The sequence below is a fragment of the Crateriforma spongiae genome (genome assembly GCF_012290005.1).
Lineage (GTDB): Bacteria > Planctomycetota > Planctomycetia > Pirellulales > Pirellulaceae > Crateriforma > Crateriforma spongiae.
In genome coordinates this window covers 1-115,343 of the sequence record NZ_JAAXMS010000009.1, presented here as the reverse complement: position 1 = coordinate 115,343, position 115,343 = coordinate 1, and the positions used below count along the sequence as shown (strand labels likewise).

Annotated in this window: 78 protein-coding genes (1 of these 78 running past the window's edge); 49 read left to right on the top strand and 29 right to left on the bottom strand. The window is 58.2% G+C overall.

Annotated elements, in window-relative coordinates; translation table 11 throughout:
- Positions 1-1,612: the 3' portion of an ATP-dependent DNA helicase gene (locus HFP54_RS21385; RefSeq protein WP_168566809.1), read on the top strand. 449 nt of this gene lie to the left of the window's left edge; the window shows 1,612 of its 2,061 coding nt (coding positions 450-2,061); its start codon lies off the left edge, out of view; the stop codon is at positions 1,610-1,612.
- A 129-nt stretch (positions 1,613-1,741) separates the two neighbouring features.
- Positions 1,742-5,377: a translocation/assembly module TamB domain-containing protein gene (locus HFP54_RS21380; protein WP_168566721.1), complete on the top strand. Its 3,636-nt coding sequence runs from the start codon at positions 1,742-1,744 to the stop codon at positions 5,375-5,377.
- A 435-nt stretch (positions 5,378-5,812) separates the two neighbouring features.
- Here the strand turns inward: HFP54_RS21380 and HFP54_RS21375 are convergent, their stop codons facing one another.
- On the bottom strand, positions 5,813-6,481 hold the full coding sequence (locus tag HFP54_RS21375; RefSeq protein ID WP_168566720.1) for a PEP-CTERM sorting domain-containing protein: 669 nt from the start codon (positions 6,479-6,481) through the stop codon (positions 5,813-5,815).
- A gap of 361 nt (positions 6,482-6,842) precedes the next feature.
- Between HFP54_RS21375 and HFP54_RS21370 the strand changes: the two genes are divergently transcribed.
- The 4 genes from HFP54_RS21370 to trkA all read left to right on the top strand — a co-directional run bounded on the left by HFP54_RS21370 (position 6,843) and on the right by trkA (position 10,869).
- Positions 6,843-8,390: a HEAT repeat domain-containing protein gene (locus HFP54_RS21370; RefSeq protein WP_168566719.1), complete on the top strand. Its 1,548-nt coding sequence runs from the start codon at positions 6,843-6,845 to the stop codon at positions 8,388-8,390.
- A 226-nt stretch (positions 8,391-8,616) separates the two neighbouring features.
- A complete protein-coding gene (locus HFP54_RS21365; RefSeq protein ID WP_235952149.1) occupies positions 8,617-9,258 on the top strand; it encodes a DUF6677 family protein in 642 nt (213 codons plus the stop codon).
- A 63-nt stretch (positions 9,259-9,321) separates the two neighbouring features.
- A complete protein-coding gene (locus tag HFP54_RS21360; RefSeq protein WP_146415952.1) occupies positions 9,322-9,513 on the top strand; it encodes a hypothetical protein in 192 nt (63 codons plus the stop codon).
- A 9-nt stretch (positions 9,514-9,522) separates the two neighbouring features.
- A complete protein-coding gene (gene trkA / locus HFP54_RS21355) occupies positions 9,523-10,869 on the top strand; it encodes a Trk system potassium transporter TrkA (RefSeq protein WP_168566718.1) in 1,347 nt (448 codons plus the stop codon).
- Positions 10,870-10,910: 41 nt separating this feature from the next.
- Here trkA and HFP54_RS21350 read toward each other — a convergent pair whose 3' ends face one another.
- Both HFP54_RS21350 and HFP54_RS21345 read right to left on the bottom strand, forming a co-directional pair.
- Complete coding sequence (locus HFP54_RS21350) at positions 10,911-11,762, bottom strand: alpha/beta hydrolase (RefSeq protein WP_168566717.1); 852 nt, start codon at positions 11,760-11,762, stop codon at positions 10,911-10,913.
- Positions 11,763-11,768: 6 nt separating this feature from the next.
- The gene (locus HFP54_RS21345) at positions 11,769-12,542 is read right to left on the bottom strand and encodes an NRDE family protein (RefSeq protein ID WP_145293161.1); all 774 of its coding nucleotides are present in this window, start codon (positions 12,540-12,542) and stop codon (positions 11,769-11,771) included.
- A gap of 266 nt (positions 12,543-12,808) precedes the next feature.
- Here HFP54_RS21345 and HFP54_RS21340 point away from each other — a divergent pair, with 266 nt between their 5' ends.
- The gene (locus HFP54_RS21340) at positions 12,809-13,144 is read left to right on the top strand and encodes a FliM/FliN family flagellar motor switch protein (RefSeq protein ID WP_145293163.1); all 336 of its coding nucleotides are present in this window, start codon (positions 12,809-12,811) and stop codon (positions 13,142-13,144) included.
- Positions 13,145-13,207: 63 nt separating this feature from the next.
- Here the strand turns inward: HFP54_RS21340 and HFP54_RS21335 are convergent, their stop codons facing one another.
- Entirely contained in the window at positions 13,208-14,062 is an 855-nt protein-coding gene (locus HFP54_RS21335; protein WP_168566716.1) for a helix-turn-helix domain-containing protein, read from the bottom strand.
- A gap of 263 nt (positions 14,063-14,325) precedes the next feature.
- On the opposite strand from HFP54_RS21335, the gene HFP54_RS21330 reads away from it, so the two are divergent.
- The 4 genes from HFP54_RS21330 to HFP54_RS21315 all read left to right on the top strand — a co-directional run bounded on the left by HFP54_RS21330 (position 14,326) and on the right by HFP54_RS21315 (position 20,968).
- Positions 14,326-15,762: an oxidoreductase gene (locus HFP54_RS21330; protein WP_168566715.1), complete on the top strand. Its 1,437-nt coding sequence runs from the start codon at positions 14,326-14,328 to the stop codon at positions 15,760-15,762.
- Positions 15,763-15,887: 125 nt separating this feature from the next.
- Positions 15,888-17,351, top strand: a complete 1,464-nt coding sequence (locus HFP54_RS21325; protein ID WP_168566714.1) for a GumC domain-containing protein — start codon at positions 15,888-15,890, stop codon at positions 17,349-17,351.
- Positions 17,351-18,196 (top strand): hypothetical protein, encoded by an 846-nt coding sequence (locus HFP54_RS21320; RefSeq protein ID WP_235952148.1) that lies wholly within the window; start codon positions 17,351-17,353, stop codon positions 18,194-18,196. Before HFP54_RS21325 ends, HFP54_RS21320 begins: the two co-directional genes overlap by 1 nt.
- 132 nt (positions 18,197-18,328) lie before the next feature.
- Positions 18,329-20,968, top strand: a complete 2,640-nt coding sequence (locus HFP54_RS21315) for a PVC-type heme-binding CxxCH protein (RefSeq protein WP_168566713.1) — start codon at positions 18,329-18,331, stop codon at positions 20,966-20,968.
- Between the two features lie 63 nt (positions 20,969-21,031).
- Here the strand turns inward: HFP54_RS21315 and HFP54_RS21310 are convergent, their stop codons facing one another.
- Both HFP54_RS21310 and HFP54_RS21305 read right to left on the bottom strand, forming a co-directional pair.
- Positions 21,032-22,030, bottom strand: coding sequence for an aldo/keto reductase (locus tag HFP54_RS21310; RefSeq protein ID WP_168566712.1), 999 nt, complete (start codon positions 22,028-22,030; stop codon positions 21,032-21,034).
- Positions 22,031-22,169: 139 nt separating this feature from the next.
- Complete coding sequence (locus HFP54_RS21305; RefSeq protein WP_235952146.1) at positions 22,170-22,952, bottom strand: 3-keto-disaccharide hydrolase; 783 nt, start codon at positions 22,950-22,952, stop codon at positions 22,170-22,172.
- Positions 22,953-23,264: 312 nt separating this feature from the next.
- Between HFP54_RS21305 and HFP54_RS21300 the strand changes: the two genes are divergently transcribed.
- Entirely contained in the window at positions 23,265-23,474 is a 210-nt protein-coding gene (locus HFP54_RS21300) for a dodecin (RefSeq protein ID WP_145293177.1), read from the top strand.
- A 46-nt stretch (positions 23,475-23,520) separates the two neighbouring features.
- Here the strand turns inward: HFP54_RS21300 and HFP54_RS25815 are convergent, their stop codons facing one another.
- Positions 23,521-24,987, bottom strand: coding sequence for a nitronate monooxygenase (locus tag HFP54_RS25815; protein ID WP_315853955.1), 1,467 nt, complete (start codon positions 24,985-24,987; stop codon positions 23,521-23,523).
- Positions 24,988-25,488: 501 nt separating this feature from the next.
- On the opposite strand from HFP54_RS25815, the gene HFP54_RS21290 reads away from it, so the two are divergent.
- The gene (locus HFP54_RS21290; RefSeq protein WP_168566710.1) at positions 25,489-26,712 is read left to right on the top strand and encodes a hypothetical protein; all 1,224 of its coding nucleotides are present in this window, start codon (positions 25,489-25,491) and stop codon (positions 26,710-26,712) included.
- Here the strand turns inward: HFP54_RS21290 and HFP54_RS21285 are convergent.
- Both HFP54_RS21285 and HFP54_RS21280 read right to left on the bottom strand, forming a co-directional pair.
- Positions 26,686-26,868 carry a hypothetical protein gene (locus tag HFP54_RS21285; RefSeq protein WP_168566709.1) on the bottom strand — a complete coding sequence of 61 codons (183 nt, stop codon included), beginning with the start codon at positions 26,866-26,868 and terminating at the stop codon, positions 26,686-26,688. The two genes, HFP54_RS21290 and HFP54_RS21285, sit on opposite strands and share 27 nt — an antisense overlap.
- Positions 26,852-31,855, bottom strand: coding sequence for a WD40 repeat domain-containing serine/threonine-protein kinase (locus HFP54_RS21280; RefSeq protein ID WP_168566708.1), 5,004 nt, complete (start codon positions 31,853-31,855; stop codon positions 26,852-26,854). Before HFP54_RS21280 ends, HFP54_RS21285 begins: the two co-directional genes overlap by 17 nt.
- 232 nt (positions 31,856-32,087) lie before the next feature.
- On the opposite strand from HFP54_RS21280, the gene HFP54_RS21275 reads away from it, so the two are divergent.
- Positions 32,088-33,677, top strand: coding sequence for an MBL fold metallo-hydrolase RNA specificity domain-containing protein (locus tag HFP54_RS21275; protein WP_168566707.1), 1,590 nt, complete (start codon positions 32,088-32,090; stop codon positions 33,675-33,677).
- Positions 33,678-34,033: 356 nt separating this feature from the next.
- Positions 34,034-36,496, top strand: coding sequence for a glycogen/starch/alpha-glucan phosphorylase (locus HFP54_RS21270; RefSeq protein ID WP_146415939.1), 2,463 nt, complete (start codon positions 34,034-34,036; stop codon positions 36,494-36,496).
- Positions 36,497-36,600: 104 nt separating this feature from the next.
- Here the strand turns inward: HFP54_RS21270 and HFP54_RS21265 are convergent, their stop codons facing one another.
- The 4 genes from HFP54_RS21265 to HFP54_RS21250 form a co-directional block, all read right to left on the bottom strand.
- Positions 36,601-37,953, bottom strand: a complete 1,353-nt coding sequence (locus tag HFP54_RS21265; protein WP_168566706.1) for a redoxin family protein — start codon at positions 37,951-37,953, stop codon at positions 36,601-36,603.
- Between the two features lie 144 nt (positions 37,954-38,097).
- Positions 38,098-40,002, bottom strand: a complete 1,905-nt coding sequence (locus HFP54_RS21260; protein ID WP_168566705.1) for a hypothetical protein — start codon at positions 40,000-40,002, stop codon at positions 38,098-38,100.
- Between the two features lie 261 nt (positions 40,003-40,263).
- Positions 40,264-42,159 carry an adenylate/guanylate cyclase domain-containing protein gene (locus HFP54_RS21255; protein WP_168566704.1) on the bottom strand — a complete coding sequence of 632 codons (1,896 nt, stop codon included), beginning with the start codon at positions 42,157-42,159 and terminating at the stop codon, positions 40,264-40,266.
- A 72-nt stretch (positions 42,160-42,231) separates the two neighbouring features.
- A complete protein-coding gene (locus HFP54_RS21250; RefSeq protein ID WP_168566703.1) occupies positions 42,232-43,521 on the bottom strand; it encodes a BaiN/RdsA family NAD(P)/FAD-dependent oxidoreductase in 1,290 nt (429 codons plus the stop codon).
- Between the two features lie 104 nt (positions 43,522-43,625).
- On the opposite strand from HFP54_RS21250, the gene HFP54_RS21245 reads away from it, so the two are divergent.
- The gene (locus HFP54_RS21245) at positions 43,626-44,765 is read left to right on the top strand and encodes a fatty acid desaturase family protein (RefSeq protein WP_168566702.1); all 1,140 of its coding nucleotides are present in this window, start codon (positions 43,626-43,628) and stop codon (positions 44,763-44,765) included.
- Positions 44,766-44,781: 16 nt separating this feature from the next.
- Here the strand turns inward: HFP54_RS21245 and HFP54_RS21240 are convergent, their stop codons facing one another.
- Entirely contained in the window at positions 44,782-48,714 is a 3,933-nt protein-coding gene (locus HFP54_RS21240) for an FHA domain-containing protein (RefSeq protein ID WP_168566701.1), read from the bottom strand.
- Between the two features lie 650 nt (positions 48,715-49,364).
- On the opposite strand from HFP54_RS21240, the gene HFP54_RS21235 reads away from it, so the two are divergent.
- On the top strand, positions 49,365-49,778 hold the full coding sequence (locus tag HFP54_RS21235) for a TraR/DksA family transcriptional regulator (protein ID WP_146415932.1): 414 nt from the start codon (positions 49,365-49,367) through the stop codon (positions 49,776-49,778).
- A gap of 535 nt (positions 49,779-50,313) precedes the next feature.
- On the top strand, positions 50,314-51,618 hold the full coding sequence (locus tag HFP54_RS21230) for a S1C family serine protease (protein ID WP_197138323.1): 1,305 nt from the start codon (positions 50,314-50,316) through the stop codon (positions 51,616-51,618).
- 19 nt (positions 51,619-51,637) lie between these two features.
- Here the strand turns inward: HFP54_RS21230 and HFP54_RS21225 are convergent, their stop codons facing one another.
- From HFP54_RS21225 to HFP54_RS21215, 3 genes are all read right to left on the bottom strand, one after another.
- Positions 51,638-52,681 carry a ferrochelatase gene (locus HFP54_RS21225; RefSeq protein ID WP_168566700.1) on the bottom strand — a complete coding sequence of 348 codons (1,044 nt, stop codon included), beginning with the start codon at positions 52,679-52,681 and terminating at the stop codon, positions 51,638-51,640.
- A gap of 110 nt (positions 52,682-52,791) precedes the next feature.
- Positions 52,792-53,295, bottom strand: a complete 504-nt coding sequence (locus HFP54_RS21220; protein WP_146415930.1) for a chemotaxis protein CheX — start codon at positions 53,293-53,295, stop codon at positions 52,792-52,794.
- A 138-nt stretch (positions 53,296-53,433) separates the two neighbouring features.
- Complete coding sequence (locus tag HFP54_RS21215; protein WP_145304550.1) at positions 53,434-53,808, bottom strand: response regulator; 375 nt, start codon at positions 53,806-53,808, stop codon at positions 53,434-53,436.
- Positions 53,809-54,451: 643 nt separating this feature from the next.
- On the opposite strand from HFP54_RS21215, the gene HFP54_RS21210 reads away from it, so the two are divergent.
- The 5 genes from HFP54_RS21210 to HFP54_RS21190 all read left to right on the top strand — a co-directional run bounded on the left by HFP54_RS21210 (position 54,452) and on the right by HFP54_RS21190 (position 62,403).
- Positions 54,452-57,310: a hybrid sensor histidine kinase/response regulator gene (locus tag HFP54_RS21210; RefSeq protein WP_168566699.1), complete on the top strand. Its 2,859-nt coding sequence runs from the start codon at positions 54,452-54,454 to the stop codon at positions 57,308-57,310.
- Positions 57,307-57,801 (top strand): chemotaxis protein CheW, encoded by a 495-nt coding sequence (locus tag HFP54_RS21205; RefSeq protein ID WP_146415928.1) that lies wholly within the window; start codon positions 57,307-57,309, stop codon positions 57,799-57,801. The genes HFP54_RS21210 and HFP54_RS21205 overlap by 4 nt, the downstream gene beginning before the upstream one ends.
- Positions 57,802-57,937: 136 nt before the next feature.
- Positions 57,938-60,343 (top strand): methyl-accepting chemotaxis protein, encoded by a 2,406-nt coding sequence (locus tag HFP54_RS21200; protein ID WP_206036333.1) that lies wholly within the window; start codon positions 57,938-57,940, stop codon positions 60,341-60,343.
- Between the two features lie 31 nt (positions 60,344-60,374).
- Complete coding sequence (cheB, locus tag HFP54_RS21195) at positions 60,375-61,472, top strand: protein-glutamate methylesterase/protein-glutamine glutaminase (RefSeq protein ID WP_168566697.1); 1,098 nt, start codon at positions 60,375-60,377, stop codon at positions 61,470-61,472.
- A gap of 103 nt (positions 61,473-61,575) precedes the next feature.
- Complete coding sequence (locus HFP54_RS21190) at positions 61,576-62,403, top strand: CheR family methyltransferase (protein WP_146415925.1); 828 nt, start codon at positions 61,576-61,578, stop codon at positions 62,401-62,403.
- Here HFP54_RS21190 and HFP54_RS21185 read toward each other — a convergent pair.
- On the bottom strand, positions 62,388-63,677 hold the full coding sequence (locus HFP54_RS21185) for a prepilin peptidase (protein ID WP_206036332.1): 1,290 nt from the start codon (positions 63,675-63,677) through the stop codon (positions 62,388-62,390). The genes HFP54_RS21190 and HFP54_RS21185 overlap by 16 nt on opposite strands.
- 204 nt (positions 63,678-63,881) lie before the next feature.
- Between HFP54_RS21185 and HFP54_RS21180 the strand changes: the two genes are divergently transcribed.
- The gene (locus tag HFP54_RS21180) at positions 63,882-65,354 is read left to right on the top strand and encodes a cryptochrome/DNA photolyase family protein (RefSeq protein WP_235952144.1); all 1,473 of its coding nucleotides are present in this window, start codon (positions 63,882-63,884) and stop codon (positions 65,352-65,354) included.
- Between the two features lie 195 nt (positions 65,355-65,549).
- Positions 65,550-67,883 (top strand): AMP-binding protein, encoded by a 2,334-nt coding sequence (locus HFP54_RS21175; protein WP_197138319.1) that lies wholly within the window; start codon positions 65,550-65,552, stop codon positions 67,881-67,883.
- A gap of 25 nt (positions 67,884-67,908) precedes the next feature.
- Here the strand turns inward: HFP54_RS21175 and nth are convergent, their stop codons facing one another.
- Both nth and HFP54_RS21165 read right to left on the bottom strand, forming a co-directional pair.
- On the bottom strand, positions 67,909-68,562 hold the full coding sequence (nth, locus tag HFP54_RS21170) for an endonuclease III (RefSeq protein WP_168566696.1): 654 nt from the start codon (positions 68,560-68,562) through the stop codon (positions 67,909-67,911).
- 62 nt (positions 68,563-68,624) lie between these two features.
- The gene (locus HFP54_RS21165; protein WP_168566695.1) at positions 68,625-69,668 is read right to left on the bottom strand and encodes a hypothetical protein; all 1,044 of its coding nucleotides are present in this window, start codon (positions 69,666-69,668) and stop codon (positions 68,625-68,627) included.
- A gap of 271 nt (positions 69,669-69,939) precedes the next feature.
- Here HFP54_RS21165 and HFP54_RS21160 point away from each other — a divergent pair, with 271 nt between their 5' ends.
- From HFP54_RS21160 to HFP54_RS21150, 3 genes are all read left to right on the top strand, one after another.
- A complete protein-coding gene (locus HFP54_RS21160; RefSeq protein ID WP_146415922.1) occupies positions 69,940-70,560 on the top strand; it encodes a hypothetical protein in 621 nt (206 codons plus the stop codon).
- A gap of 516 nt (positions 70,561-71,076) precedes the next feature.
- Entirely contained in the window at positions 71,077-71,775 is a 699-nt protein-coding gene (locus tag HFP54_RS25320) for a hypothetical protein (RefSeq protein ID WP_197138317.1), read from the top strand.
- Positions 71,776-72,033: 258 nt separating this feature from the next.
- Positions 72,034-72,876, top strand: a complete 843-nt coding sequence (locus HFP54_RS21150) for a sugar phosphate isomerase/epimerase family protein (RefSeq protein WP_168566694.1) — start codon at positions 72,034-72,036, stop codon at positions 72,874-72,876.
- A gap of 27 nt (positions 72,877-72,903) precedes the next feature.
- On the opposite strand, the gene HFP54_RS21145 is transcribed toward HFP54_RS21150, so the two are convergent.
- Entirely contained in the window at positions 72,904-74,433 is a 1,530-nt protein-coding gene (locus HFP54_RS21145) for a sulfatase family protein (protein ID WP_168566693.1), read from the bottom strand.
- A 412-nt stretch (positions 74,434-74,845) separates the two neighbouring features.
- Here HFP54_RS21145 and HFP54_RS21140 point away from each other — a divergent pair, with 412 nt between their 5' ends.
- Complete coding sequence (locus HFP54_RS21140; protein WP_146415919.1) at positions 74,846-76,321, top strand: ammonium transporter; 1,476 nt, start codon at positions 74,846-74,848, stop codon at positions 76,319-76,321.
- 155 nt (positions 76,322-76,476) lie between these two features.
- On the opposite strand, the gene HFP54_RS21135 is transcribed toward HFP54_RS21140, so the two are convergent.
- Positions 76,477-77,697: an MFS transporter gene (locus HFP54_RS21135; RefSeq protein ID WP_146415918.1), complete on the bottom strand. Its 1,221-nt coding sequence runs from the start codon at positions 77,695-77,697 to the stop codon at positions 76,477-76,479.
- Positions 77,698-77,855: 158 nt separating this feature from the next.
- Entirely contained in the window at positions 77,856-79,043 is a 1,188-nt protein-coding gene (locus HFP54_RS21130; RefSeq protein WP_168566692.1) for an AraC family transcriptional regulator, read from the bottom strand.
- Positions 79,044-79,295: 252 nt separating this feature from the next.
- Between HFP54_RS21130 and HFP54_RS21125 the strand changes: the two genes are divergently transcribed.
- From HFP54_RS21125 to HFP54_RS21090, 8 genes are all read left to right on the top strand, one after another.
- The gene (locus HFP54_RS21125) at positions 79,296-81,032 is read left to right on the top strand and encodes a ribulokinase (protein WP_315853954.1); all 1,737 of its coding nucleotides are present in this window, start codon (positions 79,296-79,298) and stop codon (positions 81,030-81,032) included.
- A gap of 5 nt (positions 81,033-81,037) precedes the next feature.
- The gene (gene araD / locus HFP54_RS21120) at positions 81,038-81,754 is read left to right on the top strand and encodes an L-ribulose-5-phosphate 4-epimerase AraD (protein WP_168566690.1); all 717 of its coding nucleotides are present in this window, start codon (positions 81,038-81,040) and stop codon (positions 81,752-81,754) included.
- 18 nt (positions 81,755-81,772) lie between these two features.
- A complete protein-coding gene (gene araA / locus HFP54_RS21115) occupies positions 81,773-83,242 on the top strand; it encodes an L-arabinose isomerase (RefSeq protein ID WP_168566689.1) in 1,470 nt (489 codons plus the stop codon).
- 22 nt (positions 83,243-83,264) lie between these two features.
- On the top strand, positions 83,265-85,010 hold the full coding sequence (locus HFP54_RS21110) for a sodium:solute symporter (protein WP_168566688.1): 1,746 nt from the start codon (positions 83,265-83,267) through the stop codon (positions 85,008-85,010).
- A 6-nt stretch (positions 85,011-85,016) separates the two neighbouring features.
- The gene (locus HFP54_RS21105) at positions 85,017-86,855 is read left to right on the top strand and encodes an SLC5 family protein (RefSeq protein WP_168566687.1); all 1,839 of its coding nucleotides are present in this window, start codon (positions 85,017-85,019) and stop codon (positions 86,853-86,855) included.
- Between the two features lie 33 nt (positions 86,856-86,888).
- Positions 86,889-88,193, top strand: a complete 1,305-nt coding sequence (locus tag HFP54_RS21100) for a glycoside hydrolase family 27 protein (protein WP_168566686.1) — start codon at positions 86,889-86,891, stop codon at positions 88,191-88,193.
- Between the two features lie 95 nt (positions 88,194-88,288).
- Positions 88,289-90,904: a glycoside hydrolase family 27 protein gene (locus tag HFP54_RS21095; protein ID WP_206036331.1), complete on the top strand. Its 2,616-nt coding sequence runs from the start codon at positions 88,289-88,291 to the stop codon at positions 90,902-90,904.
- A 2-nt stretch (positions 90,905-90,906) separates the two neighbouring features.
- Positions 90,907-92,544 carry a sulfatase gene (locus tag HFP54_RS21090; RefSeq protein WP_168566685.1) on the top strand — a complete coding sequence of 546 codons (1,638 nt, stop codon included), beginning with the start codon at positions 90,907-90,909 and terminating at the stop codon, positions 92,542-92,544.
- On the opposite strand, the gene HFP54_RS21085 is transcribed toward HFP54_RS21090, so the two are convergent.
- A complete protein-coding gene (locus tag HFP54_RS21085; protein WP_206036330.1) occupies positions 92,522-93,910 on the bottom strand; it encodes a sulfatase family protein in 1,389 nt (462 codons plus the stop codon). The genes HFP54_RS21090 and HFP54_RS21085 overlap by 23 nt on opposite strands.
- A gap of 627 nt (positions 93,911-94,537) precedes the next feature.
- Between HFP54_RS21085 and HFP54_RS21080 the strand changes: the two genes are divergently transcribed.
- The 9 genes from HFP54_RS21080 (at position 94,538) to HFP54_RS21045 (ending at position 104,501) form a co-directional block, all read left to right on the top strand.
- A complete protein-coding gene (locus HFP54_RS21080; RefSeq protein ID WP_168566683.1) occupies positions 94,538-95,074 on the top strand; it encodes a hypothetical protein in 537 nt (178 codons plus the stop codon).
- Positions 95,075-95,082: 8 nt separating this feature from the next.
- The gene (locus HFP54_RS21075) at positions 95,083-96,534 is read left to right on the top strand and encodes a sodium:solute symporter family transporter (protein WP_168566804.1); all 1,452 of its coding nucleotides are present in this window, start codon (positions 95,083-95,085) and stop codon (positions 96,532-96,534) included.
- A complete protein-coding gene (locus HFP54_RS26025) occupies positions 96,531-96,653 on the top strand; it encodes a hypothetical protein (protein ID WP_261342667.1) in 123 nt (40 codons plus the stop codon). The genes HFP54_RS21075 and HFP54_RS26025 overlap by 4 nt, the downstream gene beginning before the upstream one ends.
- A gap of 82 nt (positions 96,654-96,735) precedes the next feature.
- On the top strand, positions 96,736-97,779 hold the full coding sequence (locus HFP54_RS21070) for an aspartate/ornithine carbamoyltransferase family protein (protein ID WP_146415907.1): 1,044 nt from the start codon (positions 96,736-96,738) through the stop codon (positions 97,777-97,779).
- A gap of 130 nt (positions 97,780-97,909) precedes the next feature.
- Positions 97,910-99,829: an asparagine synthase (glutamine-hydrolyzing) gene (gene asnB, locus HFP54_RS21065; protein WP_168566681.1), complete on the top strand. Its 1,920-nt coding sequence runs from the start codon at positions 97,910-97,912 to the stop codon at positions 99,827-99,829.
- Positions 99,830-99,867: 38 nt separating this feature from the next.
- Positions 99,868-101,100, top strand: a complete 1,233-nt coding sequence (locus tag HFP54_RS21060; RefSeq protein WP_146416245.1) for a Zn-dependent hydrolase — start codon at positions 99,868-99,870, stop codon at positions 101,098-101,100.
- Complete coding sequence (locus tag HFP54_RS21055) at positions 101,097-101,870, top strand: cysteine hydrolase family protein (RefSeq protein ID WP_146415905.1); 774 nt, start codon at positions 101,097-101,099, stop codon at positions 101,868-101,870. The genes HFP54_RS21060 and HFP54_RS21055 overlap by 4 nt, the downstream gene beginning before the upstream one ends.
- A 121-nt stretch (positions 101,871-101,991) precedes the next feature.
- Positions 101,992-102,729, top strand: a complete 738-nt coding sequence (locus HFP54_RS21050; RefSeq protein WP_146415904.1) for an ABC transporter ATP-binding protein — start codon at positions 101,992-101,994, stop codon at positions 102,727-102,729.
- Positions 102,726-104,501, top strand: coding sequence for a hypothetical protein (locus HFP54_RS21045; protein ID WP_168566680.1), 1,776 nt, complete (start codon positions 102,726-102,728; stop codon positions 104,499-104,501). The genes HFP54_RS21050 and HFP54_RS21045 overlap by 4 nt, the downstream gene beginning before the upstream one ends.
- Positions 104,502-104,540: 39 nt before the next feature.
- Here HFP54_RS21045 and HFP54_RS21040 read toward each other — a convergent pair whose 3' ends face one another.
- Both HFP54_RS21040 and HFP54_RS21035 read right to left on the bottom strand, forming a co-directional pair.
- On the bottom strand, positions 104,541-105,704 hold the full coding sequence (locus HFP54_RS21040) for a TlpA disulfide reductase family protein (protein ID WP_168566679.1): 1,164 nt from the start codon (positions 105,702-105,704) through the stop codon (positions 104,541-104,543).
- Between the two features lie 128 nt (positions 105,705-105,832).
- Positions 105,833-107,218 (bottom strand): DUF1501 domain-containing protein, encoded by a 1,386-nt coding sequence (locus tag HFP54_RS21035; RefSeq protein ID WP_315853952.1) that lies wholly within the window; start codon positions 107,216-107,218, stop codon positions 105,833-105,835.
- Positions 107,219-107,410: 192 nt separating this feature from the next.
- Here HFP54_RS21035 and trpD point away from each other — a divergent pair, with 192 nt between their 5' ends.
- The gene (gene trpD, locus HFP54_RS21030; RefSeq protein WP_146415900.1) at positions 107,411-108,430 is read left to right on the top strand and encodes an anthranilate phosphoribosyltransferase; all 1,020 of its coding nucleotides are present in this window, start codon (positions 107,411-107,413) and stop codon (positions 108,428-108,430) included.
- A gap of 87 nt (positions 108,431-108,517) precedes the next feature.
- On the opposite strand, the gene HFP54_RS21025 is transcribed toward trpD, so the two are convergent.
- Positions 108,518-111,010 carry a sodium-translocating pyrophosphatase gene (locus tag HFP54_RS21025; protein ID WP_168566677.1) on the bottom strand — a complete coding sequence of 831 codons (2,493 nt, stop codon included), beginning with the start codon at positions 111,008-111,010 and terminating at the stop codon, positions 108,518-108,520.
- A gap of 217 nt (positions 111,011-111,227) precedes the next feature.
- On the opposite strand from HFP54_RS21025, the gene HFP54_RS21020 reads away from it, so the two are divergent.
- Complete coding sequence (locus tag HFP54_RS21020; RefSeq protein WP_168566803.1) at positions 111,228-111,854, top strand: DNA-3-methyladenine glycosylase I; 627 nt, start codon at positions 111,228-111,230, stop codon at positions 111,852-111,854.
- Between the two features lie 12 nt (positions 111,855-111,866).
- Here the strand turns inward: HFP54_RS21020 and HFP54_RS21015 are convergent, their stop codons facing one another.
- Positions 111,867-113,492, bottom strand: coding sequence for a sulfatase family protein (locus HFP54_RS21015; RefSeq protein WP_168566676.1), 1,626 nt, complete (start codon positions 113,490-113,492; stop codon positions 111,867-111,869).
- 118 nt (positions 113,493-113,610) lie between these two features.
- On the opposite strand from HFP54_RS21015, the gene HFP54_RS21010 reads away from it, so the two are divergent.
- Positions 113,611-114,300 (top strand): YceH family protein, encoded by a 690-nt coding sequence (locus tag HFP54_RS21010; protein ID WP_145293269.1) that lies wholly within the window; start codon positions 113,611-113,613, stop codon positions 114,298-114,300.
- A gap of 478 nt (positions 114,301-114,778) precedes the next feature.
- Here the strand turns inward: HFP54_RS21010 and HFP54_RS21005 are convergent.
- The coding region (locus tag HFP54_RS21005) for a hypothetical protein (RefSeq protein ID WP_168566675.1) at positions 114,779-115,343 on the bottom strand (565 nt) is incomplete at its 5' end.

Sequence of the window (115,343 nt, the reverse complement as noted above, 5' to 3'; positions counted from 1 at the left end):
AGTTTCGTTGTTCGAAACCGATCGGCAATACGACCAGCTTCGCCGGATCAAAGCCTGGTCCAAGGAAACCGGCGATGGTTCGCTGTCATCGTTGCCCCAGAAACCCGATGCGGTGGTCTGGGACGAAGTCGCCAGCGACACGGGCAACTGTTTGCGGCGAGCCTGTCCGCACTTTGCCGACTGTTTTTACTTTCGCGCCCGCCGGCGTGCGGAGAACGCCCAACTGTTGATCGTCAATCACGCGATGCTGTTCAGCGACCTGGCACTGCGGCAACAGGGTGTGGCGATCTTGCCCGATTACGACGCCCTGATCTTGGACGAATGTCACACGATCGAATCGGTGGCCGGCGATCACTTGGGGCTGCGGCTGACCAGCGGACAGTTCGATTATCTGTTCAATCGCTTGTACAACGACCAAACGAACAAAGGATTGCTGGTCGAAAAGGGGCTGCGCGGCCTGCAACAGGTCGTCAATCAATGTCGTTTTGCGTCCAGCAATTTGTTCGCCGACGTGTTGGATTGGTGGGAAAAGGATGGACCCAAAAATGGACGCGTCACACGTCCGGGGATTGTCGCCAACGAACTGAGCGAGGTCATGGAACGGCTGGCCAAAGGACTGCGCCAGCAAGCCGACGGACAAGACAATGCATCGGAGCGACAGGATCTGGAATCCGCGTTCCAACGCACGATCGCATTGGCCGGAGGTTTGCGGCAATGGATCAACCAGGATTTGGACGATTCGGTGTACTGGGTCGAACGATCCGGCAGCCGGCGTGGGCTGGACCGCGTGACCTTGGCGGCGTCGCCGGTGAACGTGGGCGAAGTGTTGCGGACGGAGCTGTTTCAAAACGAAATGATCGACAGCGTGGTGATGACCAGTGCCACGATCGCCAGTGGCGATGATGACAAGTTCGCCTTCTTTCGTTCGCGGATCGGCCTGACAGGCGGGGCATCAGTACGCGTCGGCAGCCCGTTCGATTATCGCCGGCAGGCGAAGTTGGTGATCGTCGATGACATGCCCGATCCGTCCGCCGATCGCCAAGCGTTTGAAAAGGCGTTGCCCGAACAGCTGAAACGTTTTATCGGGCACACCGATGGACATGCGTTTGTGCTGTTCACCAGTTACGACCTGCTTCGGCGCTGTGCCGATGCGATTCGGTCGTGGTTGGTCCAGCATGATTTGCAGCTGTACAGCCAAGCCGGCACCCAGACGCGGTCCCAGATTTTGGATGCGTTTCGGGCCAATCCGCGTGGCGTTCTGTTCGGCACCGATAGCTTTTGGCAGGGGGTCGACGTCCCCGGCGATGCCCTACAAAACGTGATCATCACCAAACTGCCGTTTGCCGTGCCCGATCATCCGTTGCTGGAAGCACGTTTGGACGCCATTCGCGCCGGCGGTGGCAATCCGTTTGTCGATTATCAGGTGCCCGCCGCGGTGCTGAAGTTCCGACAGGGATTCGGCCGTCTGATTCGTTCCAAGCAGGACACGGGGATGGTCGTGATGCTGGATCCGCGAATCTTGAGCAAGCCGTACGGCCGGACGTTCATCCAGTCGCTGCCCGATTTGCCGGTCAGACGCGTGCGTCGACGACGCAGCAAGGGCACCGCATAAGCTGCTGGCAGCAGCCCGGCCAGACGGACGCAAAAAGACATCTTGGGGCCAAGGGCCGACAATCGGTAAGCTAGACGCTGATTCTGTCGTTGTCGTTCGTCGAAGAAGCTTATCGCAAGGATGCGTGTTGTGCTGAAATCCCACCGATTGTTGGATCAGCTGGACCGTTCCCAGCGTCAAAAGACGAATCGTCGTCGCGAAGACCGGATGCGACGCCGCAACCTGATTTTGCTGGTCACGGCCGCTTTCTTGGTGCTGGCCGTTTTGTCGCTGCCCAGTCTGGTCAGCCACACCGGGTTTGCGCGATCGTTCTTGCAAGACATCGGTGACGACTATGACCTGGACCTGGATGCCGACGGCGTCCGTGTCGGTTGGCTGACACCGCTTCAGTTGACACGGGTCACCATCGATGGACGAAACGCCGAAAGCCGGATCCGCGTCGATCGTGTGGACACATCGTTGACGGCGTGGGATCTGGTGACGTCGTCGATGGACCAACTGGGCGCGATCGATGTCCGCGGACTGCGTGTGGATTGTCTGTGGAACGGCGGGCGTTGCGGGTTGGAAGACGATCTGCATGCCTTGATGCAATCCGATTCACAATCATCAACCACCGTATCAGCGGTGGTCCGGTTGCAAGAAGTCGGCGTGAATGTGCATGACGTCCGCACCGACCAGACGTGGTCGTTGAATCAATCCAATGCGGAAATCACGATCCAGCCGGATGCCGTTGACGCCAATGCGTCGGGAGTCCTGCGAGAACCCGGCGGCAGCGAAGGATCGGTTCAAGCCGACGTCCAGTGGGCACCGAATTCCGATACCGTCGCCCAGGCCGATGGACGTGAAGCGTGGAAAGCCGCCGTCGATCTGGAATCGCTGCCGCTGTCGATCATGGCACTGATCGGACCCCGTTTGACCGATGATCCGTCGTTATTACCGGAAGAGATGGGCGGCGAATTGACGGGCCAAATCACATCGACCGGTTTTGACGATGGGGTGATGGACGTCTCACTGCGCGGCGTCAAGGTTCGAAACTTTGTCGCGGCGATGGCAAGCCCATCACCCGATGGCCGGACGACGACTCGCCGCTGGGGCAACGAATTGGCAACACTGTCGGGTGATCTAGTTTGTTTGACGGATTCGGTGGTCGGCCGTGATTTGACCGTGGTCACCGATTTTGCGCGCGTTGATTTTGACGGTGCGATTTCCAATTCGACGTCTTTCGTGGACCCCAATGATCACTTGTTGGCTTGGTTCCGCAGCATCGCCGGTCGCGCGTCGGCTGAAATCGATCTGGCTCGCTTGGATGCGGCGATGCCCGGCGTCTTGCCAATGCGAGACGGCGTATCGATCGTTGACGGTCGGATCGTGGCGACCGCGGAATCGTTGGTCAACGATGCTTCCGGTGGTTCACGCAGCCGCGTCACACTTCGCAGCGAAGCGATCCGCGCCCGCACCAGCGGCGGCAACGTGGACGTCGCTCCGGTGCAACTGACCGCAACGGTCGCCGAAGATCGCGGAACGCTTCGTGCCGACGAATTTCGATTGCAAAGTCCTTTTGCCCAGGCCACCGGCGGTGGCGACCTGCGTCGCGGGCAAGCCGACGTGCAGGTCGACTTCGGCAAGCTGGCGGAGACTCTGCAGCCGATCTTCGATCTTTCCGAATCTCCGCTGCGCGGCACGATCGAAGGCCAGATTGATTGGAACGTGGATCGACAAGACCGCTGGCGACTGCGAGGCAACGGGCGGGGAAGTCGTTTGGCGCTGACGCTGCCCGATGGCGGACGACTGCGACGCGATGCCGTGGACGCATCGGTCGAAGCGACCGGTTTGTGGGACGGTCAAACGCTTAGCGAATTGGATACCGCGATCGTCCAATTGCGCAGTGATGGCGTTCACCTGTCTGCCGAATTGCAACAACCGACGCGGATCGATGGCGGGGCGGCAACCAAACTGCCGTTGCGGCTGACTGGCAACGGACCGCTGGGCACGCTGCATTCGATGGTCGCCAATTGGACGCCGTCGGCCATTGCCAGTGTCGACGGTTCGTTCCAAATCGCCGCTGAATTGCAGGCGTCCGCCGGCGGTGCGACGCTGCGAACACTTTCGGGTGACTTGCGAGCGGTCCGCGTGGTCACGCCCCAGCGCGAATACCAACAGAACCATCTGGACATTCACTTTGCCGGGGACGTGTCATCGTCGGCCGATGATCTGCGGGTCGACGAATTGACCGTCAAAGGTGACACCGTCTCGGCTGCCCTGGCCGGTCGCTGGTCCGAACAAACCAAGCAAATGGAAATGCACTGGCGGGCGGATTTGCGTCAGCTGCAGGGCAGCGTGCGGCCACGCATCGCCGCGTCGGCCGAGATCCGCCAAGCCAGTTATCAGGACAGCAATGCGACGCCCGACACGGCCGCCGATGCCGACGGATGGTTGGTCGACGGTTACTGCGAAGGCCGGGTGAAACTGGCGGGCCTTCGCGACGGCCGCTACAGCATTGACACCACTGCCACGGGATCGAACATCGCGGTGATCCAGCCGCCGCAATCCGCCGGCCAAACGCCACGGACCGTGTGGTTCGAACCCGATTTGAAGTTGGATGGTCGCTTGATGTTGGATTCGACCACCGGCGTGGTCCAGGCGGATCACACCAAGCTGACCAGCGGTTGGTTCACGACGGAACTTTCCGGCCCGGCGTCCTGGCAACCGGGGAACTATGACGTGCGTCTGAAGGGACCGACATCGCTGAAGATGGACGAAGTCGCGCGTTTGCTGACAACGCTGACCGGGACGCCCATCGCGGCCGCCGGCCAGTATCAAACGCCGGTCGCCATCCGTGTGGGAATGTCCAAAGCGGGTGACGTTGCGTTTGACATCTCCGGCGACCTCGGCTGGGAAAGTGCCGCGGTCGGCGGTGTCGATCTTGGTCCCGCCCAGATCCCCTTTCACATGACCGAGACGACGGTCACGATCGATCGTTCGTCGGTGCCGGTGGGCGACGGAGCCGTGATTTTGGATGGAGCGGTCGACTATCGTCCTGGGCCGATCCGAATGCGGCTGACACCCGGCCAGATCGCACGTCAGATCCGTGTGACGCCGGAGATGGCCGATCGCTGGTTGAAGTACGTCGCCCCGGTGGTCGCCGACGCGGCCCGGATCCAAGGCACGTTTGATGCCTACGTCGACATCGGCGACGTGAACTTGGACCAACCGGCCGACAGCCACGTGGCCGGACGGCTGGACATCGTGGAGGTCCAGATGCTGTCTGGACCGATGACGACGCCGATCATCGCGGGGCTGGATCAACTGCGTGGGCTGACCGGCGCGCCGAAGGATCGCACCGAGACAAAGCTGGTGTCGTTGCCCGCCCAGCAGGTCGATTTCGAGTTGGCCGATCGGATGGTGACTCACCGGCGACTGGTCATGCAGGTCGACCAGGCACAGATCTTCACCGGCGGCCGAGTCCACACCGACGGGCGTTTGAACTTGGTGGCCCAGGTGCCGTTGAACGAGCGGTGGTTGGGCAGCGACCTACGCATGCTAAGCGGCCAGACGCTGCGGTTCCCAATCAGCGGAACGATCTGGCAGCCTCAGTTGGACAACCGCGAAATGGCTCGGGCGCTGACCGGTCTGGGGCAGCAGGCGGCCAGCGCGGCGGCGGAAAACTACCTGGACCGTGGCCGCCAGAAGATCAACAGCGAGATCAACCGCGGCATCGAACGGCTCAACGAGTCCCTGAACCTTGGGCCGATCCTGGGCTGGTGAGATGCCAGCGTCTTTCACCCTTGCGCGCGGGAGGTTGATTTGCGGCGTCAGCCCTCCCCTCGCTTTGGCTCGACACTCCCGGAGGGAGGGTGAAGATCGCGGAATTTATCTTCCCGCTTTCGCGCTGGGCGGAGCCGAGGGACGAGGCTTCAGGGAGGGCTGCGTTCCGGGGCTGCTGTTCGCCGGATTCAGCGGACCGACCCTCCCCACGTCGTCGCAGGCTCCTCCGTGACCCTCCCGGAGGGAGGGTGAAGACTACGGAATTTACCCTCCCTCCGGGAGGGTCGCGAAGTGAGCTTCAGCGAACTCACGCGGGGAGGGGGGATCGCTGGGCGCACGAAAAACGGCCGCGAAATGGCTTCGCGGCCGTGGAAAAACTGTTTGAACGCACGCGGTCAGCAACCACACTCGCCAAAAGTCGCGATTGAGCCCGCCTCAGGCAACCTTCTTGCGACGCACTCGGCGGTAGACCGCTCCACAACCCAGCAAAGTCAAGCAAGCAACGCTGGAGGGTTCGGGAACGGCAGCCGCATTCAATGCGCCAGGAGTGGGCGTGTCGAACACTACAAAGCTACCCGCTCCGTCAACCGATCGGCCGATCGAGTCAGTGTCCTTGTCCCCTAAATCGCCTTCATCAATGTAGGACGCCGATGGGTACAAGGCAGAAAGACCAGGATCAGCACTATCATTAGTGCCATAGTGAACCACATCGACCAGCATCGCACCTGTCGGCGGGGCAGTGTCGTTGGGGTAGTCGGAGATGTTTCCAGTGAAGAGCACGATTGCATCGGGCCCGTTCTGTAGGCCGTTGCCACTAAACACAATATCAGCACCAGCTACCGCCGCATTGCCGATCAAGAATAAGCCATCACTATTGGTGGAGAATCCGTCCAAATCAAACGCAAATGAATCATACGTCAGGTCATCGCTTCCGTTCACTCCTACGATCGACAGCCCATCCAACGACATGTTGGGATCGCCGAAAAGCTCAACAAACTCCAACGCATCAACACCGGAAGTGTCCGAGTCGAATTCGTTGATGACGATTGCAGCCTGCATTTTTGCGGTAATACAGCAGAGAACAATAAACAGCAGTTTCTTCATGGCCGACTCTTCAGAGATTCGGTAAACGGTAAAGATGTGTCCTGGCGACGTATCGACAACAGACTAAGTGCGAAAGAATAGTTCGCAATGTAAAAATGCGGGGGCACGGTAAACTTAACGTAATCCTTACAAACGTCAAATCGCGGTGTCGTCGCGATCGCGACAGATTCGAGTTCTTGAAGTTCATATGTCGTCAAATTGGTGGTCAAGCAGGGCCTTTCTTCGCTGCCATGCCTCTCGTAGCCTGTCCAGCGTTCCGTCATGCTGTACCTGACGACTCCCGCGTCACCTCTGGCGTGGCTGATGTATTGCGAAGCCGGAGATTCACCGCCGGCGTATTCCACGAAAAAGATCTGATCGTTTGTTAACTGAATTGCTTTCCGGTCTGCTTGGCTCCGACGTTGATCCCGCCGAAGCGGGGGTGCGGCTGGGGCAAATGGCCGCCGATTTGGAATTGGATGTGTCGGCGCTTCTGCGGTCGATGGCGGCCGACCCGCAGCGGCTGGCCGACAGCGATCCGGCGATCCTTGGCGGCCTGTTCCGTCTGATCCATTTGCGGCTGGCACGTGCGGGCATCGAATCGATCCCTGAAGACACCGAGTTCGCCAAACTGGCCCACGGCTGGATCGGCACGATCCTGTCCGCGGTCCCCGAAGTCACGCCGAACCAATTCCTGTTGCTGCAGCTGCTGGCCACCCGCGGCAGCGATGCGTCGCTGGGCGTTCTGGTGAACCAGCTCCGCCAGCGGCCTCCACAGACCTGGATGCAGGCCGGACAGATCTTGGGGCCGTTGATGCAGCGAGACGGCTGGAACGTCGACGCCGTCTACCCCGATCTGCTGGACTGCCTGAGTTCGCCGGCGATGGCCGCACCGGTGTTGGACTTGGCCAACTTTCTGTGCCGCAAAGGTCGCGTGGACCGGCATCCGGCCGCCGATCAGTTGACGGTGCTGAATCACTTGCTGGGCGAAGTCAGCGGACGATTGTCGCGGTTTGAAGAAGATCCGCGGTCGTTCGGCGACGACGTCGAAACGGTTCAGAATCGCTTGTCCGAATCGGTGGCCCTGGCGGTGTCGTTGTGCGACGCGGTGGGGCTGATCGGTGACGAATCGTCCATCGGCAAGCTGAACCAAGCTATCGAGCTGAAGCACCGACGGGTGCAATGTGAGGCCGCGGGGGCGCTTGCCCGCATGGACGACGATCTGGGCAAGAAGCGGTTGCTGCAGTTGACCGACGAACCCGCCGCACGGCTGCGGGCGATCCAGTACGCCGATGAACTTGGCTTTGGCGATGACGTGGATCCCGACCAGCGCACCGAAACCGCATCGGCCGAAAGCGAAATGGCGCTGTGGCTGACCCAGCCGCAACAAATGGGCGTGCCGCCGACCGGAGTCGAAGTGATCGAGAGTCGCCGGATGATGTGGCCCAGCTTTGACGATCCGATCGACGTCCATTTGGTCCGGTTCGAATACAACTTCGGCGATCGCCAATACAGCAACATCGGAATTGTGGGGCCGGTGACGTTTGCCATGGCCGCGGACGTCGCGGATCTGCCGGTCGACGACATCTTTGCGATCTACGCCGGCTGGCACGCCGAACACGACGAGATTTTTACCGTCGCAGCGGACCAGTTGAACGAGGCTCAAAAGCGTCTGATGGCCGCCTATCGAGATCACTTGGATCGGGCCGGCTACGAAGACGCCACGCCGGAATTGCTGGGGTTGTTCTTGGACGAAACCGCCGGGATCTTTCGCGCCATTCGGGACGAAACCGAGTGTCGGGTGGTCACCGATGGTCTGGAAACGATCGACCAGCCCATTGCCGGGCGTCAGCGACCGCTGCAGAGCGGCGACGTGTTCAATCTGTACAAGGGCCGCAAAATGTTGCGGACCTTCAATCCCGGTGCATAAGCCGCTTCAATCGCGGTTGCGGCCACGCGAAAGCGTGCGGGCAATGACGCCGTCATGCGAGGAAATCCGCCAAGATCGGCCGCAAAACTGCGAAAGCCATTCGTCTATCGCCCAAGCGGCGTTTGACCCACAATGCGTCTTTCCGTCCAGCCGACCGGTGCGCCAAAACGCGTGATCGGAGTCCGGACAAAATCAAAACGACTGATCGAATCGGCACTTGCTTCCGATGACCAACGAAGAATCCAACGTGATCGAGGTCGACGGCCAATTGGTCGACCTACGCAACCGACATCTGGCCGCGCTGCTGGCCTGGCTGATCCCCGGTGCGGGGCACTTTTACCAGGGACGTCGCGCCAAAGGCGGGCTGTTCGTGATCAGCATTCTGATGATTTGGATTCTCGGATTCGCCTTGGGCGGCAATCATGTCGTCTACGCGTCTTGGCAACCGGGCGACAAGCGTTGGCATTATTTCTTGCAAGCCGGTGTTGGTGCCGCTGCCCTGCCGGCCTTGATTCAAGGCGACCGCATGCGGCGGATGACCGATCCGATGACCGGGCGCACTCTGGACGGCTACCAACCGCTTTGGAATGGGTTCATGGCGCCGCCCCATCGACCGGTGATCGAAAAGAACGCCGACGAGGTTTCCGCATGGTATGCCCGGCGAGGTGCCGGTTATGAAATGGGAACCTGGTACACAATGATCGCTGGGTTGTTGAACATCCTGGTGATTTACGATGCCTACGCAGGGCCGTTGTCGATTCCGATCAGCGGTCGCAAAGGGCGCGAGCGGGCCAAGGACGACGGGGATGAATCGGCCGAACCCGATGGCGACGGATCGCAGCAACCAGCGACCACGGCGTCCGCTTAGCCGCTTGTCCCTTTCCGCCGCTCAAGTCTGACGACAAGCCGTCCTTCATTCAGGCCCGCATCCATGCTTTCGATCTCGCCGACCTACTTGCTGTACTTCGTGCCGTTGCTGATCGCGATCTCTTTGGTGTTCGGCGCGACGCGCCACGAGGACATGAATCTGGTTCTGCGTCACGCTGCCGGCACTGCTCGATGGATCGCAGGATTCATGGGGCTGATCTTTGTCGTATTGCTGATTCTGGAATACGTCGTTTAGGGCCGACCAATGCGTGTATTGACTTTGGGTGGCGGAACCGTCGGACGTTGGGTGGCCGACATGCTGTGTCGACGTCGGCACAGCGTGACCGTGATCGACAACGATCCGGAAAACGTTCGTCGGTTGAACAGTGAACTGGACGTCCGTGCGATCGAGGGCAGCGCATCGCAGGCCACGCTGTTGTTCCAAGCTGATGTGCTGAGCGCCGACCTGTGCTTGGCCGTGACCGGCGACGACGAAGTCAACATCGTGGGCGCCAGCATGGCCAAAGCGCTCGGGGCCCGCCGCAGCATCGCGCGGGTCTATGCGCCGGCCCTTCGTGACTTGAGCACGTTTGATTACCAAAGCCATTTTCGAATCGACAGCCTGCTGAGTCTGGAGCAACTGTCCGCGTTGGAACTGGCGCGTGCCATTCGCAACCCCGATTCGATCCCGCTGGAACACTTTGCCCGCGGTCAATTGGAAGTCTATGAATTGGACGTAGCGACCGGCGCCGATGCGGCCGGCCAGCGTTTGACTGATCTGAAGTTGCCTAGCGGCGTGCGTGTCGGGTCGATCGCCCGCGATGGCCGAATGTGGATCGCCAGCGGTGCCGATGAAACTCGCCCCGGCGACCGTGTATCGTTGGTCGGGATGCCCGACGATGTGGCCAAAGCACGCGACTTGTTCAGCGGATCAACGGGGAAAAAACGGGCATCAAAGGTCATGGTCGCCGGTGGCGGCGAAACCGGATACCACGTCGCCGCGTCGTTGTGTTCGCACGGTTATCGGGTGACTTTGTTGGAATTGGCCGCACACCGCTGCGATATCCTGGCCAAGCTGTTGCCCGAGGTCACGGTGGTCAACGCCAATGCCAACCGACGCAGCATTTTGGAAGACGAAGGTGCCGGAACAGTCGATTACTTTGTCGCCTGCACCGGCAACGATGAAAACAACATCATGGCGGGCGTTGAAGCACGCGAACTGGGGGCATCGCGTGTGCTGTGTCTGGTCGGGCGTCCCGACTATGCAAACGTGGTCGGGAAATTGGGGATTGATCGCGCGGTCAGTGAACGTGACGTCGTCGCGCGACAAATCCTGGGCTTCTTGAACGAAGGCGCCATCATCAGCCAGCGAAAGTTGCCCAACGGCGAGATCGCGGTCTGCGAACTGGAAGTGATGGAAGGCAGTCGTGTGACCCAGGCCCCGCTGGCCGATTTGCCATTGGCGGGACGTTGTTTGATCGCCGGATTCCAGCGGGACGGTTTTGTCCGCGTTCCCCGTGCCGATGACACGTTACAGACCGACGACATCGTCGTAGCCTTGGTCGATCAAGACGCCGCCAGCGAGTGTTTGCCACTGTTCGACCGTGGCTGATGCAGGCCCGGTTTTGGAACGGGCCGGATCATCAAGACGGCTTAGTTGTCAAACCAACCCAGCGACTTCAGAAAGCCTATCGAGCGATCGGTCGTCGATCGGTACGCCGAATTGTCGCCCTTGCCGGCGTTGAAGAATCCGTGGCCTTCGCCTTCGTACAAGTACAGTTCCGAACGCAGCCCCGCATCGGTCATCTTGTCGCGAAAACGTTTCGCCGTGGCAACGGGAATCAGCTTGTCTTCGGTACCCAAAAACACGATCGCCGGTGGGTCGTCCTTGGTGATGTTTTCCGACGGCGAAAATTCCTTCACGCGATCGCCGACGCGGGCGTCGCCCCACTGACCCGGGCGGTTGTCGTAAACCGGATTGAACAACAGCAATGCGTTGGGCTTACGTGACACGCCGTCAACGGCGACGTCATCCATCATGCCAAGGAATGACGCCAGGTGGCCACCGGCACTGCCGCCGCCGGCCGCGATACGATTCGGATCGATGCCCAATTCCAATGCGTGACCGCGGATGTATCGAAAGGCATCGGAAACGTCCTCGGTGCACGTGATCGGTGGCAGCTTCGACTTCTTATCCAACAGCCGATATTCCACGCGAAAACAGACCACACCGCGATCAGCCAGTTCCAAGCTGTGCTGGCTGAACTGACCCGGTTTGCCACCGGTCCAACCGCCGCCGTGAATGAAGACGACCGCCGAACGCTGGTCTTCGGCGGTCCAATCGGCCGGTCGGGTAAAGTCGATCCGCAAATCGCGTCCGTCGACCGTCTTGTAAATCAACGATCCTTCGGTCACCGACGATCCGTCGCCGCCAGATGCCTGGTCGGCCGGCAGTGTGGGAGCGAAACCGAACAGACAAACAACGACGGCGATGGTGCGGATCATGGCGATTTATACCCTTGCTTTGGTGCGTGCTTCACGAAGACCACGGCTAAGGATATCACGCAGCATCGGTGAATAGTCCTCGTACTTCGACTGATCCGGCGCACCGCTGCTGAATTGATAGATCGCATCGCGAGGCTTGACGCCCAAAGCGATCAGCGAACTGCTGACCGTTTGGTAATCGCCGTTGCGGACGACCATGCTGGGGCGACCCGGGCCGACCGGGGCACGAGCGAAAACGCGGCTGGCAACGGCCAGGAACTTCACCGGCGAATCCAGCGTCTGAAGCGTCAACAGTCGACGTGCCATTTGCACGCGTTGGTCTTCCGGGTCATTCAAGTCGCGGGCACCGATGATGTTCAGGCCTTCCTGCAAGGGAGCGACCGAAACTTGTTCTTCGGCATAGATCGCGTAGCCCGCTTGGGCGTCGGCCACAATGATGTTGCAGCCTTCGTACCGCGTCTTGTCCAGTTCCATTTCCGCTTTGGCCAAGGCCTTGCTAGCCGAAGTGCATCGCAGCAAATCCAATGCAAGCAAACCGCGGGATCGTTGACCGAACAACGGCGATGCGGTCGCACGATTGGTCAGTCCGACGAACAAGCCATTCTGGTTAACGCCCAACCAAGTGCCGCCGGCTTTTTGGTCGATGCCGCATAAGACACGAGGTTTCCCAGATTGAATGGAAGGTAATTGGCTGGGGCGATCGATGTATTCCTCACGGTTGGCGGCAACCAAAATGGGGCTTTCGGGGACCAGACGGTACTGAACGGCCAGTAAGCACATCTCGCAGCTTTCAATTTCAAAGATCGGTGAAGTTATCTTCGCGGCCGGCACGGTCCGGGTTGCCCCGGAGCTCGATTCGACGGGTCCAATGTTATCTCCGCGAAGAGGCGTACCCCACCCTCTGTTAGGGGGTTTTGTTGGGAAATGGACGTGTTTTTAGGGGCGAATGAGGCCGTTTTCTGCATTCTGGGCAAGATACACCGCATTTTTGGCCGATACACCATTGACGCTGACCGTCGTCGACGCCCGTTTGGCAGGACCCCACGATGTCCGAAACGTCTGATTCCATCGACTCCGACACAATCGACGCCGCTGTGCAGCCTGACGCGGCGCCCAGCGGTGATTCGCAGGTGTCGCGATACAAGGATCGCGTGCTGCGGATTCAGACGCCTCTGACCGTGACACTGGCTCGGTCACGTGTGCCGCTCAGCCGGGTGATTTCTCTGGTTCCCGGTTCGATGCTGACGTTCGACGCCCACTGTGACGAACCGCTGACTTTGGAAGCCGGTGACCATCCGATCGCACGCGGTGAAACCGTCAAGATCGGTGACAAGTTTGGGATGCGGATTCGCGAAATCATTCGCCCCGTCGTCGAAGACTGATCAACGCCGTCAAAAACGAATGGATCGTCATCGCGCGGTCGGTTGCCGCCCCATGGCATGGATTCAGCGATCGGAATCATCCGCCTGGCCGGACTGCTGGCGGTACTTGGCAGGTGACATACCGGCATGCTTTTTGAACTGGCGATAGAACGTCGTCAGATCGTTGAACCCGCATTCGAAGGCGACCGAGGCGATCGGAATCGACGTGTCTTGCAAGCGTTTCTTAGCATGGTCGACGGCCTTGCCCCGCACGAAGTTCAACCAGGTCGTCTCGGTTTGCTGGCTGAACAATTTCGTGAAGTGCCGCCGTGACATCCCCAAACTGGCCGCGGCCTCATCGATCGTGGTGGCTTCGAAGAAATAGTCTTCCAAATAGCTGACATAGCGGCGCATTGATTCTTGGTCCCGCGTCATGCCCCGCGCGACGCGCTTGCGAACATGGGTCCGCGGATCCAAAACTGATTCCAGCAACCGCAGGGCGTCGGCGACCATCGACAGGCTGATGGCATCGTCCAGGGTCTGCTGGCGATAAACCATCCGCCGCATGGTGACCGCGACGCGGGTGGTCAGATGGGGATCACCCAACACGAAGAACGCGAACCGTTTGGCGATCGCCGAATCGAATCGCAACAGACTCAAGCTGATGCAGGCCACGTACAGACGACTGGGCTGTTCCGGTGCATCGACAACGCGGTGACGCAGGTCCGGCGGCACCACGATCACATCACCACTTTGAAAGGGCTTGGTAATGGTTTGGGTTTCCAGCTTGCCAGCGCCTTCGAGCACGTAGATCAGCTTGACGAAACGATGCGACCGAAAGTCCATCGAAAAGTCACCGGTGTGGTGGCTCTCGAAAACGAAGACGCCGAAGTCCGGCAACACTTCATCGACCGGACGGCTGGTGCGTCGATCCGACAACGAGGCTTCCTTTCGGGGGTTTAAGAATCGTTAGGTTCTGACGCGAGTGTCAGCGGTTTCTGGTGGCAGGCCGACCCGCGGCGAATCGAATGACGGAAATCGGCTGGGCCGCGTTGTAACGCCCGGTTGCCCGAATTGCCAATTTCGGGTCTCACCTGATCATCCAAGACCTGCCCGGCCGGGGCAAGTACGATCATGCCGCTGCCACTGTCCGCCCCGCCGGTTCACGATCCGGCTTGCCGCTTGTCCCAATGCCCACGCCGATGTCGACTTATCCAAGAATCGCCAGCCTGAAGACCCACGATGCTTTCACCGCCCGATTGTTGGAATTGGGCCTGGATTTGCCCTGTGACGCCGACGTCGCCTCGGGACCGGACAGCCCACTTGCGGACCGTTTTGACGTCGATGGGCTGACGGTGGGCAACCGGTTTTGCATTTTGCCGATGGAAGGCTGGGACGGGACGACCGACGGCAAGCCCACGGACTTGACGCATCGCCGCTGGAAGAATTTCGGGATCAGCGGTGCCAAGTGGATGTGGGGCGGTGAAGCGGTGGCGGTCCGCCACGACGGTCGCGCCAACCCGAATCAACTGTTGATCAACGATGACAATCTGTCGTCGATCGCCGACCTGCGACAAACGTTGTTGGACGCCCACGCCGAACGTTTTGACAGCACCGATGATCTGTTGGTCGGTTTGCAGTTGACGCATTCAGGACGATTCGCGCGGCCCAATCGCAAGGATCAACCCGAACCACGAGCGGCACAGCGAAACCCGGCGCTGGACCGGCGTCTGGGGATCAAAGACGATTCCGGCCTGATCACCGATGATGAGCTATCGACCCTGGTCGACGACTTCATCCGAGCCAGCGTGATGGCGGAAAAGATTGGGTTCCAATTCGTCGACGTCAAACACTGTCACGGATATCTGGGGCATGAATTGCTGTCCGGCGTCGACCGGTCCGGCAAGTACGGCGGCAGCTTCGAAAATCGAACCCGATTCTTGCGAGACATTGTCCAGGGCATTCGATCGGCGACGCGGAACATGAAGATCGGCGTCCGCGTCAGCGTGTTTGATTTTCTGCCCTATGTGCCCGGTGACGACCGCATCGGTGTTCCCGATGCCGACGGGGATCCACGCTTGGCTTTTGGCGGCGATGAAAAAGGCTTGGGGATCGATCTGTCGCAACCGGGCCAGTTCATGGAACTGTTGCAATCACTGGGCATTGAAATGGTTTGTACGACATGCGGCAGCCCTTACTACAACCCGCACATCCAACGCCCGGCCTATTTTCCGCCCAGCGACGGTTACCAACCGCCCGAGGACCCGTTGGTCGGCGTGACACGTCAGATCCAAGCCACCGCGGCGCTCAAGCGGATGCACCCGAGCATGACACTGGTCGGATCGGGCTACACGTATCTTCAAGACTGGTTACCCGGTGTTGCCCAGGCGGTGGTTCGTCAGGGCATGGTCGACAGTGTCGGTCTGGGGCGAATGGTCTTGTCATATCCCGAACTTCCCGACGACGTGCTGACCGGTCAAGCATGGCAGCGTAAGAAGGTCTGTCGCACGTTCAGTGACTGTACCACCGCACCACGCAATGGGATGGTCAGCGGGTGTTATCCACTGGACCGTTTTTACAAGGACCGCCCCGAACGAGATCAGTTGAAGCAGATCAAGCAGGCGTCGGCGGAATCCTGATAATCGTTATCAGCCGTCGTTGAGGCTTACATCCACTGGCTTCGTGGATTCCCCCCCGACGTGACGCGGATTGCAACCTAGGTTTCGACAGAGGTTCTGTTTCATCCGCTAGTTTGTCGACGGTCATGTCAGCTGCACCGATTCCTTGGAAGCACATCCGCAACGTCTTGGTTCTGTTTTCGCCTTTGTGGGGCGGGGCCGCGGTGTTGTTCGGACTGTTCGGGCTCAGTTATTCCCTGTTCAGCAGCGACGTTTGGTCGGCGAAACAGCCCTTGGTGATCCGCGACGAGGCGACCGGTTCGGTCGACCGACTGGGGCGATTCGCCAGCCAGAATGAATTGAAAGCCGCCCAAGAAACCATCTTGGAAATGGCCAAGAATCCCGAAGTGGTTGCGGCAGCCCTCCGCCAGATCGGCCCCGACAAACGGTCCGGCGCCGACGATTGGCCCAGCGTCAAAACGATCGAAACGGTGGCCGACCAATGCGTGAATCTCGTCGCCCCCCAGGGCAGCGAATTCGGCAGCAGCGAAGTGATCTATCTGTCGGTCAAAGCCAAGAAGCCTGACCGCGCGGTCGCGTTCTGCAACGCCCTGTTTGACAACTTGACCGAACAACTGCGAAAGGTGCGTCGTGTCCGTGCCGACAGCATCATCGTCGAACTGACCCACGCGCGTGATCTGGCGCGACAGAACCTGGACGAAGCGTTGACGATGATCCAAGAGATCGAAGTCAAATCCGGGATCGACTTGGGCGAACTGCGAAACCTGAACGACACGATCAGCGGTGATGGAACCAGCCGGCGAACCTTGGAAACGACGACCAGCGACCGGCAAGCGGCCGAATTGGCGCTGTCCAAGCTGGAAGCCTTTCATCAGCTGTTGGTCGACGGGGCATCGGATCCACAAAAGCTGTTGATCAGTGGTGACGAATTGATGTCCAGCCAACCTTCGCTGCAACGATTGAAGGAAGGCTTGATCGACGCACAGTTGGAAACCAGCAAGCTGGCGGGCAATCACACCGTGCTGAACCCCAAACGGCGTGTCGCCATGGCCGTCGAAGAAGAAATCAAACGTCGTCTTCAACAGGAGGCCGCGGCGGTGGTTCGCGGGATGCAACCGGAACTGAAACTGGCGCGAGACCGCGTCAATCGTTTGCGTCAGCAAGAAGCCGACTTGACCAAGAAGCTGGCTCACCTGGCCGAAATCCGGGCGACCTATGCAAAGCTGGACGCACAACTGAAAAACCGCACCGAGCAATTTGCCGCGGCCGAAGCCGCCCTGGCCGAAGCACGAGCCAGTCGATCGGCCGCGTTGTCGACGAACCTGATCGCCGAACTGGGGCCACCCCAGGTCGGCGATTCACCCATCAGTATGTCGGGAACCATGCTGACCGCCGGCTCGACGACCGCCGGGCTGATGTTCGGTCTTGGGATCGTTTTCTTGATCGCACCGGGGCCATCGGGTAAGACCTACGGTCGTCGCTGGAGCGATTACCTGGGCGGTCGCCGCGCATCGGATCATGCGTCCGGAAGCGAGGGCGGCAGCGGTCAAAGTTTTCCAAATGATCGACGCGCCAAGCCGCGGACCTGATGAACGATTCTGACGCCAGCGAAGATGTGACGATTGTCGAACAAACGCCGGCACCGCCGACGGTGCCGGCGAAAAAACGAGACGCTTCGCAGCGCGATTATCGAATTCTGCGCGACGATCGCATCGTCGATACCGTCGCCAAACTGGAAAAGCGGATCCAGGATCGCTTTCCCGATTCCGGTTTGGCCAACTTGTGTGGCGAACTGCTGCAAGTGGCCCAGTCGGCATCGCAGACGTCGGATTTGATTGGCCGGCCGATCCCGTCGATCCGCTGGTCTGGATACTTGTTGGCCTTTGTCTTGTTCGCGTTGATCATTGGCACGGTGGTCGAAAGTATCGTGCTATTCGGCGTCGATACGGACGAACTGCGGTTGACCGACATCATCCAAACCTTTGATGCCGGCATCAGTGCGATGATCTTCATCACGGCCGCCATCTATTTTCTGATCAGCTTGGAAGCTCGCATCAAACGTCAGCGTGCTCTGACAGCGATTCATGAATTGCGTTCTTTGGCGCACGTGGTGGACATGCACCAATTGACCAAGGATCCCGAACGGGCCATGCCCAATTGGTTGGCCACGGATCATTCGCCACGGACGACAATGACGCCGCTGCAGTTGAAACGTTATCTGGATTACTGCACCGAAATGCTGTCGTTGGTCGGGAAGATTGCGGCGCTGTACATCACGCGATTTGATGACCCTGTTGCGGTGGCCGCCGCCAGCGAAGTCGAACAGTTGACCACGGGGCTGTCACGCAAAATCTGGCAAAAGATCATCACGACCAACTTGGCCGGTCGCTTGCAAGGTTCGCTGAACATGCCTGATCCGCCACTTTCGACTTGAGCCCGCGGCCCGGGCGCAATCAGATGCACCGCGGTGACATCCGATAAGATCTCTGGCAGCCCAGGCGACACCCTGTGTCGCCGATAAATGGGAATTCGTTGCAGACGAGCCTTTTCGGGTGCAGGTGGGATCATGCGTTGGTTGTGCGGAATCGGGGCTTGCTGGTTTTGGGGGTGGTTTGCCGGCGTCATAGCGGCCGTCGACAACACGACCTTACCCATGGTGGCCGATCCGGATCTGCGGCTGACGTTGATCGCGTCGGACCCGGACATCGTGACGCCGATCGGTCTGGCGATTGCTGCCTCGGGCCGCTTGTTCGTCTTGGAATCGCATACCCACGAATCCGCGGCCGATTATCCGGGGCCCGATTCGGATCGCATCAAGGTTTTCGCCGATGAAGACGGCGACGGCGATTACGAATCGGTCACCCTCTTTGCCGATGGCTTGGTACAAGGATTGACGATCGCGTTTTCGCCGGTGGGAGATCTGTATGCCGTGTGTGCCAGGTCGGTCTATCGGTTGCCCGATCGTGATCAGGATGGCCGCAGTGACGGGCTGCAGCGAATCATTGATGTCAAAACCAAAGGACGCTATTCGCACAACGCTTTGCTGGGGATCACGTTCGATGCCGACGGAAACCTGTTCCTTTCGCGAGGCAATCTGGGTGGCCAAGCGTACCGTGTGGTGGGTTCCGACGGCACGGAAGTTCGCGGCTACGGTGATGGCGGAAACATCATGCGCTCTGACGCCGATGGCGGGCGATTGATCGAATACGCGACCGGATTTTGGAATCCGTTTGGAATCAAGTTCGACAGCGGTGGGCGGCTGCTGTGTGTCGACAATGATCCTGATGCTCGTGGACCGAATCGACTGATTCATGTCGTTCGGGGTGGTGATTACGGATACCGTTCGCTTCACGGCGGCAGCGGGACCCATCCGTATCAAGGCTGGGACGGTGATCCGCTGAGCGATCCGCCGGGGACCCTGCCCTACATCAGTGGCACCGGCGAAGCACCGTGTGATTTGTTGGATTTGTCGCGGACGAATTTTCCGACGAAGTATCGCGACAGTTTGCTAGTCAGCGTCTGGACAGAAAACACAATCGAATGGCATCGATTGCGGCCAAAGGGAATCTCCATCACTGCTGACGTCGAACGATTGATTCAGGGCAACGCGGATTTCCGTCCGGTGGCGTTTGATGTCGGACCCGGTGGCGATGTCTTTTTCACGGATTGGGTCCAGGTGGATTATCCCAATCACGGACGCGGCCGCATCTGGCGACTGTCATCGACCCGAACCAGGACCGATGCGATGTTGCCACGCCCGATGTTTGGCTCAAGATCATCGAACGATGCCGGTGATCGTTTTCGTCAAGCAGCAGAAACGATTGCGGAATCAAACCAAGGAATCATCGATGCACTCAGTGCCGCAGACCCCTTCCAAAATCACCTTGGTGTAATGCAGCTTGCTGCACCGGAGAATTCAGCGTTGCGGCAAAAGCTGGCCGTGTCATCGGACCCGAAGCTTCGTCTGGCGTCGTTGTTGGCATCACGTCGAGCGACGCTTTCACCCGACCAAGCGATGCGGGTCGCCGATGGCTTTTTGACCGATGCCAGCCCGATCATCCGTCGTGCCGCACTGATTTGGGCCGGCGAAGATCGTTTGGTGGATCTTCAAGACCGAATCGAAGACTCCATCCGTCCCGCCAATACGACGCCTGTCCTGTTGGAAACCTTTTTGGCGACCACGGAAATCTTGACGTCTGAATTCTCCGAAGCCTTCGACCGGCGCGTTGTCAAAGCCAAACAGCTGCCCAGAAAGGATGTGGGAACCTTGATCCGCCGAATCGCCTGGGATTCCAGCATCCAGCCGGCCGTCCGCGCGATTGCAATCAGGCGACTGCAACCGCCGTTGACTGATTCGACGGCCGAGCGATTGATCCAGACGGCCCATTCGACCGATCACTCCGCCGCCATGGCCGCCATCGGTGTTCTGGGCAAGATGACCGACCGAAGGTCACGCGAGTGTTTGATGACCATTGCGATGGATTCATCACGGTCGTCTGAACTGCGATGCGAAGCACTGTTGATGCTGGCAAGCGATCCGGCGGTGGAACCAAAGCCATTGCTGTCGTTGCTTGATGACGCACAGCCCAGTGTGGCCGAGGAAGCGGCGCGAACGCTGCGGGGCTTCATTGCCGATCCGATCGTGCGAGCTGCCGCGGAACGTCGTTTGGAATCCACATTGGTGTCACCCGATGCCATCACGCGTCACTTCGCGATGGCTTTGGGCCGGCCCGCCGGCGATCGACCGAATGATCTTGATGGCTGGTTGCAAAACGCAGCGTCGGGAGGCGATCCTGCGGCAGGGCGTCGAGTTTTTCTTAGTAACCACGCGACGTGCGCGAAATGTCATTCACTTTCCGGACGTGACGATACGCTGGGTCCGGACCTTAGCCGTATTGCTTTGTCAGTCGACCGGGCACAATTGATCCGGTCCGTGTTGGATCCGTCGGCGGACTTTGCACCGCAGTATCAAGCCTGGACGATCTTAACCGCCGACGGTCAGGTGGTGACGGGGTTGCAGATCGACCAGAAAGCCGGTGGCGCGATCGAGATCATGTCGACCGAAGGCGTGATGCGACGCATCGAGGGCGAAGACGTCGAAGACTACCAGGCGTCACGCCGATCGGTGATGCCGTCCGGGTTGGAGCAGAATCTGACGGCCAAAGAGTTTCGTGACTTGATCGCGTTTTTGGCATCCCGCAAGTAGACATCAACGCATCGCTCCGAAAACACCGCGGCCGTTTGTCCGTTCCGATCGGATCCAGAGAGATCAATCGAATATCGGATAGTACGTATTGAACGCGGCTTCACAAAAGACGGCCGGGTCGTTGAACCGGCGGTGTTGATCCAGGCCGCTGATCGATTCCATTTGTGATTCGGTCAATTCAAAATCGAACAGATTCAGGTTGTCCGCCAGGTGCGCCGCCTGCTGGCTTTTGGGAATCACCGCCGTGCCTCGTTGCACGCCCCACCGCAAGACGACTTGAGCGGTGGATCGACCGGTTTCTTCCGCGATACGTTGCACAACCGAATGGTCCAAAACGGAATCGGATGCCTCGGCCATTCCCAGCGGTTGATAACTCTTTGCACCCAGCGGTGAAAACGCCGTCACGGCGATGTTTTCGCTTTCCGCGTATCGCACTAGATGGTTTTGCGTCAGGTAGGGGTGAAGTTCCACCTGCAGCACCGAGGGCCGGATGCGGCAATCGCTAATCAGATCGCGGATCAGCGAGACGCCGAAATTGCAAATCCCGATGTGTCGGACCAAGCCTGCGTCGACCAGTTCTTCCATCGCGGCCCATGTTTCGCGGATCGGAACTTGGACCGGCTTCATTGCCGGTGATTCCGCATCAGGATCGAAGAACCAAGCGGGCGGATATCGGTCTTCGAAGGGAACAAATTCCAGCGAGATCGGAAAGTGGATGTGGTACAGGTCCAAATAATCCAGCTGCAGATCCCGCAGCGTTTTCTCCACCGCCAAACGAACGTGTTCCCGGCGGTGATACGTATTCCACAGCTTGCTGGTCACCCACAGTTCGTCACGATTGATCGATCCGCTGGAAAACTGTTTGGACATCGCCGCACCGATCTCCGCTTCGTTTCCGTAATCGCAAGCACAATCGAAATGGCGATAACCCAAATCGATTGCGGTCGAGACGACTTGATCGCATTGGTCGCCGGGAATCTTCCAAAATCCCAAACCAACCTTTGGCAACTTGCTGCCATCGGCCAGGACAAGGTCCGTTGAAGAAGCGTCAGAATGATTCATGTTCAAAGCAATGGTGCGTCGTGCGTGAAATGGAAGGACCAGACGACCGATTCAACCCGCCAAGGTCGTGACGACGAACCGCATCGCATGCGGTCACCACGGATGGTTTTGGAGGAATCGTTCAGGGAACCCGCAGAATTTAGTCTTCCAGGACCATGATTTCGACACGGCGGAAATCGATTGGATGGCTTTCGGATTGCAATGAAATCGAACCACCGCTCAGCATCAGCCCGCCGGCTTTTTCGCTCAGTTCTTTCGCGTGGGCGTCGCGCGGATCCAACTGCGGTTGTTGATATTCCAAAACGACATCGCCGTCCAAGATATGCTTCACGACTTTGTTGCCACGGACTTCGATCTCCGCGGTCACCCACTGTTCACCGTGGTAGGTCTTTGATGATGACTTGGTGCAGTGCGGCAAGAACAACTTGTTTTGATAGAACACGTTGGTTCCCGGCGTGCACAAGTTGGACGTTGTTCGGTCGTGGGTGCCATCACCGCCCAGCAATTGGACTTCGATCGATGTTGGGAAATCCTGGTCCTTGGTCATCTGTTCGGGGCGTTCACCGTGGATCATCACGCCGCTGTTGCGGAGCGCCCATCCCGGTCCGCCTTTGCATTGTTCGCCGACAAAGCGGTATTCGACTCGGAATCGATAGTTGGAAAAGTCGTCTTTGTAGAACAGGTGTCCAAAGGTTTGATTGAATTCGTCGTATTGGTCGTATCGCACCTTCAGCAAACCGTCCTCGACGCGAAAGGTGTTGTAGGGATCGACGCCTGTTTCTTGATAGCGAATCTTGGGGGTCCAGCCGGTCAGGTCTTTGCCGTTGAACAGCGAGGTCCATTTTCCAGGCTCGGGCTGGTCGGCAAAAACGATGATGTTGCCGCAGAGGACGAAAGTCAGAACAGCGAAGCAGCGAAACATGGTGAACTGGGTACCCATAAGGAAAGCGAAGGCATGGTGTATCGCGGAACGAAGCTGGCGCGGCTTGGGGCGGCGAAACACGAAGGTTGCTTTTGCGTGTGCCGCCGGCCAAAAACGCACGACCCGGCACCGCCGGACCGCCATCATACTTGATGTCGCCGTTGTCATGCCCCAACCCCTGCTACGAAACGTCGCGTTGGTCGGTCAGCGAACAGGCCGGCGTCCCGGGCCAGCGGCGTCGAGGGTACAAAGAGGGGACGCCGCGGCGCGTTTCCGTATGCCGTTTTTCCTGAACATCCTGAGGGGAGTGTTATGTCACACCACACCTACAAGAAGATCGAAGTCACCGGAACATCCCCGGTTTCGATCGAAGAAGCGGTCGAGACCGCCATCACGCACGCGTCACGTACCGTCCGCGGACTCAGTTGGTTTGAACTGACCGAAACCCGCGGGTTGATCGAAGAAGGCAAAGTGTCCGAATGGCAAGTGACAATCAAGATTGGCTTCAATCTGGATCAGTGACCTGCCCCGATTCCAAATCGGCACGGACGAACCGAAACCACGACGGCTAGACCGTCGTGGCGACTTCCGCCGACGGCATTTTTGTCAACAGCGTCTCGACGACATCCGCAGCACTGTAGGCGATGGCGTCGTCGCTTGGCAGGAAACGGCCGATGTTGACCACGTCGTTGCCGCAGGTCACCAACGGCAATTCGGTTTCGCCCGACTTGCGAGTTTGTGCCAATCCGATGTCGGCCAGCAAGCCATTGCAGACGCACTTTCGGCCGACGGTGTCTTCCACCTTGCCGCCTTTGCGGACGTAGTCATCAACGGGTTCGGCCGGACAACGCCAGCCGGTTTTGCCGTCTTCACGCAGGTAACCTTGCCGCAGGAATCCAAGGTCGCAAATGCGTTTACGTTCTTCGTAGATTGGCAACTCGGACATCGTGTCGTTCAGTTGCAACACTTTGAACGGGAAACCGGTCGGCGAAGCAAGCGGGTCAGTATGAACGTCCAGCTTGCCTGCACGAGCACGCTGGATGACTTCGGATTTGATTCCGTCGCTCAGTCCCGATTCTTGGCAGAACGCGAATGGAGTGCCTACCTGGACGCCGGTTGCGCCTTCGGCAATGGCTTGTTCGATCGCATCCGCTGAACCGTAAGATCCCGCCAACCAGAACGGCAATCCAATCTTTGCAATCTCCGCCAGTTTCACCACGTCGCGACGTCCATAAACCGGTTCGCCGCGATCATTCAACTCCGTACGGCCACGCGGCGGTGCGTTGTGCCCGCCGGCGGTTGGGCCTTCGATGATAAAGCCATCAACCTTGCCCGTTGATTTTTTGGCCAGCATCGATGCCAACGTTGCCGATGCGACGATGGCCAAGAATTTGGGGCGGTTCAGCCAAGTGATTTCACCGGCACCGAAGGCGACGGGATCGAAACGCGAATAAACCGGTTGGTCGGTGTCCAAAATATGCAGCGGCAATTCGGCCGCTTCGCCCCGTGACAAACGATCCAGTGCACCGGGAATGAATTTCGGGATCCCAGCACCCATCAGCACGTAATCAACCCCGGCCAGCATGGCACCGTACAGTGATGCCAGGGTTGGGGTTTGAATCTTTTCCAACAGGTTGATGCCAATCGGGCCGTCATGATCTTCTTTGGCCAGCCAGACTTCGACAAAGTTTGCCACCACCACCAATTCCAACTGTGACGTCGTCGGCGTGTCGGTGATCACCATCGCGCCGCGAAACGGCTGGTCGGCCGCTTTGCCGTCGGGCACATAGAACTTGTCCAAGATTCGCCGGGCCATCTCGGGAAAAGGGAAATCCGCAAGAGCCCGACGCATGTGTCCGCCGGGGTCGCCCAATTGCAACCGTCGTGACAATACGACGTCCATCGCGGTCCCCGAAACGACACCCAATTGCCCGGTCATGGCAACCGCTTTGGCGAGCCGCCAATTGGACACGGCGGCACCCATGCCACCTTGGATCAAAACGGGTTCTTGTGCAGTGGCGTCGGATGAAAACACGACATGCGCTCCTAGCTGTGGTGAAAACTGGGCCAGCTTCCTCGAGCGTCGCTGCAGGAAGACACGCAACGCCGGCCGACCGCCGCGGATGGGGTTCCAGGTGGCAAGCGTCCGATGTCCGCCAGGCCGGTTCCCGATCACGGTGATATCACAAGTCTATGAATGCGGGACCCTTCACAGGACCGACGCCGCGCAACGGTTTTGCAATTGTTTTGTCTCCCCGCCTTGCTAGCTTGGCGACTTCTTCACAAATCACGTGTTTTCCGCACCCATTGCTTCGCCCGCCGGTGCCACGGTGCTTGACGTCGTCCGCTTCAGCGACAAGCCGCCGCACCTGAGCCATCCGGACGATCGCCCGCACACTTTGAGCAGGCCGTAAATTTTGACCGCCGCTGGGTGGTCCGCTTACACTCCGTGCAGCGGCGGTTTGCCGCATCCCCGCACTCGGACGTGGGGCTTGTCTTGTCCATGCACCACGAAATGAGTCGTAGAAGTCACCCGATGAACCCGAAAAGATTCACCGCATTTGCGGCACGCACGATCTTGTTTGCTTGTCTTTGGCTCGGCATCGTTTTGCATTCAGCCGTTGCCGATGAGGCGAACGAACCGGCTGATGCGAAAACCGCCGATTCGCAACCCGCCGCGACCAAAGTGGAAGCGTCCCTGCAGAAGATCCTACAGGATCTTGTCCCCTCGCTTGCCGATGCCTTGTTGCAACAGTTCCGCGATGCCCTGCCCGACTTGGAAACGTATGCGCCGCAAATCGAACTGATCGAATCCGATTCGGTGACGTGTTGGATGACTTACGTTTGCCAAGTCGAAATCGAAGGTGATTGGTACGTCTGTGAAGACTATTACACCGTTGCGACGGGCGATGACTGCGATGATTGCGAGACGGCCGCGTTGGCGTCTTGCCAGAACATCCAGTGTGATTGCTATGAAGGCACCGCGGTGTTGACCTGTTGCACCGATGGAACCTCCCCATGCACCGACGTGGACTGTACCGAAGACGAAGAATCCAAGGACAAGCCGAAGCCGCTACAGCTTCGCTGGTCCTTTGATGTTGATGGGATCAAGCATGTCGCGGTCGATCCGGTACTGTCGATGGATTACGCGTTGTCCGCAATTGGTGTCGACACGCAGCTTCCCTTCAAAGTGACGCGTCGAAACGCCGCCGATGCACTGACGCGTTTCAAAACGCTTGCCGAAGCCCACGGCGGCATCGCGGCGGGGACCTTCCGCCGTGATATTCAGTTTTCAATGATCAACCGATGCTATTTGCGTGTCGCGTCGGAATCCGCCGACGGGACGACGGTGTATGACGAAGAGGTCCAGGGGCAACACGGGCTGTCGGCATTGGCATTCATCAAGGCGATCGCCGCAGCGAAAGACTTGAAAGCAACCTTGGAAGACCTGGGGCGTCGAAACGTAACGATCCGCCCATCGGTTCGATGCGAAGCGATACAGAATTCCGACCGCGTGCGTTGTGGCGATCAGTCCGTTTGCCGGGCGACTTGTACGGCCACAGACGACACCGAAATCGTGACCTCACGCTATGGCCGCACGGATGAATTGGCGTGCGCAACGGCGATGGAAGCGGCACGGCTTTTGGCCGACCAGCACGGTGGTACCGATCCCGATCAGTGCGAAAGTACGGTGATCACGATGCCCGGTGCCGGCAAAGCGTCCGTCGGTGATTCAAAGTCCTGCACTGATTGTCAGTGAGTACAGGTTGCCAGTGAGTACAGGTTGCCAATGAGTACAGGTTGCCAATGAGTACAGATTGCCAATCAATACCGATCGTTCGATCACCAAGCCCATCGGCAAAGTGATCGCGCGATCCGAACCGATGTCGTCGACTTCGCTATTGTGCCGATTCATCCACGGCATCGTCAGGCGGGACGCCGTCAGACGTTGTCTTTCCGGCCGGTGACAGTAATTGCCAGGTATCGTCCAACCCATAACGGGCTTGCTCCGTTGCGTTCAACGGACGCTCGGGCAATCGCACCGCGTGGGTGGATGGATCGACCGGGATGCGGCGCCATTGTCCGGTGCGGTCGATGCTGATGATCCAACGTGCGTCGGGGCTGATCAAATCCAGTTGGCCGACCGCCGTTGCCGACTGGAATGTGAAGTCGCCAGGGGCCGCGATCACTTCGCGTCCATTGGTTTGATAGACGCCGATCGAATCCCGATGGCGAATCGCGATCAGACCCGAATTGGGAAGCAACTGGTATCCATCGATCGGTGTCTTCCAATCGATGGACTTGGCAAAACGATCGTCACTGGACCGGGTGTCAATGATTCGAATTCGGCGACCGTAAACCCCCAAGATCAAGCGGCCGTCCGGACCGTAGGACAATTGCTTGGGACGTGAATCATAGTTCGGCAGCAATTGAGATTGTCCGTTGGGCATGATCTGCTGAGGTGCCGCCACAGGTGGGCCGCCCAGCGGTGAACCGCTGACCAAAAGCTGGCTGCCGTTGGGTTGGAACAACGCGGTCGATAGCCGACGTTCGGCCAAAGGCATTGTGACCGGTTGTCCCAATGCGACATCCCAAACTCGCCAATCACCGCCGTCGTCTCGGGCGACCAGTCGTGCGGCAAAGGCTGCGAAGCTGAGTTGACGAATGGGGCGTTCCAACTTTCCGAATGGACGAACACGCCGCTCCGCCAAGTCGATCACACCGACCTGCCCCGCCCGGGTTCCATACGCCAGCCTTTGTGAGTCGTCGCTGATTGCCGAAACCAGAATCGGATCCGCCCCCAGATCGATTCGGTCAATCCGATCGCCCGTTTCCAGATTCCATACGGCGACCGATCCATCCCAACTGGCGGTGACGACCCGACCGGCCGACACCGACAGATGGATCGACGACACCGGTGCGGCGTGTCCGCGATAGGACGCGATGACTTGACCCGTATCGACGTCCAAACGTTCGGCACCAAACTGGACGTCTTCCGCGACGATCATCGAATCGTTCCGGCCGGTTCGAATACGAAGTATCGCGTGGTCGTGAAGCTTTTGTTGCCAAACAACGGTTCCGTCTTCACGAATCTTGGCCAACATCGAAACGCGAACGGGTTCCCCCGGACGTGGGCGACGTGTCACTGTGCTGCGGTGCTGTGGGTGGGAAGCGATGACGATGCCTCCGTCCGAATCCACGCAAAGTGACCCGACTGATTGAATCTTGGTGGTGGTTTCGGATTGCGGATCTGTCGGGATCAAAACCTGCGTTGGTTCCAATTCGCCCGACCCGATTTGCCACTGATAAAGTCCGCTTTGATCGCTGCCGACCCACAGTTTCGGTTTCGAAGAATCACTGGCGACGGAAATGAGACCACCGGGGTGTTTGACTTCGTCGTCCAGTTCGCCCGTTTCACAGTTCCATGCGTAAAGCGAACCGCGGATGGATTCGTAGGTGACCAAGTAGCGTCCATCATGGGTAAAGATGGACTCATAAAAGCGTTTGTCACTGTGATCGATACGTCGGACCGAATCCCAATCCTTTGCGTCCAGCAATTGCAGTTCAAAGTCTTCGCCGCTGACCAGGATCTGTTCGCCGGTGGGGCTGTAGCGGACACGTTCGATCACGAAATCCATCGAATCGGTCGCTCGGATCGTGGCGTCGGATGTGTCCCACCGTTGGATGGTGCCATCGTCGCACGACGTCACTACGGAGGATCCATCCGGTGAAAAATCGAGGCTATCAATTCGCACGTCTTCAAAGCGATGGAATCGATTCGTTTTCCAGTGCCATAAGCCGCTTTGAACCCCGGCATTGACCGCCACGATCTGGCCGTCACGGCTAAGCCGCAGGTCTTTGATGCTTTCTAGACGTCGTTTCAACGACGCGATTGGTTCACCCGAGGACTTGTCCCAGACGGTGATCTGGTGTGCGCTGCCGGTGGCAAAAACGTCGGCCGATCCGCTGTTGGATTCCGGATACGCATAAAACGGATTGCCGCTGACCGTGGTGACATGGCGTCCGGTCTGGGCATCGAAAACGCTCGTTCCCCGACGTGGGGTCGTGGTCGCGGTGACCGTTGCACCATCGGGGGCAAACCGAACCACCGTGTTCGCCCTTTCGACGCCCGTGGCGAATCGGCTCCGGTGCAATCCGCTGTCGCAGTACCACGTGCGCGCGGTCGCGTCGCGAGACGCGGTTGCTAGTTGTTGACCGTCTGGATGAAAAGCGACATCGTCGATGTATTTCTGATGCCCCTTCAGTTCGGCAATCAGTTCACCCGAAAGGCTGTCACGAAGCTGGACACATTCATCGTCGCCACACGTCGCGATTGAATTGCCATCGGGGCTGAAATCAATGTCGGCAATATTGCCTGGCGTCGACCACGCACACATGGTATCCAATGTTTGTGTGTTGACGACGGTCACGTTGTCCGTGATGGTGATCGCGATTTGTTGCCCGTCGGGGCTGAAGGTGCCCACACCCTTGTGATGAATCGGGCGGCGATCAAAGGTGGAAAGATCCCACAGGTCGCATCCCAAAACGGACGAACTGGTCAACAGGGTTGTCCCGCCAGGATGAAACTGCACACCGTCGACCAGATCGAAGTCCAGGCCCGGCAGTCGTGATTTCCACTCGTCCAGTACACGCAGCGGTTCACCAGTCTTTGCGTCCCAGATCCGCACCGTGTCATCGCCCCCGATCGTTGCGATTTGCGAACCGTCCGGGCTGAATGTGGCGTACCGGGCTGCTCCTGCGTGGCCCGTCAGCGTTAGCAACAAATCACCGGCGGCGTTGTACACGTGGAAAGCATTGTCCTGTGCGGGCATGACGATCCTGGTCGGACCGTCGACCGGACTGAACGCGGTGCGATCCACGCGGTCGGCGATTGCGCCGGGCAATTCTGCTAGTTGGACCTGGCGACGCACGTCCCAAACAGAAACGGTCGGCGTGTCGTCAATGTCCTGGACCAACAACAGTCGCGTCCCGTCGGGGGAAAACGCTGTCGAAGTAACGCGGGACCCCTGACCGAAAACGCCGGCGGGGTTTCCGGTGTCCGATTCATACAGTCGTGCGGGTTCATTTGCCCGCGTGATGTCGCCGGCCCAACCGGTGGTGACCACCAATTTGCCATCGGGGCTGTAGGCGATGGAGCCCAGCGGCGCATCGGAACCACGCATCAGTAGACGTTCGTGATTGCGATCGATGGCAGACAACAGGATGTTGTTGGCTTCAGGGCCGGGTGCCAGTTTCGCCCCCATTGCCGCCAGTTCGATGGCCAGGCGTGGTGCGGAATCCAATTCCAGTGACGCTTGGGCGGTCAAGCGACGGCCTTCAGACTTTCGCAGCGCGGACGTCAGGTCTGTGTTTCGCTGTTGTGTTTCGATGACCGCTTTCTTTTGGACCTGAATCGCGAAAGCCATCGACCCAACGGCAGCCAGTGTGAACGCGGCGGCGACCGACGAAGCGGCGATCACCATGGTTCGGTGTCGCCGCGCCCAGTTGCGAGTTCGCTTCATCAGACTTGGGCGTCGCGCCTTGATCGGCTCGTTGCGTTGCCAGGCCGCCAAGTCTTCGGCTAATTCGCCTGCGCTTTGATAGCGGTCGTCCGGATTCTTGGACAACAGCTTCATCACCACCGTGTCCAGATCCAATGGAATCTTTGGGTTTAACTTGTGGGGCGACGGAGGATCTTCGAAGGCAATCTGATGAAGGATCTCGCTGCGGGTCCGACCATCAAATGCGTGTCGCAGCGTCAACAATTCGTATAACGTTGCGCCCAAAGAAAACAAATCAGCGCGATGATCCACCACGACCCGCTGGGCGTAAGCTTGTTCGGGACTCATGTAACGCAGCGTGCCGACCATGTCGCCCGGACGTGTTACACCGGCTTCACCCTGAACTTGTGCAAGCCCAAAGTCGGAAACCCAAACCTTGCCCTCCTCATCGATCAACAGGTTCGATGGTTTGACGTCGCGGTGAACGATTCCGCGGTTGTGCGAATAGTGAAGTGCATCTGCCACTTGCTGGCCGACGCGGGCAAACGCGACCAAGTATGCGTGGTCACCCGTGCTGCCTTTGGACGTGATGGCACTGGTGAATCGCGTCGAACCCGCCGAACGGTAGGTGTCCGAATCGGGGTGCACGTGTTCGACAGGTTCGGCCTGGGTCGATCCGTCTTGCTGCTTCTTGCGCAACGATTGCGAAATCGTTTGGGTGATCAACGTGATCAACTCGGCCAAGTTTTGGCCTTCGATGAACTTCATCGAATAATAATGCGTGCCTTCGTCAATGCCGAACGCATAGACCGGAACGATATTGGGGTGATCCAACTGCGCCGCGGCGCGGGCCTCGTTTTCGAAACGCGTTCGCGTCGACACACTCATGGTCGATGCGTAGGGAAGCACTTTGATGGCCACCCGCTTGTTCAGTTTGACATCGCGTCCTTCAAAGACGACGCCCATTCCTCCACGGCCGACTTCACGAATCAGTCGATAGCCTCCCAAGACCTGTTCGGGAACCGCGACGCGTCCCAGGCCGCTATCGGCCGCGGTGGTGGTGCCTTTGATCGTACGATTGCCGACGACCGGAGTGGATGACGCGTGGGAGCCCGCTTGGGTGCGAATGGTCGTTAGGTCTTCGCCGTTGCTGTTGGCGCGGATGTGGTTGGCGTCTGGTTCGGCGGCACCGTTGGCGGGCAACTCAATGCGATGGGGCTGTTCGGCCTGGACGCTTTGGCGTATCGCCTCCAACTGTGCCACCAGTTCAGGCCGCAGTGAATCGATGACGAAGTGTCGGTAGTCTTCGATCCTGGGCTGGCGACCCGCCCGCAGTGCGTCTTCAAATTCGCGGATGACCGACGCAATGTCCGGTTTGGAATCAAAGGACAGATCAGACATTTCGCCCCGATCCCGTGTGCGTGCCCTGCATTTGGACGTACCTGTGGAATGAATCTTGAGACAACAGACGCCGAATCGTCCTGCTTCGTTCGCGGTTCATCCTGATTTGCACCCCCTCTTGTGGAGGTCATTGTAGTGCGTCGCTGCGGTCCCCGGCCAGAGATTTCCGCGATACATTTGACGACTCTTCTGAATCGCGACTTCTCCAACGACTCTCGAAGGAATTCGCTGCATGGCGACCATCCGATTTTGTGGTGCAGCCGGGACCGTGACCGGTTCCTGTTCACTGATCCAGACCGCCGGCAGCGCCTTTCTGGTCGACTGTGGTTTATTCCAGGGAAACCGGACGACCCAGGATCTGAATTATCAGCCGTTTCCGTTTGATGTGAATTCGGTGAAGTTCCTGCTGCTGACCCATGCCCATATCGACCACAGCGGTTTGATTCCCAAACTGATCAAAGCGGGCTTTGACGGTCCTATTTTTGCAACGGAGCCAACCTGTGACCTGTTGCAGTTCATGTTGCCCGATTCGGCGTACATCCAGGAATCCAATGTCGATCGTTTGAATCGGAAACGTCGGCGCATGGGCCTGGACTTGCTCGAACCGATCTACACCAAAGAAGATGCCTCCAAAGCCTTGGCGTTATGCCGAACGGTCCAATACGAACAATGGATCAACGTGGCCGATGGTATCGAAGCCCGGTACTGGAACGCCGGTCATTTGTTGGGGTCGGCGTCGATCGAAGTACGCATCGACGGCACAGAAGCCGGGGATTCGGACCGCCCGTTGCGAATGCTGTTTTCCGGCGATTTGGGGCCTGAGGAAAAGGCGTTTCATCCGGAACCCGATGCCCCGCAAAGCTTTGATTACATCGTTTGCGAAAGCACCTATGGCAATCGCGATCGAGAAGATTACACCCTGGAAAATCGCCGCGAAGCGATGAAACAGGAACTGACCACCGCGCTGAACCGGGGCGGAAATGTCGTGATCCCGTCGTTTGCGGTTGAACGCAGCCAAGAACTACTTCACGACATCGGCTATTTGCTGGCAACCAATCAAATTCCCGATGCCAAGGTGTATTTGGATTCGCCCTTGGCACGCCGTGCGACGGAGGTCTTCATCAAACATGCTGGTGATTTAGAAGACATCGAATTGCCCGCCGCGGAACTGTTCCGCCATCCCAATTTTCGCTTGGTCCAAAGTGTGGAGGAAAGCAAGTCGCTGAACAAAGTGACCAAGGGCGCGATCATCATATCGGCCAGTGGCATGTGCACCGCGGGGCGGATCAAGCACCATTTGGCCAACAATATTTTTCGCAAAGAAGCCACGATTCTATTTGTCGGATATCAGTCACCCGGCACATTGGGGCACATCATCACCAGCGGTGCCAAGGATGTTCGCATCCACGGAAAGCAGTACCACGTCGCCGCTGCGATCCGGCGGATCGGCAACTACAGCGCCCATGCGGATCAAGGCGAACTGATCGATTGGATTCTGCAGCGGGGCGATGTGTCCCAGGCGATTTTCTTGAATCACGGGGAAGACGACGCCCGTGAAACACTTCGCCAGTTGTTGATCGAAAAAGGCTGGGATGCCGACAGCGTGTATGCCCCCGGTTTCGACGAAGTGTTCGAACTGGTCGCCGGAAAGGTCAAATCGCAGGGCGTTGCCGAGCACCGAATTGATACCGCGGAATTGCGTCGTGACTGGTACAACGACTATGCCGCCTTCATTTTGGAATTGGGGCGACGGCTGGAAACAACCGACGACGTGGCGACGCGGCATGCGATGATCGATCGTGTGCGTCGTGCCCTGGATTAGGGCCCCTGTCGGGCCGAATTCGGCCGGTCAAACGTCGGGGGCCGCCAGTCAGAGTCGACTCTGGTTCCCCTAAACGGAGGCTTATGGCACCGACGCACCCCGACGGTTCGGTCTGTTCCAATGGAAACTGGTACGCCCGTCGACGCGGTCGAAGGGATTGTCAGGACTGCATCGCTCGCACCGACAAAAACTGCGTTGACATCGGGCCGTTCTCAGACTCCAACACTTCCGATGACTTAGCTTTTCCTAACGGTCGAATCGGACGATTCGACTTGCACCGCACAATCGGTTTCGGTTTTCTGATCGACTATCGAGACCGTGATATTCGTTGATCCTTTTGCCAAGCGGAGTTCCGCATGTCCACGCCTGTTCTTGATTCCAATCCTTCCGAAGAACTGCTGGCTGACTTTCCTCTTGAACTGCGTCGCCATCTGAACATCACGTTGGGCTGCGAATCCGAACCGGTGGACCCTTCCTACGTTTATCGCGCGACCGCTCTGGCCGTCCGTGATCGTTTGGTGGATTCGTGGCGTCGAACCCAAGCCAAGATGCACCACAGCGACCAACGCAAGGTGTTTTACCTGTCGCTGGAGTTTCTGATCGGACGATCGCTGTGCAACGCGATCCAGAATCTGGACGTCGACGAAGAAGCACATGCGGCGATTCACCAGTATGGATTGCGTCTGGAGGAAGTGGCCGAACAGGAATATGACGCCGGACTGGGCAACGGCGGTCTTGGCCGCCTGGCCGCTTGTTTCTTGGACAGTTGTGCCAACCTGAAACTGCCCGTGGTCGGATATGGCATCCGATACGAATACGGCATGTTCAACCAACGCATCAGCGATGGTCGTCAGATCGAAGAACCCGATCACTGGTTGCGGGACGGAAACCCGTGGGAGATCGAACGACACGAAGACGCGCGTCAGATCCATTTCTACGGTCGCGTGGAACACTATCACGATGCCAACGGCAAATCACGGACCCGTTGGGCCGACTGTCATGACATCACCGCGGTCCCGTTCGATATGCCGATCCCCGGCTATCGCAATGACACGGTCAACACGTTGCGATTGTGGAAAGCCACCGCGTCGGACGCGTTCAATCTGACCGAATTCAACGCCGGCAGTTATACCGAGGCGGTCGCTGAGAAAAATTTGGCCGAAAACATTTCCATGGTGTTGTACCCCAACGATGCCAGCGAAAACGGCAAAGAACTGCGTCTGAAACAACAGTACTTCTTGGTTTCGGCCAGCCTGCAGGACGTCATCGCCCAGTGGGTCGAAGAACACGGCGAAGATTTCTCGGAATTCGGCGCCAAACACTGCTTCCAGTTGAACGACACGCATCCCGCCTGTGCCGTTCCCGAACTGATGCGTCTGTTGATCGACGAACACGGTTTGGAATGGGACCAGGCTTGGAAGATCACCACCGAGTGCATGGCCTATACCAACCACACGCTGTTGCCCGAAGCGCTGGAACGTTGGTCGGTGTCATTGTTCAGCCACCTGTTGCCACGCTTGATGGAAATCGTTTACGAAATCAACGCCCGATTCTTGGCAGAGGTCGAAAAGAAGTGGCCCGGCGATACGGAAATGCGTCGCAAGATGTCATTGATCGAAGAAGGCGATCACCCCCATATCCGCATGGCGTATCTGGCCATTGTCGGCAGCTTCAGCGTCAATGGTGTTGCCGGATTGCACACCCAGTTGCTGAAGAACGGGCTGTTCCACGACTTTTACACGTTGTGGCCCAAGAAATTTAACAACAAAACCAATGGCGTGACCCAACGTCGATGGTTGGCCCACTGCAACCCGGGATTGCGTCAGCTTTTGGACGAAACGATCGGCAGCGGTTGGGAAAACGATCTCAGCCTGATCAAGAATTTGCATCCCTATGCCAGCGACGCTTCGTTCCGCGAACGTTGGCGTGAGATCAAGAAGGCGAACAAAGAACGTTTGGCTGAAGCCGTGATGCAACGCACCGGCATCGCCTTTGACACGTCCGCCATGTTCGATGTTCAAGTCAAGCGGATCCACGAATACAAGCGTCAGTTGCTGAATACGCTGCACGTGATCCACCTGTACGATCGCATCATGCGTGGTGAAACCGAAGGCATGGTGCCCCGCTGTGTCCTGATCGGTGGCAAAGCGGCACCCGGATATCACTTGGCCAAATTGATCGTCAAGCTGATCAATGACGTGTCCAATACGATCAAGGGCGATCGCCGGGCCGATGAACTGCTGAAATTCGTTTTCTATCCGAACTATCGTGTTTCATCGATGGAAATCATCTGCCCGGCGACGGAGTTGTCCGAGCAAATTTCCACCGCCGGTAAAGAAGCCAGCGGCACCGGAAACATGAAGTTCATGATGAACGGTGCGTTGACGATCGGAACGCTGGATGGTGCGAACATCGAGATCCGTGAAAACGCCGGCGAAGAGAACTTCTTCCTGTTCGGTTTGGATGCCGATGGCGTACAAAAGACTCGGTTGGATTATCGACCGAATGAAATCATCGCCGCCGACCCCGATATCCAGCGGATCATGCAGTTGCTGGAAAGCGGTCACTTCAACCGCAGCGAACCGGGCATCTTTGATGTCTTGTCATCGGGTCTGCGAAACCCCCACGACCCGTGGCTGACGATCGCCGATCTTCGCGGTTACATCGATGCCCAACAGAAGGTTTCCGAGACGTATGCGGATCCCGAAACTTGGGACCGCATGAGCATTCTGAACACCGCCGGCAGTGGATGGTTCAGCAGCGATCGGACGATCCAGCAATACGCTGACGAAATCTGGAACGTCGGGCCGATGGCTTAACGATCCACGTCGGCCAAGCGTCGGCGGACGATCCATTGAAAGATCTGCGCGGTGTTGTCCGATGGGGCGACATCGCGTTTTTTCTTTGGGCCGTGACTCTTCTACTAAGGGGCGTCTGATTTCGCTTTGTCTTGGGACGCATTCGACTTTGACGTCGCGATTCGGCCGCCGATGTGTAACACGTCCAATTCATCGGTCAGTTGGTGTTCCAAAGCCTCGGCACCCTGGTAACCCAGTTGCACGGATTCCACTTTCCCGGATTTGCCGATCAGGATCCGTTGGGGGATCGCGTCGGCCTTGAACGCGTCGGCGATTTCGCCTTCGGCATCCAGCATCACGGGAACCTGCCACGGTTGTTCGCTCAGGAATCCGACCACCTTGTCGGCCGATTCGCCCACGTTCACGGCATAGAAAACAACGTCCTTGTCTTCATAGCGTTCAGTGACCGATTGCAGCGTCGGCATTGATTCCAGGCACGGCGTGCACCAAGTCGCCCAGAAAGACAGTACGACGACTTTGTTCTTCAGGTCCTGCGACCGGACGCCTTTACCATCAAGCGTGACACTGGCGAATTCCGGCATGACTTTGCCCAGCAGTGGATGGTCCTTGGAGACACCGGCAAGCGACTGAAAATACGTGTCGACCGATGGGTATTTCTTCGCTCCGTTCGGTGGCTGATAAGTGAATAGCTTTTCATCCACATCCCCAGAGATTCGCCAGGACAAAAAGTCGAAACGCAACTGGTATCGGTATCCGGCCGGCATCTTCATTTGCTGGTTGGACCGCAGCATGTCGGTCAGGTCGACAATCATCCGCAGTGGACGCTGGAGTTCGTTTTCGCGATCCAGCAACCACAAGTCCCATTGGACCAAGTCGTCCTGGACGCCCTTGAGGTGTACCGCTGGGGTTTCGCCACGAAACGGTGCCCGGTCGACCAACTGGATTGACTTCATCCCGCCGACCAACGCGATCGCGGGATCGTAACCGGCCAACGTCATCGCCAGGACCGGTTCGGGATACGGACCCATGGGAACGGGCAAACCGTCGACGGCCTGGCGAATCGAAATCGGTTCATCAAATTCCACGTAGGCATCGGACGACAACGCGACGGTCAGCTTTTCCGCGTTATTGAAGATCCGAGTCCGCTGATCGGTCTCCTTCAAATAGACCGTGAATTGATCGGGCGTCTTCGATGCGATCTGGTACGTCGATACTTGGGCGTCGACGACGCGACCGCCCACGGTGGTTTCCGTGGTCAGCTGAATCGTGGACCTTGAAACGCGGCTTTGCGAGATGGCTTCGAATAGCGGAAACAGTGCCGATTGAACCTCTTGATCCAGCTCAAATAGATCGACGTCGGATTCGGCGACTTCCGATGGAGTCTGCGTCTTCGGGTCGTCGGCGATTGCGATCGCAGGCCGCAGAACCGCCAACAACACGGCGACGATCGGGACCATCCCAGCCCGGCGCCAAACTCGACGCGTGCAATGCGACGGGACGGCAATAGACCGGGCACGATGGTAGGAAGAAAAGTTGGCCATGACGTCGATGGGTGAGGAGCGAGAAAAAGCGTGAAGGCTCGTGGTGCCGACGCGACCAGTCTATCGAACGCCGATCGTCAGCCAACCGTCACGGGCGTCGATATGGTTGGACTGAAACTGGCGACCGGCGACCGCTTGGATGGCAAAATCGTCCGGCGTCGTCCACGTCTTGGACAACAGTGTTTCGGGGAACACATTTTCAAACGACTTTCGCAGCGTGCTGCGGATCGCGGATTCGCGAAGCCCCAAACGCTGGCGACCGGGGAATCGAATGCTGACTTCCCCATCGCGGATCAGCCACATCGACCCGTCGTCCAGTCGCGCGGGGACATACGTTGCCGCGATTTCCAAGTTGGTCCGCCGCAGTTCTCGGTCGCCTTGGGCGAACTCGGATCCACGCAGACCCAGGCGTACCTTTTGATCACGACTTTCGAAAATGATCGGACGAAATCGCGTGAATCGCAGCTGGAACGGTTCCTCCGGTTCATCGATTGGATCGTCCGCTGGTTTCTGTGTGGGCAACCCGATCTGTTCAAGCAGATCGTCCAGTTCATGTTGTTCGAAGGATCGCCCCGACAGCAGCGGTGCCAGAGTGTTTTCCACCACGGATTCATGGATCTGGATCGACGCGTCACTGCCTGCATCAGACATCGGCGCCGGGCGATCGGCGGACAACTGGTGGGTATCGGCCATGACGCCTTCGATGAACATGGATGTGTCCGTGCTGCCCCAGGTCCGCTGCGGCTTTTCCAAGTCCAATCGCAGTAGATAGGGTTCCGCACGGGACATCATGTTCGGGCTGGGCAACGATGCCGCCTGGTCCGTTTCGCGGACGAATTCGGATGTCACTCGTCGCCGCAACTTTTCGCGAGCGATAGAATCGGCCAACGGCTTTTGCTCCGCGGCGCGTTTGCTGGCGATCCGACGCACCAGTCGCCATCGATGTTGGATCGACGTGACTTTGCTTTGCAGAGACACTTGTGCGGATGCCGCGGACAATCGTGAACCGTTGGGGCCGAAAAACAGGCTTCGTGTGACGTGCACGTTTCCATCGGACACGGTCGTCAAGCGGACCGGTTTGTTGTAACCCACGTTGTCGCTGTGGAATCGACCGGTCAAATGCAACACCATGTGCACGTCGCCGATGGACGGTTGCAGGTCCGCTTGAACGATGCCGCGCAAATTGCTGGTGCCTCGCAATGCCGTCCCCAGGATGCAATCGCGAACCGGCTGCAGTTTGTTGACGTCGCGCATCACGGCCGACTGAACCGTGCGTTCGGGGATGTCGATGCGAAAGTTGGGGCTGGCGAAGGAGGATCGAACGTTCGCGATCAAATCGGGGACCTGGCGCGATTCGCTCAGCGTTCCCAGGATCGTACCGATCGCCGCGGCGTCATCGGTCGAAGGTGCCGAATCAATCTCGCGCAAGGTTTTTGATAACAGTTCCAATTGTCGCTGCAGAAGCGGGACCGAACGCTCGGAATCGGCAAACTTTGCCGCGGCAATCAGCCCTTCGGTGGATGTTCGCAATTGACGAAAGTTCGCCAGTTCCAGGCCGTCGTGAAGCCCCACCATGCGTTGATGCAGTTCGGTTGCCAGGCGACCGATCGTCGACACGGATTCGTCGTTTTCGATCGCATCGGCCAACGGTTGGGCATCGATGTAACGCATCCATGCGGCACGGTTTCGGCGGCTGGTGTGGGTGTCCAGATACTGCTGTAACTGCGTCAGAGAAGCAATGAATCCTGACTTTGCGACATCCAAGTTGGGCAGCCGATCACCGCGAATGGCGTCCAGATTGCTTTCGATCTGATCGGCCAGTCGGTTCCATCGGCTGGCCGGCGTTGTTGGCATCGATGTTGTGCTGACGACGGTTGTGCCTTGGCCGGTGACGACGGACTGCGAAACGAGGCCGAACGCAAGGAAGGTCGCCAAAGTGAGCCCGGTGATGGATTGCTTTGTCATGAGGTTTCGCCTTGCTGGTTCGCGCCTTGCTGTCCTTGATCTGCCGGAATCGGATGGCGGACGCACTGGATCCGATGCCCCGCGGTGAACGCGTCAAAGAGCCCGGCGTTCATTTTCCGCTGGCCCGACCGATTTCGACGGGTGAAAGTCTAGGTAGGCTGGGCAAACGACCGCAATGGTCCGTTTGGACGGATCGATCGGATTCTAACCGTGCCGGAACCCACCGCGTCGTCGGGGCAAATGGTGGGAAATCCAGCAAAATCATTTGGGCAAATCGATCACGCCGTCCCAATCCGCCGGCGGGACCCGATTGTGTCGCAGAATCACCGACAACAAAACATCCTTGGGGCGGTCCCATGCCGGCAACGCATGCAGCAACTGGTAGGTTTCGTCCCAATCCCCCGCGACGAATCGGTCGAGGGCTTGTTCATAGTTTCGGATGTCGTCGTCGGTCAGCGTCGTAGGGGGCGACGAGGGCGAGTCGGAACCGTCCTGTTGGCCGGGGGAATCGATCGGGGTGACCGCCGAATCGACGCCCAATTCGACGCTTTCTTGTAAGGATCCGTCGTCGCTGGTGCCCAACAGTTGGCTGATCTGTAACGGTTCGTTCATGCCCGCCGGACGCACCGTGGCCAAACGCCGCAGCCGAAAGGTTCCGAACGATCCGGGCGTCGCCGTCGACAATGCTTCGGCAGTGGTTTGATCCAGCAAGACTTCGGCACCGAAGACCTTGGTCATGCCTTCGAGACGACTTGCCAGGTTCACCACCGGACCAAACGCGGTCACTTTCACTTGGTCGGTCGTTCCAATGCGTCCGGCCACCGCGCGGCCGCTGGCAATGCCGATGCCACAACGGAATCCGGATTGATTGGTGTCGGCCGCGTAGTGTCGCCAAATCAACAGAGCCGCCAGCGCCGCGCGAACTTGACGATCGGGTTGATCCAGCGGCCAGCCCCAGAACCCCATGGCCGCGTCGCCGTGGAAATCACCGATCACACCTCGTTGTCGCAAGATATGGTGGGTCATCACGCCCAACGCGTTGCTGACGCGATCCAGCAATTCCAACAGCCGGTCCGAAGCTTGTTCGCTTTGTCGGCTGAAGCCCCGCAGGTCGCAAAACATGACGGCTAATTCCGTTTCACGCGGCGCCAGGACTTCGCTGACTTCGCGATTGGCCAAGGCATCCATCACGACCGGCGCGAAGAAGCTTCGCATCGCGGATTGCCGTCGTTCCAGACGCAGCGATTTGCGAAGATTTCCCAGCATGGTGCCGACCAGTTCCGCGAACTTGACGTCGTCGCCCAAGTCTTGCGGCGTGGAGTCTGCGGCCTGTTCATCAGGATCAGCCGACAGCGGAGCCATCGTCTGGCCGGCCACGTAGAAGGCCCAGCCGGCACACGCATCGCTGCGAATCGGTACACAGAATGCCCAGTCCACTTCTTCGCTGGCCGTAAAAGCGACCGCGTCTTTACGCGTTGACGACCAAAGGTGCAGCCGGCTTTCACGTGACGAGACCGCGGCACGAACCAACCGGGAACTGATCGGCGGTTGTTCGCGACCCGGGACACGACTGTCGCGATGCAAGATCCGCAAACCGCTTTTTGCTTCGTCCGAGGGATCCCGATAACACACGATGGCGACATCGGTGGCTGCGGGCGTGCTTGTCAGCAGCACCCCAGTCAGACGAACCAGTAATTCTTGTTCGGTCGAACTGCCGGTGATCAAGTCCGGCAATTTGGTCAGCGCATCGATTCGTTGATTGGCGTCACGGAACTTTTGCCGCCGTAGGGATCCCAAATCAAACGCGTGCTCGGTCACATCACCCACGTTGGGCGTGTGGGACGAACCGGCGCGACTGGCCAGAGTGAACGTGGTGTGCCCGATCACAAAGTGTTCGCCGGGGACCAGCGTGAATTGGTCGACTTGACGTCCGCCATGAAAAACCGGGTTGCGGGCCGTCGGCAACCGCTGGATTTCCACGCGGTCGTCGGGCATCGCCGTTAGGCGAATGTGGGCTCTGGAAATCATCGAATCCCAAGGCACGTCCCAATCTGCACCGCTACGGCCAATCGTGATACCACGATGGTTGGTGGCATCGGGCACTTCGCGGCACCATCGTTGTCCGCTGCTGCGTCCTTGGGCAATCAGTTCAGGCATGGCAACAGTCGATGATTCGTCGGGGAGAACGGAGGGATGGAAATTCGACCGTCGGGAACATTGGGCGGTTGGTCAGGTATCCGAGGCGGTTTCCAGCGAACGGGCGGCGGCAATTCCCGCGGCGCGGCCGGTGCTAAAGGCTGCCTGGAAGTTGTATCCGCCGATCCAGCCGTCCACATCCAACACTTCCCCTGCAATGTACAGACCGTTGTGGATTCGGCTGGCCATGGAACGCGGATCGACCTGGCTTAGATCCACCCCACCGGCGGTGACTTCCGCTTTGGTAAAACCGCGACTGTCGGCAACCGGCACGTTCAATCTTTTTAGCCGATCGACCAGGCGTCGACGCCCGGCCGCCGGCAACGATGCCAATGTATGGTCCGCGTCCGCGTGTAGGGTGAGCGCATCGGCAAGACGCGACGGCAGGTGACGACCCAGCAACGATCCAACGCGGGTTCGCCCGGATTGACCGTCCCCGCCACGCAGGATTTCTTCCCACTGCGTGCCCGAAACTTCGGGCGTCAAATCAATCGTCAAGAATCGTCGCTCATCATCATCGGTCGGACCGGTCAGGTACCGGCTGACGTCCATCGCACCGGGACCGCTGTAACCGAAATGCGTGAACAGCCAAGATGCACGACGCACCAGCAAGGGTTTCTTTACCGTGCGTTGGCCACACATTTGACGCACCGAAACGGCAACGTCGTCCACCGTGACGCCGGACAAATCGTGCATCCAAGACGGCCCGCCGACCAGCGGCACCAGCGCCGGATGGGTGGGCATGATCGTGTGTCCCAGACGCTGCAACCACGCATAGGCGTCGCCGGTGGTACCGCATCCCGGATAGCTGCGCCCGCCCGCCGTGACGATCAGCCGCTTGCACCGGAGCCGACCCTGGTCCGTATCGACGACCCAATCGCCGGCTTCGGGCTGGACGTCGATGACGGCACAGGGACGTCGGATCTGGACACCCGCATTTTCAGCCTGCCGATGCAACGCATCGCGGACTTCCACCGCACGATCGTTGACAGGAAAAATCTTACCCGTTGATTCGCGTTTGGTTCGCACGCCCAGGTCATTGAACATCGCCACCACGGCGGATGGATCGAAACTACCGACGCTGGGCTGCAGGAATCTTCGCGCGTGGCCGAATGCGGTGGTGATACCGCGGGCATCGGTGTCGTGCGTCAAATTGCATCGGGTTCCGCCGGACATCAGGATCTTGACGCCCGTTTTGCGATTTTTTTCCAGCAGACATACACTGCCTCTGGATCGTTGGGCGGCAACCGCCGAAGCGATCAAACCGGCGGCACCGGCGCCAATGACAATGATTTCAGCTTCGGAATCGGAATCTGCTGCCATGACCAGGCGGGGGGAACTAGTGTGAAAGGAACGATCGTTGCATTGACATCGATCGGGCCGGCCAATGAAGCATCACGTCATCATCCGAATCGTTTTGTGACACCATGGAATCAGCTGCAACGCGACCGCTTGGCGATGAAACATCGCGGCCATCATCGGACCAACGTTTTTCGTTCGCACAAGCCCGGACACTGATCGGTGATCTGACCCGCCCCAATCCGATGATTTATTGGGCCGATTTTTTGGTCTCGATCGTCCTGGGGCACATCACGCTTCACGGTATCTTTTTTCTGCCACGCTGGTATTCCGAAGCCGCTTGGATGCCGCCCGCGGTGGTCGTCCTGTATGTTGCGACCGTCCTGCTATACATGCGGGCGTTGATGTTCATCCACGAACTGGTGCATCTTCCCCAGGAAGGGTTTCGCGGATTCCGAATCGCATGGAATGCCCTGTGCGGGATCTTTTTCTTTGTGCCATCGTTCTTGTATTACCCGCATGTGGACCATCATCGTCGCAAGCATTATGGCACCGAACATGACGGCGAATATTTGCCGCTAAGTCATCGGGGGCGTTGGATGATCGTCGGCTTCATTTTCCAGGCTTTGGTGATTCCCATTCTGGGTCTGGCTCGATTTCTGATCATCAGCCCGATTTGTTGGGTGTTTCCGCCGGCACGGAAGTGGGTCCATCGGCACGCGTCGACGATGGTGGTGGACCCGTTCTACGAGCGTCCCGATGCTTCGCCCCGACTGATGCGAATCGTGTTACTTCAAGAAGCCTGCTGTTTTGCTTGGGCGGCGTGGTTTTTGATCCGCGGCGGCCTGATGCGCGGTGAGTGGTTGGACCCGTTTTGGTTGGTCGCCTATGCCGTCGGTCTTGGCGTTCTGGTCCTGAATGAATTTCGGACCCTGGGAGCACATCGGTGGACCAATGACCAAGGTGAAATGTCGTTTGAAGACCAACTGTTGGACTCGGTCAATTATCCGGACAACGCTTGGGTCACCGAACTTTGGGGACCGGTGGGCACGCGCTATCATGCCCTTCATCACCTGTTCCCCAGGATTCCCTATCACAATCTGGGTCTGGCTCATCGGCGTTTGACCGAAGGGCTGCCCGCCGATTCGATTTATCATCGAACCAACGCGCACAGTTTGACCGAGCAGATCGTAGCGTTGTGGAAACGTGCGGGCGGATCGGAAACGCATTCCGATCCGCTGAAACAGGGACATACGCAAACCGCGTGATCAACGGGTCGTGGCCCTAGGATTCGTCCTGGTTCGGCTGAGTTTCCTGGGCGGTTTGAGCCATCATCAGACGTCGGCGTGAATCGCGGATCAGCATCCAGCCTTCGCGGCCGTAAAGCGCCGCAGCGATGATCCCGGCAAGCAGACCCAGCAGGCTGACCCACATGATGGGTGACGCAACAAAAACGCCCAGCCCGCTGATGGCAAACACGGCGGCGACCAACAGACGTGACATGCCACGCAATTGGGTGTCACGGATTTGCTGTTTGGTGCTGCGGCTGATCGCGCTGCGAGCGGAATCATTGGCCAGCTCTCGCATGGCCGACAAGTTCGTGTGCTTTTCGGGGGCTTCGGAACGAGCGATCAGCGGCGCGTTGGGGTCAATGACCGGTTCGGGTTCGACCGGAATCTCTGCCGCCGGTGCTTCCTCGGCCGCCGCCGATGCGTCTTTCTGAGGCGTGGGTGCTGATCCGCCGCCTGTCGCGCCGGTTGCGTTTGGCCCGTTCTGGACACGTTGCAACAGACGATTCATGTAGGCTTCGATCGAGTCGTCTTCGGGTTCTTCGTCGGCGACGGAACCGGTGGCGGCCGGTTCGGGCGTCGGCTGGGGATCGGCGGCAACTTCGCTGGCGACTTCTTGGACAGGCGCGGGGCCAAGTTCCTCGGCACCGGCGTTTTCGCTGATCGACGATGGGTCCGCGACGTCTTGGTTTTCATCCTGCCAATCGGCCAGGTTGAATGTGCCCGCAAAAGTGGATTCGCTCTCCTGCGGATCGGCATCTTCGGTGGCGGGCTCAGACGCATCCACCGCTTCGATCGGTTGGGATTGGTCCGCGGCGATGTCGCTTAACAGTTGTTGGGCCAACGATCCTTCGGCGATGAAACGTGTCGCATCGTCCGAGTCCGAATTGGTGGCCTGTTCTGGTTCGGAGATCTCACTCGGATCGGCCACCAGTTCCAGGCCTTGGTCAGATTCGCTCGCAAACGATGGTTCAGCGTCATCCAGTGCCGACAAGTCTTCGTCGGCAGCGGGCGGCGTCCAAGACGTATCCGAGGTGTCGGATGCAAGGTCGCTTTCGGTCAGAACCGTGGGTTCGTGAAAGATGTTCGACGAATCGGAGTCGGTCGCTTCCGGCTCGCTCCAGATCGACGTCATGTCGACGCCCGCGTCAGCAGGTTCGCTTTCTGTCTCAGCATCTTCTTGGCAACTGGCCTTCGCCGCTTCGATCTCCTCTCGGCTCAATTGTGCCGGTTCGCTGGCTTGAGCCCACGGGTCGAACCCCGATGAGTCTTCGGAGGAGCCCGTTGAAGTTTCCGTCTGTTCGGCTACCGCGGGTGTTTCACCGTCGGGGATCGATGTTTCTTGATCTTCCCAGTCTGTTGACACCGAAGCCCAGGGATCTTCCGCAGCGTCTTCAGCGATCGATCCGGTTGCATCCTGCATCACTGCAGCCGATGGTTCGGGTTCTGATGCATCTTGTTGTGTTGCAACCGGCATGTCCCATGCCGAATCGTCGGTCGCATCGGGCATGCCGGCGGCCGGATCCGATTCAGCGACCGGGGATGGTTCGACCTGTGATTCGTGATCGACATCCGATCCCAAATCCGGTGGCGTCATTGGAATCGATTCCGTCGCATCCTCGACGACGGACGCGTTAGACAACATGGAGGTGTCTTCGGCGGTGGAGACGCTGTGATCGTCCGCTGTTGCGGATGCATCGTCGGCCGATTGTGATTCGACATGGTCGTAGGTCGGCCACACATCGGCGTCGACGACGGACAAGGGCGACTCCGCTTGGGGCACGGTCGCGTCGTGTTCATCCTGCCACTGTGGTGCGGCTTGTTCGTCGCTCAACAACGCTTCCTGTGCCGGCAGCTCCGGTGCAGCCGCTTGTTCAACAATCTCCAACGCTGCAGTGGAGGGTTTGGGATCCGCCGATTCAGGTTCCGATAGCTCCGCCGGCGACAATTCGTCGGCCGGCGTTTCGGCGACGGCCGAAAGATCTGGTTCGCTTGGTGTGGCGGCCTGTTGAACGTCGACAGCGTGACGTGCCTGTTCCAGTTCTTGCAGAACGTCTTCGTGATGGTTTTGCAAGTCGCTCAGACGCTGGGTGGCGTCTTGCAGTTCATCGCGGACGCGTTGTAGGTCGTCGGCCGATGGGCGGCTTTCCGACTCGGCGATGGCTTCGTCGCGTTGCTGGCGAATCTGTTGCAGCTTGTCGGACAGTTCGTCGTTGTTCTGCTGCAACTTCGTCAGCTGTTCGTTGGCGACGGCAAGTTCATCGCTCAGTTGCTGGACCGACTCGCGCAGTTGGACCGTTTCGGCTTCCCACTGGCTGCGTTGCTGGTCAGAATCCGATCGAATCTGGACGCCTTCGTGTTCCAAACTCTGGATTTGCTGTTGGGCTTGTTCGCACTCGTCGCGCAGTCGTGCCGTGTCGGATTGGGCTTCCTGCAATTCCTGTTGCATTTCCGCGATTTGGACACGCAGTTCTTCGGCGATCGATTCGCTGGCCGCCAGTTTGGCGGATTGCTCTTCGGCCTGGGACTGCGCCAACTGCAAGCTGTCCGTCATTTCGCGGACACGTGCCTCGGCATCCTGACGTCGTGTGTCGCTGTCGTCCTTCGCTTCCTTTAGTTCCGCCAATTCACGTTGGGACGCTTGTTGTTTGGATTCCGCGTCGGCAAGTGTGGCTTTCCAATGTTCGGTCTGTTGCTGTAGTTCAGCGCGATATTTTCGCTCACGCTGTTCCAGTTCTTCCTGGTTTTGGGACAAACTGGCCAACTGGTGGTTCAGCGCTGACAGCTGCTGTCGCATGCGGGCGACCGACTGGGTCGCGGTTTCGGTCTGGCTGCGCGACTGTTCCAGTTGCCGAGATGCTTGTTCGACCTGAGCTTGGTACTCGTTTTCCCGGCGTCGGTATTCTTCGTTGCGGCGGTTCCAGTCGTCGGACTGCTGCTGATGTTGCTTGCGCAGCTGTTGCAGTTCTTCTTGCTGGACCAAGTATTCACGTTGGATTTCGTAGGCGGCCGATTCTTGCGCCTTTAAATTGGCTTCGCGAGCCTGCAGACGCTCTGCCCTGCTCCACAATTCCGATTCACGTTGACGCAATTCCGATTCGCGATCGGTGCATCGTTGGACCAGGCGTTCGCATTCTTCTTGACGCTGACGCCACAACTGGACTTCGCGGCGCAGTCGGTCTTGCCAAACTTGATGGTCGATGACCTCACCGGTCAATACGCCCGACAAATCAGGCAGCGGTGGTGATTGTTGTAAGACCGTTTCCGACGACGCGGCGGCATCTTCGGGCGGACGTGAGGTGGGCTTTTCAAAGGACGCCAGGTCCAGCGAAGGTTCCCCATACATGCCCGCATCGTCAAACGATAAACGTCCCATGTCCTGTTCATCGTCCCGCTGGTGTTGTCGTGTCGACGGATCGCCCGGCGTCTGCGTCGCGGTGGCCGCCACCGGATCGACAGCCGGCACGGAGACGGAGGCGGCTATCGATAACAATTCAAATCGATAGCTGCCCAAACGGACTTGGTCGCCCACCGACAATACGGCCTCGGTGGTTCGCGAACCGTTGATTTCGATCGGGATCGAATGGGCACGCATTTGGACCCGATCGCCTTCGCGGATCAGGATCGCGTGCAGCGGCTGCAGCGACGGATCGTCCAAGCAGATCGAGCACGAGGAACCACTGCCGAAGGTGTACCGAGCACCGGCCAGTCGCAAGCGCCGGGTCGGCGCGTCTTGGCGGGATACGCGAAACTCGATCGCCGCTTGAGTTGTGGCGACGGCTGATTCGGGCGGTCCCGAGTCGATTGCCATGGGAGCCACCCCGGCCGGATCCTTCGCCCCCTCGGAGACGTTGGTGTGGTTCGTCGGTGCGCCGATGATCGCTTCGATTTGAAACGATCCGGTCGTTGTGTCTTGATTCACGCTCACCTGTGCAATCCCTTGCCTCGATGTTCGCCCCAACCGACTGGATCCCGATGATCGACCGATTCGGTCGCGGCGCGTTTCGATACTCTTCCGTTATCGACGCCGTAGCGACTGTCGATGAGTGAACCTGGAACGATCAGGCAATGAAATCGGAAAAATCGGAGAGGGGCATGGATAGCCCTGTGGAGGGTGTCCGTTGTGCAGATTTCGTGAACTGTCCGCTATCAGTGGTTGGATTTCTAATGGGGGCTGAACGCCCGTTAGAACCGACTCAGGCGGTATTTCCCAACGAATGGCCCGGCGATTGCTTACTTCCCGTGCAACTGGTGACGGGACTTCCGTCGTCAGGCTCGTAGGATTACGACGCCTGCGCTACTGGTGACGTTGCCCTTCGTCGCTGGACGGTGAACAAATGACGCTACGTTCGGATGTTTTCCGCCGGCGCGTTGCGATGACGACCCCGGATTGCGGTTTCGCGATGGTCGGAAATTCGGTCCTTTCGTTGAAAGGAATCGATTTCCCTGACTTTTGCTGGGAACCAAACCAGGGTGACACTGGTCACGTAGGACACACCCGTCGTCGGCGCGCGGTGACGCACACGGCACGTCGACGATCCAGATCAGCGACCAACCGAGGATAGAAGGGGGTGACCCATGTCTCGCAAAGAATCCCTCAACAAACTGCGTGTGACGCTAGTCCGCCGTCGTGACGCGTTGCGACGCGCCTTGGATGGTGATCTCAGTTTGCTTCAGGAACTGCACGGTCAAAAAACGGGCGACCCGTTGGATGCCGCGGCCGACACCATTCAGGACGAACTGAACAGCCAGTTGGTCGAAAACGAGTCTCGCGAATTGGGGGCAATGGAAGACGCGATCGCGCGATTCGAAGCGGGAACGTATGGCAATTGCGAATCCTGCGGCAAGCCGATTCCGATCACCCGGCTGCGAGCGGTTCCCTACGCGACCGACTGCATCGATTGCCGTCGCCGCGAAGAAGACGGTCAAGACGGCAGCAACGTGGTGGCCTGGAATCGTGTGTTCGATGTGTCTGAAGTGGATCCCGTTTGATTCCGGCGACGGGATGAATCGTCGGCCAACATGTCCGGACAACATTGACCAAGCGAAGGTTATCACGAAGCAGTGGGAACGTTCCGCTGCTGTGAAACACGCCCGTTAGCACTTGACCTATTGGGGCCGACGATCCATCGGTCCGACGCGGCAATACGTCCGGATTGCCCAAGCGATTTTTTCGGTTCGATCCGCCCTGTTCGCCGACGCGATGTCGTTCAACCAAAATCCCACTTGATCCAGATTCCGGGCACCGGATCACTGGGACAATCATTTCTGTTTGACACGTCGCGCATTCGCATTGCCGACGACGGCATAAGAAACCAAGCGTACCGGCCGCACCATTGGTGCGGTCGTTTTTTAATGCGCCGTTTGTTTCGGTTCTGACAGTGACAGCGTCAAGGTGCGCCCCGGCGAACATGGTGGAAGCTGGCCCCATCGGGTGGACGATGCGTAAGATCAAGACGTTCCGCCGCGCGGTCCCGCCTGTCGTTCCCCCATCCCTTTCCCAAGATCGCTCCGACAAGACATGCCGATGATGAAACTTGGTGACGAAGCGAATCTGCGAACTGCTGTTTCCAACCGACAGTCGCACCGACGCGTGATCGCATGGGCCACGCCGATCGTTACAGCTGCATTGATGTGGATGGGGGCCGTGACGGCCACGGCACAGCAAACACGCTATGTCAGTCCCCAAACCGGACATCCGATCACGATGGCCCGGCCCAGCTTGGAATCCCCGGTGCCACCGGTCGGCCCTCAAGCCTTGCGCGGCGCCGACGACGATCACTTTGCCGAACGTGGCGGGGACGTTCCATCGGCGCGACAGATCGACCAACAACGCGAGCGGCTGTTCAATGAATTGGCCGAGGAATTCAATGCCTTTGATCGGTTGGGCAACCTGGTTCGGCGTGTCGCCCAGTTGGTCAAACCCAGTGTGATTCATATCGAAGCACACAAGACCGAAAACAAGGGCGGCCAGATCGAATCTTACGACGAGGCGGGGGCCGGCGTCCTCATCAGTGCCGGTGGGGAAACTTGGGTCCTGACCAACCGCCATGTCATAGCCGGTGCATCGCCACAGCAGATCCTGTTGCGTGCCGACAACGGTCGCGAAATGTCACCGCTGAAAGTCTTGGCCGACAAGAACACGGACATCGCCGTGATGCAGATCGCAGCGTCGGACCTGCCCGCCGCCAAGTTGGGGAACAGCGATGATTGTCAAATCGGTGACTTTGTGATCGCCATCGGAAGCCCCTTTGGTTTGAACCACTCGGTCACCTTCGGCATCATGAGCGCCATGGGACGACGCGACCTGTCGTTGGGCGAACAGAAGATCGACTTGCAAGACTTCTTCCAAACGGACGCGGCCATCAACCCCGGCAATAGCGGCGGTCCGCTGTTGAACTTGCGTGGCGAAGTCGTCGCCATTAACACGGCAATCGCCAGCAGCAGCGGCGGCAGCGAAGGCATCGGTTTTGCCATTCCCATCAACATGGCCGTCCAAGTGGCCGACCAGTTGATTCGATTCGGTGAATTGCGTCGCGGATACTTGGGCGTCGTGTTGGATCCCGAGTTCACGTCCGCCGACATGCTTTCCGCCGGCTATCAGTACGACAGCGGTGCTCGGGTTAAGAACGTTCGTCCGGGATCGCCGGCCGCGACCGCCAACTTGCAACGTGGCGATATCATCGTCGAATTCAATGGTCGCAAGGTGGAAAGCGACGATCACTTGGTTGCCTGTGTGGGACTGACGCCCGCCGGCGATTCGGTGCCGATGATCATCTATCGCAACGGCAAACGCTATCGCACCAGTGTGGTGTTGACCGACTTGCAATGATCGGCCGCGGTCCAAGCGTCTATCGTCCCGCGGAAGCGGGGCGGCGTGCCGGCGTGTAAAGGCAGCAATCTTGGGGACACACATCGTGCCATGGACCCAACTTGCCTACCGCCGCCCGCTGGTCGGAATTTGCGATTCGTTCCTGTACCAATTCGCGAATCATCTGCACGAACTTCGGCGCGGTTCCAGGGGTGGCCGCACGCGCCAGTGGGATGCCCAGCTTTTTGCACAGGGTGGCCGCTTCATCATCCAGGTCGTACAGCACTTCCATGTGATCGCTGACGAACCCGACAGGCATCAGCACCAATCCGCCGATCGGTGATTCGCGGTGTTTCTGTTCGATACGATCGCACACATCGGGTTCCAGCCACGGTTGCTGGGGCGGTCCGCTGCGGCTTTGGAACACCAATTCCCAAGTTTCAAACCCGGCCGCTTCGGCCACCAACCGACACGTCTCGTTTAGTTGCAAGACATAGTCACAGTTATCCGCCATGGAATTGGGGATGCTGTGTGCGGTGAACATCAACGTGTCGGCAACATGATCGGACGCAAGTGATTTTGCCGCCTGCCGGACCGAATCGGCCAAGGTGTCGATGAAGTGCGGATGGTTGAACCCCATGCGAACTTTTTCCACGATCGGTGCGTCAGGGCCGACCTGAGCCTGCGCTTCGGCGATGTTTTCGCGGTACTGTCGACATCCGCTGTAGCAGCTGAACATGCTGGTGAAGAAGGCGATCGCGCGGCGGCACCCGTCGTCCTTCATTTGCTGCAGCGTTTCAGCAAAGTAAGGCTTCCAGTTGCGGTTGCCCCAGTACACCGGCAGATCAACGTCGTGCTGACGAAATTCCGACAGGATTGCCGCCATCAGCTCGCGATTCTGTTCGTTGATCGGGCTGACGCCGCCGAAACTTTGATAGTGCTGGGCGACCTCCAGCATCCGTTCTCTGGGCACGCGTTTTCCACGCAGCACATTTTCCAGATACGGCATCACATCATCGGGCCCTTCTGGGCCGCCGAAAGAAACCAACAGGAACGAGTCGTAGGGCGGAAGATTGTCGCGCATCGGGACCGGTCAACAGAGGAAGTGGGACGACAGGTGTGTCTTCCTACTATCCTCTTGAAGCAAGTCGTCGATCAAGCGGTCGCGGCGCCCAGCGCCGTCGCGACGCCCGCTCAGGACGGTGTCGCCGCCAATGCGACGAACACGTCAAGCGTGGTGTCGCCGTATTCATAGGCCAAGAAGATCGGCTGCATGCTGCTGCAGAAAACCACACCATCGCGTCCGGCGCGAAACGCCGTGGGAAGCCCCATCTTCAGTTCAACATCGTCCAGCCGGCGTTTCACTCCGCCGACGACCATGTTGCCGAGTTCGCCACAGGCGTCGATGACCAATTGGTCAATTTCCTCGGTCGATTCGCCGCTGATCGCTTCGGTCCACTGAAGCGCCGCGTTACGACTGAGGCACAGTCCGATGCACCCGTTCAACTCACCGCTCAAACTAACGGTGATCGTCAATGGAGACCGGTCGACGGTCGTCGCGGCCTCTTCGACGTGCGGAACATCGCTGGAAACTTGGCGAACCGTTCCGCCGGTCATGGTTTCGATGACATCACGCAAGGATTCATCGGCGGCCTCGGAAATCGCAGCCGATCGCTGTACATCAATCGCAACAGACATTCACAATCCGGTGGGGTTGAAAGGTGCCACGGTATCGATCGCCAGGTTTGGGTGAATACCGAGTTTGACCAATCCCCGATCTGCAATTGGTGAGCATGGACGGGGATTGAATCAACGAACGGAAAAACGTAAACGGCCCTAGGCGGTTTGCGGATTCGGCAGAACGCGTTGCAATTTCAGTTGCAACATTTCCTGATCAAATGGCTTGACCAAATAATCGTTGACGCCTGCTTGGATCGCCTTGACCACCTGTGACTTTTCCGTCTCGGTGGTCACCATGACGATCGGGTGCTTGTGTCCGGCGGCACGAATTTTCTGGACCAGTTCCAACCCATTCATGTTGGGCATGTTCCAGTCGGTCAGTACCAAGTCGATATCCGATCCATCACCGAACATGGCCAAGCCTTCGACGCCGTCGGCCGCCTCGACCACTTCGTCAATCCAGAGTGAGTGGAGTCCACGTGCAATGATCTTGCGCATGACCCCCGAATCATCCACTACCAAAACTTTCATCGATGAAATCCTGCGAGCAATTCTATGTGATGCGTCCAGCGGTACTTCGCGTTCGACGCGCAGCGGTGCGTTCGCGAAGCCAGACAAACCTAGCTCGTGATGTTTGGCGATGAGCCGAAAGAAAACGACGAATTTCTGAATTCCACCGCGAAGATCATTCGTTGGATCTCCGGTGCAATTCATTGTCGTTGATGAGGAGGCGATAGCAGGGGGCTGTTGGGAACCTACCGCGAAAACTCAGGGTTGCAAAATTGTCGCAGGCCCGTGCTCATAAATATCGTTCGCCAGGGGGTGGGAACACAACGACTGGGCGAATTGTTCGGGATGCACCGTGGTCAGACTTCCCAAGCCAAAGAATCCGTTGTGGTTTCGACACGCAATCACAGGGGTCCGTCCTTTTCTGCACCTATAGGACTGTAGGCAGGCACTGGCAGTTCGACGGTCGCATCAAGACCGCGGATCTATGACGCACGGGCTTGCCTGCACAGGGGACGAATCAGCACGGGTAACGCGATCGAGTGGTGATGTGACATCGATCGATCGCAAGCCGAGCGACAAACGCAGGGTCGCACGTGCACGTGGGGTTAGATCAGGCAAGTCATCGGTCAGGTGACGGCCACCAACGTCTGGGGAAGCAGAAAAAATGAACGACGGTGATTTGGTTGCAGAGTTTGTCGAAGAGGCTCGAGAGCATCTCGGGTGCGTTGAGATGCAACTGCTGCAGATCGAGGCATTGGGCGCCGACATCAACGACGACTTGGTCAATACGGTGTTCCGTTCCATCCACAGTGTGAAGGGGGCCGCCGGTTTCCTTGGTCTGAACCAGATCAATCAAGTCGCCCACCGGTTGGAGAACGTGCTGGGCCGCGTTCGTGACCATCAACTGGTTCCCGACCCCTTCAATGTCGACGTGATGCTGAAAGCGGCCGATCGTCTTTCGACCATGATCGAAGACATCGACCAAAGCAACGCAACCGACAACGCGGAACTGTGTGAAAAACTGGACCAGTTGCTGGCCGACGCCCCAACCGAAACCCCCGTCGAAGCCGAGCAGCAGTCGGCACCCGACGAAGTCGTGGTTCAAGACGACGACGCCGAAACCGAAGCCGAAATTCAAGCGGACGTCGAAGCCAAGCCGGCATCAGGACGCCGAAAATCCACGCGACGCAAAACAAGCACACGAAAGAAGGCGTCGCCACGGAAGAAGGCCGCTGGCGCCGCCAAGGCGGACCAGGCAGCGAACGAATCGGTTGACGCCGATGCGTCCAAGGCCGATACCGACGAAAAGGATCGTGATGCGGCCAAAGGTGCCGAAACCATGCTGGAAACGGCATCGACCGGTGTCGCCGCCGCCGCCAGTGCGGGATCCAAACGCGGAGCAAAGGCCGCCCGCGGTGCCGACGGAAAGCCGTCCGGTTCCAGCAGCCCGGAAGCAAGCATTCGCGTGGGTGTTCGCGTCCTGGACCGGCTGATGAACCTTGCCGGTGAATTGGTCCTCAGCCGCAATCAACTGTTGCGTGTGTTGGCACAACAGGGGACCGATACGGTTGCCTTGGATTCGATTGCCAGTGGTCTGGATCAGGTGACCACTGAACTGCAAGAAACCATCATGCAGACGCGGATGCAACCGATCGGCAACGTGTTCAATAAATTCCCGCGCGTCGTTCGTGACTTGGCATCGTCGCTGAACAAGTCGATCGACCTGCAGATGGAAGGAACCGAGGTCGAAACCGACAAGACGATTGTCGAAGCCATTGCTGATCCGTTGACTCACCTGGTGCGCAATTCCTGTGACCATGGCATCGAAACGCCTGAGGTCCGTGAAGCGGCGGGCAAACCGTCCACCGGAACCGTGTTGTTGCGGGCCTATCACCAAGCCGGCAAGGTGATGATCGAAATTCGCGATGACGGTGCGGGGATGGACCCGGACGTCTTGCGAAACAAGGCCGTCGAAAAGGGTGTGATCTCGGCGGATGCGGCATCGCGAATGAGCGATCGCGATGCGGTGAATCTGATCTTTGCACCTGGCTTTTCCACCGCTGGCCAGGTGACCGACGTCAGCGGTCGCGGCGTCGGTATGGATGTGGTGCGAACGAATATTGAAAACATCGGCGGCAATGTCGAAGTCGAATCCGAACTCGGTCGTGGCAGCGTGATCCGTATCACCTTGCCTCTGACACTGGCCATCGTGCCATCGATGATCGTTTCATTGGGCGAACGTCGTTATGCCCTGCCCCAAACGAACATCGTCGAATTGGTTCAAACCGATGGGAAAGAAAAACGCATCGATCACGTCGGAAACGCGGAGGTCTTGCACCTTCGTGGCGCCCTGATCCCGTTGGTTCGTCTGGCCGACATCTTGTCATTGCCACCCGCGGAGAACTCCGAAGAACCGAAGTCAACGGTCCAGCAAGATGATCAGATTGTGGTCGTCGAATCGGGACGTGTTCGTTTTGCTTTGGCGGTTGATCGGGTGTTGGACAGCGAAGAAATCGTCGTCAAACCTCTGGGACGCCACCTTGCGAATCTGCCGCTGCTGGCCGGTTCCACGATCTTGGGCGATGGTCGTGTTGCCATGATCCTGGACGCGGCCGGGATCGCTGGATCGGTCCAATTGTCGCTGGATGCGGAAAGTCAAGATGACCGGGGTGATTCGCAAACCGACGGTGAATCCCTGATCGACAAGCACCGAATGGTTCTGTTGTCGGTCAGCCAGGACGATCACTTCGCATTGCCGATGGACATCGTCAGCCGCATCGAACGGGTGGCGGTGACCGATATCGACAATCTGGGCAGCCAAATGGTGCTGAAGTACCGCGGCGGAACGTTGCCATTGGTAACGATCGACAGTGTCGTTTCGGTGACCGAGGTCGATCAGACCGACACGGTGCATGTCATTGTCTTCAAGGTGTACGGCCACGAAGCGGGATTGGTCGCGCCCCACCTGAACGACATCTGCGAATGCTCGATCAGCCTGGACAGTGACCGGGGGCGTGAACCGGGGGTGGCCGGGATCACCGTGATTGAAGAACAGTCGACCCGCCTGTTGGATCTGTACGGTCTAACCGAACTGGCACGCCCCGAATGGTTCGAAGGAAACAACGAACTGGATGCCGATCGTCCGGCCGAGTTGTTGGTCTGTGAAGACAGCGCGTTCTTCCGAAATTTCTTGATTCGATTCTTGGAAGACGAAGGCCACAACGTGACCTCTTGCGAGGACGGCGAAGAAGGTTGGATCACCCTGAACGAAAACCCGCAGAAGTATGACCTGTTGGTCACCGATGTGGAAATGCCCGAACTGGATGGCATTGAACTGACACGTCGAATTCGCGGGTCCGAAAACCTGAGCCACCTGCCCGTCATCGCGTTGACCAGCTTGGCGGATGAAGCATCCACCAAGCGTGGCTTTGAAGCAGGAGTCAGCGACTACCAGGTCAAGATGAACAAGCCCGAATTGAAAAGCAGCATTCAAACCCAACTGTCAAAGGTGTTCGCAAAATGACTGATCAAATAACAACCGATGCAGCGGACAGCGAGTCCAAGATTCAATTGGTCACGTTTCGCGTGAATGACATCCTGCTGGGGATCTCAATCGATTGTGTTCAAGAGATCAATCGTTTGCTGGATGTCACGGCCGTTCCCGGTGCCAGCCGTCTGATTCATGGCGTGGTCAATCTGCGTGGCGAAGTCGTCACCGTGATTGATGCCCATCAGTTGTTCGGCGTTCGGTCACAGACCAACCCCGAAAACCAACGCAACTTGGTTCTGCGGGTCGATGGCGAACAGATCGGCATCCTGGTCGACGAAATCGCCGACATCTTGACGATCCGGCAATGCGACTTGTCGCCGCGTCCGTCCAACCTTCGCTCGGTCGACCGACGTTTCATTGATTCGGTCTTTCTGACCAGCGGCAGCATCGTCGTCGTTCTGGACGCGAGCAGTCTGGTCAATGCCATCGACCAATCGGACAAGGCGGAGCCCGTTTTGGCCTAAACAACAAAACTTCGATCGCCCGGTCATCAAGGGGGCGATCGTTTCCATGGATACAAATTTGCGATGGTCATTCGGCTGACGTTGTCGGACATCGCGTTTTGGAATTTTGCGTCTCCCCACAACGCAGGAACTTCTGATGAAAGTCTTTCGATCGTTCGCCCTTCGGGGGCGTCTAATGTCCGCATTCCTCATTTGCGGACTGGCACCAATGTTGGCCGTTTCTGTTTGGAACGCGATGTCATCGCGCAGCGGGAACGCTCGCCTTGCTGAGCAGGCGAATGATGACCTGCGTGACAAGTTGGAAGCCCAACTGTCAGCGATTCGCGATCTGAAGAAACAAGAGATCGAGGACTACTTTGGCACCATCGAAAACCAAGTGGTGACGATGAGTCAAAGTCCCGCGATCGTCGATGCGATGGTTGAATTCACCGATGCTTTTCATCGCAACGCGGTGGAGCGCGACTTGTCCGACGATGACTTGGTCGCGATGCAACGCGATCTGGCCCAGTACTATCAGGTCGACTTTTCGCAGAAGTACCAGCTGGAAAACGAGCAACGCGATGCCGATGCAATGGCACGCTTGAATCGTTTGCCGGGCTACGCCCTGGCCATGCAGCACGCTTACATCGGCGCGAACCCACATCCGCTTGGCGAAAAGTCGAACCTGGACAATGCGGAAACGGGTACCGAGTACGATCGTCTGCACGAAAAGTATCACCCCAGCATTCGTGATTTCCTGGAACGATTTGGCTACTACGACATCTTTCTGGTCGATGCCAAGACGGGCAATATCGTCTATAGCGTGTTCAAGGAACTGGACTATGGCACCAGCCTTAGCGATGGGGCGTTCGCCGATACCAATTTTGGACGCGTGTTCCAGCAAACGGTGAAGTTGAATGACACCCGCCAAAGTCTGCTGGTCGATTTCGAGTGCTATTGGCCCAGCTATGAGGCGCCTGCCAGTTTCATCGCCAGCCCCATTCGAAACAACGACGAAACGATCGGCGTTTTGATCTTCCAAATGCCGGTCGACCGTATCAACCAGTTGATGGCTCGTGATTCGGGACTCGGGCAAACGTGCGAAACGTTGATGGTTGCATCGGACGGTCGCCAACGTTGTGATTCGCGGATTTCACCACAGCAACACAACCTGGTGAATGCATTTCGCGGCAAACAACAGCCGATCCATACGTCCTTGGTCAAACAAGCGTTGACCGGCCAAAGTGGCGTTTGCGACACCACGAACTATCTGGGGACGGACGTTGTCAGTGCGTATGCCCCATTGAAGCTGGGCGGATTGGACTGGGCGATCATCACCGATGTCGGTCGTGATGAAGCCTATGCATCAATCAACAACACGTTGGCCATGACCAGCGACATCCAAAGTGCAGGTGTTTGGAATTCGGTTCTGGCGTTCGTGTTGGCTTCGATCGCAATCGGTGGCTTTTCGGTTTGGTTCACGCGAACCTTGACCGACCCGATGCACGCGACGGTCGAAAGCCTGCAGCAAATCGCCGAAGGCGATGGGGACCTGACCCGCCGATTGGACGAAACTCGCTTTGGCGAATTCGGTGAAATTGCACGCAGCTTCAATCGCTTCGCCGATCGTTTGCACGGCATGATCACATCGCTGGCACAAAACGCCAGCACGCTGAACCATACCAGCGAACACCTGAGCCAATCGGCACGTGACCTGAGTGCCGGCGCACAGCAGAGCAAGACGCAATCGTCGGCCATGGGAAGCGCCGCGGAAGAACTGTCGATCAACATGCAAGGCATGGCCGATAGCACCGGCGAAATTTCCAGCGGGATTGAAGGTGTTTCCCGAGCGGTTGAAGAAATGCGTCAGACCATTCGCGAAATCGCCAGCAATGCGGAACAGTCCGCGGATGTGGCCGGTCAAGCCGCTGATGCCGCGCAGCAGTCCAACGAGAAAGTGGGTGGCATGGGAATCGCCGCCCAAGAGATCGGCAAGGTCATCGACGTCATCCAAGACATCGCCGAACAGACCAACCTGTTGGCACTGAACGCGACGATCGAAGCCGCCCGTGCCGGTGAAGCCGGACAAGGGTTCGCGGTCGTTGCCCACGAAGTCAAACAGTTGGCGATGCAAACCGCCACGGCGACCGATGACATCCGTCACCGGATCGAAACGATGCAACGCAGCACCGATGACGCGGTGCAGTCCATCCAGGCGATCAGCGAAGTGATCGACCGAGTCAACCAACTCAGTCGTTTGATCGCGTCCGCCGTGGAAGAGCAAAGCATCACCACCGAACAGATTGCCGAACACATCGGCGGAACGGCCGAATTGGCCGGCACCGTGGCACGTGGTGTCGCCGAATCGGCAAACGCCAGTCGCGAAATCACCGAAAACATCAGCCACGTCGAAGGCGTGCTGAACGATACGGTGACCAACGCGTCCGCCAATGCGGACAGCGGCGAACAGTTGTTGCAACTGGCCGACGACATGCAACGTTTGGTGTCGCAATTCAAGTTGTCCGAGTCTTCGCAGCCAAAAAAGTTTGCGGCCAACGCCTAGCGCGTTCGGCTTATCGATGAAAGATCAATCCATGCCCATTTCTGCACTTGTTGTTGACGATTCGCTTCTGTTTCGCAAAGTCGTTCGTGACTGCTTGGCCCAAATCGGTGATGTCGAAGTCATCGGCGTTGCGGGGGACGGCAAGGCGGCGGTCGAAAAGATTCGGCGATTCCGACCGGACGTTGTCACATTGGATGTCGAAATGCCCGGCATGGACGGCTTGGCGGTACTGCGACAGATCAAACGCGATCGTCTGCCGACCAAGATCATCATGCTGAGCGCTCTGACCGAACGGGGCGCCGATGCCACTACCGAAGCGTTGTCGTTGGGGGCATTTGATTTCATCTTGAAGCCCAGTCACGGCAGCCCGGAAAAAAATCTGGCTGAACTGAAAGATCAGCTATCCCAGCGGATTTCCGCAGTTCGCCGTCGTCCGACATCGGCATCGAAAACGGCCAAGCCTTCCATCGCGCGTTCACCGCGATCGACCATGGCCACCAAACGTGCCGTTGCCGCGCCGTCGCGTCGTGCCGCCGGATTGATCGAAGCGGTTCTGATTGGCATTTCGACCGGTGGTCCCAAGGCCTTGCGAGCTTTGTTGACGCAATTGCCCGCCGACTATTCGGTGCCGATCATCATTGTCCAGCACATGCCGCCGATGTTCACCGCGTCGATGGCCCGTGACATTGATCGACACGCCAAGTTGGACGTGGTTGAAGCCGCCGACGAAATGCCATTGATCGGTGGGACCGCCTACATCGCGCCCGGTGGTAAACATCTGGAAGTACATCGTGTGGCTGGTTCGTTGCGGGCATGCGTCACCGACGCGCCACCGGAACGCAATTGCAAACCCAGCGTCAACGTGATGTTTCGCACCGCCAGTGATGCCACCGGTGGAAGAGTTTTGGGGGCCATCATGACAGGCATGGGTGATGACGGTTTGGCGGGATGCCAACACCTGCGAAATGCAGGTGGAACCGTTTGGGCCCAAGACGAAGCGTCGTGCACCGTTTTCGGAATGCCGCGACAGATCATCGAAGCGGGATTGGCGGACCGCATCTTGCCGCTGAACCAGTTCGCGGATGCTTTGATTCAGACGGGACAAAAACGGTTGGCGGTTTGTCACTGATCCGCATCGGACGCCGCACAACGGTCAACCGCCGTTCATTTCGCCGGCACCATCACGCATTGATATCCACTCATCCATTTCCTTGACACTTCGTACCAACACCATGCAAGCAACTGTTGAACGGCATCACTTGGATCGCGTTCGCGGACTGGCGAAACAATTGTGTGGAATCCATTTGGATGGATCCAAGGACTATCTCATTCGACGTCGTCTGAATGAGTTGATGGTGGATGAAAAGATCGACAACCTGCAAGACTTGTTGGCGTTGGCCGAAGCCCCATACAACCGCAAGATCCGCGAACGGATGGTCGATGCGCTGACCACACACGAAACCTTGTTCTTTCGTGACAAGTCACCGTTCGACGCGTTGACGCAGCACATCATTCCGAAGCTGTACCGCGAAGCCGTCGGTCGACCAAAATTGCGGATCTGGTCCGCGGCCTGCAGCACCGGTCAAGAACCCTACAGTCTGGCGATCGCGTGCCTGGAATCGTTGCCCGAGCGTTCCCGTTGGGATATCCGCATCGACGCCTCAGACGTCTCGGTTGGTACGGTCGAAGCCGCCAAGCGTGGAAGGTTCCAGAATTTCGAGCTTTCACGTGGATTAAGCCCACAGCAGCAAAGCCGGTATTTTCGTCGCGAAGGCAGCGACTATCGAATCGTCGATGAAGTTCGCGGAATGGTGAATTTCCAAGTCAACAATCTGTTGACATCCACGCCGCCCGGTCATGACTATGACGTGATACTGTGTCGCAACGTCGCGATCTACTTCACGCCGGCCGACCGACGTCGGATCTACCAAAAAATGGCCTCGGCGCTTCGACCCCAGGGGTATTTGTTTTTGGGGTGCAGCGAAGTGCCGACCAACGTCAGCGACCTTTTCAAGACGGTCCCGCTTGGACGCGCCACCAGTTATCAGCGGATCGGCTGATCGTCGGGATCTGGATCGGCGACACATTGAACCGACGATCGATGGTTCGGCGGTGTGTCCGTCACCTCGGCTGTGTCATGTCGGTCGGATGCATCAACACGATTTGAATCGTCATCTTGGGGGCTGTTCTTGCTGTGTGCCGGTTCGTGCAACCACCATGGGATGGCCAAAACGCATGCGGCCGCCAGGATCATCACCCAGGGATCCCCCACGCTGCCCGGCCACCACGTTGCATTTTCGGTGGCGGACCAAACGACGATCTGAATCGACGTGGCGATCGGCAGTGTGATGGCGAACCGACCCAACGCGTCGGCCCAACGCGGGGGAATCAGCAACGCCAACAGCGATGCCGCCACCAATACCGACGGCAACGCCTGCCACCCGACGATCACGGCGGGCACGGCGATCATCAGAATCAAGTCAACCAAGCGTCGGCTACTGTCAGCCAGCGGGCTGAGCTTCAAATCCGCTTGGTTGCACAACCCCCGTGCCAGCGAACGTCCTGCGAAACCCGCGGCCGCCAATGCCGTCAACAACCGTGCGACAGCATCCAGGATGCCCGCATTGTTCTGCCAATTTTGTGACACCAGCGATGCCGAATCGTTGATTTGGTCGACGCGATAGAAACGCCAGTCGACGACCAGCAAGCTGGGGAACATCAATGGGATCACCAACAGTGTGATCGCAGCGAATGTGACCAGCCGCGAGGGCAAGCGGTTGCCGTCGAAACGAATCAGGCCGAACGCCCAGCCGACGGAAAGTTCGACGACTTGAAACCCCAACAGGTACCAGACGCCGGGATCGACCACACGACTGTGAAGAACGCTGCGGGCCGCGTCGACGGTCTGGCCGGGCGGGCTGAATCCGTGGATCACTGCGATGCCGATCGACGTCAGCGACAATCCCACCGCCGCTTCGACGATCGGGTATCGCGGCGAAATGGGCAATCGGCACGTCCGACATCGACCTTGGACCGCCATCCAGCCCAGCACCGGGAAATTGTCGCGGGCCAACAATTGCGTGCCACAGCGTGGGCAATGCGATCGCCCGCCCAAACCGCGTCCCAGCGGCATTCGCCATGCGACGACGTTCAGGAAACTGCCGATCGCCGATGAAACCCACAACATCCAACCGACGATGACCACTTCGAACATTCGCGGAAGGATCAATTCGCCGATGCGAAAGTGTGGATGTGCACGTTGAATCCACCACGCACCGCCCCACACATAAATCGTGGCGATTGCCAGCAAGGCAAAGATCGTTGCCCAGAACATCCAGGGGATGCGGGACCATCGGAAACGTCTGCGTCGTGCGGCCAAGCCTGTCTGAACCGAATGAAGGATTGTGCGAAACGGAAGTAGGAACGGGCGGAAACAAGTGACCTTTGACGGCCCGAATGCTGGTGGTGTGAATTTGACCAGCCGATAAGCTCAGGTGGAAACTGATTGTATGCCAACCCGGTCGCCACTGAACCGCCCATGTCGATTCCGCCGATTCGTCACCGTCACGTCAACGAGCATCCGGTTCGCGAGGACGGTGATTATGTGCTGTATTGGATGATCGCGTTTCGTCGAACCGGCTGGAATTTTTCGCTTCAGCATGCGGTGGATCGGGCGAACCAATTGGGCAAGCCGCTGTTGATCTTTGAACCGTTGCGGACTCGGTATCGCTGGGCCAGCGACCGGTTGCACCGGTTTGTCATCGAGGGCATGGCGGACAATGCGGCGAATTGTCAGCGTCAGGGTGTGGCATATTTTCCGTATGTCGAACCGGCGCCCGGCCGCGGGACGCCACTGCTGCATCGCTTGGCCAAGGGTGCTTGTACAGTGGTGACCGACCAGTACCCGTGTTTCTTTCTGCCCGACATGATCCGCGCGGTCAAAGATCGCATTCCCGCCAGGCTGGAACAGGTCGATTCCAACGGGGTGATTCCCTTGGCCCAACCAGATCGGTTTTTCACGGTCGCCCACAGCTATCGACGTTGGATGCAAAAGAACATCATCGATTCGTTATTGGCGATGCCCCGAGAACAGCCGCTATCCGATTTGCAAAACAAATGCGCGGATGCGGATTCGTTGTTGCCCGCCGGTGTGAAACGCCGCTGGAAGGCTGCCGATCTTACGGCACTGCTGGGCGACGGCGGGCTGGCCGAAATCCCGATCGACCACGACGTTCGGCCCAGCCCCACGGTTCGGGGTGGAAGTGTCGAAGCGAGTCGGCGTTTGGAAACGTTTCTCAAGCAGCGGTTGTCGGACTATGACGAACTGCGAAACCATCCCGACGAACATGCAACGACGGGGCTGAGCGCGCATCTGCACTTTGGTCACATCGCGGCCCACCAGGTGGTCCAAGCGATCTTGGATCATGAATCTTGGACTCCCGATCAAGCCGGGGCGGCCAACGGTAAGAATCACGGGTTCTGGAACACCAGCGGGCCGGCCGAAGCCTTGTTGGATCAAATCCTGACTTGGCGTGAAATCGGGTTCAATCAAGCCTATCAACGTCCGCAGACTTACGATCGATTGGAATCGTTGCCCGATTGGGCGCAGAAGACGATCGCTGAAACTCGATCGGATCCGCGACCCTATATGTACACGTTGAAGCAATTTGAAAACGCAGAAACGCACGACGAATTGTGGAACGCCGCCCAGCGTGAACTGGTCGAAACCGGCTTGATGCACAACTACATGCGAATGTTGTGGGGCAAGAAGATTTTGCACTGGACCGAAAATGCTCAGCAGGCCTTGGATTTCATGATCCACCTGAACAACAAGTACGGCTTGGACGGGCGGGACCCCAACAGCTATTGCGGGATCCTGTGGGTGCTGGGGCGAACCGATCGGGCATGGGGCCCCAAGCGTCCGGTGTTCGGAAGCATTCGGTACATGACCAGCGACAGCACCCGGCGAAAGCTGCGGTTGGGAAAGTATTTACAGCGATTTGGTGATTGAATCGGCCGTCGGGCTGGACGCGGCGCAGTACTCGGACCGATGTGGGCTCCGTTGAATTGGCCTTCGAGCCGGAGTGACGATGACGTAAAACGTTTCGATTGTTCGCGGCTGTGACGCTGTTTACGGCATAATTCGACGCGACAAAACTGATTCGCCACCGCCCCGTCGGCCGACGAATCGATCGAAGACTGTGATGTGGGTGATTGGGTGATATTCAAAGCGATTGCTGCGGCCCTGGTGCTGTTGGTGTTGGCAATGGCCGTTTTGGCGGTGGTTTCCCGGCGGACATTCATGCGGGCGATTTTTCGTCCGGTGCTGTCACTGCTGTACCGCAAACGTGTTGTCGGACTAGAGAATCTGCCCCGCGACGGCGGGTGCGTGGTGATCAGCAACCACATCAGCTGGATCGATGGCATTCTGATTTTGTGGATGCTGCCGCGAAATGTGCGTTTCGTCGTGGCCGCCGAGAACTTCAACGGTGGTTTCATGCAGTGGGTCGCCGGCGCGTTCGATACGATTCTGATGACGGCCAGCCCCAAGTCGATCGCGCGGGCGTTGCGATCGGCGCGGGAAGGGTTGGACAACGGTGACGTCGTTGGCGTGTTTCCCGAGGGCTCGCTCAGCCGGACAGGCCAGCTTCATGGATTCAAGCCGGGCATCAAGAAAATTCTCAAGGGCACCGACGCCCCCGTGATCCCGATGTGGCACGAAGGGATGTGGGGCAGCGTGTTCAGTTTTTCGGGCGGCAAGTTCTTTTGGAAATGGCCGCGCCAGTTTCGACGCCAGATCACCCTGTACATCGGCGAACCCTTGGCGGCCGATACGCCGTTGGATGTGATGCGGTCGCGGGTCCAAGATCTGGGCGCTCGCGCCAGCGTTGAAACGCGTCGCCAGTACCCCGTTTTGCCCAGCCGAGTGATCCGCGTCTGGCGTCGACGCGGCCGGCGTATGCAGGCGGCCGATTCCACCGGCGTGGAAGTCGGCGGTCGTGCTTTGCTGACACGTGTGTTTGCGCTGCGTCGTGCGCTGCGTCGCGAGGTTTTCGATCGCGATGAAAAATACGTCGGTATCCTGTTGCCGCCCAGCGTTGCCGGGGTTGCGGTCAACGTGGCTTTGGCGATGGACCGGCGGATCAGTTCCAACCTGAACTACACCGTGACCAGCGATGTGTTGAACCACTGCACCGAATCACTGGGCGTCCGGCATGTGCTGACCAGTCGTAAGTTCATGGACAAGTTTGATTTTGAATTGTCCGCCGAAACGGTGATGCTGGAAGACTTGCGTGACAAGATCACGACGATGGACAAGGTGGTCGCATTCATCCAAGCCAATTTGATTCCCGCGGCGCTGCTGGATCGAATGCTGGGGCTGAATCGCATCGATTCGGACGATCTGTTGACGGTCATCTTCACCAGCGGGTCGACCGGAATGCCCAAGGGCGTGATGCTGAGTCACGCCAACATCAGCCACAACGTCGACGGGATCGAACGGTTGGTCCGCTTGGATTCCGAAGACAACGTGTTGGGCGTCCTGCCGTTCTTTCATTCGTTCGGCTACAGCGTGACGTTGTGGGCCGTCAACACTCTTGGACCGGCCGGCGTCTATCACTTCAACCCATTGGATTCCAAACAGGTCGGCAAGCTGGCCAAGCGATATCACGCGACGGTCTTGCTGGGCACACCGACGTTCATGCGTGGCTACCTGCGTCGCGTCACCCCGGATCAGTTTGCCGATCTGGACGTCGTCGTCGTGGGCGCCGAAAAGATGCCGCCGGACTTGTTCGATGCGTTCGAACAGCGATTCGGTGTCCGGCCGATCGAAGGCTATGGGGCCACCGAACTGAGTCCCCTGGTTGCGGTCAATATTCCGCCCAGTCGATCCGCCGCCAAGCACCAACGGGATCGGTTGGAGGGTTCCGTCGGACGACCGTTTCCCGGATTGGGCGTCAAAATCGTTTCACCCGATGACGGTCACGAACTGCCCGCCGGCGAAGACGGCATGCTGATCGTGTCGGGACCCAATGTGATGCGTGGCTACGCCGGACAAGACGATTTGACCGCCGAAGCGATCACGTCGGGATGGTACACCACCGGCGACATTGCTCATGTGGATGCCGAAGGCTTTCTGCACATCACAGGACGGCTCAGCCGGTTTTCCAAGATCGGCGGCGAAATGGTTCCACATGTTCGGGTCGAAGAAGTCTTGCTGGATTTCTTGGAATCGAATCAGGCCGATGCACCGGAGCCCGGCGATGGGCATCCTGATGTCCCGCTGTGTGTGACGTCGGTGCCCGATGAAAAGAAGGGCGAACGCTTGCTGGTGCTACTTGCCCCCGGTGTGATGAATGAAACGATTCATCCCGATTCGATGCGAAAGGCTTTGACCGACGCGGGGTTGCCCAATCTGTTTGTTCCGGCCCGTGACGCATTTGTGGAAGTCGATCACATCCCGCTGCTGGGCACGGGGAAATTGGACCTGAAAGGCGTCAAGGACAAAGCGGTGGAATTGTCCGGCAGTCCCGTGTCATAGCGGTGCGTCGGTCGGGCAGGCCGCGTCACGCTTTTTGGTGGATCACCGGTTTACGTCGACGCGGATAGACTTCGCGACAAATCGGGCAAACTGTCCCGTCACAACCGCGGGCGGTGCAGTGTTCCCGTCCGTAATAAATGATCTGTAAATGCAGTTCGTTCCAGCGGTCGCGTGGGAACAGTTTCTTCAGGTCCGATTCGGTTTGGGCAACGTTCTTGCCGTTGGTCAAACCCCAACGCTGGGCCAGGCGATGGATGTGCGTGTCGACCGGAAATGCGGGTTCGCCGAAGGCCTGTGCCATGACGACGCTGGCGGTCTTGTGCCCCACGCCGGGCAGCGATTCCAACGCTTCGATCGAACCGGGAACCTGGCCGTCGTGCCTGTCGATCAAGATCTGTGACAGGGCGGCCAGATTTTTTGCCTTTGATTTTGATAGCCCCAGCGGCCGGATGATCTCCAAGATCTCAGCTTCGCCTAGATCACGCATGGCCACCGGATTGCCCGCCACGCGGAACAACTCCGGGGTGACTTCGTTGACTTTTCTGTCTGTGCACTGCGCGCTCAATACCACCGCAACCAACAGCGTGAATTCGTCGTGATGATCCAGTGGGATGGGTGGGTTCGGGTACAGATCCGCCAACCGGCGATCGATGTGTTCGGCTCGTTCTCGTTTCAGCAAGGTCGTGGTGTTGTCTGGGGGCTGCCATTGGCGATGTCGGGCAATGGCTAACGGCGATGCATCTAAGAAACGTTTTCTAGACGCTTTTGAATATCCATGGCCAGTTCGTCGGCCTGTTGTCGCATTCTGTCTTCGTTGGATTCGAATTGTTGGTGAAAGGTTTGGTCCAGTTCCGCCAGTTTTCGCTTGAGCGTGTCCTGCTTGTCTTTTGTCGACGCTTCAATCTCCGCTGCGACGGCTCGTTTTTGTTCTTCCAGCCATCGATCGATGACCGCCAAGTCTTTGTCTCGCTTCTTGGCCAGGTCACTGGCTTCCAGCTGGTGAATCGACGCGGAAACACGCATCGCTTTCGCTTTGGCGTGTTCCACCGCCGCGATCAGGTCACAGGCATGGTTTTGATGCGAAGCCATCTTTTTTTGAAGGGGGCCGATGGTCGCAAAATGGGCGGCGATGCCGACGACCAGGGCGACCACAAACGTGATGCCCGCGGCAACTGGCGAAGCCCCCCATGCGAACAGAAGTAGCATCGCCAACAAAAGACCGATGACGACGCCGCCGATCGGGAACCAAAAGTGATCGTGGATTCGCGTGATTCGCAGACCGTGCAGTTCTTGGTTCAACTGCTCGATGCGGGCCGCCAGGTCTTGCATGGATTCGACCGACTGGCGAATGGAATCGGGGGGACGCAACTCCAAGCGACCGTAGGCGGCGGCGTCTTCGCGGACTTCCCCCACATCGGTTCCGTGCTGTTGCATCCAGGATCGCAGCGGTTCGATAGCCGCTGCGGCCCGGTGGTGGGCCTGGCGAATCGCTTGGTCGTCCTTTTGGCGTGCGCTGCTGGGGGTATTTTTGTCCTGATCGAAACGCGACAAAACTTCGATCCGTCCTTCTTCGGCCTGACGAATCAGCGGTTCACATTTTTGTTGGACCTGTCGTTTCACCGAACCGGCCAACTGGGCCAATTGCCCACGCAATGCCAGCGTTTCGGTTTCGTAATGGTCGATCAGCGCCTCGCCGGATTCGTCCCAACGTTTCAGCATCGCACGGCGGTCTTCGCGGCATTGCCGCATCACGGCGGCTCGTTGGGGATTGGGCGATTCAGACATCGGACCCTCCGGTCGGTACCGCTAGCCGATTCGGCCGGTGCCGCTAGCGGATCGGGCGAAACGTGCACGGCAACCCCCGATTGTACCTGTTCGCAGGTGCGGTCGTGCCGAATCCGTCTTGACCTCGACTCCGACCGACCCGTAGTGAAACACCGAACACCCGCAACGAGCCGAATCGATTCGGCTGTCCCGCACGCTTGGTTGTGCCGGACGCGGCAACATCATGGCTAAATCAAATATCCATCTCCACGTACGGCAGGACACCGTTTCCATGTTGAAGACCTTGCTTTGCCTTTCTCTGGTTCCGGCCACCCTGCTGTTGGTCGGATGTGGCTCGGAAGAACCTGCCGCATCGGTGGCCCAAGCCGCCGCGCCGGCGAACGCCGCGAAAAACGGCTCCGATACAACGGCGGCCGCGGGATCACAACAAGCCGAAGCGGTCGTCAGCCAATTCCTGGACCGGATTCGTCGTGGGGCAGGACAAGCGTCGGCCGAAGAATTGCTGACCAATCAGGCTCGCAGCGTCATCAGCCGTTTCGGCGGCGTGCAAAGCCTGGGGGCTCCGGACGCTCAGTTCGTGGTCACCCGCAGTCAACCGGCGCCCAGCGTCGAAGGAGAACCGGCCGGACAATCGCTGTTGGTCCACACCGTCTGGGCCGAGCCCGTCACAGCCGAAGACGGTGCCGAAAGCGTTGAAAAAACACAGGTCGTCTGGGCGGTTCAGCAGGAGGCCGGCCAGTGGCGGATTTCCGGAATGGTGATCGAATTGGTCCCGGGCGAAGCCCCGACGGTCATTGATTTCGAGAATGAACAGCAAATCGCGACACTTTTTGGCGGCGACACCAGCACCGAAGAAGTCGCCGAAGCGACCTCGGAATCCGTCTCCCGCTGACCCCGACTGTCGGAGCAATCAAGAACCACATTGGGCGGCGTATCGGTCGGTTGATTGATACGCCGCTTTTTTCATGCGCCAAGCCACAAGTGCGGCTGGGTGCGCTTTAGCTACCGGTTTGCGGGGGTCAGGTCGACCTAGCTTGGGTTCCCAATGCCGCGGACGTCGTCGGAACGGGGGCCAGGGGGCGGTCGTGCGCCGGCCCTCCGCCGGTGATGCGGATCGGACCACGCCACCGCGCCGATCGTTCTTGGCGATTGCCCCCCATGGTGGCGGCTGACGATAGGCTTGCGGCGATTGACTTTCCCTTCGCCAGCATTATCGTACAGGCAACATTGCGCAATCCGAAAAAGCTGTGCATTTCGCCTGTTTTGCCTGGTTGCAACGATGGTGGGTCGCGATGAAACACTCGCATTGCCCTGAATGAAGTCGGGTCCAGGAGGCAGGCCCTCATTTCCCCGTTCGTGCGACACGAGTTCGCCACGAGAAAGTCCGATCCAATTTGGGAGACAGTTAATGCGTCGTAGTTACGTGATGATCGCGATGGCAGCCATGATTGCTGCATCGCCCGCCTTTACCGGTTCCGCCGATGCGTTCGGTTTGTTCAAGAAGTTGATGGCCAAGAAGAGCGGCTGCTGTGCACCGGCTCCGAGCTGCTGCGAACCGGCGCCGGAACCCGTTTGCTGTGAACCTGCCCCGGAGCCGGTTTGCTGTGAACCCGCACCGGCACCGAGTTGCTGCGAAGCCGCTCCGGTCGTCGAGCCCGTCGTTAGCGATTGCTGTGGCGCCGCTCCCGTCGTCGAAGCCGCACCCGTCGTCAGCGATTGCTGTGGCGGCGCTGTGGTCGAAGCCGCCCCGGTTGCCGTCGAAGGCACCGTTGTTGAAGCTCCCGTTTCCGCGGAAGGTTTCGATCTGGCTCCCGGCGAAACTTTGGTCCCCGGCAGCGTCGTGATCAACGAAGACGCGTCGGAAGAAGCTGCTGAAGCACCGGCCGAAGAAGCCGCTGCCGAAGAAGCACCGGCCGAAGAAGCTGCCGCTGACGAAGTCCCCCCGGCACCCGCCGCCGAAGAGGCTGCTGAGGAAGCCACCGAAGAAGCCGTCGACGCTGCCGAAGAAGCCGTCGAAAGCGCCAGCGATGCCGCCGCCGATGCTGCGGAAGCGGTGACCGGCGATGCACCGCCCGCTCCGCAACCCGATGCCAACACCGACATCTGATCGGTTTCGCTTCCGCTTGCCGGATTCAAACATCGCAAACCCTCGCGACGATTCATTTCGTGGCGAGGGTTTTTTGTTTGCCACAACGATTCGCCGGGGCTGGAAGGTGACGATCGATTCGTCGGGGGCGTTGCGACCAGCACGGTGGCAAGCTGACGCTCGGGCCGTCATAAAGGGCGGCAACACAAATTTGCCCGCCGGTGACTTTTCCAAAATCACCCATTTCCAAACCCACCCACGATGGAAGGAATGATATCGATGACCCAATGGCCGATCGGAGTATTTGCATCGGTGGATGCCGGACTGGGCGTCGCCTGGGAAGTGATCGAACAATTGGGCGTGCCGACGATCCAGTTGCACGCACCGCATCCCGGTAACCGCGATGCCGATGCCGCCAAACGTTTGGCCGACAAGCTGTCATCGATCGACGTGCAGTGCACCGCGGTGTTCGGTGGATTCGAAGGCGAAAGTTATGCCGACATTCCGACGGTCAGCCGCACGGTCGGTCTGGTTCCGGCGTCAACCCGCGAAAGCCGTTTGGCGGAAATGATAGAGATCGCGGATTTCGCCAAAGCCCTGAACTGTGACGCGGTCGCTTTGCACTTGGGGTTCGTGCCGCATGAACCCACCGCCGATGGCTACGACGCGATCGTTGATGTGACGCGTCGGTTGTGTGATCACTGTGCGGGTAACGCCCAGTACCTGCACTTGGAAACCGGACAAGAGACCGCCGAAGGCTTGCTGACATTCATCGATCAGGTGGGACGTGAGAACCTGAAGATCAATTTCGATCCGGCCAACATGATTCTTTATGGCACGGGCAAGCCACTGGATGCGTTGCGTCAGGTCGGCGGCCATGTGCGCAGTGTCCACTGCAAAGACGGCACTTGGAGCGACCAGCCCGGCGAAACGTTTGGTGCCGAAGTGCCGCTTGGGCAAGGCGATGTCGACGTGCGGCAGTATTTGATCACGCTGAAGGAAATCGGATACGACGGACCGCTGACGATCGAACGTGAGATTCCCGAAGACCCCGAACGTCAGCGGGCCGAAATCGGCGCGGCGATCGACCTGCTGACAAACTTGCGCCAGGAAATTCTGTAGCCGTCCACGCGGCCGGCTGATCGACCGTTACCAGACCAGCGGCTGGTCGGATTCGGTCATGCGACCGGCCGGCCGAATCCCGCTGCCCTTGTGACCGGTCAGTTTGTCGCCAAGGTCATCGCGAACGGTCTGGGCGGCCTGCTGCAACTGGGCGACGACATCGGGATGGTCTTCGATCACGTTGTTGGTTTCGCCGACATCGGAATCCAAGTCGTACAGTTCCAGTCCGCTTTTGCGCGACGAATAGGCGTTCGGGAAACCGCCGGTTCCGCCGGGTTTTCCCGCCATCGTGCGATAGTTGTGGGGGAACACCAACTTGAATCGTTCGTTGCGGATCGCTTGCAGTTCGCCGCCCTTGTAATAGCACGGGTAATACTGGTGCGGTGACTGATCGCTGGTGCCCGTCATCAATCCCCGGATGTCTTTGCCGTCGATCTTGTGGGCAGGCAATTCGGCACCGATCATCGCGGCCACGGTGGGCAACAAGTCGACGGTGGCGGCCAATTGTTCGCACGTGGTGCCACCGGGGATCGTGCCGGGCATCCGCATCACGGTGGGTTCGCGATAGCCGCCTTCCCACATCGTGCCCTTGCCCTCACGCAGCGGGCCGGCCGTGCCGGCGTGATCGCCATAGGACAACCAGGGGCCGTTGTCGGACGTGAACACAATCAGCGTGTTTTCGGTCTGGCCGATGGATTCAACGGCTTCCATGATCTGGCCGACCGACCAGTCGACTTCCATCACCACGTCGCCGAACAGGCCGGCCCCGCTTTTGCCTTTGAAGTCGTCGGAAACATACAACGGCACGTGCACCATCGGGTGTGGCAGGTACACAAAGAAACCGTTGTCGCGTTCGCGCCGGATGAATTCGACGGCACGTTGCGTGAAGGCTTGGGTGAATGTTTCTTGATCGGCCGGCTGGACGTCGGCGTTGACGACTCGCACGCCCGATTCGGCGGTACCCTCCAGCAGCGGCAGTGGTGGCCAGTTGCTTTTGGCGTTGGGATTCTTCTTTCGCTTTTCAAAGACGGCGGGGTGCAGCGGCCACATGTCGTTGCTGTAGGGGATTCCAAAGTATTCGTCGAATCCGTGCCGGACCGGCAGGAACTTGTGGTGATGTCCCAAATGCCATTTCCCGAAACAGGCGGTGTCGTAGCCTTGCGACTTGCAGATTTCGGCCAACGTGACTTCGTCGGCGTTGATGCCGATCTTTGAAGCCGGCCCGAGTGCCCCGGCAATGCCGATCCGACGGTGCAGGCATCCGGTCATGATGGCCGAACGCGATGCCGAACAGACCGCCGATGAAACGACGAAATCGGTGAAGCGGCGACCCTCGGCGGCCATCCGATCTAGGTTCGGGGTCGGGTAATCGGTGGCACCGAATGGTCCGATGTCGCCATAGCCCATGTCGTCGATAAAGATCACCACCACGTTGGTCGGGGCATCAGCCGCGGTCGATGGTCGGGCTGCGACAAACGTGCAGGTCAAAATCCAGGCGGCCAGACAAACCGGCCGGACAATTCCGAATCGGGGACGGGCGAAAATGGAAGCGTTCATGGCGGGAAAGTTACCTCAGCGGAGAGATTTGGGAGGGCGAAAGCCATCGGAGGCGGGCGGGAAGTCGTCAGTGTATCCGCTGTCCCGAGGGCACGCGAAATTCGGGCGAGGCGAGCCGGCACGGCTGTGGTTCGATCCAATGAGCGCAGCGGTGATTCGATCCAATCGACCCTGTCCGATGACTCGGACCATGGCGCTTCGTTTCTCGCACCGTACACGAGTCGACGTTCAACCAGTATCTTGGCCCGCAATGCAACTTCGAAACTTCGACGCCGGGTGTCTGTCGTGGCGGCAGTCCTGCGGAGCGATGGCAGCTTGGGCGGTTCCCTGAGGACCCGCGAGTGCCATCGGCGACCGAGGGCTGAGACGGGCCGAATGAGGGGTCGAATTGGTAACCACAAGGCGTGTTGGAATGAATCAGCTAGTCAGGGTCCTGTTGGGGATCATTTTTGTCGGGTCGCTCAGTTTGGCGGGCCTGCCGGTGCGGCATGCCGTCGCCCAGGAAGCTGCGGCCCAGGCCGCCGAGTCGGACGAAACGCCGGAAGCCGCAGCGGCCGAAACCGCAGTGGATCTGGAGGACTTGCAGGCCCAAGTCGAATCCGCCGCATTGGCCGGTCACAACGCGTGGATGTTGACCAGTTGCGCGCTGGTCCTGTTCATGACCGCCCCCGGGCTGGCGATGTTCTACGGCGGATTGGTCCGTCGCAAAAACGTGCTAAGCGTGATCATGCAGTGCATTTTTCTGATGGGCATGATGACCGTGCTGTGGGCACTGGTCGGCTATTCGCTGGCGTTCGGCGGCGATGGTGCATGGATCGGAAACCTGGATCACGTTTTCATGAACGGCGTCCAGCGTTTCTGGAACCCCGAGACCGGTGCACCGGAAACGCCGATGTTTTCGCCGGAGTTGCCGTTGCTGACCCACATGCTTTTTCAAGGCATGTTCTTCATCATCACGCCGGCACTGATTTGTGGTGCGTTCGCCGAACGGATGAAGTTCGGTGCGATGGTGGTGTACTCGATTTTGTGGGGGCTGTTGATCTATTGTCCGCTTTGCCACTGGGTTTGGGACGGTGGCATTTTGGCGTTCGGTTCGGACGTGGGGATCGCCGGTGGCGCGTTGGACTTTGCCGGCGGGACGGTCGTTCACATTTCCAGCGGTGTCAGTGCATTGGTGGCCGCAATGTTGATCGGACCGCGGATGGGTTATCCCCGCGAACCGCTGCAACCACACAACCTGACCTACACCGCCCTGGGCGCGGCGATGCTGTGGTTCGGATGGTTCGGCTTCAACGCGGGCAGCGAACTGTTGTCCGATGAATTGACCAGCAGTGCTTTTGCCGTCACTCACTTTTCGGCCGCCGCCGGTGCCGTCGCGTGGGCCGTCGCCGAATGGTCGGTTCTGGGCAAGCCGACCGTGCTGGGTGCCAGCAGTGGCGCCGTTGCGGGATTGGTCTGCATCACACCCGCGGCCGGCTTTGTTCAGCCCATGCCGGCGTTGATCATGGGAGCCTGTGCCGGATTGGTCTGCTACTGGGCCTGTTCCAAGCTGAAGCACATGATCGGCTATGACGATGCGTTGGACGCTTTCGGAGTGCACGGTGTCGGCGGAACGTTGGGTGCCGTGTTGACGGGCGTCTTTGCCAGTCGTGCTTGCTGGGACGTGGCCGAGGGTGAAGCGATCGGCCTGATCGAATCCGGCGGTGACTTCACGTTGTTGATCGGCCAAATCGTGGCCGTGCTGATCACGTTTGTCTTTGCCGGTGTCGGCAGTTTGATTCTGCTGAAGCTGATCGATGCGGTCATCGGATTGCGTGTGTCGGCCGAAAGCGAACAACGCGGCTTGGACATCATCGACCACGGTGAAGAAGGCTACACGTTCGCCTAGATCGTGTGACGACGCCCTCGCGTGAAGTCGGGGGCGCCGAACACCCGTTGCAAACAGCGACGCCGAACGAAGGTTGGTTTCGTTCGGCGTCGTTGCATTTGGGACCAGGCCGTTGGCACCTTCGACCTGCCGCATGGCATGATGACACGCGGCGGTCAGTCCAACCGGAATCGCAATCCGGCCGCCGCAGTGACGATCATCAGCGCCGCCGCGGTGCGGAGTGCAAACGCGACGTCCGTCTGTTCAGCGACGAAGCCCCACAGAATGGAACCCAGCGTCATCGACAGGGCCAATATCGTCAGGTAGCTGCCCATTCCTCGGGCCCGCATCCGTTGCGGCAAGGTGATCTGTGCCGTGGTGTTCAGCGACGTCAGCGTCATCATCCAACAACTGCCCAACAACAGCATCACCGGGACCACCGTGGTCACCGAATGGGCCTGCGAAAGACACCACAAACCCAACGCAAACCCGATCATCGCAACGGCAACGGTCTTGTCACGTCCCAAGCGATGATCGATTCGCGGCAGTACGCCCGCGGCGGCCACTGCACCGGCGCCAATCAGCCCGTACAGCATGCCGAACCCGCCGGCATCCCAGCCCAATTGCTGACTGACCACCAGCGGCAAAAGCGACCACATCACGCTGGCCGGTAAGACGAACAGGAAGACGCTTGCCAGGACGTTTCGCATTCGCACTTTGCGCATGATGTATCGAATGCCGTGCCGCACCGACAATGCAAACGACTGGCCACGCGACGACTCGGTCCCGCGACGTTGCCAAAGCAACAGCACGACGATCACGCCGGCAAATGAAGCGGCATTCATGGCAAACGCGATCCAAACGCCCAGGCTGGCGATCAGTAATCCGCCCACCGCCGGACCGACGGCCCGGGCCAAGTTAAAACTGATGCTTCCCAACGCGACCGCACGCGACAATTGGTTGCGTGGTACCAGTTCGGGGACCGACGCTTGCCAGGTCGGAATGTGCAACACCATGCCCAGCCCGATCAGGAACGTCAGCGCCAACAATCCCCAGGCCGAAATCAGATCCGCTGCGGTCAACATCGACAACGTCGTGGCGATCAACAGCAAACTGATCTGGGTCACCAACAACAATCGTCGGCGGTCGATTCGGTCGGCCAGCGCACCGGCGGGAAACGCCAAGAAGACGATCGGCAACGACATCGCCGTTCGGACCGCGGCGACCATTTGAGGTTCGGGGGCCAAGTGCGTCATCAGCCACCCTGCCCCGACTTCGTGAATCCATGTCCCCAAGTTGGATGCGATCGACGCGAACCAAAACGCACGAAACAACCGAATGCGCAGGGGCGCCCACGGGCTGATGCGAACCGCCGGTGCAATCGTGCTGGTGGACAAAAGGTTCCTGGTTGGGCTAGTGGTTCAAGTGTTGGGGGCGAAACTTTCGCCGGTCGCGCCGCCGACATGTTAGCGCTTTGACACCCCGGTGGGACCCGTGAATGTGGATTCGGGTTCGCCGTCCGCCGTCGTCGTCGCCAACGGCAATTCAAACGCCCTCACGCCTTCTGCGACGGTCCCTCACGCAAGCTGCGGCGGTACTGTGCAGGCGTCATGCCACAGGACGCCCGAAACACCTGGATGAAGTAGGACGCGGTGCGGTACCCCACCGCTTCGGCCACCTCAGGGATGGCGATGTTGGTTTCGGTCAAGAACTGTTTGGCCCTTTCCAGCCGCACCCGCTGCAGTTCTTGATGCATGGTGCGTCCCACCGAATCCTGGAATCGGATTTCTAGATTGCGTCGTGACAAATCAACGTGCCTGACGACGTTTTCGACCTGGATGGGATCGATCGCGTGATCGTGGATGTAACGCAACGCCATCGCCACTTCCGCATCATCCAGCGAAATGATGTCGCTGGATCGCCGGGTCACCACATGCAAAGGCTCTGCCACCAAGCGACGTGGTTTTCGCCAACGACGCCGCATCATTCGATCCAGCAACTGTGCCGCGCGATAACCCACACCTTCGGCGTTCAACGCCACGCTGGACAACGGCGGGTCGGCCAATTCGCAGATCAGTTCGTCGTTGTCCACGCCGACGACCGCCAACTCCTCCGGAACGCGAATGCCCGCCGACTGACAGGCCTCCAAGACTTCACGGCCCCGATCGTCGTTGCACGTCATCACGCCGATCGGTTTGGGCAAACCTTCCAACCAGCGAATCAGCCGCGGGTGTTCGCGTTCCCATCGACGGGCCGCCGCTTGCCGTGGCGACTGGTAGACCGTGACGTCAAAACCGGCGGCTTTGATCGCCTGAACAAAAGCCGTTTCACGGCGGTCGCTCCAGACGCGATCGGCGATCCCGACAAACGCAAACTGACGAAACCCACGCTGCATCAAATGGGTGGCCGCCATTCGCGCGGCGCTGGCCGAATCGGATGCAACCTCGCTTAACTGTGACAGCGGATGGTCGGGGCGCAGCTGTTCTTCCGTCAGATCCAATGCGATCGTCGGCAGTTTTGATTCGAAGATCGCATCAGCGATTCGTCGCGTGGCGATCCGAGCAATGATGCCGGTACCGCCCCACTGGCGCATCTTGGGGACGGCTTGTTCAAAGTCGCCGGGCGTGACGTAGAACCCCCAAGGCCCATGCAGTCGCGCGTATTTGACGATGCCACGCAGCATCTGCCGTCCGTAACCGCGTGCGGTTTCGATCAGCAAGGCGACTTTGGGGACTTGGTCCATGATCAATAGCCTTCAGGCATGCGGTGGGCGTGCGACGTTGTGTCTTCAGCCTAGTCTTACCGCCGGGCTCGCCCAGAAACCATCTGCGCAAAGACGACATTTTTTTGCGCAACTGTCCTGTGGTGACACTCCCACGCCGCAGCTAGAACGGAACGCGAAACGAATCGGAGGCGATTCGCGATGGCTCCGACGCAACGGGATCGACAACGGTCCATGCTGTCGCCCCCGCCAAGCTTTCCGGACGATACAAAGGTGGCCGGTACCATTCGTTTTCGTCCGTCAGTTTCGCAGAAGGACACCAAGGTGGCTGCAAAGTTTTCAATCGGTTTGGATTACGGGACCAACAGCGTTCGCGCGATCATTGTCGACTTGGCTGACGGTCAAGAGATCGCCAGCGATGTGTACGAATACCCCAGCGGGGATCATGGCATCTTGTTGGATCCCAAAGATCCCAATTTGGCTCGCCAAAACCCCGCCGACTACATCCAAGGTTGCATCACCTCGGTCGCCAATGCGGTCAAGCAAGCGTCACGAAACCGTCACTTTTCGCCCGATCGCGTCGTGGGCATCGGTGTCGATACCACCGGGTCCACGCCGTTGCCGGTCGATGCCAAAGGTCGCGCCCTGGCATTGCATTCAAAGTTCAAAAAGAACTTGGCCGCGCACGCGTGGTTGTGGAAGGATCACACGTCAGCCGAGGAAGCTGCCGAGATCACCACCAAAGCTTCGCGGACGAAGGAAAACTACTTGGCCAAGTGCGGCGGAACCTATTCCAGTGAATGGTTTTGGTCCAAAATCTTGCACTGTCGTCGCATCGCACCGGACGTCTTTGATGCGGCGGCCGGATGGGTGGAACTGGCCGACTTCGTTCCCGGTTTTCTGACCGGCAACACGGCACCCGAAACCATTCGTCGCGGCATCTGTGCCGCCGGTCACAAGGCGATGTTCCATACCGATTGGGGCGGATTGCCGAAGAAGACGTTCTTGAAGCGTCTGGATCCGGAACTGGTCAAGGTCGCCGAGAACTACAACACCGAGACGGCAACATCCGATCAAGTCGCCGGCCACCTGATCAAGGAGTTCGCCGAACCGATGGGATTGCCCGCGGGAATCCCGGTCGCGGTCGGTGCCTTTGATGCACACCACGGTGCAATCGGGGCGGGCGTGAAACCGGGAACCCTGGTCAAAATCATCGGGACCAGCACCTGTGATGTCACCGTCTGGCCGGCCGATCAACCGCTTGCCGACATCCCCGGACTGTGTGGCATCGTTCCCGGTTCGGTCACGCCGGGCATGTACGGATTGGAAGCCGGTCAGTCCGCGGTCGGTGACATTTTCAATTGGTTTGTCCGCAATCTGGCCCCGTCCACTATCCCCAGCGGTCAGGATCCCCATGTCTGGTTGACCGAGCAAGCGGATCAGTTGCAGCCGGGTGAAAGCGGTTTGTTGGCACTGGATTGGAACAACGGTAACCGGACCGTGTTGGTGGATCCCTATCTGACCGGCATGCTGGTCGGGCAAACGCTACACACCACTGCAGCGGAGATCTATCGCGCGTTGATCGAAGCCACGGCGTTTGGTGCTCTGACGATCATCAACCGGTTCGAAGAATACGGGGTGGAAGTCAAGCAAGTCGTTAACTGTGGTGGCATCGCCGAAAAGAACCCGATGGCGATGCAAATCTATGCCGACGTTTGTGGTCGTCCGATGAAGATCAGTCGGTCCGCACAAACGTGCGCTTTGGGCGCCGCCATCTTCGGTGCGGTCGCCGGCGGCGGGTATTCCAGTGTTGCCGCGGCCCAGCGAAAAATGACCGGCACCAAAGACACCGTGTACCGTCCCCGCAAAAAAGCCAAGGCTGTGTATGCGGAACTTTACAAGCTGTATCACCAATTGCATGACGCATTCGGTGTGCAGGGTTCCGGTGTCGCCGTGGATCACGTGATGAAAGACTTGATCGCCATCCGCAACCGCGTGCGAAAGGGGTAAACGTCGTGCTGGATCAACTGAAAATCGACGTTTGCGCCGCCAACCGAACTCTGGTGGATCATGACCTGGTCACACTGACTTGGGGCAACGTCAGCGGGATTGATCGACAATCTGGACGGGTCGTTATCAAACCCAGTGGTGTCGACTACCACGATCTGTTGCCCGAACACATGGTCGTCGTCGATTTGGATGGAAACCGAATCGAAGGTGAACTGAATCCGTCCAGCGATACCGCCACCCACGTGTGGTTGTATCGCAGCTTTCCGGCCATCGGCGGCGTGACGCATACCCACAGCCGATACGCGACGATGTATTCGCAGTGCCGTCGCGAGATTCCGTGCTTGGGAACGACCCACGCCGATCACTTTCATGGCCCGGTACCCGTCACGCGACCGCTGACCGAATCGGAGGTGGCCCAGGCCTATGAAGCCAACACGGGCAAAGTCATCACCGAACGATTCGCCGATCTGGATCCCATCGCCATGCCGGCCGTTCTGGTCGCCGGTCATGCGCCGTTTGCTTGGGGGCCGAGTGCGAAAAAGTCAGTCGAAAATGCGGTCGCACTCGAAGCCGTTGCCCAAATGACGCTCGGCTGCCAGCAAATCATGGCCGGACAACAAGAAAACGCCGTGCCACGTTTGGAGGCCTATGTGTTGGAAAAACACTACCAACGCAAACACGGCCCCGACGCTTATTACGGCCAAGCCAAATCATCGTCCTAACGCGGAGAATCCCAAATCATGTCATCCGAATCATCCAAACGCGAAGTCTGGTTCGTCACCGGCAGCCAACACTTGTATGGCGACGAAGCGTTGCGGCAAGTCGCCGCCAATGGACAAAGCGTTGTGGACGGATTGGTCGGCGACGGGCGTCTGCCCGTGTCGTTGGTTTTCAAGCCGATCGTCACCACCCCCGATGCCATCACCCGATTGTGTCGGGATGCCGATGCGGATCCCCGGTGCATCGGTTTGGTTTGCTGGATGCACACGTTTTCGCCCGCCAAGATGTGGATCGCGGGGCTGTCGGGTTTGACCAAGCCGATCGCGCATTTGCACACTCAGTTCAATGCTGAATTGCCGTGGTCGACCATCGACATGGATTTCATGAACTTGAACCAGTCGGCTCATGGCGGACGCGAATTCGGTCACATCTGCGCACGATTGAACGTTCCACGCAAAGTCATCGTCGGTCACTGGCAAGATCCCAGCGTCCAAGAACGATTGGCCATTTGGATGCGAGCCGCCAGTGGACGCGACGAAATGCGAAACCTTCGTGTCGCACGGATCGGCGACAACATGCGTCAAGTCGCGGTGACCGAAGGCGATAAGGTGGAAGCCCAGCGGGTCTTTGGAACCGAAATCAATGGCTATGGCATTGGCGACTTGGTGGACTGTGTCAATCAAGTTACCGATTCCGACGCCGATGCATTGGCGGCCGAATACGAACAAGCTTATCAGTTGGATCCATCGCTTCAGCGTGACGGCCAGAAACGTCAATCCTTGCTGGATGCGGCGAAGCAGGAACTGGGGCTCCGTAGCTTCCTGCAATCCGTCGGTGCGATGGCACTGACCGACACGTTCGAAGACTTGCACGGTCTGCAGCAACTGCCCGGCTTGGCGATCCAACGTTTGATGGCCGACGGCTATGGATTCGGTGCCGAAGGCGACTGGAAGACTTCCGCCCTTCTACGTGCGATCAAGGTCATGGCCGACGGTTTGGACGGCGGAACGTCCTTCATGGAAGACTACACGTATCACTTCCAAGGCGACGATTCCTTGTGTTTGGGCGCACATATGTTGGAAATCTGTCCCAGCATCGCCGCCGATCAACCCCGATGTGAAATCCATCCGCTGGGCATCGGTGGAAAATCCGACCCCGTGCGACTGGTCTTCACCGCACCGGCGGGGCCCGCGGTGAATGTGGCTTTGACCGACATGGGCGATCGTTTTCGGTTGTTGGTCAATGAGGTCGAAACAGTAACACCGCCGCACGACCTGCCGAACCTGCCCGTCGCCCGCGCTTTGTGGAAGCCTTTGCCCGATCTGCGCACCGCGGCGGCGGCGTGGATCTATGCCGGTGGCCCCCACCACACCGTTTTCAGCCAAGCGGTGGGAAGCGAAATGATCGAGGACTTCGCCGATATGATAGGCGTCGAGTGTCGGTTCATTGATGCCGACACGTCGCTACGAAGTTTCAAACAGACGCTGTAGGCAAAGCCGGGAAGTTCAGGTCATGGTGTTCATCGATTGGGTCGTCATTGCGGGCTATTTCGCAATTCTGTTGGGTGTCGCTTGGTGGGTGATCAACAAGGGCAGCGAAACCGCGGATGACTATTTCCTGGCCGGACGTAACCTTAGTTGGTGGGTCATCGGTGCATCGATCTTTGCATCCAATATTGGATCGGAACACTTGGTCGGGTTGGCCGGTTCCGGCGCGACCGACGGCGTTGCGATGGCGCACTATGAACTGCATGCCTGGTGTCTATTGGTTTTGGGCTGGGGCCTGATCCCGTTCTACATGCGTTCGCGCGTTTTCACGATGCCCGAATTCCTGGAACGAAGATTCAATTCGTCCAGCCGTTGGGTTTTGTCACTGATTTCGCTGGTCGCCTATGTCGTGACCAAGATCGCGGTGGGCATCTTCGCCGGCGGGATCGTTTTCTCGGTGCTGTTGCCCGACATGCGTTTGGGACCGCTGGACAGCTTCTGGATTGGGTCAATCCTGGTCATCGTTTTGACCGGTGCTTACACGATTCTGGGTGGTCTGCGCGCCGTCGCTTATACCGAAGCACTGCAGACGTTGATTCTGGTATTGGGATCCATCTTGGTCACCATCTATGGATTGGATGCGTTGGGCGGATGGAGCCGCCTTCGTGAAATCTGTGGATCCGAGATGTTCAACCTGTGGAAACCGATGGTTCCCGCTGGTGTCGAATCGACATGGGAACCGGTCAAAGAACCCGGGCGGATGGCGTGGTATTTCAATGACAACTATCCCTGGCTAAGCATGCTGTTCTGCGCGCCCGTGATCGGGTTGTGGTACTGGTGTACCGATCAGTACATCGTCCAGCGTGCATTGGGGGCACCGAACGAAACCGAAGCACGACGCGGATCGATCTTTGCATCCATGTTGAAGCTGCTGCCGGTATTCATCTTCATCATTCCGGGAATGATCTGTTTCGCGTTGTCGACCACGGGGGCGTCCGGTCCGCTTCAGGAAGCAATGGTCGACGCTGATGGAAACCTGATCCGCGAAGAGGCCCAGAAAGCTTTCCCCATGTTGGTCGCAACGATCTTGCCGCCCGGTGTGCGTGGTCTTGTGGTCGCGGGATTGTTGGCGGCATTGATGAGCTCGCTGGCGGGAGTTTTCAACGCATCGGCGACACTGTTCACGATGGATTTCTATTCCAAGTTACATCCAACGGTCTCCCAGGGACGTTTGGTCTGGATCGGACGCGTGGCGACCGGTGTCATGGTGTTGATCGGCCTGGCATGGATCCCCGTGATTCAGGGTGGCCGTGGCTTGTACGACTACTTGCAAGGCGTCCAAGCGTATCTGGCACCACCAATCTTTGTGGTCTTTTTTCTGGGGATCTTATGGAAGCGTGCCAACGGTGCTGGGTGTTTGGCCGCATTGCTGATTGGTTTCGTGATGGGCTTGGTGCGGCTGGCGATTGATACACCGGTGAAGCTGATCGACGGCTACCAGTATCAGGAAGGGTCAATGCTTTGGATTCTGAACAACATGTTCTTCCAGTACTACAGCATGCTGATCTTGGCCGTGTGTGTCATCGTCATGGTGGCCGTCAGTTTGGTCACCGCCGCGCCCGACTACGAAAAGATTCAGGGGCTGACGTTTGGCACGCTGACCGCCGAAGACAAGGCAGAGTCACGCGCCAGTTGGAACACGATCGATATCGTCGCGTCGGGGTTGGTTTTGGTGGCAATTCTTGCCGCGTACTTGTATTTCCAAGGTTAGGGTGCCGTGAAAGCCATCGACGTTGCGGTACCGAACGAAAGCATGTTCATGTCGTCCGTTCTCAGTGCTGGTCCGATCGGACAGATTGATTTTCAACTGTCGACTTTGGACTACGTCGCGTTCTTTGGCTATTTCCTTGGTTTGTGCCTGATCGGCTACTTCGCCGGTCGTAAGCAGGGGGAAACGTCCGCCGACTATTTCTTGGCGGGGCGTTCCCTGCCCTGGTACGTCGTGGGCGCATCGTACATCGCCGCCAATATTTCCACCGAGCATTTCATCGGCTTGATCGGTGCGGCGGTGATCTATGGCATCTGTGTGGCCACCGGTGAATGGAGCACCGTGATCGCATTCACGTTCTTGATTTGGCTGTTCATCCCCTATCTGCTGACATCCAAAGTCTATACCGCTCCGGAGTTTCTGGAGAAGCGTTTCAACAAGCAGATGCGGTTCATCTTTGCCGCGGTCACGTTGCTGGTGAACATTGTCGCCTTCATGGGGCCCGTCATTTACGGCGGTGCTCTGGTCTTGGTGGAATTGTTCGGGTTCGACAAGGTTACCGCGGTGGTCGTGATCGGAATTGCGTCAGGGGTCTGGGCGATCTGGGGTGGGTTACGATCGGTCGCCTTGATGGATCTTTTGACCATCACCGTGATGGTGTTGGGCGGGCTGAGCGTCACCTTTCTTGGCCTATCACACTTGGGCGATGGCCAGGGCGTCCTTGCAGGCGCCCGCAAGATGATTGAGGTCAACGCGGGCAACGTGCCCTGGGCCCATCAATGGATTCAAGACGCCACCCCGAACATTCTGCAGGGTGCGGACGCGGACACCACCTACGATCGGCTGTTGGTGTTGCAACCGCTAAACCACTATTCCAACCCCTGGACCCACTGGGTGTTCAGCTTCTTTTACATCGGGCTCTGGTACACCGTGATTAACCAGCACATGATCCAAAAGGTGCTGGCGGCAAAGGACATGTATCACGCCCGCATGGGAATGGTGTTCGCAAGTTATCTGAAGCTGTTGCTGCCATTCATCGTCGTGATTCCGGGTCTGATCTTTTTCGCGATGAAGCCGGATTTTTTGCAGGAAGGTTCGTTCGGGGATCAAAGCGACGCGGCCAACGCGACCTACATCTTGATGATCAAACAACTAGTGCCGACGTTTTTGACCGGTGTTCTATTGGCGGCTCTGTTCGGCGCCATTCAGTCGACGGTCTGTTCGGTCTTGAATTCGACATCGACGATTTTCACTCTCGATTTTTACAAGATGTTCTTCCGCAAGGACGCGACTGAACGCGAAGAAGTCATCGTCGGACGGATCGCGGGCGCCGTGATCCTGGGGATCTCGATCATCGTCGGTATTTTGCTGGCGACGGTGACGAAGGTGAACCTGTTCATTTGGATTCAGGCGTTGTACGTGTTTTTCGCGCCTCCATTTTCTGCAACATTCCTTTTGGGATCGCTTTGGCGACGGGTCAGTGGCACGGATGCTCTGATCGCCAGCATTTGCACATTCCTATTTGCTTTGATGTTGAAGGTGTTGGAGTTTAAAGATTCGCTGTTGGGGTGGGCCCATCTTCCGGATTGGGTGGCCCTGCCATCGTGGATGATTCCTTTTGCCAATCAAGGCATGATCTGTTGGGCGTTTTGCATGATCCTGTGTGCGACGCTCGCATTGGTGACTCCAAATCCCGACAGCATCGATGATGACCTGACGTTTCGATGGAAGAATCTGAAACTGAGTGGTGGTTTGGGTGATCACTGGTATTCCAGTGTCACACTTTGGTGGGCCGTCTGTGTCGTGTTGATGATTGGCCTGGTCTTGACCTTTAGCATCGTCCTGTAGCGGGCGATCGCTTTGATTCTGGAAAGAAGTCTGTTGAATATCTCTGAAAATGCGCCCACACCTCCGATGGGCTGGAATAGTTGGGACTGCTTCGGCGTCAGCGTGACCGAAGATGACATCAAAGCCAACGCGGACTATGTTGCAAAGCATCTCAAGCAATATGGCTGGGAATACATCGTTGTGGATTTGTGTTGGTTTGCGCCCGATGCGAACACCGACAACTACAAAAAGTTTGGTCTTCATCAGTTGACCGATGAATACGGCCGCTTGATCCCCGACCCTGTGAAGTTCCCGTCGTCATCGGGTGGTGCCGGGTTCAAGCCATTGGCCGACTATGTCCATAACCTGGGGCTGAAGTTTGGGATTCACATCATGCGAGGGATCCCATGGCAGGCGGCGGAGAACGATCTGCCGATCAAGGGATGTGATGCCACGGCGGGGCACATTGCACAGCCCGTCGATGTGTGTCTGTGGTATGCCAATATGTATGGGGTGAATCTGACCCGGGACGGAGGGCAGCAATATTATGATTCACTGGCGGACCTTTACGCTTCCTGGGACGTCGACCTGATCAAAGCGGATGACATGAATTCCTGGGACGGGGAAGGAAATCATGAGCCTTATCACACGGATGAGATTGAAGCTTTAGCCAAAGCCATCGACAAGGCGGGACGTCCTGTCACCCTGAGTCTTTCGCCTGGGGCCGCGCGTGTGTGCAACGCGGCTCATTTGCGGCGGCACGCGAACATGTGGCGGATTTCGTTCGACTTCTGGGATGAATGGGAATCTTTGCAGAAACAGTTCGATCGATGCGCGTTGTGGGCACCCTACATTCAGCAAGGGCACTGGCCGGATGCGGACATGTTGCCGCTGGGACGGATCGGGATTCGAGGAGAAGTCGGTGACGCCAGGTTCACAAATTTTACCGAGCCAGAACAGTACACGCTGATGACGCTTTGGTGCATCTTCCGGTCACCCTTGATGTTTGGCGGGCATCTTCCCGAATCGGATGAATTGTCACTGCGGCTGATCACCAACCCGGAAGTGATCGCCGTCAATCAAGCCAGTTCTAACAATCGTCAAGTGTCGCGAGATGAGACTTCGGTGGTGTGGATGGCCGAGTGTTTAGAAAGCGGCGACCCTTACGTAGCGGTGTTCAATGTGTCCGATGTGGATGCTGAGATCGAGGTCGACCTGTCATCGCTGAGGCTGTCCGGGAACTGGACGGTGCGGGATCTGTGGAAACGCCAGACGCTTGGTGACGTGTCGCAGAACCTGGTTGCCAATGTCCAGGGACATGGTGCCGCAATGTATCGATTGTCACCGACTGCCTCGTAAAGTCAGTGACCCTTTTTCGCCAAGAGCCAGGAGGATCTTCAAAGCCTGTGTTCACTTTCGCCCTTCGTCGTCCCGGTCCGTATTGGTGTGCGTCCATGAATCGTCGTCTCCAGAATGCCTCGTTGCTGCTATCGATTCTCGTTCTGATGGGATCGGTTGTCTCGTTCGCTCAAGATCCTGTTGCCCAACGCCCGCCGATGGGCTGGAACAGTTTTGATGCGTACGATTCGACCATCAATGAGCAGCAGTTTCGCGATACTGTTGACTTCATGGCGGAACATCTAAAGCCGTATGGTTGGCAGTACGCGGTTGTCGATTACATCTGGTTCAATCCGCATCCGGGTGATCACAACAATCCACAGCGTCGTTTCGGGCAATCCGACTTGCGGCTGGATCCAGATGGACGTCCCGTCGATCGACTGACACTGGATGAATTCGGAAGACCCCAGCCCGCAGTGAATCGGTTCCCGTCGTCAGCGACCGGTGCTGGGTTCAAGCCGCTGGCAGACTATGTGCACTCCAAAGGATTGAAGTTTGGGATCCACATCATGCGAGGTATTCCCAGGCAGGCGTACTTTGATGATCTGCCGATTCAGGGATCGGATCAAACCGCAGGCGTCATTGCGGAGCCTTGGGACGTCTGCCCGTGGAACAACAACATGTTCGGTGTGGATGCGACGAAGCCTGGTGCCCAAGCCTATTACGATTCGCTGTTCCGGCAATACGCGCAGTGGGGTGTTGATTTCGTCAAAGCCGATGACGTGATTCACTATCCTTATCACGCCGCGGAGATCGAGATGATGCGTACAGCGATCGATCGCTGTGGACGTCCGATGGTTTTGAGCTTGTCGCCAGGTGACGCACCGTTGTCACAAGCCAAGCATTTGGTGGCCAACGCCAACATGTGGCGAGTGTCGGGGGACCTGTGGGACGAATGGCCATCGATCAAGCGGAACTTTCAATTGCTTGATGCTTGGTCGCCGTTCATCGGACCAGGGCATTGGCCCGACGCCGACATGTTACCAATCGGACACCTTTCGCTTGGCGGCCGACCGCACGGGCCCGATCGTATGTCGATGCTGACGGACGATGAACAAGTCACGATGATGAATCTGTGGTGCATCGCGAAATCGCCATTGATGATTGGTGCTGATTTGCTGACATCTCCGTCCGAAACGATGGCGTTGTTGCAAAACCGTGCAGTGCTGGCCGTCAATCAAACCAGTCAGCAGAATCAGCAAGTCTATCGCAGTGATGATGCTGCCTGTTGGACGGCGATGGATGCGAAATCAAAGGATCGATTTGTCGCTTTGTTCAATCTGTCGGATCAGATTCGCGACGTGGCCGTCCGGTTCGAAGACATCGGATTGCGCGGTCGTTTCAAGGCGACTGATCTCTGGACCGGTGGCAAGCAGCAGAACGTCACCGGTCAAATTAACCGGCGCTTGCGTCCGCACGCGTCGGCCATGCTTCGCTTGACCCCAGAAAGTGACGTGGTGGTCCAACCTGTTTTGTTACCGCCACCTGCGGGACCGGTCGCCGGGCCGAATACTTCGGTTTCCGATTCATTGAACCGTCGGATCAAGACTCGTTCCTATCCGTCGGTATTCCAGGCCTGGAATCCGATTGATATGCCATCCGAATTTCCGACCGACACGTTGGAAGGACGTCTAATCGCGGCCGCCAAGCACGATGTGATTTGGGAAGAACCTGTCAGTCAGCTTGGCTATGGAGTCCAACTTGCCTTGGGAGCGATTTGGGACGGGCAGCACGCTGGTTTGGCCAAAGGCTTTACGACACAGTCGCGAAAGCGGGCGTTAGAAAATCGAGCCGTGATGCTCCAGAAGAACCCGGACATGGTCTTTCTGATGGAAGTGCGATGGCGTGACGCCCCGGGCAGCTATCTCCCCGAAGACAGCAGTTTTTGGAAGCGAAATCCTGACGGGACAAGAGAGGCCGGTTGGGACGGGGGGCCGGAGCCCTATTACATGCTGGACTACCAGAATCGACAGTTTCAAGCCAATATCGCTCGACAGTGCAAAGCCTGTATCGAATCCGGCGTCTATGACGGAATCATGTTGGATTGGAGCGGGCAAATCGACATTGTTCGATTAGTGCGTGAAGCAATCGGCGATGATGGCGTGATCATCGTCAATATTCATGATGACATCGAAGATGGGCGACGATACGGAAAGCTTATCAACGGTTCGTTCATGGAATGCAATCCCGCCGGGCCGGGGACAGGAGGGGCACGTTTCAAAACGACTTGGGCCAAGCTCCGGGAAGGGTTGGAGTTTTTTGAACGTGAATTGCGTTCGCCTCAACTGAATTGCTTGGAGGTGTGGGGAGACCGCGACGATCTGCGGCGAATGCGGGCGACGACAACGCTGGGGCTGACGTTGTCCAACGGTAGTGTGCTGTTTGCGGATCCGAATCCACTGAAGACGCCCGACCACCTTCACGATTGGTATGACTTCTGGGATGTGCCGCTGGGGCGTCCGCGCGGCGTCGGCCAGGAGAAGCCCGATGGATCGGTGTGGCGACAATTCGAAGGCGGTGTGGTGGTCTACAACCCGTGGGAAAACGGCAGCGTCGACGTTCAGTTCGACTCGCCCCACCGTCGGGTCTCTGATCAATCCGTTGCGACCGCGTTCCAGTTAGCTGATGCGGATGGTGAGATCTTTGTTCCGGTTGAATCGGAGGTCAAATAGCGATGGCTGTTGAAGTGTTTGTTCGTTGGGCGGGTGTTTTCACGTTGGCGGTCCCGGCCTTCTTTGCCCCAGCATTGTCGATCGCGGAATCCAACCTTCCGCCGACGCGCGACATGAACCTTTTGATGATCACGGTGGAAGACTGGGCTGCCAATGCCATCGGTGCCTATGGCAACCCCGTTGTGCAGACGCCCCATGTGGATTCGCTGGCGAAGCGAGGTGTGACCTTCGATCGTGCGTATTGCCAGGCGACGGTTTGTAATCCATCGCGAGCTTCGTTCGTCACCGGTATGCGCCCCGATTACACCCAGGTGTTTCGCAATAGCGACAGCATGGATGATCTGGTGCCAGCCGATGCACCATCGATGGCCCGCATCTTGGATCGCGATGACGTCTTCGCCGCACAGTTCGGAAAACTGGTCCACAAGTGGGATGACGCGGGTCGGTTCGCCAAAGGATTCGACTTGATCGAATACACGCATGATTACGATCAGCCACCAGGCTTTGAAGGCACGCTGCGTCGTTCGCCTGCCGGGCCGGCGGGCATTGAGGACGTCGAGATGGAATGTCTGGAAATCGCCGATAAGACGGCTGCGGCGCGATTGAAACGCTTGTGGGATGAACGGGAAGAAAAGCTAGCCGCAGGGGCGGAAAACAATTGGACGTTGCGAAAGCCGTTTCAGCAGTTGTTCGCCGAGCAGGTGGGGGACAGCGGAATCGACGAAGCGTCAATGGAGGACGGCCGCCTGGTTCGTAGCGCCGCGAAGTTATTGGGTGATTTGGCGGAATCCAAGCAGAAGTTCTTCCTGAATGTCGGACTCTATTCAACGCACACGCCGCTGTTAGCGCCGAAAAAATATGTCGAAGCCTACCCGCCTTCGCAGATGTTGTTGACGCCAGCAACGCGGAACCGTGATTACCTGGTGCCGGATGTTGCGCGACGGGGCGGCAAGAACTATGACATCTTCAACGGATTGTATCCGGAGTACGGGCCGACGAATCAACGTCAGCGTGAAGCCGTCGCGGCGTACTATGCGTGCAGCAGTTATGTCGACGCGTCAATTGGTGTCTTGTTAAACAAACTGGTTGAAACCGGATTGGATCAAAACACCATCATTGTCTTCTTCGCCGATCACGGATTTCAATTGGGCGAACACGGGTGTTGGAGCAAATTCACCCTGTTCGAGCAATCCACCCGAGTTCCGATGATTGTCGTCGTTCCAGGGATGAAGCATGCTGGGGATCGTTGTGGACAGATCGTGGAATTGGTCGACGTGTTGCCCACCCTTTGTGATCTGTGGGAGATTCCCAAAGACAGTCGCTTTGAAGGCGATAGCTTCGTGCCTTTGTTGGCATCGCCGGATCGTCCCTGGAAAACGGCCGCTTATAGCTGCATCACATTGGGTGGTTTGGGGCGCAGCGTGCGGACAAAGGACTATCGCTATGCGGAGTACCATCGTGATGTGGCACCGCCGACCGAAACAAGCGATCCGCATGCGGTGGAGTTGTATGACATGCGTTCGGACCCTTGGGAACAGAATAACTTGGCCGGGCGACCGGCCTTTGAGTCCGTTCAGCAGCAGATGCGAGATCTGTTGATATCGGGAACGAAATCCATCAACGTTCTAGATACGGATTGAAATCTGCAATGGGAAGCGGCACGTAGTCTTGCTGCAAGATCATCCATTCGTGAAGCTTGCTCTTCAATTCGTTCTCGATAGCCGCATGCTCGGGCTGTCCAACCAGGTTGTCCAGTTCTTCCGGATCGTTTTGTAGGTCGTACAGTTCGAAGATGGGACGCTGGGGGCTGAAATACAAGCGGGAATACAGTGCGGGCAGGCGTCCCGTCTGGTGGCGAATCTTCAGGTCGGTCCACAAAGGCAATGCGAACATGTCGACCGGTTGGAAAGGCAATTGCCAAAGCGGATTGTAGATCAGCTTGTAACGACGGGTTCGGACGCATCGACTGAGGTCAAAGTCAGCCGTGTGCAGCGGAAGGTTGTACCCATGCGACCCTCGCGCGGCACAAAAGTACTCTCGTCCTTCAAAGGATTCCCCTTTCAACAACGCGGCGAAGCTGATTCCATTCATCTCAGGGGCGGGGGCGACGCCGGCCAACTGCAGAAACGTGGGGGCGATGTCTTCGCTGGTGATCAATGCGTCGCTTTGCGATCCAGGTTCAATCATCCCGTCCCATCGCATCAATGCCGGGACATGAAGGCCCCATTCGTATAGAGTGCCTTTGCCGCGTAGGACAGCCGCGCCGTTATCGCCCATGAATAGTATCAGCGTGCGTTGAGTCAGCTTCCGGTCTTCCAGAATCTTTATTAGGCGACCAAAGTCGGCATCAAATCGAGCGATCTCGTCGTAGTACTTGGCAAAGTCTTTACGTACCAGATCGGTGTCGGGGACATGCTTGGGCAGCGAAATGGCATTTGGGTCGTGTGGATCAGCAATGGCGTTTTCCGACAGAGGTCGGTGGGGATCATCGAACGAGAGTTGCAAAAGCCATGGTTGGTTGTGCGGAACCCTATCCAAGAACTGCACCATTTGGTCGACGTGGCCCACGCCGCCGTCGGCAATGTTGACGTGGTCCAGTCGATCATGAAATGTCATCAGGTTGTTATCCGCAAATACCTGCTTGGTTTCTTTTGACCCGATGATGTTGTGGCCGTCCAGGTGATAGATGCGTCCCGCGACACCGGTGTAATAACCGCTTTGTCGCAGTCGTTCTGGAAACGTTGGGATGTCCCGATCTAAAGGCGCGGAAAATCGTGTCATCCGCGTTGCCACCGACGATTGGCCGGTCATGATCGTCGCCCGTGCGGGGACGCACTGCGGCGCCGTGACATACATCCGGTCCAGACGAAGTCCCTGTTCGGCAAAGCGGTCAAGGTTGGGCGTCCGTATGTCAGCGTTTCCGTAGCAACCGACGTGTGGAACGCTGTGGTCATCGGTCAGGACGATCAATAGGTTGGGCCGGTCGTCGGCGGCGCAGATTGTCAAGAATAGACAACAGGCGAAGGCAGGCAGCGCGAATCTTATGGCTTGTTGCAGGGAAAACTTCATTGGTTCGAAACGTCCGGTGACCAGATTATGGGAAGAGAGAGTGGGCATCGAAATATTATAGATAGAATTGCCTTCAGTAGTCTTGCCGACGGGTGTCGCTTTAGCGGGGCCGGAACCGTTGGATCTGGTCGGCGCAGTCGCGTGTGGGTGAACGTTCCAAGATAAAAATTGCGTGAGGATCGCTACCGGGCCAGTTGGGATGCAGGCCAGTTTGGCACCCAATGATGCCGGTGTGTGCATTGGGGCCTTGTGAATCAGAGCCTCGCTGTTGCAGTGTGGATGGCCAACGGTCGGAGTTCTTCATCGTGGCGGGCGTGGTCCTCGTCGACTTCGGTCGTGGCGGGACGCCGGGGCGACGTGTTTCGCCGCGATTTCGCGCGGGACGGAAGCCATTGGTGCGGCGATGTGAAGCCGTGGTGTGCGTCGTTTCCCTCCGGTGCACCACGGTCACGCGGGTATCGCGGATTCGAGGGTCTGTTACACTAATCCGCCGCAGATGAAGTCAATCGATAGTTCAGTGGAGGGTCCCTGAGCGATACGGCTTTTCTGAACCCGGGAGGAAGTGTGCTTTTTCGCCGTTCCGGCATCTCGTTCGCCGACTGGATCCGCACGTGGATTTGCGTGATCGTCGCCTCTTTCTTTTCGCAGGCCTCGCCTGTTTCCGCTCAAGATCCGTTGCAATCGGACATCGGTTCCTTGGTTGTCGAACCGTTTGGGCAGGAAGTTTTTCGGGAAGGTTACGTCACCATTCGGTGGTCCGGCGTCGATGCACCGGGTGGGTATCGTGTGACCGATGAGGATGGCCGATTGGTGTACGCCGGTCGACAGCCACAGTTTTTCGTTTCTGGATTGTCGGACGGTCAGCACGCGTTTCAGGTCACCGCCGTTGATCAGGAAGGCCGCGTCGTTGCAAAGTCCGATCGGCCGGTTTCGGTTCGCGTCGAACACTGGCCGTTGGCTTATGCGTTTTGGGCTTTCGGTACGGGACTGACGGTTGTCGTTGTGTTTGTGGCTGTCATTGTTTGGGGGCACCGGGCGACAGGGGCTCGTGCCACAGGGATTAGGGCGACAGGGACTCGGGTGGGCGGAGACGCGTCGTGAATCCAGTGATGTTGTTGGCCGATGCCGAGCCCATATTGAATCCCCGCGACGGGTATATCTTGCTGACCATTTTCGGGGTGCTTTGGATTGCGCTCGGGCTTTGGTGGGGCAGGCGTGCAAAGACCTATGAAGGGTTTGCCGTTGCGGGCCGGAACGTCGGTTTGGCACTGGGAACAGCGACAGCGGTCGCCACATGGATCACGTCCAACACGACGATGTTGGCACCCCAATTCGCGCTTCAGTTGGGTGTTTGGGGGGCGTTGGGATATGCGACCGCCAGTTTCGGATTGTTTGCTTTTGCGCCGGTCAGCGGACGCATCCGCACACTGATGCCGCATGGCTTCACGGCGGTCGAATTCATTCGTTGTCGCTATGGGATCTGGGGTTATGTCCCGTTCCTGTTGATCAGTTTGTTTTACGCATTGACTTGGCTAATTAGCATGTCGATGGCGGGTGGGAAATTGCTGGAAGTCTTGTCGGGAATTCCTTATCCGGTGGGCATGTCGGTCGTGCTGGCCGTTTGCGTTCTGTACACGCTGTTCGGTGGCATGTATGCGGTGATCGGTACGGACTTCATTCAAAGTCTGGTGATCATTGTCGGGTTGATCGTGGTTGCGTTGGCTATCCTTTCGACCGTTGAGATTTCGGACGTGCACACCGAACTTCAGCAACGGCGACCGATGTTGTTAAGCGTGTTCTTTCCCGCGGCGTTGATGTCCCTATTCAACAACATGTTGTTCGGATTTGGCGAAATTTTTCATAGCAATGTGTGGTGGAGTCGTGCGTTCGCGATGCGCGAGGGTGTCGGTCCCAAGGCATATTTGCTGGCCGGTTTTCTGTGGTTGCCCATTCCCATCGTTGCCGGATTCTTGGGGTTGGCCGCGCCCGCGTTGGATATCGGAATCAGTCAGCCCGATACGGTGGGGCCGCTGGTTGCAGCAACACTTCTTGGGAACGTCGGTGCATTGCTTGTTTTCGTCGTCGTCTTTTGTTCGCTTGCATCCAGCATTGACAGTTTGCTTGCCGCGACCGCAGATTTGATCGTTGGGGATGTTTGGTCTCCCGCGTTCCGTGCTGTGCGTGGAACCGCTTTGGATGATGCAGGCAAGCGACGGTGGAGCACGTTCACGATTCTATTGCTCGGTGCGATCGCCTGGATCGCAGCGTTTCAGAATCTTGGGACGCTTGCGACCGTTTTGTTTTTTGCCGGCCCGATGGTCGCAAGTTGTATTTGGCCGATCTTGGGTGGGCTGTATTTCCGCCAACCTGGGCCGATAGCGGCGGCATCTGCGATGGTCTCTGGGACCCTGGTCGGGTTGGTCGCTTACTTTCAAATTGGATGGTTTGTCGGATCGTTGGTGGGGGCGACGGTGTCGGGCATTGTCTTTTTGGCAGTGACCGCAATGATGCCGAAGACGTTCCACTTTTCGACGATGTCGTACGAAGGTGACTCGGCATGATGTTCCCCGAGTGGTTTTTACAGGTGCTGGTGATTGGTGGTCTGGTGCTTTGTGGTGCTGGAACGGCGGCGCTGATCGTCTTGTTGTGGCTCGATAAGAAGAATCGACAGATTTGGTAAACGACTTTGCAGGTGTGTTGATGCTTCTGGAAGTTTTCAGGGGCTGACATGCATGAAGCGGAGTTGGGAGGATAAACAGACGATGCATACGAATTCAAAAGGTTTGCGGTTGGACCCGCATGGCCTGTTGAAAGATGTCGCCGAAGTGATCGATCGTGAGACGCTGGAACCATTGGTCGGCGAATCGATTGTGCATCCCCGACAGTTCACTCGGCGCAGCGTGGTTGCACTCGCTCGCTTGTCGGCATTGCTTGAAACCAAGAATGTCGAAGTCGACAAGCCGTTGGATGGGAAGATCGCGATCACGGCTTTCTTTGAAGCCAGCACTCGAACCCGTCTATCGTTTGAAAGCGCGATGCTGCGGCTGGACGGAAAGGTGCTTTCGGTTCCCGATGGTCAGGTGACGGGAATTGCCAAGGGCGAATCGCTGGCGGATATCGGCGAGATGTTCAATACCTATGGGGATGTCGTGATCATGCGACACCCCGATACCGACAGCGTCGATCGCATCCGTCAAAATTTGCAGCGTCCTTTGATCAACGCGGGAAATGGCAGCGGACACCATCCGTCGCAGGCATTGATTGATTGGTTCGCATTGCTGAAATGGCGACCGCAATTGTGCACGTCTGATTGCCCGCCCGATCAACGTGTGCACTTGGGGATCATTGGGACGCCCGGTTCGATGCGGGCGGTCAAAAGCTTCCTGCGATTGTCATTAATGTTCACGGGGGCCGTGTCGAAGATCACGTTGATTTCTGAATTGGCCGATCCCGTCGGTTTGGAGTTGACCGAACCGATTGAAGAGTCGCCGATTCCGATTGAAATCGTGAACGATGTTCAAGAGGTCATCGGCGATTTGGATGTGGTGTATGTCAATTCCATTGCGTTCTTGGGCGACGATTACCGACGGATGGACAATCGGTACAAGTTGCAGCAGTCAAGCGGATTAAAAGAAAACGCCGTGGTGATGCACCCGCTAGCCAGGAATGACGAGTTGTCTGTCGACTTAGATTTGACCAACCATAATCTGTACTTCGCTCAGGCAGCCGGCGCCGTGTTTGTTCGTCAGGCTTTGCTGGCGACAGTGCTGGGGCGGCTGGACCGAATTTCTTCGACCGGGATCTGACCGGTCGCTCCTTCGTCCGAAATCGCGTCTTCAGCGCGGCGACGGTGTGTGACGCCGTCACGCAGTGCCGTGGCGGCACCGCGATGTCTTGGCCAAGTGGCTTTGCAACAACCAACCCCTGGTAAGTGATATGTGTGGAATCGCAGGTTTTTGGAATCCCAAACGGACCAACGAACGCGATCTTCGATCGGTCTTGGATCCGATGTTGGATGTGTTGGATCACCGCGGCCCGGATGAGCGTGGCAGTCATATCTCGGTCGACAAGGGATTGGCCATCGGGCATACGCGTTTGTCCATCGTGGGTCTGGATTGTGGGCACCAACCGATCGCGTCATCGGATCGTGCCATTGTCGGCACGGTCAACGGGGAACTGTACGGGTACAAGAAGAGCCGCGCATCGCTGGCTTGTGAATCGCGATCCTGTGACGGAAAAAGTGACAGCGCGATTGCCATTCCGTTGTACGAAAAATACGGGCTGGACTTTGTTCACCATTTGCGCGGTGAGTTTGCCGTTGTGTTGTTTGACGGCAAACGGAATCGCTTGATCTTGGTGCGTGACCGTTTCGGAATCAAACCGCTTTACTTTGCGATCAATTCCGACGGTGTTGTTTGGGGATCGGAAGTCAAAGCGATTTTGCGGCACCCCGATCACCCGCCACGTCTGTGCCCAAAAGCGGCCATCCATCAGATGATGCAGGTCATGGTGCCGGGATCGACGGCGTTCCAGGGCGTGCAGGCGCTTTTGCCTGGGCACATGATGGTGATCGACTTTGAACAAAATCGTTTCGAATCCAAAACCCATCGATACTGGGATCTGAACTTCCCCGTTCAGCACGAAACAAACGTCGATCCGGCGGAGTATGTCCAAGGAGTGCAAGATCGGCTGATCGATGCCGTTGCCGCACGACTGGAAGCCGACGTTCCGGTGGGATGCTATCTGTCGGGCGGAATCGACAGTTGTTCGATTTTGGGATTGGCCACTCACTTACAGCAATCGCCTGTGAAGGCGTTCACGATCGCTTTTGACAGCGATGAGTACGACGAATCGAATATTGCCGCGTTGATGGCCAAGCGGACCGGTGCAGAGCAAGAGTTGTTGCGTCTGACGGAAAAGGAACTGTATGGTCCCGCGTTTGAAAGAGCGACTTGGCACGCCGAGCGGACGTTTTACAACACGTTGGCTGTCGCCAAGTGGCACATGAGCCGACGGGTTCGCGCCTGCAATTACAAGGCGGTGATCACCGGCGAAGGCAGTGATGAGTTGTTCGGCGGCTATGCGTTTTTCCGCCGAGATTACTTGGGCAAAGAAGATCGCGATCAGATTCTGTCCGGTGCGACATTGTCCGAGAAAGAACTCTCGCATCCGGCTTGGGAAGACTTGTGCGGCTACACTCCGTCTTGGATCCAGCCTTGGATGATGACTTTGGAGCGAGTGAAACCGTTGCTGAGTCAGAATATGCGCGACCTGTTGCAGGAGTATGATCCGGTCGCGGCAGTCGCCAATGCGATTGATCCGGAACAGGTGCGAGGCCGCAATCGCTTGGACATTTCGCAGTACACTTGGAGCAAGACCATGCTGGAAGGCCAGATCTTGACCTGGGGGGGCGACCGCATGGACATGGCCAACAGCATGGAGGCACGTCCGGCGTTCTTGGATCATCACGTCGCCGAGTACGCGGTTCAGATTCCGCCGGATGTTCGCATCCGCGACGGAGTGGAAAAGTGGGTGGTGCGCGAAGCGATGGTCAATGTCTTGCCGCGTGAGTTGTATGAGCGAGAAAAGTTCGCCTTCATGGCTCCGCCCGCTCATACCGATCCGGTCAAACGACAGGCGGTGCAAGAGATGCTGGATCACTGGTTGACCGACCAGCGACTGGCGGATGCCGGATTGCTGGATCAGCAAAGCATTCGTGATTTCGTTAGCGATGCGTGGCAGGAAACGGATTCCACCATTGCCAGACGGAACGACATCATCATCAACCATGCACTACAACTGCATATGTTGCATGGTCAGTATGTGGAAGATTTACCTTTGCCGGCAGTGGATTGATGGTAGGTTCAAAATCAGCAACGCAAGACGTCCAGGCCTTGAAAGTGGACCTGGAACGGATCAAGGCGGATGTTCTGGCACTGGCGAAGATCGGTCGCGATCCGGGGGATCACGGGATCTATCGTATGGCGTTCACCGAAGCCGACATGGCTGGAAAGCGATGGCTGAGTGAACGCATCGAAGACGCTGGATTGCAGTTGTCCGCCGATGGTGCGGCCAATATTTCTGGCACCTTGCCCGGCGACGATAGCGACAAGCCGCGAGTGTTGATCGGAAGCCACATCGATACCGTCCCGTGCGCCGGTGCATTGGATGGTGCGTTGGGTGTGATCGTGGGCTTGGAATGTTTGCGGACACTGCGTGCGTCCGGCGTCACCCTGTCGCGGACATTGGAACTGATCGCATTCAGCGACGAAGAAGGCCGGTTCGGCGGCATGTTTGGTTCCCAAGCCATCTGTGGCCAAATCCACCCGGAATGGATCCAGACGCATGTGGATACCGACGGCGTGGCGATCGCCGATGCAATGACCGCATGCGGTTATCAACCAATGGATGCCCTTGATGCGGCTCGGGATCCGTCCACGATCGATTGCTATCTGGAACTGCACATCGAACAAGGGCCGGTGCTGGACGCACTGCATCGGCCGGTCGGGATTGTGGATGAGATCACCGGTCTGTTCACCTGGTCGGTCAGTTTTCGTGGTGAGGCCAACCATGCCGGCACGACGCCGATGGAGATGCGCAATGATGCGTTCATGGGCTTGGCCGATTTTGCGCACGAAATCCCTAGGATTCTGGCGGAAAACGGCAGCGAACGCAGTCGCGCGACCGTCGGGAAGGCTCAAATTTTGCCCGGTGCGGTCAACACCGTGCCCGGAATGGTCGAATTTTCTCTAGACGTTCGCGATACATCGTCGATGGTCTTGGAGGAGCTACAAACGTCGTTTCGGAAAGCACTGTCGGCAATTGCCCGGCGGCGAAACTTGATCTTCGAATTCGAACAACGAAGCTATCTACCACCTGTTTCTTGTCACCAGAAGGTCGTCGCGGCATTGCTGGACGGGGCGAAACAACTGGAAATGGAGCCGCACGTGATGTGTAGCGGGGCGGCACACGACGCCCAGGTGATGGGCACGATGGTCCCGACGGGGATGATTTTCGTCCCCAGCAAGAACGGCCAAAGCCATTCACCCGCGGAATGGACGGCCTGGTCGGACATCGAAGCGGGGGCCAACGTGATGTTGAAAGCACTATTGGAATTATCGAAATGAATCGAGGATTGGGACCCCACGACGGGACACCGGATGATGGATACTTGTCGCACGAAGATCCGCTGCGCGATGTCTATCATCATTCCTTTGTGGATAACCCGGCCCACCGTGATTTCATGGTGGAAGGCCACACGGCGCTGATGTGCATTGATCTTCAGTACTTAGACGCGGCGCCCGGCCATGGAGTGTTTGCGGATGTCGAAAACAGTGGTGTATCGCAGGAGGCCCAGCAGTACTATTTCGACCGATTGGACCAGATGGTGTTGCCGGGCGTTCGCAAGCTTCAAGACGTGTTTCGACAACACAAAATGGAAGTGATCCACACCCGGATCCAATCCTTGACACGTGACGGTCGTGATCGCAGCAAGGGGCATCGCCGGTTGGATTTGCTGGCACCGCCGGGATCGCGTGAAGCGGATTTCTTGGAGGCGGTGGCCCCGCAAGACGAACTGGATGAGATTGTGATCAACAAGACGGCCAGCGGCGTCTTTTCATCCACCAACGTCCACTACGTGCTGAAGAATCTTGGCATCGAGTCGTTATTCGTTGTCGGGGTCTACACCAACGAGTGTGTCGAAACAACGGTTCGGGATGCCTGTGACTTGGGGTACCTGGTCACGGTGGTCGAAGACTGTTGTGCAACCGTGACGCCGGAGCTGCATGAGGCGTCACTGGCAACGCTGCGTGACCGATACGCACGGATCATGACGCTGGAAGAGGCGGAGCGGACGGTCCAGCGATTGGGGCCGCTTCAGCGGAATAAAGCATAAAACCGGTACAGTCGACGGCAGTCGTCAAAGTCGGCTGTGCAATCGGTGATCGGTTCGGTGGCGGTGTTTCAGGCGCGTCTAAGTTTCTTGTGCCTCAAATCCTCACGCCACCGAATCCGAAATGATTGTTGTCAACGAGCTATCGAAAGTCTACGACGATCATTTGGCCGTTGCCGGGGTCACGTTTGAATTACAGCAGGGCCAGATTTGTGGTCTGGTGGGGCCCAATGGCGCTGGCAAGACCAGCACCCTGCGTTGTATCGCCGGATTGATCGCATCAAGCGATGGTGAGATCCAAGTCAACGATTTGCCCGTGACGCTGAACAGTGCGGCGGTCAAACGCCAGATCGCGTACGTTCCCGATGATCCGCCGTTGTTTGATGATTTGACGGTCGGCGATCACCTAGAGTTCATCGGGCAGATCTATGACATTCCCGACGCCAGGACGAAGGCGTCGTATTGGTTGAACCGTTTCGACTTGGCAGGCAAGTATGACGCAGGCGCGACGACGTTGTCCCGCGGGATGCGGCAAAAGCTGGCGGTCTGTTGTGCTTACCTGGCGGATCCCAAAGTCTTGTTGCTGGACGAACCTTTGACGGGGTTGGACCCGCCGGCAATTCGCACGTTGCTGGACTCTGTTCACGAGATGGCCGAAAACGGAAAGACCGTCATTCTTAGCAGCCATTTGCTGGCGATGATCAGTGAGGTTTGCACGCATCTGTTGGTCATGAAATCCGGTCAAGCGGTCTACTTTGGACCCAAGAGCGGCCTGGTGGGCGATGGTGTTGGCGCAGAGTCACTGGAAGCGGCGTTCTTCGCAGCCACCGAGTCGTCGCCTTTGGAATTGGTGGCGACATGACCGTGCCGTCGCCCACCGTCGATCACCATGGGGCATTGCTTTGGGACGGGACGTCACGGCTGGCGGATTTGCTGTGGCTGGTGGGCCGTCGGGTCCGTTTTCGCGCAAGCCGTTTGATCGAGCGAATCCGATCGCCACGACGGATGTTGGCGACCACCACGATGATCGCCTTTTTGGCGTTGTATTTCATCGGCGGTGTGGTGGTGCTGTCACGTCGCGAGCCTGCCGATCCGGCTCGTTTGCAACTGTGGTTGTCCGGTGGGATGGTGATCTATGCGATCTATCACCTGACCAAATGCGTGTGGTCATCGAAGTCGGAAGACTTGGAATTCAGTGCCGCTGAGGCGCTTTGGTTGGCCGGTGGTCCGTTTCGTCGGTCATCGTTGGCGGTGTACCACTTGGCCGATGTTTCGATGGCTTCGCTGGCGAAAACCGCTTTGCTGTGCGTCGCCCTTTGGGTGGATCTTCGGCAACCGTTATTGACCGCGTTGGCGTTGTTTACCGGGCTGATGGTCTTGGAAACGTTGCGCGCGATCATGATGCGATGCTTGGCCAATCGGTCACAACGATCGCTGATGTTTTGGCGGATGTGGGTCACGGCTCTTGCCGCCACGGTGGCATTCTTTGTGCTTGCACGTTTGGCGGAAACGACGCCCGCGGGCAGCCCTGCTCTGGTCTATGTCTTGAATTCGTTTTCCGCCATTGGTGATCTTGCTTCGTCAACGGCGATCCAGTGGGCCGGTTTGCCCTGGTGGTGCGTGTCCAAGCTGGCGATCGTCAACGTTTGGACTTGGCAGACCGTCTTGTTATTGGCGGGAACGTTAGCGGTGCTACCCGCGGCGGTCTTGCTGTTAGTGATTGTGGATCGATCAGCGATTGAACGCGGCGTTCGTCACGAGCGACAGCGGCTGTTGAACATCAAGAATGCCAAACTTGCGATCGACGATGGTGGTTTCGCAAGTCCCTGTGATGGCATCCCCGCTGCAGCCACGATGTCGCGTCGTTGGACCGTCGGACGTTGGTGCGGAATCGTTCCCGCTTGGGTGCGTCGATCTCATTGGGGGCGACAGTGGGTCACGATCGCATCGCGACAAGCGATTAGCATTCGCCGATATCGTGCGGAAATTTTAGGGACTCTGTTGTTGCCCGCGTTGTTGTGCTTGTCACCGATTGTGCTGAACGATCGGCATCATCCCTGGCTGTTCGTGCTGGGCGGGATTGCCATGTGCACGTCGTTGTTGGCACCGCCGGCCTTGCGATTGGATTTCCGACGGGATCTGAAACGCATGGCGCTGCTGAAAAGCTTGCCGGTGTCGCCATCGGCGATGGTCATCGGACAGTTGACCTGGCCGCTGGTGATCACGATCGCCTTTCAATGGACCGTCTTGATCATCGCCGCGAATTTGCTGGGTTTCAGCTGGAGCGGCGCGGTGTTGTGGCCGGCGCTGCTGGCGGCTTGGGCCGTGTTTACGTTTGCCAGTGAAAACGCAATGTTCCTGGTTTATCCGCACCACGAGCGGGCGCAGGGAATCGCGGTCATGATCCGCACGAAGTTGGCATTCGTCGGCAAAGCCATCATCTTGATGACCGCGATCGCCCTGTTGATGGCTTGGGCGATGTTGACCCGTTCTCTGTGGTCCGGGCCGATCCAAATCGTCACTTTCGTGACCGGTGCGGTGACCGCGGCATGGTCGATTGCCATGATGGCGTTGTGGACCACGCGACGCGCGTGGGTGCGTTTCGACCTGACCGACGATGTGCCGCCGGAATAGGTCGGCGGCATCATCAACCGTGACAGCGGTCACGTACGATCAGGAATCGTCTTCGTCGTCCGCCGAATCGTCTTCCGGTTCCGTCGGGTTCAGCTGTTCGGTCAGCCGTTCCAGTTGGACTTGCAAGCGTTCCTTGGCCCCGCCTTCGGCCTTGTCGACCGCCTGCTGCAAGGCTTGAAGGGCTTGATCGTTTTGGCCACGAACGAGATACATCTGCGTCAAAATTTGTTGGGCCTGAACCACACCAGCGGGGCTCAGGTCACCCATCGTCTCCCGCATCGCCGCGATGACTTCGTCGTCGAAGCCTTGCAATTCGGATTCGCGACGGAGGGCGTTCAGGGTGGACAACGACAGCTGCGTCATCAAGTTCGGGTCCGTTTTGGCTTCTTTCAGTCGTTGGCGATAGAACTTCAGCACGTCTTCGTCCAACCGATCGGATTCAAATCGGATTTCGTATCGCAGGTTGATCAACAGTTCCTTGAAAGGCTCGTACTGCGTCGCATCGATTTCGCGATCCAGCAGTTCGATGGCTTCATCGATTTTGTTGGCGCTGTACAACCGGCTGAGTTCTACGCCCAATTCGCGGCCACGCTGTTCGGCGTCAAACTGTTGCTTGAACGCTTTGCGGTCCCAGTCGCCATCAATCACGGCTTGCAATGGTTCATCCAAACGCATCGGATGGCCGATCCATTCGATCTGGCCCGTCTTGCCGACCAAGAACGCCATCGGGATGCCGTTCTGGTTGGATGCCAGCATGTAATCGGTGTAGACCGATTCATCCGGGTCGGTTGTCAGACAGTAGCGTGAGGTGATTTCAGCGACGGTCGATTCGACCTGGGGATGTTCTTGTTCCAGGAACGGTTCGATCGTCGAAAGCGGTTCGGTGCTGACGCTGATGATTTGCACGTCGTTGCCGCGATACCTGTCTTGCAGTTCGGCCAAGTGGGGCATGCTGGCGACGCACGGCGGGCACCAGGTGGCCCAAAACTCGACGACATAGACGGTACCGTCGTCGAACTTTTCGACCGGTTTGAAATATCCATTGCCGTCTTGGATCCAGTGTTCGATCGCTAGGGCCGGCGCCTTGTCGCCGATCGACAGCGGGGCGGGTTCGCCGTTGGCGGTGGTGGCGACCATCGATACGGCGATGGCGATAACGGCGGCGGGAAACGCCGGCAGGGCTTGGATGAAATTCAGGGGCATCTTCAAGAACTTGGTGAATAAGGCCAGAAAGGCGTGAAGCGAAGTCGGCAATCGACATCGTCGTCATGAATGAAATGGGCGCGCCGGAGGGCTTCCCCGCCAAACGATCAACCGCCAATGGATACGCATCAGGCGATCACTTGGTCCACAATTTTGCCGTGAACGTCGGTCAAACGAAAGTCGCGTCCGGCGTATCGGTAGGTCAATTGTTCGTGGTCGTATCCCATCAATCGCAAAATGGTGGCGTGCAAATCGTGCACATGCACACGGTTTTCGACGGCCTGGAACCCGATTTCGTCGGTGCTGCCGATGGCCTGGCCGCCCCGAACGCCCCCGCCGGCCATCCAGACGGTGAAGCCCCAGTGATTGTGATCGCGTCCGTTCATTTTGCCCTGGTTGCTGCCCTTCTTGGGCATTTCCACGACCGGTGTGCGTCCAAATTCACCGCCCCACAGCACCAGGGTTTCGTCCAGTAAGCCGGATCGTTTCAAATCGGCCAACAACGCGGCGATCGGCTGGTCGACTTTCTTGGCCAAGTCACGGTGACGGGGTTCCAAGTCGTCGTGGTTGTCCCAAGGCTGACCCGCGCCGGTGTAAAGCTGGACAAAGCGGACGCCGCGTTCGACCAGGCGACGGGCGATCAGCGTTTGTCGGGCGAAGTCGCCGGGGCCGTATTGATCCAAGGTGGCCTGGGTTTCTCGGGAGACGTCAAAGGCTTCGGCCGCCTCGCTTTGCATTCGGTAGGCCAATTCGAATGACTCGATACGAGATTCCAATCGCGGGTCGTGATCTCGCTTTGCCGCATGAGCCAAATTCAACTGTCGCAGCAGATCCAACTGTTGACGTTGGTCGGTTGGTGCGACGGATTCACAGCGAATGTTTTCGATCAGCCGGTCGACGCGACGGTGACTGCTGTCGACATACGTGCCTTGGTACTTGCCCGGCAAAAACGCATTTTGCCAATTCTGGGACTCTTTGATCGGGTATCCGCCGGGACACATCGCAATGAACGACGGCAAATTTTCGTTGTCACTGCCCAGCCCATACGTCAGCCATGAACCCATGCTGGGACGCACCAGACGTGATTCGCCGGTGTTCATCAGCATCAGCGACGGTTCGTGATTGGGAACGTCGGCGTGCATCGATCGAATGACACAGATGTCATCGATGTGGGCGGCCGTTTTTTCAAACAGCTCGCTGACCTGCAGCCCCGATTCACCGTAGGGCTTGAAGGCGTACGGGGACTGCATCACATGGCCGGTCGGGCGTTCGGTTTTCAGATTCCCGGTCGGTGCCGTCTTGCCATGAAATTTCGTAAGCGCCGGTTTGGGATCGAACGTGTCAACGTGGCTGGGGCCGCCGTTCATGAACAGGTGAATGACCCGCTTGGCTTTCGGGGCGAACTGGGGGGCGACCTGTCCGGCGGCGATGGATTCGCGGCCCAGTAAATCCGACAACGCAAGTGCGCCGAAGCCGGCACCACAACGTTTCAACAGTTGACGTCGATCGATCACGAGGGGTACTTCGTCAAAAGGTGGGCGGGGACAGATAGGCGGGCACAGGCGAAGCCGGGACGTCGAATCCAGGGAGGATCGCCACCAGTGGTTTGGGGCCAGACGTTCATTCATCCTATCTGCTATGGTTGGGCCGAACAAACTGTCGGTCGAGCGGATTCGGCCAGCAAATCATTACCGAAACGAGAACCGATGACGACGTTTGACGACGCGATCCGCCAGGCTTCGGCCGGCGAAGACCTGTCCGCCGACCAAACCAGCAATCTGATCGATGCGATGTTGCGGGGCGATGCAGATTCGCAATCGGTCGCCGATCTGTTGATGGCGCTTCGCGAAAAGGGCGAAGCGGTCAGCGAATTGGTCGGGGCCGCTCGGGCGATGCGTCGTCACATGACACCGATCCCGCACCGACACCCGATCCTGTTGGACACTTGCGGGACCGGCGGCAGCGGCAGCGGCACCTTCAACATCAGCACCGCCGTGGCAATTCTTGCCGCCGCGTGTGGCGTCCCGGTCGCCAAGCATGGCAATCGCAAGGCGACCAGCCACAGCGGATCAGCCGACGTCTTGGAAGAATTGGGCGTCAAAATTGAAAGCGATGCCGAATCGGTCGCCAAGTGTTTGGACGAAATCGACATCTGTTTCTGTTTCGCCGCCAAACTGCATCCGGCTATGAAGCATGTCGTGTCGGTGCGTCGCAGTTTGGGAGTTCCCACGTTGTTCAATCTGTTGGGCCCGCTGTGCAATCCGGCCGGCGCGACGCACCAGCTGTTGGGCACGTCGACGCCGCTTGCCCAACAGAAGATCGCCGCGGCCCTTTCCCAATTGGGAACACAGCGTGCGTTTGTGATCCATGCCGATGACGGCCAAGATGAGGTGTCGTTGGAGGGTGTGACGCACGTCGTGGATGTGAGAGACCATGCGAGCGAGCCGATTCAGTGGACCGCGGCGTCCTTCGGATTTCCGCCTTGTGGTGTTGAAGCCTTGGCGGCCAAAGACCCGGCCGAAAGTGCGCGAATCATCCGAGCGATCTTCGAAGGCCAACCGGGACCACGTCGAGATACCGTGGTGGCCGGCGCCGCGGCGGCCTTGGTGTTGGTCGGTCGCATGACCGATGTTCGCGAAGCGGCCGAAACAGCTGCTGCGGCGATTGATGACGGTGGTGCGATGAAGAAACTGCAGCAACTGATCGATATCGGTCAAGGCGGCTGACACGCCGGCGGCTTTGCGTTCCTTTTTCAATGCGTGATGAGTTCGCGTCCCATTGGAACTGCAGAGCTAAGATCGCGGATCCGACGATCACAACGCATAGCGGACGATCAGTCCGGCGGCGACGACGCTGACCATACTCATCAGCTTGATCAAGATGTTCAAACTGGGACCGCTGGTGTCTTTGAACGGATCGCCGACGGTGTCCCCGACGACGGCGGCTTTGTGAGGTTCCTGGCCTTTGCCGCCATGATGACCGGCTTCGATGTACTTTTTGGCGTTGTCCCAACTGCCGCCGCTGTTGGCCATGAACACGGCCAAGCAGAATCCGCTGGTCAGGCACCCGGCCAGCAACCCCAACACACCGGCGACGTCCAGCAACAAGCCGACGACGATCGGCAACAGCAGACCCAACAGACTTGGGACGACCATTTCACGCTGCGCGGCTTTGGTGCTGATTTGGATCGGCGTTTGGTAATCCGGCGTTGCCGATCCATCCAGAATTCCCGGGTTTTCGGTGAACTGTCGGCGGACTTCCAACATCATTTGCCGCGCCGCGCGGCCAACCGATTTCATCGTCAAAGCGCAAAACAGGAACGTGCTCATCGCCCCCAGGAAAATGCCCATCAGCACCCGTGGGTTGATGATGTTGGCGTCAAAGAAGGTCAGGAAATCACGCAGCGATGCATCGGCGGTGGACACCATGGGGTTGCCCGCCGATGCGGCCAAAATCAATTTACCCGATTCCGTCGGTGGTGCATCGATCACGTCGGCTGCGCTTTGACGAACGACTTGACCGGTTTCCATCGCTGTACCGCCGGGAACGCTTAGCCAATCCGACGATGGATCTGTGTTGGGTTTTGGCATGACCAGATACGTCGTCGATTCGGTACCGACCTTTTCAACGACCAGTTTGTTCGACAGCTTGTAAAAACCGTCTTCGGCGGCGGTCGACGTGACCTCGCGTCCCCAGCGATCCATGCCTTCGCGAACCGCTTCGACCGACGCGGCAAACAAAGCCAACGCGGTCAGTGCGGCCGACCCGATGGCGAAACCCTTGCCGGTCGCCGCGGTCGTGTTGCCCAAGCTGTCCAAGGCGTCGGTGCGATCGCGGACCATCGGATCCAGTCCCGACATTTCGGCATTGCCTCCCGCATTGTCGGCGATCGGACCATAAGCGTCCGTTGCCAGCGTGATGCCGAGTGAACTGAGCATGCCCACCGCGGCAATCCCCACGCCGTACAAGCCCAGCGGAAAGGTGCGGTCGTCATCGAATTCGAATCCGTTGGCAACGCCGAAGGCGGCAAACATCGCAAAGCAGATCACGACCACAGGAAACCAGACGCTTTGCATCCCGTCGGCGACGCCGCCGATGATGATGGTCGCGGGCCCTGTTTCGGCTTGTTCGGCCAATCGTTGCGTCGGCCGGTATTCGTCGCTGGTGGAGTATTCCGTCCACTTGCCGATCAGCCAACCTGCGGCCAATCCGACGATGATGCTGATCGAAACGCCGGGGATCACCCCCAGCCAAATGCCGCCGGGCGCCCACGGTACCAAGAACCAAGAAAGCAACAGCGACGCGGCGATGATCAACAGCGTGGATCGGTTGATGCCACGATCCAACGCACGCAGCAATGACTTTTGCGACGTGTCGCCATCGGTGCGGACCGCATAGATGCCAACGATCGAAAGTAGGATGCCTGCGGCCGCGATGGCGATCGGTAACATCAATGCGCGGACTTGGGCTTCTTCGGTCGACATGCCATCGGGCACGGTTCGCGATGACGTGAACGCGGCAACACCTAACGCGGCAGCGGCAAGAATGGATCCGCAATAGGACTCATACAGATCCGCGCCCATTCCGGCCACATCGCCGACGTTGTCCCCGACGTTATCGGCGATCGTGGCAGGATTGCGAGGCGAATCTTCTTTCAAGCTTTGTTCCACCTTGCCGACCAAGTCCGCACCGACGTCGGCAGCTTTGGTGAAGATGCCGCCGCCGACGCGTGCGAACAACGCTTGGGCGCTGGCACCCATCCCGAAGGAAAGCATCGTCACCGACAGCGTTGACAGGCTGAAGGCTTGGTCGGCGCCGCCGATCCAGGGGACCAGCCAGTACAAAATGCCCAGCCAAAGACAGATGTACAACAATCCCATGCCGACCACGCACAAGCCCATCACGGCGCCGCTGCGGAAGGCCACTTGCAGACCTTCGTTCAACGAACGCTGGGCCGCGGCGGCCGTGCGGCTGCTGGCCTGCGTGGCGGTTTTCATGCCGAACCAACCGCACAGACCGCTGAACAATCCGCCGGTCAGAAACGCCACCGGAACAAAGCCGCTTTGGACGCGAAGCCCAAAGGACAGCCACACCAACAGGATCGTGACCAGCAAAAAGACGATCGTGACCACTTTGTTCTGCTGATTCAGATACGCCGCCGCACCGTCACGAACACTTTGGGCGATCGATCGCATTTGATCGTCGCCTTCGTCGGCCGCCATCATTTGGCGATAGAACTTCCATGCCCAAGCCAAGGCAACCAATGATGCAATCACACCCGAGGTCCAAATCACCGCCACGATCATGGAAGCTCCTTCCGTGTCTGATTCTGGTGGGCCAACGCTGGGAATAGGATTCGACCGGTGGCCGAATCAGGTTGGATTGACGTTATCTTATCCTGCCCGGACGGCCGGCGGTGGGCGAAGCGATCCGCTCATGCAATCAAAGCAATCAAAGCGGTTGATGTCAGCCACCCAATCTTTTTGTCCCGTTTGCCACTGGAACGATGCCGGTGATGAAGTGATGACGAAGCAAAACGACGACGGAGTGATCACCGACGACAATGCAACGCCGCGGTGTTGGTGGTGCGGCAGTGATCCGGAATATGTTCGCTATCACGACGACGAATGGGGCATGCCGGTGGACGACGATCGTCGGCTGTTCGAAAAGATCGTTCTGGAGGGTTTCCAGTCGGGGCTGTCATGGCTGACGATCCTACGGAAACGCGATAACTTTCGCCGCGCGTTCGCGGATTTTGATTTTCATCGTGTTGCCGCCTTTGACGATGCCGATGTGCAGCGTCTGGTCGGCGATGCCGGCATCGTACGGCACCGCGGCAAAATCCGATCGGCCATCAACAACGCTCGGCAAGCCGTGGCGGCCGTTGATCACCACGGTTCGCTTGCCAAGTGGTTCTGGTCCTTTGAACCGGAGCGGTCCGCGCCCATCCAACGACGCGACGAAGTTCCGGCGATCACCGACGAATCCAAAGCGATGGCGAAAACGCTGAAGAAAGCCGGGTGGACATTCGTCGGCCCGACCACCTGTTACGCATTCATGCAGTCGATGGGCATGGTGAACGACCACATCATCGGTTGTCGAACGTACCACAAAGTCGAGTCGGCGCGAAAGAAGTTCAAACGACCTTGATCTCAATCCATCCTATTTATTGGGATCGGTCCACGGGGATCGTTCAAAAATGACATCTTGCGATACGCGTGGATCTTCGGTGGCGATCAATTCGTCCATCAGTCGCTGATGCAGTGCGTCACGCTGGGCTTTCATACCGGGATCGTCTGCCAAATTCGTCTTGCCGTGCGGATCCGCAACAACGTCATAAAGTTCGAACTTGGGGCGTGTGCCGACGGCGGCTTGAAAGGCGTCCGGATACTGATCGTGATGCGTCACAATGAATGCTTTGGTCGGACTGGCGTCCATGTCGGGGTAAGCCGCGAAGGTATTCTCTCGTAACTTTTCTTCGTCGGGAATTTCGGCATCCGATCCGGCCACCATCGGGCCATCACCCATCGGGGTCCGGTTCGGTTCAAAGTTGATGATGTAAAGGTATCGGTCGGTGCGGATCGCTCGCTGAGGATACGGCAGGAAGCCTTCCCGCGCCGCCGCGACGTGTCGTTCCCGTCCGGTAAAGACGGCGTCACGTTGCGATTCGATACGTCCGTCTTGGTCGCTGCGAAGAATTTTGCTCAATGAGTTGGCGGTCATGTTTTCCGTTGGCGGCACGCCGGCGGCATCCAGAAACGTGACGGCCAAGTCGGGCAAGCTGACAAAATCACTGACGACTCGCCCCGGATGGTCGATGCCCTTGGGCCAGCGGATGGCCAACGGGACATGAGTCCCCAAGTCGTACAGGTTGCACTTGCCTCGTGACACGCCGGGAATGCCGTGGTCACCGCTGACGACCAGCAAGGTGTCGTCGGCGATACCGACACGACGAAGTTCATCCATCACCACGGCCAATGATGCGTCAAACGCCATCGCTTCGCCCAGGTAATCGGCGACGTCTTGGCGGATGACGGGGACATCGGGCAAGAACCAAGGCAATTTGCCTTTCAGTTCATCCGGGTCGATGCCCCACAGTTCTTTGCCACTGCCGGCGATCCATTTGCGGTGCGTGTTGGTCGGTCCGAACCAGTAACAGATCGGTTCATCGCCGTCCAAGCGACCGTCGTCGTCGGCGTCCAAGAACGATCGTACGTTCGCCCGGACTTCACGCAGCAACGCCGCCTTGCCCGCCTGGCGATCCGGATTCTTCATCGCGTTTTGTGAAAAGCCGTTGAAGCGTCTTCCGGCGGAATTGAATGCGGTTCGCGCGCCACCGTGCGGTTCGTCTTTGGGCGTCCCAGGCGACCACACCTTGTACGTGTGACCGATCCGATAGCCGTCGGCTTCCAGCATCAGCGGATAGCTGGGAATCGAACCGTCCCAGATGGCACCCTGAAGAATCGCCGCGCGATCGCACCGCCAAAAATGCTGGCCCGACAACAGCGAACTCCGGCATGGTGTGCAGGATGGTGCGCTGACATAAGCATTGGTGAACAGCACGCCCTCGGCAGCAATCCTGTCGAAATTGGGGGTGTGGATCACATCGCTGGGACCACCCGGTGACAACTTTGCATAGGCACTGGCGTACGCGCCCCAGTCGTCGGCGAAACACATGACAATGTGTGGCCGTTGGTCGGCGTGACCATCAACGGCGACCAACAGGTTCGTGACGATCGCTGCGGCGCAGACGACCAAGGAAGCGGCGGCATGAACGGTGGAATGCATGGTGGGCGGCCTGGGGTGGGAAGGGGGCCAAGCGAAGTTTTGGCAGGCTTGCTTTCAAGTTGGCTTGGCGAGTCGTTATCTTAACGCAAAACCCCACTCCCCCACGGCAAGGCGAACGATGACCGATTCCTCCGACGATGCCAAGTCTGTCCCGACACCGCTGTCAGCCGAAGCCCGTCGCGTGCTGGGGGTCTTGATCGAAAAAGCCAAGACCACTCCGGACAGCTATCCCATGACGCTGGCCGCCATCGTGACCGCGTGCAATCAAAAGTCCAATCGCAACCCGCAGATGTCGATGGACGAAGACGACGTGCTGTTGGCTTTGGATCACTTGCGTGAAGCCGGCGCGGCACGCGAAATTCAGGGCAGCGGACGTGTCAATAAGTATCGCCATGCCGCATACGAATGGCTGGATCTGGACAACCCGACATCGGCCGTGCTGACGGAGTTGCTGTTGCGCGGCCCGCAAACGCTTGGCGAATTGCGGACCCGAGCGTCGCGGATGTATGCACTGGATGATTTGACGGCCGCACAGACGGCGGTCGACTTGTTGATCGCCAAAGGATTGGTCGAACCCTTGACGCCGCCCGGGCGCGGGCAGACGTTTGCTCACAAGCTGTACCCGCCGCAAGAACGGCAGTACTTGGAAGCCAAGATGGAGAAGCGTGCCAACGCTTCCGCGACGCCCGCCGATACCAAGCCCGCAGCGCCCGACCAAAGCGTCGTTGAGAAGATTCTTTCCAGGCTGGACAACTTGGAAGCCAAGTTGGATGCCATCGAAGATCGCCTGGGCAAGTTGGAATCTTAAACGGTGTCGTGTCGGTGCTGGAGCGTTCGGTTCAGAAGTGCGCGGTGTCTGCACGTTCTTATCGGCTGTCGCTGAGCGAAATTGCTTCACCGTCCCGCACCGTGGGAGGGTCGGAATCGAGGAACGAGATTCCGGGGAGGGTTCTTTAGCCGGCGCGCCCTCCCCTCGCTAAGGCTCGACCCTCCCGGAGGGAGGGTGAAGTTGCAGAGCCGCCCCGGTGCTGACGTGTTCGGTTCACAGGTGCGCTGTGTCCGCACGTTCTGATCGGTTGTCGCTGAGCGAAATTGCTTCACCGTCCCGCACCGTGGGAGGGTCGGAATCGAGGAACGAGATTCCGGGGAGGGGGCTTTTAGCCGGCGCGCCCTCCCCTCGCCTAGGCTTGACCGTCCAGGAGGGAGGATGAAGGTCCTGAGCCGCCCCGGTGCTGACGTGTTCGGCGCAGCGATACCAATGTTCCGGTTCGGGGACGTGCCTGTGATCAGCGATTGGTTTTGGTTGTTGCGTCGGGTTCGATGAACAAGTCTTCTGGTGTCGTCCAGGGATCGGCCCAGAACACGCCGCCGGCAAAGTTTGGACGCGCATTGGGATTGGGACGGTCATAGGTGCGGCCGAAATGATCGAGCACGAAATGGCCGTAGTTTGGGTGCCCGCATTCGGTCCACTGCTTGGGAACATGGTCACCGATCAGCCAATGAAACTTCATGTAGAATCGCCGGTCCACTTGTTTCCTCATCCTCCAAATGGGACTTTCCATTTCGCCACGCCGTGGCAAGAGCAGATCGCCATGCTTCGTCCAGTCGATCAGCGATCGTGATGTGACGAGCTTTAGATTGCTCGCATAACACTTCAATCGTTTCGGAAAATAGCGGTTGGCGGCATCGTGGGTGACCTCAATTTCGAAGGCGGCGTCGGGATGACGACCTGTCCAGGTGGATTCGATGTGGCCGAGCGCCAGCTGGCGTGTCTTGCTAAGTTTGGCGTAGCCGAAAAAGCACTTCTCGATCGGATCGGGGGTTTTGGTGTGGTCGATCAAGGTGCGAGGT

Excerpts from the sequence above, each read along its gene's own strand:
- HFP54_RS21180 (WP_235952144.1), top strand. The coding sequence starts at position 63,882 with ATGTCGATTCCGCCGATTCGTCACCGTCACGTCAACGAGCATCCGGTT.
- HFP54_RS21300 (WP_145293177.1), top strand. The coding sequence starts at position 23,265 with ATGTCACACCACACCTACAAGAAGATCGAAGTCACCGGAACATCCCCG.
- HFP54_RS21020 (WP_168566803.1), top strand. The coding sequence starts at position 111,228 with ATGACGAAGCAAAACGACGACGGAGTGATCACCGACGACAATGCAACG.
- HFP54_RS21350 (WP_168566717.1), bottom strand. The coding sequence starts at position 11,762 with ATGATCCGCACCATCGCCGTCGTTGTTTGTCTGTTCGGTTTCGCTCCC.
- HFP54_RS21045 (WP_168566680.1), top strand. The coding sequence starts at position 102,726 with ATGACCGTGCCGTCGCCCACCGTCGATCACCATGGGGCATTGCTTTGG.
- HFP54_RS21165 (WP_168566695.1), bottom strand. The coding sequence starts at position 69,668 with ATGTCTGAATCGCCCAATCCCCAACGAGCCGCCGTGATGCGGCAATGC.
- HFP54_RS21090 (WP_168566685.1), top strand. The coding sequence starts at position 90,907 with ATGGCTGTTGAAGTGTTTGTTCGTTGGGCGGGTGTTTTCACGTTGGCG.
- HFP54_RS25320 (WP_197138317.1), top strand. The coding sequence starts at position 71,077 with ATGCGTCGTAGTTACGTGATGATCGCGATGGCAGCCATGATTGCTGCA.
- HFP54_RS21315 (WP_168566713.1), top strand. The coding sequence starts at position 18,329 with ATGCGTTGGTTGTGCGGAATCGGGGCTTGCTGGTTTTGGGGGTGGTTT.
- HFP54_RS21250 (WP_168566703.1), bottom strand. The coding sequence starts at position 43,521 with ATGGCAGCAGATTCCGATTCCGAAGCTGAAATCATTGTCATTGGCGCC.
- HFP54_RS21150 (WP_168566694.1), top strand. The coding sequence starts at position 72,034 with ATGACCCAATGGCCGATCGGAGTATTTGCATCGGTGGATGCCGGACTG.
- HFP54_RS21015 (WP_168566676.1), bottom strand. The coding sequence starts at position 113,492 with ATGCATTCCACCGTTCATGCCGCCGCTTCCTTGGTCGTCTGCGCCGCA.
- HFP54_RS21075 (WP_168566804.1), top strand. The coding sequence starts at position 95,083 with ATGTTGTTGGCCGATGCCGAGCCCATATTGAATCCCCGCGACGGGTAT.
- araA (WP_168566689.1), top strand. The coding sequence starts at position 81,773 with ATGTCATCCGAATCATCCAAACGCGAAGTCTGGTTCGTCACCGGCAGC.
- HFP54_RS21040 (WP_168566679.1), bottom strand. The coding sequence starts at position 105,704 with ATGCCCCTGAATTTCATCCAAGCCCTGCCGGCGTTTCCCGCCGCCGTT.
- asnB (WP_168566681.1), top strand. The coding sequence starts at position 97,910 with ATGTGTGGAATCGCAGGTTTTTGGAATCCCAAACGGACCAACGAACGC.
- cheB (WP_168566697.1), top strand. The coding sequence starts at position 60,375 with ATGCCCATTTCTGCACTTGTTGTTGACGATTCGCTTCTGTTTCGCAAA.
- HFP54_RS21070 (WP_146415907.1), top strand. The coding sequence starts at position 96,736 with ATGCATACGAATTCAAAAGGTTTGCGGTTGGACCCGCATGGCCTGTTG.
- HFP54_RS21200 (WP_206036333.1), top strand. The coding sequence starts at position 57,938 with ATGAAAGTCTTTCGATCGTTCGCCCTTCGGGGGCGTCTAATGTCCGCA.
- trkA (WP_168566718.1), top strand. The coding sequence starts at position 9,523 with ATGCGTGTATTGACTTTGGGTGGCGGAACCGTCGGACGTTGGGTGGCC.
- HFP54_RS21280 (WP_168566708.1), bottom strand. The coding sequence starts at position 31,855 with ATGTCTGATCTGTCCTTTGATTCCAAACCGGACATTGCGTCGGTCATC.
- trpD (WP_146415900.1), top strand. The coding sequence starts at position 107,411 with ATGACGACGTTTGACGACGCGATCCGCCAGGCTTCGGCCGGCGAAGAC.
- HFP54_RS21160 (WP_146415922.1), top strand. The coding sequence starts at position 69,940 with ATGTTGAAGACCTTGCTTTGCCTTTCTCTGGTTCCGGCCACCCTGCTG.
- HFP54_RS21050 (WP_146415904.1), top strand. The coding sequence starts at position 101,992 with ATGATTGTTGTCAACGAGCTATCGAAAGTCTACGACGATCATTTGGCC.
- HFP54_RS21225 (WP_168566700.1), bottom strand. The coding sequence starts at position 52,681 with ATGCGCGACAATCTTCCGCCCTACGACTCGTTCCTGTTGGTTTCTTTC.
- HFP54_RS21145 (WP_168566693.1), bottom strand. The coding sequence starts at position 74,433 with ATGAACGCTTCCATTTTCGCCCGTCCCCGATTCGGAATTGTCCGGCCG.
- HFP54_RS21345 (WP_145293161.1), bottom strand. The coding sequence starts at position 12,542 with ATGTGCTTACTGGCCGTTCAGTACCGTCTGGTCCCCGAAAGCCCCATT.
- HFP54_RS21340 (WP_145293163.1), top strand. The coding sequence starts at position 12,809 with ATGTCCGAAACGTCTGATTCCATCGACTCCGACACAATCGACGCCGCT.
- HFP54_RS21210 (WP_168566699.1), top strand. The coding sequence starts at position 54,452 with ATGAACGACGGTGATTTGGTTGCAGAGTTTGTCGAAGAGGCTCGAGAG.
- HFP54_RS21290 (WP_168566710.1), top strand. The coding sequence starts at position 25,489 with ATGAACCCGAAAAGATTCACCGCATTTGCGGCACGCACGATCTTGTTT.
- HFP54_RS21235 (WP_146415932.1), top strand. The coding sequence starts at position 49,365 with ATGTCTCGCAAAGAATCCCTCAACAAACTGCGTGTGACGCTAGTCCGC.
- HFP54_RS21325 (WP_168566714.1), top strand. The coding sequence starts at position 15,888 with ATGTCAGCTGCACCGATTCCTTGGAAGCACATCCGCAACGTCTTGGTT.
- HFP54_RS21230 (WP_197138323.1), top strand. The coding sequence starts at position 50,314 with ATGATGAAACTTGGTGACGAAGCGAATCTGCGAACTGCTGTTTCCAAC.
- HFP54_RS21265 (WP_168566706.1), bottom strand. The coding sequence starts at position 37,953 with ATGGTCCCGATCGTCGCCGTGTTGTTGGCGGTTCTGCGGCCTGCGATC.
- HFP54_RS21255 (WP_168566704.1), bottom strand. The coding sequence starts at position 42,159 with ATGCCTGAACTGATTGCCCAAGGACGCAGCAGCGGACAACGATGGTGC.
- HFP54_RS21185 (WP_206036332.1), bottom strand. The coding sequence starts at position 63,677 with ATGTTCTGGGCAACGATCTTTGCCTTGCTGGCAATCGCCACGATTTAT.
- HFP54_RS21110 (WP_168566688.1), top strand. The coding sequence starts at position 83,265 with ATGGTGTTCATCGATTGGGTCGTCATTGCGGGCTATTTCGCAATTCTG.
- HFP54_RS21190 (WP_146415925.1), top strand. The coding sequence starts at position 61,576 with ATGCAAGCAACTGTTGAACGGCATCACTTGGATCGCGTTCGCGGACTG.
- HFP54_RS21320 (WP_235952148.1), top strand. The coding sequence starts at position 17,351 with ATGAACGATTCTGACGCCAGCGAAGATGTGACGATTGTCGAACAAACG.
- HFP54_RS21285 (WP_168566709.1), bottom strand. The coding sequence starts at position 26,868 with ATGAATCGGCACAATAGCGAAGTCGACGACATCGGTTCGGATCGCGCG.
- HFP54_RS21130 (WP_168566692.1), bottom strand. The coding sequence starts at position 79,043 with ATGGACCAAGTCCCCAAAGTCGCCTTGCTGATCGAAACCGCACGCGGT.
- HFP54_RS21260 (WP_168566705.1), bottom strand. The coding sequence starts at position 40,002 with ATGACAAAGCAATCCATCACCGGGCTCACTTTGGCGACCTTCCTTGCG.
- HFP54_RS21330 (WP_168566715.1), top strand. The coding sequence starts at position 14,326 with ATGTCGACTTATCCAAGAATCGCCAGCCTGAAGACCCACGATGCTTTC.
- HFP54_RS21275 (WP_168566707.1), top strand. The coding sequence starts at position 32,088 with ATGGCGACCATCCGATTTTGTGGTGCAGCCGGGACCGTGACCGGTTCC.
- HFP54_RS21055 (WP_146415905.1), top strand. The coding sequence starts at position 101,097 with ATGAATCGAGGATTGGGACCCCACGACGGGACACCGGATGATGGATAC.
- HFP54_RS21245 (WP_168566702.1), top strand. The coding sequence starts at position 43,626 with ATGGAATCAGCTGCAACGCGACCGCTTGGCGATGAAACATCGCGGCCA.
- HFP54_RS21270 (WP_146415939.1), top strand. The coding sequence starts at position 34,034 with ATGTCCACGCCTGTTCTTGATTCCAATCCTTCCGAAGAACTGCTGGCT.
- HFP54_RS21025 (WP_168566677.1), bottom strand. The coding sequence starts at position 111,010 with ATGATCGTGGCGGTGATTTGGACCTCGGGTGTGATTGCATCATTGGTT.
- HFP54_RS21095 (WP_206036331.1), top strand. The coding sequence starts at position 88,289 with ATGAATCGTCGTCTCCAGAATGCCTCGTTGCTGCTATCGATTCTCGTT.
- HFP54_RS21140 (WP_146415919.1), top strand. The coding sequence starts at position 74,846 with ATGAATCAGCTAGTCAGGGTCCTGTTGGGGATCATTTTTGTCGGGTCG.
- HFP54_RS21220 (WP_146415930.1), bottom strand. The coding sequence starts at position 53,295 with ATGTCTGTTGCGATTGATGTACAGCGATCGGCTGCGATTTCCGAGGCC.
- HFP54_RS21365 (WP_235952149.1), top strand. The coding sequence starts at position 8,617 with ATGACCAACGAAGAATCCAACGTGATCGAGGTCGACGGCCAATTGGTC.
- HFP54_RS21205 (WP_146415928.1), top strand. The coding sequence starts at position 57,307 with ATGACTGATCAAATAACAACCGATGCAGCGGACAGCGAGTCCAAGATT.
- HFP54_RS21305 (WP_235952146.1), bottom strand. The coding sequence starts at position 22,952 with ATGTTTCGCTGCTTCGCTGTTCTGACTTTCGTCCTCTGCGGCAACATC.
- HFP54_RS21215 (WP_145304550.1), bottom strand. The coding sequence starts at position 53,808 with ATGAAAGTTTTGGTAGTGGATGATTCGGGGGTCATGCGCAAGATCATT.
- HFP54_RS21010 (WP_145293269.1), top strand. The coding sequence starts at position 113,611 with ATGACCGATTCCTCCGACGATGCCAAGTCTGTCCCGACACCGCTGTCA.
- HFP54_RS26025 (WP_261342667.1), top strand. The coding sequence starts at position 96,531 with ATGATGTTCCCCGAGTGGTTTTTACAGGTGCTGGTGATTGGTGGTCTG.
- HFP54_RS21375 (WP_168566720.1), bottom strand. The coding sequence starts at position 6,481 with ATGAAGAAACTGCTGTTTATTGTTCTCTGCTGTATTACCGCAAAAATG.
- HFP54_RS21310 (WP_168566712.1), bottom strand. The coding sequence starts at position 22,030 with ATGAATCATTCTGACGCTTCTTCAACGGACCTTGTCCTGGCCGATGGC.
- HFP54_RS21360 (WP_146415952.1), top strand. The coding sequence starts at position 9,322 with ATGCTTTCGATCTCGCCGACCTACTTGCTGTACTTCGTGCCGTTGCTG.